115 protein-coding genes, 1 pseudogene and 1 riboswitch (1 of these 117 only partly in view) are annotated in these 110554 nt (G+C 62.3%); of the genes and pseudogenes, 57 read left to right on the top strand and 59 right to left on the bottom strand.

Going from position 1 to position 110554, the window contains the following annotated elements; all coding sequences use genetic code 11:
• Positions 1-213: 213 nt before the first annotated feature.
• The gene (locus tag IVB05_RS11410; RefSeq protein ID WP_018323282.1) at positions 214-423 is read right to left on the bottom strand and encodes a hypothetical protein; all 210 of its coding nucleotides are present in this window, start codon (positions 421-423) and stop codon (positions 214-216) included.
• A 25-nt stretch (positions 424-448) separates the two neighbouring features.
• Complete coding sequence (locus tag IVB05_RS11405; protein ID WP_247784268.1) at positions 449-2086, bottom strand: isocitrate lyase; 1638 nt, start codon at positions 2084-2086, stop codon at positions 449-451.
• Positions 2087-2307: 221 nt separating this feature from the next.
• On the opposite strand from IVB05_RS11405, the gene IVB05_RS11400 reads away from it, so the two are divergent.
• The 3 genes from IVB05_RS11400 to IVB05_RS11390 all read left to right on the top strand — a co-directional run bounded on the left by IVB05_RS11400 (position 2308) and on the right by IVB05_RS11390 (position 5610).
• On the top strand, positions 2308-3753 hold the full coding sequence (locus IVB05_RS11400; RefSeq protein WP_247784267.1) for an XRE family transcriptional regulator: 1446 nt from the start codon (positions 2308-2310) through the stop codon (positions 3751-3753).
• 1018 nt (positions 3754-4771) lie between these two features.
• Complete coding sequence (locus tag IVB05_RS11395) at positions 4772-5041, top strand: hypothetical protein (protein ID WP_247784265.1); 270 nt, start codon at positions 4772-4774, stop codon at positions 5039-5041.
• Positions 5042-5304: 263 nt separating this feature from the next.
• The gene (locus IVB05_RS11390) at positions 5305-5610 is read left to right on the top strand and encodes a hypothetical protein (protein ID WP_247784263.1); all 306 of its coding nucleotides are present in this window, start codon (positions 5305-5307) and stop codon (positions 5608-5610) included.
• Between the two features lie 126 nt (positions 5611-5736).
• Here IVB05_RS11390 and IVB05_RS11385 read toward each other — a convergent pair whose 3' ends face one another.
• On the bottom strand, positions 5737-6150 hold the full coding sequence (locus tag IVB05_RS11385) for a VOC family protein (protein WP_247784261.1): 414 nt from the start codon (positions 6148-6150) through the stop codon (positions 5737-5739).
• A gap of 101 nt (positions 6151-6251) precedes the next feature.
• Here IVB05_RS11385 and IVB05_RS11380 point away from each other — a divergent pair, with 101 nt between their 5' ends.
• The gene (locus tag IVB05_RS11380) at positions 6252-6464 is read left to right on the top strand and encodes a hypothetical protein (RefSeq protein WP_247784259.1); all 213 of its coding nucleotides are present in this window, start codon (positions 6252-6254) and stop codon (positions 6462-6464) included.
• A gap of 65 nt (positions 6465-6529) precedes the next feature.
• On the opposite strand, the gene IVB05_RS11375 is transcribed toward IVB05_RS11380, so the two are convergent.
• The 5 genes from IVB05_RS11375 to IVB05_RS11355 form a co-directional block, all read right to left on the bottom strand.
• Complete coding sequence (locus IVB05_RS11375) at positions 6530-7084, bottom strand: hypothetical protein (RefSeq protein ID WP_247784258.1); 555 nt, start codon at positions 7082-7084, stop codon at positions 6530-6532.
• A gap of 62 nt (positions 7085-7146) precedes the next feature.
• A complete protein-coding gene (locus tag IVB05_RS11370; protein ID WP_247784257.1) occupies positions 7147-7719 on the bottom strand; it encodes a DinB family protein in 573 nt (190 codons plus the stop codon).
• A gap of 258 nt (positions 7720-7977) precedes the next feature.
• The gene (locus IVB05_RS11365; RefSeq protein ID WP_247784255.1) at positions 7978-10239 is read right to left on the bottom strand and encodes a xanthine dehydrogenase family protein molybdopterin-binding subunit; all 2262 of its coding nucleotides are present in this window, start codon (positions 10237-10239) and stop codon (positions 7978-7980) included.
• 18 nt (positions 10240-10257) lie between these two features.
• Complete coding sequence (locus tag IVB05_RS11360) at positions 10258-10734, bottom strand: (2Fe-2S)-binding protein (RefSeq protein ID WP_247784253.1); 477 nt, start codon at positions 10732-10734, stop codon at positions 10258-10260.
• 5 nt (positions 10735-10739) lie between these two features.
• Positions 10740-11609 carry a xanthine dehydrogenase family protein subunit M gene (locus IVB05_RS11355; protein WP_247784252.1) on the bottom strand — a complete coding sequence of 290 codons (870 nt, stop codon included), beginning with the start codon at positions 11607-11609 and terminating at the stop codon, positions 10740-10742.
• A gap of 356 nt (positions 11610-11965) precedes the next feature.
• Between IVB05_RS11355 and IVB05_RS11350 the strand changes: the two genes are divergently transcribed.
• A complete protein-coding gene (locus IVB05_RS11350) occupies positions 11966-13318 on the top strand; it encodes a lytic murein transglycosylase (RefSeq protein WP_247784250.1) in 1353 nt (450 codons plus the stop codon).
• A 197-nt stretch (positions 13319-13515) separates the two neighbouring features.
• Complete coding sequence (locus IVB05_RS11345; protein WP_247784248.1) at positions 13516-14019, top strand: DUF1993 domain-containing protein; 504 nt, start codon at positions 13516-13518, stop codon at positions 14017-14019.
• A gap of 47 nt (positions 14020-14066) precedes the next feature.
• Here the strand turns inward: IVB05_RS11345 and IVB05_RS11340 are convergent, their stop codons facing one another.
• Entirely contained in the window at positions 14067-14612 is a 546-nt protein-coding gene (locus IVB05_RS11340; protein ID WP_247784247.1) for a phosphohydrolase, read from the bottom strand.
• A 150-nt stretch (positions 14613-14762) separates the two neighbouring features.
• On the bottom strand, positions 14763-15203 hold the full coding sequence (locus tag IVB05_RS11335; protein WP_247784245.1) for a hypothetical protein: 441 nt from the start codon (positions 15201-15203) through the stop codon (positions 14763-14765).
• 388 nt (positions 15204-15591) lie between these two features.
• Between IVB05_RS11335 and IVB05_RS11330 the strand changes: the two genes are divergently transcribed.
• Entirely contained in the window at positions 15592-15981 is a 390-nt protein-coding gene (locus IVB05_RS11330; protein WP_247784243.1) for a RidA family protein, read from the top strand.
• Positions 15982-16065: 84 nt separating this feature from the next.
• Here the strand turns inward: IVB05_RS11330 and IVB05_RS11325 are convergent, their stop codons facing one another.
• The gene (locus tag IVB05_RS11325) at positions 16066-16614 is read right to left on the bottom strand and encodes a DUF2380 domain-containing protein (protein WP_247784242.1); all 549 of its coding nucleotides are present in this window, start codon (positions 16612-16614) and stop codon (positions 16066-16068) included.
• Between the two features lie 187 nt (positions 16615-16801).
• Between IVB05_RS11325 and IVB05_RS11320 the strand changes: the two genes are divergently transcribed.
• The 3 genes from IVB05_RS11320 to IVB05_RS11310 all read left to right on the top strand — a co-directional run bounded on the left by IVB05_RS11320 (position 16802) and on the right by IVB05_RS11310 (position 19346).
• Positions 16802-17056 (top strand): hypothetical protein, encoded by a 255-nt coding sequence (locus IVB05_RS11320; RefSeq protein ID WP_247784240.1) that lies wholly within the window; start codon positions 16802-16804, stop codon positions 17054-17056.
• A gap of 342 nt (positions 17057-17398) precedes the next feature.
• On the top strand, positions 17399-18166 hold the full coding sequence (locus IVB05_RS11315) for an SDR family oxidoreductase (protein ID WP_247784238.1): 768 nt from the start codon (positions 17399-17401) through the stop codon (positions 18164-18166).
• 7 nt (positions 18167-18173) lie between these two features.
• Positions 18174-19346 carry a cytochrome P450 gene (locus IVB05_RS11310; RefSeq protein WP_247784236.1) on the top strand — a complete coding sequence of 391 codons (1173 nt, stop codon included), beginning with the start codon at positions 18174-18176 and terminating at the stop codon, positions 19344-19346.
• A gap of 13 nt (positions 19347-19359) precedes the next feature.
• Here the strand turns inward: IVB05_RS11310 and IVB05_RS11305 are convergent, their stop codons facing one another.
• Complete coding sequence (locus IVB05_RS11305) at positions 19360-19599, bottom strand: hypothetical protein (protein WP_247784234.1); 240 nt, start codon at positions 19597-19599, stop codon at positions 19360-19362.
• A gap of 238 nt (positions 19600-19837) precedes the next feature.
• Entirely contained in the window at positions 19838-20059 is a 222-nt protein-coding gene (locus IVB05_RS11300; RefSeq protein ID WP_247784232.1) for a hypothetical protein, read from the bottom strand.
• A gap of 474 nt (positions 20060-20533) precedes the next feature.
• Between IVB05_RS11300 and IVB05_RS11295 the strand changes: the two genes are divergently transcribed.
• A complete protein-coding gene (locus IVB05_RS11295; protein WP_247784230.1) occupies positions 20534-20941 on the top strand; it encodes a hypothetical protein in 408 nt (135 codons plus the stop codon).
• Positions 20942-21083: 142 nt separating this feature from the next.
• Positions 21084-22100: an acetylserotonin O-methyltransferase gene (locus IVB05_RS11290; protein ID WP_256473271.1), complete on the top strand. Its 1017-nt coding sequence runs from the start codon at positions 21084-21086 to the stop codon at positions 22098-22100.
• 342 nt (positions 22101-22442) lie between these two features.
• Here IVB05_RS11290 and IVB05_RS11285 read toward each other — a convergent pair whose 3' ends face one another.
• Complete coding sequence (locus IVB05_RS11285) at positions 22443-22970, bottom strand: hypothetical protein (RefSeq protein ID WP_247784226.1); 528 nt, start codon at positions 22968-22970, stop codon at positions 22443-22445.
• A 360-nt stretch (positions 22971-23330) separates the two neighbouring features.
• Complete coding sequence (locus tag IVB05_RS11280) at positions 23331-23597, bottom strand: DUF2277 domain-containing protein (protein WP_108518865.1); 267 nt, start codon at positions 23595-23597, stop codon at positions 23331-23333.
• Between the two features lie 130 nt (positions 23598-23727).
• Between IVB05_RS11280 and IVB05_RS11275 the strand changes: the two genes are divergently transcribed.
• The 3 genes from IVB05_RS11275 to IVB05_RS11265 all read left to right on the top strand — a co-directional run bounded on the left by IVB05_RS11275 (position 23728) and on the right by IVB05_RS11265 (position 25603).
• Positions 23728-23967 (top strand): DUF2188 domain-containing protein, encoded by a 240-nt coding sequence (locus IVB05_RS11275; RefSeq protein WP_247784224.1) that lies wholly within the window; start codon positions 23728-23730, stop codon positions 23965-23967.
• Positions 23968-24165: 198 nt separating this feature from the next.
• A complete protein-coding gene (locus IVB05_RS11270; RefSeq protein WP_247784222.1) occupies positions 24166-25227 on the top strand; it encodes an alpha/beta fold hydrolase in 1062 nt (353 codons plus the stop codon).
• Between the two features lie 28 nt (positions 25228-25255).
• Positions 25256-25603, top strand: a complete 348-nt coding sequence (locus IVB05_RS11265) for an MmcQ/YjbR family DNA-binding protein (RefSeq protein WP_247784220.1) — start codon at positions 25256-25258, stop codon at positions 25601-25603.
• Between the two features lie 67 nt (positions 25604-25670).
• Here IVB05_RS11265 and IVB05_RS11260 read toward each other — a convergent pair whose 3' ends face one another.
• A complete protein-coding gene (locus IVB05_RS11260) occupies positions 25671-26327 on the bottom strand; it encodes a hypothetical protein (protein ID WP_247784218.1) in 657 nt (218 codons plus the stop codon).
• A gap of 372 nt (positions 26328-26699) precedes the next feature.
• Between IVB05_RS11260 and IVB05_RS11255 the strand changes: the two genes are divergently transcribed.
• Entirely contained in the window at positions 26700-27053 is a 354-nt protein-coding gene (locus IVB05_RS11255; RefSeq protein WP_247784216.1) for a hypothetical protein, read from the top strand.
• A gap of 65 nt (positions 27054-27118) precedes the next feature.
• On the top strand, positions 27119-27721 hold the full coding sequence (locus tag IVB05_RS11250; protein WP_247784214.1) for an MSMEG_1061 family FMN-dependent PPOX-type flavoprotein: 603 nt from the start codon (positions 27119-27121) through the stop codon (positions 27719-27721).
• A 191-nt stretch (positions 27722-27912) separates the two neighbouring features.
• Here IVB05_RS11250 and bfr read toward each other — a convergent pair whose 3' ends face one another.
• The 3 genes from bfr to IVB05_RS11235 all read right to left on the bottom strand — a co-directional run bounded on the left by bfr (position 27913) and on the right by IVB05_RS11235 (position 29237).
• Positions 27913-28398: a bacterioferritin gene (bfr, locus tag IVB05_RS11245; RefSeq protein ID WP_108519161.1), complete on the bottom strand. Its 486-nt coding sequence runs from the start codon at positions 28396-28398 to the stop codon at positions 27913-27915.
• 140 nt (positions 28399-28538) lie between these two features.
• Positions 28539-28814, bottom strand: a complete 276-nt coding sequence (locus tag IVB05_RS11240) for a (2Fe-2S)-binding protein (RefSeq protein ID WP_057839274.1) — start codon at positions 28812-28814, stop codon at positions 28539-28541.
• 180 nt (positions 28815-28994) lie between these two features.
• A complete protein-coding gene (locus IVB05_RS11235) occupies positions 28995-29237 on the bottom strand; it encodes a hypothetical protein (protein WP_247784212.1) in 243 nt (80 codons plus the stop codon).
• A gap of 203 nt (positions 29238-29440) precedes the next feature.
• On the opposite strand from IVB05_RS11235, the gene IVB05_RS11230 reads away from it, so the two are divergent.
• Complete coding sequence (locus tag IVB05_RS11230) at positions 29441-29752, top strand: hypothetical protein (RefSeq protein WP_247784210.1); 312 nt, start codon at positions 29441-29443, stop codon at positions 29750-29752.
• A gap of 17 nt (positions 29753-29769) precedes the next feature.
• Here IVB05_RS11230 and IVB05_RS11225 read toward each other — a convergent pair whose 3' ends face one another.
• Complete coding sequence (locus IVB05_RS11225) at positions 29770-29937, bottom strand: hypothetical protein (RefSeq protein ID WP_247784209.1); 168 nt, start codon at positions 29935-29937, stop codon at positions 29770-29772.
• Between the two features lie 46 nt (positions 29938-29983).
• Between IVB05_RS11225 and IVB05_RS11220 the strand changes: the two genes are divergently transcribed.
• Positions 29984-30256, top strand: coding sequence for a hypothetical protein (locus tag IVB05_RS11220; protein WP_057853001.1), 273 nt, complete (start codon positions 29984-29986; stop codon positions 30254-30256).
• 204 nt (positions 30257-30460) lie between these two features.
• Here IVB05_RS11220 and IVB05_RS11215 read toward each other — a convergent pair whose 3' ends face one another.
• The 3 genes from IVB05_RS11215 to IVB05_RS11205 form a co-directional block, all read right to left on the bottom strand.
• The gene (locus tag IVB05_RS11215; protein ID WP_247786660.1) at positions 30461-31654 is read right to left on the bottom strand and encodes a lytic murein transglycosylase; all 1194 of its coding nucleotides are present in this window, start codon (positions 31652-31654) and stop codon (positions 30461-30463) included.
• A gap of 73 nt (positions 31655-31727) precedes the next feature.
• A complete protein-coding gene (locus IVB05_RS11210; protein WP_057853003.1) occupies positions 31728-32315 on the bottom strand; it encodes a TIGR00645 family protein in 588 nt (195 codons plus the stop codon).
• Between the two features lie 224 nt (positions 32316-32539).
• Complete coding sequence (locus tag IVB05_RS11205; RefSeq protein WP_247784208.1) at positions 32540-33352, bottom strand: hypothetical protein; 813 nt, start codon at positions 33350-33352, stop codon at positions 32540-32542.
• Positions 33353-33691: 339 nt separating this feature from the next.
• Between IVB05_RS11205 and IVB05_RS11200 the strand changes: the two genes are divergently transcribed.
• The gene (locus tag IVB05_RS11200; protein WP_247784207.1) at positions 33692-34180 is read left to right on the top strand and encodes a hypothetical protein; all 489 of its coding nucleotides are present in this window, start codon (positions 33692-33694) and stop codon (positions 34178-34180) included.
• Here IVB05_RS11200 and ettA read toward each other — a convergent pair.
• A complete protein-coding gene (ettA, locus tag IVB05_RS11195; RefSeq protein ID WP_247784206.1) occupies positions 34140-35789 on the bottom strand; it encodes an energy-dependent translational throttle protein EttA in 1650 nt (549 codons plus the stop codon). The genes IVB05_RS11200 and ettA overlap by 41 nt on opposite strands.
• Before the next feature lie 252 nt (positions 35790-36041).
• On the opposite strand from ettA, the gene IVB05_RS11190 reads away from it, so the two are divergent.
• Together IVB05_RS11190 and IVB05_RS11185 are read left to right on the top strand one after the other, a co-directional pair.
• Positions 36042-36236 (top strand): hypothetical protein, encoded by a 195-nt coding sequence (locus tag IVB05_RS11190; protein ID WP_247784205.1) that lies wholly within the window; start codon positions 36042-36044, stop codon positions 36234-36236.
• Positions 36237-36361: 125 nt separating this feature from the next.
• Positions 36362-37321: a D-2-hydroxyacid dehydrogenase family protein gene (locus tag IVB05_RS11185; protein ID WP_247784204.1), complete on the top strand. Its 960-nt coding sequence runs from the start codon at positions 36362-36364 to the stop codon at positions 37319-37321.
• Positions 37322-37327: 6 nt separating this feature from the next.
• On the opposite strand, the gene IVB05_RS11180 is transcribed toward IVB05_RS11185, so the two are convergent.
• Positions 37328-38293: an NAD(P)-dependent oxidoreductase gene (locus IVB05_RS11180; protein WP_247784202.1), complete on the bottom strand. Its 966-nt coding sequence runs from the start codon at positions 38291-38293 to the stop codon at positions 37328-37330.
• 247 nt (positions 38294-38540) lie between these two features.
• On the bottom strand, positions 38541-39827 hold the full coding sequence (locus IVB05_RS11175; RefSeq protein ID WP_247786659.1) for a L,D-transpeptidase: 1287 nt from the start codon (positions 39825-39827) through the stop codon (positions 38541-38543).
• A 343-nt stretch (positions 39828-40170) separates the two neighbouring features.
• Between IVB05_RS11175 and IVB05_RS11170 the strand changes: the two genes are divergently transcribed.
• Positions 40171-40965 carry a hypothetical protein gene (locus IVB05_RS11170; protein ID WP_247784201.1) on the top strand — a complete coding sequence of 265 codons (795 nt, stop codon included), beginning with the start codon at positions 40171-40173 and terminating at the stop codon, positions 40963-40965.
• A 16-nt stretch (positions 40966-40981) separates the two neighbouring features.
• Here IVB05_RS11170 and sseA read toward each other — a convergent pair whose 3' ends face one another.
• The 3 genes from sseA to IVB05_RS11155 form a co-directional block, all read right to left on the bottom strand.
• Positions 40982-41836 (bottom strand): 3-mercaptopyruvate sulfurtransferase, encoded by an 855-nt coding sequence (gene sseA / locus IVB05_RS11165; RefSeq protein ID WP_247784200.1) that lies wholly within the window; start codon positions 41834-41836, stop codon positions 40982-40984.
• A 156-nt stretch (positions 41837-41992) separates the two neighbouring features.
• Positions 41993-42406, bottom strand: coding sequence for a rhodanese-like domain-containing protein (locus IVB05_RS11160; RefSeq protein WP_247784199.1), 414 nt, complete (start codon positions 42404-42406; stop codon positions 41993-41995).
• A 45-nt stretch (positions 42407-42451) separates the two neighbouring features.
• On the bottom strand, positions 42452-43627 hold the full coding sequence (locus tag IVB05_RS11155; RefSeq protein WP_247786658.1) for a VWA domain-containing protein: 1176 nt from the start codon (positions 43625-43627) through the stop codon (positions 42452-42454).
• 141 nt (positions 43628-43768) lie between these two features.
• Here IVB05_RS11155 and IVB05_RS11150 point away from each other — a divergent pair, with 141 nt between their 5' ends.
• The 3 genes from IVB05_RS11150 (at position 43769) to IVB05_RS11140 (ending at position 46536) form a co-directional block, all read left to right on the top strand.
• A complete protein-coding gene (locus IVB05_RS11150) occupies positions 43769-44011 on the top strand; it encodes a GlsB/YeaQ/YmgE family stress response membrane protein (RefSeq protein WP_247784198.1) in 243 nt (80 codons plus the stop codon).
• Between the two features lie 99 nt (positions 44012-44110).
• On the top strand, positions 44111-44953 hold the full coding sequence (locus IVB05_RS11145; protein WP_247784197.1) for a MoxR family ATPase: 843 nt from the start codon (positions 44111-44113) through the stop codon (positions 44951-44953).
• An 80-nt stretch (positions 44954-45033) separates the two neighbouring features.
• Positions 45034-46536: an NAD(P)/FAD-dependent oxidoreductase gene (locus IVB05_RS11140; protein ID WP_247784196.1), complete on the top strand. Its 1503-nt coding sequence runs from the start codon at positions 45034-45036 to the stop codon at positions 46534-46536.
• A gap of 50 nt (positions 46537-46586) precedes the next feature.
• Here the strand turns inward: IVB05_RS11140 and IVB05_RS11135 are convergent, their stop codons facing one another.
• A complete protein-coding gene (locus tag IVB05_RS11135; protein WP_247784195.1) occupies positions 46587-47603 on the bottom strand; it encodes an acetylserotonin O-methyltransferase in 1017 nt (338 codons plus the stop codon).
• A gap of 324 nt (positions 47604-47927) precedes the next feature.
• Here IVB05_RS11135 and IVB05_RS11130 point away from each other — a divergent pair, with 324 nt between their 5' ends.
• The 4 genes from IVB05_RS11130 (at position 47928) to IVB05_RS11115 (ending at position 51638) form a co-directional block, all read left to right on the top strand.
• A complete protein-coding gene (locus IVB05_RS11130) occupies positions 47928-48977 on the top strand; it encodes an aromatic ring-hydroxylating dioxygenase subunit alpha (RefSeq protein ID WP_247784194.1) in 1050 nt (349 codons plus the stop codon).
• Positions 48978-48981: 4 nt separating this feature from the next.
• The gene (locus IVB05_RS11125; protein WP_247784193.1) at positions 48982-49734 is read left to right on the top strand and encodes a GntR family transcriptional regulator; all 753 of its coding nucleotides are present in this window, start codon (positions 48982-48984) and stop codon (positions 49732-49734) included.
• Positions 49735-49743: 9 nt separating this feature from the next.
• Complete coding sequence (locus tag IVB05_RS11120) at positions 49744-50730, top strand: PDR/VanB family oxidoreductase (protein ID WP_247784192.1); 987 nt, start codon at positions 49744-49746, stop codon at positions 50728-50730.
• A 413-nt stretch (positions 50731-51143) separates the two neighbouring features.
• Entirely contained in the window at positions 51144-51638 is a 495-nt protein-coding gene (locus IVB05_RS11115; RefSeq protein ID WP_346771845.1) for a septal ring lytic transglycosylase RlpA family protein, read from the top strand.
• A 124-nt stretch (positions 51639-51762) separates the two neighbouring features.
• Here the strand turns inward: IVB05_RS11115 and IVB05_RS11110 are convergent, their stop codons facing one another.
• From IVB05_RS11110 to IVB05_RS11090, 5 genes are all read right to left on the bottom strand, one after another.
• Positions 51763-52122 (bottom strand): hypothetical protein, encoded by a 360-nt coding sequence (locus IVB05_RS11110; protein ID WP_247784190.1) that lies wholly within the window; start codon positions 52120-52122, stop codon positions 51763-51765.
• Between the two features lie 323 nt (positions 52123-52445).
• Positions 52446-52742, bottom strand: coding sequence for an HU family DNA-binding protein (locus IVB05_RS11105; protein WP_057850035.1), 297 nt, complete (start codon positions 52740-52742; stop codon positions 52446-52448).
• 345 nt (positions 52743-53087) lie between these two features.
• On the bottom strand, positions 53088-54731 hold the full coding sequence (locus IVB05_RS11100) for a GMC family oxidoreductase N-terminal domain-containing protein (protein WP_247784189.1): 1644 nt from the start codon (positions 54729-54731) through the stop codon (positions 53088-53090).
• A 23-nt stretch (positions 54732-54754) separates the two neighbouring features.
• Positions 54755-55348, bottom strand: a complete 594-nt coding sequence (locus tag IVB05_RS11095) for a GNAT family protein (protein WP_247784188.1) — start codon at positions 55346-55348, stop codon at positions 54755-54757.
• A 152-nt stretch (positions 55349-55500) separates the two neighbouring features.
• Entirely contained in the window at positions 55501-56427 is a 927-nt protein-coding gene (locus IVB05_RS11090) for an SMP-30/gluconolactonase/LRE family protein (RefSeq protein WP_247784187.1), read from the bottom strand.
• On the opposite strand from IVB05_RS11090, the gene IVB05_RS11085 reads away from it, so the two are divergent.
• On the top strand, positions 56426-56905 hold the full coding sequence (locus IVB05_RS11085; RefSeq protein WP_247784186.1) for a hypothetical protein: 480 nt from the start codon (positions 56426-56428) through the stop codon (positions 56903-56905). The genes IVB05_RS11090 and IVB05_RS11085 overlap by 2 nt on opposite strands.
• Before the next feature lie 98 nt (positions 56906-57003).
• Here IVB05_RS11085 and IVB05_RS11080 read toward each other — a convergent pair whose 3' ends face one another.
• Positions 57004-57840, bottom strand: a complete 837-nt coding sequence (locus IVB05_RS11080; protein WP_247784185.1) for an AraC family transcriptional regulator — start codon at positions 57838-57840, stop codon at positions 57004-57006.
• A 117-nt stretch (positions 57841-57957) separates the two neighbouring features.
• On the opposite strand from IVB05_RS11080, the gene IVB05_RS11075 reads away from it, so the two are divergent.
• Complete coding sequence (locus IVB05_RS11075; RefSeq protein ID WP_247784184.1) at positions 57958-59064, top strand: mandelate racemase/muconate lactonizing enzyme family protein; 1107 nt, start codon at positions 57958-57960, stop codon at positions 59062-59064.
• A 10-nt stretch (positions 59065-59074) separates the two neighbouring features.
• Here IVB05_RS11075 and IVB05_RS11070 read toward each other — a convergent pair whose 3' ends face one another.
• Positions 59075-59401 (bottom strand): hypothetical protein, encoded by a 327-nt coding sequence (locus IVB05_RS11070; RefSeq protein WP_247786657.1) that lies wholly within the window; start codon positions 59399-59401, stop codon positions 59075-59077.
• Between the two features lie 234 nt (positions 59402-59635).
• Between IVB05_RS11070 and IVB05_RS11065 the strand changes: the two genes are divergently transcribed.
• Positions 59636-59869 (top strand): hypothetical protein, encoded by a 234-nt coding sequence (locus tag IVB05_RS11065; RefSeq protein ID WP_247784183.1) that lies wholly within the window; start codon positions 59636-59638, stop codon positions 59867-59869.
• Positions 59870-60096: 227 nt separating this feature from the next.
• Here IVB05_RS11065 and IVB05_RS11060 read toward each other — a convergent pair whose 3' ends face one another.
• Positions 60097-60531: a cupin domain-containing protein gene (locus IVB05_RS11060; protein ID WP_247784182.1), complete on the bottom strand. Its 435-nt coding sequence runs from the start codon at positions 60529-60531 to the stop codon at positions 60097-60099.
• Positions 60532-60836: 305 nt separating this feature from the next.
• A complete protein-coding gene (locus IVB05_RS11055) occupies positions 60837-61490 on the bottom strand; it encodes a glutathione S-transferase family protein (protein WP_247784181.1) in 654 nt (217 codons plus the stop codon).
• 177 nt (positions 61491-61667) lie between these two features.
• Between IVB05_RS11055 and phaZ the strand changes: the two genes are divergently transcribed.
• Both phaZ and IVB05_RS11045 read left to right on the top strand, forming a co-directional pair.
• Positions 61668-62891: a polyhydroxyalkanoate depolymerase gene (gene phaZ, locus IVB05_RS11050; RefSeq protein ID WP_247784180.1), complete on the top strand. Its 1224-nt coding sequence runs from the start codon at positions 61668-61670 to the stop codon at positions 62889-62891.
• 190 nt (positions 62892-63081) lie between these two features.
• On the top strand, positions 63082-63876 hold the full coding sequence (locus IVB05_RS11045) for a substrate-binding domain-containing protein (protein WP_247784179.1): 795 nt from the start codon (positions 63082-63084) through the stop codon (positions 63874-63876).
• A gap of 15 nt (positions 63877-63891) precedes the next feature.
• Here the strand turns inward: IVB05_RS11045 and IVB05_RS11040 are convergent, their stop codons facing one another.
• The 7 genes from IVB05_RS11040 to IVB05_RS11010 form a co-directional block, all read right to left on the bottom strand.
• The gene (locus IVB05_RS11040) at positions 63892-64755 is read right to left on the bottom strand and encodes a tetrahydrofolate dehydrogenase/cyclohydrolase catalytic domain-containing protein (RefSeq protein WP_247784178.1); all 864 of its coding nucleotides are present in this window, start codon (positions 64753-64755) and stop codon (positions 63892-63894) included.
• Positions 64756-64769: 14 nt separating this feature from the next.
• Positions 64770-64849, bottom strand: a riboswitch (ZMP/ZTP riboswitch).
• Positions 64850-65099: 250 nt separating this feature from the next.
• Positions 65100-66839 (bottom strand): bifunctional protein-serine/threonine kinase/phosphatase, encoded by a 1740-nt coding sequence (locus tag IVB05_RS11035; protein ID WP_247784177.1) that lies wholly within the window; start codon positions 66837-66839, stop codon positions 65100-65102.
• Between the two features lie 62 nt (positions 66840-66901).
• Entirely contained in the window at positions 66902-67714 is an 813-nt protein-coding gene (locus tag IVB05_RS11030) for a formate/nitrite transporter family protein (RefSeq protein ID WP_247784176.1), read from the bottom strand.
• A 574-nt stretch (positions 67715-68288) separates the two neighbouring features.
• Positions 68289-69068, bottom strand: a complete 780-nt coding sequence (locus IVB05_RS11025) for a transporter substrate-binding domain-containing protein (protein WP_247786656.1) — start codon at positions 69066-69068, stop codon at positions 68289-68291.
• An 80-nt stretch (positions 69069-69148) separates the two neighbouring features.
• A complete protein-coding gene (locus IVB05_RS11020) occupies positions 69149-69814 on the bottom strand; it encodes an OmpA family protein (RefSeq protein WP_247784175.1) in 666 nt (221 codons plus the stop codon).
• A complete protein-coding gene (locus IVB05_RS11015; RefSeq protein WP_247784174.1) occupies positions 69814-70194 on the bottom strand; it encodes a hypothetical protein in 381 nt (126 codons plus the stop codon). Before IVB05_RS11015 ends, IVB05_RS11020 begins: the two co-directional genes overlap by 1 nt.
• Positions 70195-70435: 241 nt before the next feature.
• Positions 70436-71617, bottom strand: a complete 1182-nt coding sequence (locus IVB05_RS11010; RefSeq protein WP_247784173.1) for an MFS transporter — start codon at positions 71615-71617, stop codon at positions 70436-70438.
• Positions 71618-71685: 68 nt separating this feature from the next.
• Between IVB05_RS11010 and IVB05_RS11005 the strand changes: the two genes are divergently transcribed.
• The 3 genes from IVB05_RS11005 to IVB05_RS10995 all read left to right on the top strand — a co-directional run bounded on the left by IVB05_RS11005 (position 71686) and on the right by IVB05_RS10995 (position 75148).
• Positions 71686-72486, top strand: a complete 801-nt coding sequence (locus IVB05_RS11005) for a helix-turn-helix transcriptional regulator (RefSeq protein WP_247784172.1) — start codon at positions 71686-71688, stop codon at positions 72484-72486.
• Positions 72487-72617: 131 nt separating this feature from the next.
• The gene (locus IVB05_RS11000) at positions 72618-73970 is read left to right on the top strand and encodes a malonyl-CoA decarboxylase (RefSeq protein ID WP_247784171.1); all 1353 of its coding nucleotides are present in this window, start codon (positions 72618-72620) and stop codon (positions 73968-73970) included.
• 44 nt (positions 73971-74014) lie between these two features.
• On the top strand, positions 74015-75148 hold the full coding sequence (locus IVB05_RS10995) for a DUF418 domain-containing protein (RefSeq protein ID WP_247784170.1): 1134 nt from the start codon (positions 74015-74017) through the stop codon (positions 75146-75148).
• Positions 75149-75156: 8 nt separating this feature from the next.
• Here IVB05_RS10995 and serA read toward each other — a convergent pair whose 3' ends face one another.
• From serA to IVB05_RS10955, 8 genes are all read right to left on the bottom strand, one after another.
• Positions 75157-76425 carry a phosphoglycerate dehydrogenase gene (gene serA, locus IVB05_RS10990; RefSeq protein ID WP_247786655.1) on the bottom strand — a complete coding sequence of 423 codons (1269 nt, stop codon included), beginning with the start codon at positions 76423-76425 and terminating at the stop codon, positions 75157-75159.
• Positions 76426-76531: 106 nt separating this feature from the next.
• On the bottom strand, positions 76532-77701 hold the full coding sequence (locus tag IVB05_RS10985; protein ID WP_247784169.1) for a mandelate racemase/muconate lactonizing enzyme family protein: 1170 nt from the start codon (positions 77699-77701) through the stop codon (positions 76532-76534).
• Between the two features lie 159 nt (positions 77702-77860).
• The gene (locus tag IVB05_RS10980; protein WP_247784168.1) at positions 77861-78130 is read right to left on the bottom strand and encodes a DUF3297 family protein; all 270 of its coding nucleotides are present in this window, start codon (positions 78128-78130) and stop codon (positions 77861-77863) included.
• Positions 78127-78603 carry a glutathione peroxidase gene (locus IVB05_RS10975; protein WP_247784167.1) on the bottom strand — a complete coding sequence of 159 codons (477 nt, stop codon included), beginning with the start codon at positions 78601-78603 and terminating at the stop codon, positions 78127-78129. The genes IVB05_RS10980 and IVB05_RS10975 overlap by 4 nt, the downstream gene beginning before the upstream one ends.
• A gap of 15 nt (positions 78604-78618) precedes the next feature.
• Positions 78619-80010 carry an amidase family protein gene (locus IVB05_RS10970; protein WP_247784166.1) on the bottom strand — a complete coding sequence of 464 codons (1392 nt, stop codon included), beginning with the start codon at positions 80008-80010 and terminating at the stop codon, positions 78619-78621.
• Between the two features lie 285 nt (positions 80011-80295).
• Positions 80296-80838 carry a c-type cytochrome gene (locus IVB05_RS10965; RefSeq protein WP_247784165.1) on the bottom strand — a complete coding sequence of 181 codons (543 nt, stop codon included), beginning with the start codon at positions 80836-80838 and terminating at the stop codon, positions 80296-80298.
• A gap of 178 nt (positions 80839-81016) precedes the next feature.
• A complete protein-coding gene (locus tag IVB05_RS10960) occupies positions 81017-82300 on the bottom strand; it encodes a PQQ-dependent sugar dehydrogenase (protein WP_247784164.1) in 1284 nt (427 codons plus the stop codon).
• Positions 82301-82479: 179 nt separating this feature from the next.
• A complete protein-coding gene (locus IVB05_RS10955) occupies positions 82480-82737 on the bottom strand; it encodes a hypothetical protein (protein ID WP_108518973.1) in 258 nt (85 codons plus the stop codon).
• 307 nt (positions 82738-83044) lie between these two features.
• Between IVB05_RS10955 and pqqA the strand changes: the two genes are divergently transcribed.
• From pqqA to IVB05_RS10920, 7 genes are all read left to right on the top strand, one after another.
• Positions 83045-83125 carry a pyrroloquinoline quinone precursor peptide PqqA gene (pqqA, locus tag IVB05_RS10950; RefSeq protein ID WP_138835738.1) on the top strand — a complete coding sequence of 27 codons (81 nt, stop codon included), beginning with the start codon at positions 83045-83047 and terminating at the stop codon, positions 83123-83125.
• A 144-nt stretch (positions 83126-83269) separates the two neighbouring features.
• Complete coding sequence (gene pqqB / locus IVB05_RS10945) at positions 83270-84199, top strand: pyrroloquinoline quinone biosynthesis protein PqqB (protein WP_247784163.1); 930 nt, start codon at positions 83270-83272, stop codon at positions 84197-84199.
• A gap of 20 nt (positions 84200-84219) precedes the next feature.
• Positions 84220-84975, top strand: a complete 756-nt coding sequence (gene pqqC / locus IVB05_RS10940) for a pyrroloquinoline-quinone synthase PqqC (RefSeq protein ID WP_247786654.1) — start codon at positions 84220-84222, stop codon at positions 84973-84975.
• 6 nt (positions 84976-84981) lie between these two features.
• Positions 84982-85293 (top strand): pyrroloquinoline quinone biosynthesis peptide chaperone PqqD, encoded by a 312-nt coding sequence (gene pqqD, locus IVB05_RS10935; protein ID WP_247784162.1) that lies wholly within the window; start codon positions 84982-84984, stop codon positions 85291-85293.
• Positions 85290-86498, top strand: coding sequence for a pyrroloquinoline quinone biosynthesis protein PqqE (gene pqqE / locus IVB05_RS10930; RefSeq protein WP_247784161.1), 1209 nt, complete (start codon positions 85290-85292; stop codon positions 86496-86498). Before pqqD ends, pqqE begins: the two co-directional genes overlap by 4 nt.
• The gene (gene pip / locus IVB05_RS10925) at positions 86488-87474 is read left to right on the top strand and encodes a prolyl aminopeptidase (RefSeq protein ID WP_247784160.1); all 987 of its coding nucleotides are present in this window, start codon (positions 86488-86490) and stop codon (positions 87472-87474) included. The genes pqqE and pip overlap by 11 nt, the downstream gene beginning before the upstream one ends.
• 12 nt (positions 87475-87486) lie before the next feature.
• Positions 87487-88155, top strand: coding sequence for a DUF4286 family protein (locus IVB05_RS10920; protein WP_247784159.1), 669 nt, complete (start codon positions 87487-87489; stop codon positions 88153-88155).
• Here IVB05_RS10920 and IVB05_RS10915 read toward each other — a convergent pair.
• Positions 88152-89255, bottom strand: a complete 1104-nt coding sequence (locus tag IVB05_RS10915) for an acyltransferase (protein WP_247784158.1) — start codon at positions 89253-89255, stop codon at positions 88152-88154. The two genes, IVB05_RS10920 and IVB05_RS10915, sit on opposite strands and share 4 nt — an antisense overlap.
• 114 nt (positions 89256-89369) lie before the next feature.
• Here IVB05_RS10915 and chrA point away from each other — a divergent pair, with 114 nt between their 5' ends.
• The 4 genes from chrA (at position 89370) to IVB05_RS10895 (ending at position 95558) form a co-directional block, all read left to right on the top strand.
• Entirely contained in the window at positions 89370-90581 is a 1212-nt protein-coding gene (gene chrA, locus IVB05_RS10910; RefSeq protein ID WP_247784157.1) for a chromate efflux transporter, read from the top strand.
• Positions 90582-90886: 305 nt separating this feature from the next.
• Positions 90887-92686, top strand: a complete 1800-nt coding sequence (locus tag IVB05_RS10905) for an FAD-dependent oxidoreductase (RefSeq protein ID WP_247784156.1) — start codon at positions 90887-90889, stop codon at positions 92684-92686.
• Positions 92656-94506 carry a 2-oxoacid:acceptor oxidoreductase subunit alpha gene (locus tag IVB05_RS10900; RefSeq protein ID WP_247784155.1) on the top strand — a complete coding sequence of 617 codons (1851 nt, stop codon included), beginning with the start codon at positions 92656-92658 and terminating at the stop codon, positions 94504-94506. Before IVB05_RS10905 ends, IVB05_RS10900 begins: the two co-directional genes overlap by 31 nt.
• Entirely contained in the window at positions 94503-95558 is a 1056-nt protein-coding gene (locus IVB05_RS10895) for a 2-oxoacid:ferredoxin oxidoreductase subunit beta (RefSeq protein WP_247784154.1), read from the top strand. The genes IVB05_RS10900 and IVB05_RS10895 overlap by 4 nt, the downstream gene beginning before the upstream one ends.
• A gap of 141 nt (positions 95559-95699) precedes the next feature.
• Here the strand turns inward: IVB05_RS10895 and IVB05_RS10890 are convergent, their stop codons facing one another.
• The 3 genes from IVB05_RS10890 to IVB05_RS10880 are packed head-to-tail and all read right to left on the bottom strand — an operon-like array spanning position 95700 to position 100477.
• Positions 95700-97244 carry a SpoVR family protein gene (locus IVB05_RS10890; RefSeq protein ID WP_247784153.1) on the bottom strand — a complete coding sequence of 515 codons (1545 nt, stop codon included), beginning with the start codon at positions 97242-97244 and terminating at the stop codon, positions 95700-95702.
• Entirely contained in the window at positions 97241-98521 is a 1281-nt protein-coding gene (locus tag IVB05_RS10885; RefSeq protein WP_247784152.1) for a YeaH/YhbH family protein, read from the bottom strand. Before IVB05_RS10885 ends, IVB05_RS10890 begins: the two co-directional genes overlap by 4 nt.
• A gap of 12 nt (positions 98522-98533) precedes the next feature.
• A complete protein-coding gene (locus tag IVB05_RS10880; protein WP_247784151.1) occupies positions 98534-100477 on the bottom strand; it encodes a PrkA family serine protein kinase in 1944 nt (647 codons plus the stop codon).
• A 503-nt stretch (positions 100478-100980) separates the two neighbouring features.
• Here IVB05_RS10880 and IVB05_RS10875 point away from each other — a divergent pair.
• From IVB05_RS10875 to IVB05_RS10840, 8 genes and pseudogenes are all read left to right on the top strand, one after another.
• Positions 100981-101583: a hypothetical protein gene (locus IVB05_RS10875; RefSeq protein ID WP_247784150.1), complete on the top strand. Its 603-nt coding sequence runs from the start codon at positions 100981-100983 to the stop codon at positions 101581-101583.
• A 68-nt stretch (positions 101584-101651) separates the two neighbouring features.
• Positions 101652-101870 (top strand): annotated as a pseudogene (locus IVB05_RS10870) (DsrE family protein); the annotation flags it as partial.
• A 564-nt stretch (positions 101871-102434) separates the two neighbouring features.
• A complete protein-coding gene (locus IVB05_RS10865) occupies positions 102435-105281 on the top strand; it encodes a bifunctional transaldolase/phosoglucose isomerase (RefSeq protein WP_247784148.1) in 2847 nt (948 codons plus the stop codon).
• 12 nt (positions 105282-105293) lie between these two features.
• Complete coding sequence (gnd, locus tag IVB05_RS10860; protein ID WP_247784147.1) at positions 105294-106289, top strand: phosphogluconate dehydrogenase (NAD(+)-dependent, decarboxylating); 996 nt, start codon at positions 105294-105296, stop codon at positions 106287-106289.
• A 6-nt stretch (positions 106290-106295) separates the two neighbouring features.
• On the top strand, positions 106296-107807 hold the full coding sequence (gene zwf / locus IVB05_RS10855; protein ID WP_247784146.1) for a glucose-6-phosphate dehydrogenase: 1512 nt from the start codon (positions 106296-106298) through the stop codon (positions 107805-107807).
• A 3-nt stretch (positions 107808-107810) separates the two neighbouring features.
• Positions 107811-108566, top strand: coding sequence for a 6-phosphogluconolactonase (gene pgl, locus IVB05_RS10850; protein WP_247784145.1), 756 nt, complete (start codon positions 107811-107813; stop codon positions 108564-108566).
• Positions 108553-109077, top strand: coding sequence for a gluconokinase (locus tag IVB05_RS10845; RefSeq protein WP_247784144.1), 525 nt, complete (start codon positions 108553-108555; stop codon positions 109075-109077). The genes pgl and IVB05_RS10845 overlap by 14 nt, the downstream gene beginning before the upstream one ends.
• Positions 109074-109877, top strand: coding sequence for a Cof-type HAD-IIB family hydrolase (locus IVB05_RS10840; protein WP_247784143.1), 804 nt, complete (start codon positions 109074-109076; stop codon positions 109875-109877). The genes IVB05_RS10845 and IVB05_RS10840 overlap by 4 nt, the downstream gene beginning before the upstream one ends.
• Positions 109878-110384: 507 nt before the next feature.
• Here IVB05_RS10840 and IVB05_RS10835 read toward each other — a convergent pair.
• Positions 110385-110554 carry the end of a glycoside hydrolase family 15 protein gene (locus IVB05_RS10835; RefSeq protein ID WP_247784142.1) on the bottom strand. The gene runs 1630 nt beyond the window's last position, so only the last 170 of its 1800 coding nucleotides appear in the window; its start codon lies off the right edge, out of view; the stop codon is at positions 110385-110387.

Genomic DNA, 110554 nt, shown 5'->3' with positions numbered 1-110554 from the left:
ATGTTGCGCGCAATGGCTGTTTGTTTGCAATGGGTTAGCGATCCACTGGGTTCTGAGTCTGCGGCGAGAGCCCCTCACCCCGGCCCTCTAGGAGCGAGCTTCGCTCGTCTCGACCCCGTGAAGGACGGGGAGAGGGAGAATCCCAAACGCAAACGGCCCCACCCGGAGATCCGGATGGGGCCGCCTGTCCTTGGGCCGTTTCCTTAAGTTTTATCAGGCCGAGACGCGGGAGGGCTCTTCGACGATCGAAAAGCGCACCCCCGCCTTGTGGCGGTTCTCTTCAGAGACCGTGCGCCAGGCATCCTCGGCCTCTTTGCGGGTCTTGAAGGGTCCCTGAACCTGGGCCGAGCCTTCCACGAGCTTGTGGAAGTTCATCGATCCGAACTCGCCGCCAATCACCCAGAAATTGCTGCCTTTGGTCATTGTCAGTCTCCTGTTGCCCGGCCCGTTAGCCGAACTGGTTCATCGTGTTGTGGGCGCCGCCCGCCTTCAGAGCGGCATCACCGGCGAAATATTCCTTGTGATCGTCGCCGATATCGGAGCCGGCCATGTTCTGATGCTTGGCGCAGGCGATACCCTGACGGATTTCCTGGCGCTGAACATTCTTCACATAGCCCAGCATGCCCTGCTCGCCGAAATACTCTCTTGCGAGATTATCAGTCGACAGAGCTGCCGTGTGATAGGTCGGCAACGTGATCAGATGGTGGAAGATGCCGGCACGCTTGGCTGAATCGGCCTGGAAGGTGCGGATGCGCTCGTCGGCTTCAATGGCCAGCGGCGTATCGTCGTATTCCGGCTTCATCAGTTCGGCCCGATTGTACTTGCTGACATCCTTGCCGGCTTCCTTCATCGCGTCATAGACCTGCCAACGGAAGTTGAGCGTCCAGTTGAACGAGGGCGAATTATTGTAGGCCAGCTTCGCGTTCGGAATGACCTCGCGAATGCGGTCAACCATCTTGGCGATCTGCTCAATATGCGGCTTCTCGGTCTCGATCCACAGCAGGTCGGCACCGTTCTGCAGCGATGTGATGGAGTCGAGCACGCAGCGATCTTCGCCCGTGCCGGCACGGAACTGGTAGAGGTTGCTGGCAAGCCGCTTCGGACGCATCATCTTGCCGTTGCGGTTGATGATGACATCGCCATTCCTGGCGTTGGCGGCTGTCACTTCCTCGCAATCCAGGAAGCTGTTGTACTGATCGCCGAGGTCGCCGGGCTTGTGGCTCACAGCGATTTGCTGCGTGAGACCGGCCCCCAGCGAGTCGGTGCGGGTCACGATGATGCCGTCTTCGACGCCCAGTTCGAGGAAGGCATGGCGGCAGGCCCGGATCTTCGCCAGGAACACCTCGTGCGGCACAGTCACCTTGCCGTCCTGGTGACCGCACTGCTTTTCGTCGGAGACCTGATTTTCGATCTGCAGAGCGCACGCACCTGCTTCAATCATCTTCTTTGCGAGCAGATAGGTCGCCTCCGCATTACCGAAACCAGCGTCGATGTCGGCGATGACGGGCACGACATGCGTCCGGAAGTTGTCGACCTTTTCGATCAATGCCTTTTCCTTCGCCTGGTCGCCTGCCTTGCGAGCGGCGTCGAGGGCGCGGAAGATATCGTTGAGCTCACGGGAGTCCGCCTGACGGAGGAAGGTGTAGAGCTCTTCGATCAGCGCCGGCACCGAGGTCTTCTCGTGCATCGACTGATCGGGAAGCGGTCCGAACTCGGAGCGCAGTGCTGCGATCATCCAGCCGGAGAGATACAGATAGCGGCGATCGGTCGTACCGAAATGCTTCTTGACCGAAATCAGCTTCTGCTGCGCGATGAAGCCATGCCAGCAACCGAGCGACTGGGTGTACTTGGTGGGATCGGCGTCATAGGCAGCCATATCGCTGCGCATCAGCGCTGCCGTGTACCGAGCGATGTCCAGGCCGGTCTTGAAGCGGTTCTGCAGACGCATCCGCGCCACGGCTTCGGCGGTGACGCCGTTCCAGGTCGGCTGGTTCTTGAGGAGCGCTTCAGCAGCTCCAATCTCGCTCAGATAGGAAGCCGGTCCCTGGATAGCCGGGTCGCTGATGCCGCGTGGCTGGTAGTTCATGTGCGTAATCCTTTCGGTGACGACAGATCTGCAGCGCTTGTCTTCGCCACTTCCCTAATCGACATTCTTGACAGTGCATTGCGAAACGTTCCGAGAGCTAAACGCTAAACTTCCCAATTCGTATAGATACCTTGATTTTGAATGGTGATGTCATGTAACATATGAACTTGTCATAGATGTCATTTTGTAATTTTTGTCACAATCAGGTCAAGGAACCTGCCATGGCCACCGATTCCGGAAAGAAGCTTTTCGTCGGGCCCCGCTTCCGGCGGATCCGCCAGCAACTTGGGCTGTCGCAGACCCAGATCGCCGAGGGACTCGGGATTTCGCCGAGCTATATCAACCTGATAGAGCGGAACCAGCGTCCGGTGACGGCGCAGATCCTGCTGCGGCTGGCTGAGACCTATGACCTCGATTTGCGCGACCTCGCCACCGCCGACGAGGATCGTTTTTTCGCCGAGCTGAACGAAATCTTCTCTGACCCCCTGTTCCGTCAGATCGACCTGCCGAAGCAGGAACTGCGCGACCTCGCCGAACTGTGCCCGGGCGTCACCCACTCCCTGCAGCGCCTCTACGCCGCCTATACCGAGGCCCGCCGCGGCGAAACGCTGGTCGCGGCGCAAATGGCCGACCGCGACGAAGGCTCCCGCTTCGAGGCCAACCCGATCGAGCGCGTGCGCGACCTGATCGAGGCCAACCGCAACTATTTTCCGGAACTGGAACAGGCCGCGGAAAACCTGCGCGACGAACTGAACGTCTCCGCCGAGGAATTGTTCGCAGCACTTTCGGCGCGGCTGCGCGAAAAGCATTCGATCGTCACCCGCATCATGCCTGTTGACGTGATGCGCGAGACGCTGCGGCGGTTCGACCGCCATCGCCGGCAGCTTTTGATTTCCGAACTGGTCGACGGCTCCGGCCGCGCCTTCCAGCTTGCGCTGCAGATTGGGCTCGCCGAATGCGGCGCCAGCATCGACGCCATCGTCAACCGCGCCGGTCCCCTCGACGATACGCCGCGGCGGCTTTATCGGATTACGCTGGCGAATTATTTCGCCGCCGCCGTGATGATGCCCTATCAGCCGTTCCATAGCGCGGCCGAGGCGCTGAACTACGACGTGCATGTGCTGGCGCAGCGATTCAATGCCGGCTTCGAGCAGGTCTGCCATCGCCTCACCACGCTGCAGCGGCCGAACGCGCGCGGCGTGCCGTTCTTCCTGTTGCGCGTCGACAATGCCGGCAACGTCTCCAAAAGATTCTCCTCCGGTACGTTTCCGTTCTCGAAGTTCGGCGGCACCTGCCCGCTGTGGAACGTGCACTCGACCTTCGACACGCCGGACCGCCTGCTCAAGCAGGTGATCGAACTGCCCGACGGCACGCGCTATTTCTCGATCGCGCAGATGGTGCGCCGGCCGATCGCCCCGCACCCGCAACCGCAGCCGCGCTTTGCGATCGGCCTTGGTTGCGAAATCCGACATGCATCGAAGCTGGTTTATGCCGCCGGCATGGACCTGGAAAAAGCCGAGGGCACGCCGATCGGCGTCAACTGCCGGCTCTGCGAGCGCGAGAACTGCGCCCAGCGCGCCGAGCCGCCGATCACGCGCACGCTGATTTTGGATGAGAACACGCGACGGGTGAGTTCGTTCGCGTTTTCGAATGCGCGGGAGTTGTGAGGGCTTAGTCGTCATTGCGGGAATGTAGGGTGGGCAAAGCGTAGCGTGCCCACCATCTGTGCCACTGGATAGATGGTGGGCACGGCGCAAGCGCGCCTTTGCCCACCCTACGGTGCTGCGTTCGCAGGGACGACGGTAGTTAATAGCCGTCATTGCGAGGAGCGAAGCGACGAAGCAATCCATTCTTCCTTTATGCGGCGCGATGGATTGCTTCGTTTCGCTCGCAATGACGCGGATAGACATGAGTTCTCGATCTCGCGACACAATGCGCCCGAGTTCTGCTGAATTCTCAGCCCCCACAAAATCAGAGGGCGCAGGGAAGGCCGGGTGCTGGCTGGCACCCGCGGTCTCGTGTGCAATAGGCGCAGAGAAAACGCACACGAGCATACAGGTATCAGCCGGGGCATCCGGCCTTCCCTGCGCAATGGTTTGACGGCTTATGCCGAGCTCTCCCCGGAGACGAATTCGTCTTGCCTCCGTCGCCGGCGAATTGGCGGCTCGCATCGCCCGGTTGAGCTTTGCAAACCTCCGCCGGCTTGACACCAGCCACGGGTGCCAGGACCACACGGTTTTGCCGTACGCAAATGCGCCGTTCGTCTGACACGCTAGAGATCGCTCACGGGAAACCGCCCTGCGATCCGCATCACGCGCCGGCGCTTTCGCGTCCACCGCATCCCCGACCCAACGTCCGTGACGATCGCGATACGCCCCTCTTGCGGGCCGGGATGGCGGGAGTTCTAGGACTGATTTGGGTTGCGCGAGAACAGGATTCTTTTTTCGCGCAGGACTGGACGGGGCAAATCAGCTTGAAAAGATTGAAGAACTTTTCCTCTACGCGCAAAGCCCGTGGGACCATAAACCCTCAGGATGAGGTCCGGCGGAAGTGCGAACGCGAAAATTTCGACGCGGAAGATGAAGGCCTGTTCATCTGCATGACAACCGAAAACGTAATCGGGGAAAAGCGGAACTTCGCCGTGAACGACACGTTTGCTTGGTTGCCTATGATAGGAGGAGACCAATGCTGAAAACATTGATAGCCGCAACCGCCGCCCTGCTGGTCGCGACCACGGCGTTTGCGCAGAGCGAAAAAATGAAATCTCCGGGTTCGTCTGAGTACTCGGCGGGACAAACGATGCAGAAGAGCAAGACGGCGGTGGCACCGGGCAAGATGAAGAAGAGCAAGACGGCGGCGGCACCGGGCAAGATGCAGAAGAGCAAAGCTTCGACCGCGCCGGCGGCGTCGGAGCCGACGACGACCGGATCGGCCGCGACCAAAAAGAAGTATTAGTTATCTGACAGAACAGCCCGGCATCGATGCCGGGCTGTTCTGCGTGCGCGTGTCCACAGGTTCGATCTTTCAAGGTCTCTCGCGTCATTGGCGCAGTGCGATGCAATGGCCCGCCTTCTCTCACCAAAAACCGCTTCTGTGTCCCGCTGGTGACGATCACATTTAAAACGTGGGTATTCCGCAATTTTGCGATGGAACGGCCAAGCCGATTCGCTAGTTTGAAAGTAAGCGATTCCCAGAACTCGCGGATGGATGCAGGGCCGATGTTGCGACGCGTCAAGCTGATGAACCCGTTCGAAATCGTCCAGGACCGGGTCAGTCAAGACCGGATTACCCAGGACCGGGTTACCCAAGACCGGCCGCAGCCGGTCGAGCGGAAGATCGTGAATCGGGCCGCCCGCTCCACGCCGGTCTGCGCCGCCTGCGGTTCCGACGACATTATCTGCCACGCCACGGCGCAATGGAGCAACGAAGCGCAGGAATGGCAGCTTGCCGACACCTTCAACCAGCCGGCACACTGCAATACCTGCCAGCACGGCGGCAACCTGGTGTGGCTGACGCTGAATTAGGGCGCGGCGACGCGGCGGCGTAGCGCCCAGAGTAGCCCGGAAGGAGCGAAGCGAAATCCGGGGGGACTATCTCTGCGGAGCGACCTGCCCCGGATTGCGCTGCGCTCCATCCGGGCTACGTCTTCATCAAATCTCCGCATACACTTCCAGCAGGTTTCCATCGGGATCCCTGAAGAACAGCGTGCGATGGCCGAAGGACTGGTTCGTCGGCGGTTCGAGCAGATCGACACCGTGCCGCACCAGCTCGTCAGCGCAGCGATCGACGTCATCAACCGCGACCTTGAAAGCAAGCTGCAGCGAAGCGCTACCCGTGGGCGTCGGCGCATCCTTCGCGGTGCGGCCCGGCCGCGACAGCGCGAGCGTGTTGCCGCCGATCTGATATTCGATCCATCCCGCCGACAGCTCGCGCGTCAGCGGAAAGCGGAGGATCTCTTCATAGAAGCGGCGCATCGCTGCCATATCGCGCACGAGGATGACGGTGTAGTCGATGGCGCGGATGGACTGGAAGGGTGAAGCGGAAGGAGGATTTTGATCGTTCACGGCTGCATCTCCACTTGGCCCGCCTTCATTGACGCGCTTATCACAGCGTTAATCGTACACAAAATAGGCTGCCCCATCGTTTGAGAACAGAGTGATGCGCCGTGGATTTGCCTGAAGGTGTTTTACGTCTCTTCGGCCTGATCTTTGGTTGGCTCTTCGGTTGGCCGCTAGCCATCTTCCGTCGCTGGCTGGATCGCCAGCCGGATCGCGATCCCTCACAGATATCGTCGCTGGAGAAGTTTGGGCGACTTATGCTTGGCGTCACCCTAACGCTCTGCGTCCTGAACCCGCTGGGTTGGCTGATCTTCAGGTGAAGACGGCAAAGGGTGGCCGCACGCGCGGCTTGTCCGCCGCGGCTCAAGGAACGTAGGCGTAAGTCCTACTTGGTTGAGCTCTTTCGTTCCAACGAACTCCTGCACACGGCTTGCGCGATCGGAATTATTAAAGCGTTGGCAAAGCTACTGCGAGCTTCGTCCAAGCGCCGACACAATACAGGACTTGTTCGGAATGCATTCGCGACCGTGTTCTCCCATCCATCGATACCTTCAAGTTTTTGAAATCTGGCGTAACTAAGCAGGCCATCTGCGACATCCAATCGGATATCGGCAAATGCAAGAACTAGTTCTCTATTTTCGTCGTCCGGAAGCAACTCTTTAGACGATTCAAAGTACGGTCGGATCCCAGGCTTCTCAATCAAGATCTTGAGATGCTCCCGCCACTCCCCTGTCATTCGTTGATAAACAGCAATGTTGGCCGATTTAGTCGCTGCGTTCCATTGAAGAAGTGCGAAATAAACGGTGACGAGACCAACAACCGAAAACAATATTTTCAAATATTCCAGGATCAGTTTTATCTCTTCGCGTCTTTCACTTCGATCGCTTATTCTCAACCGACCTCCATCGGCACAGACACCAAAGTGCAAATAGTCCAGCATGATCGCCGCGATATGCAGGAACAGAGATTCCTAGACGCTTCGCTCATCCGGGCCACGCTTGTTCAAATCCCATCGTCCGCGCCGCTCCAGACCTGCTCCTCCGTCCATCCAAGCTCCGCGAACTCCGAGGCCCGTAACGGCGCCTCCCCCACTGAGAAAAACTCGTCGAGCTGCGGCGGACTTACCGACGTGCCACTGAGCATCGCGTGAGCCTGACCGCGATGATGCACCTGATGCTGGAACAGATGCAGGAGCAAGCGGTCCATCCGCTCGCGCTGGATGGATGTGCCGCGATGCACCGAGACGATGCGCTGCAATCCGGCGGCATCGAGCGCTTCGACGACCTTGAGCAAACGCCGATCAACGGCGGCCTGGGCTTCCTTCAGCGCGGCGACCGTCGCGCAAGGTTCCTGATCCGCCCAGGCGGCGGGTCCAAGCGTGCCGCCTTCCATCGCGTCGACGTAAAAGTGGTCGATGATCAGGACGTGATTGAGCGTGGCGCGCAGGCCTGGAAAGAAGCCGGTTCGTTTTGCGGTGAATTCTTCCGGCGTCAGCCCGAGACAGGCGGTGAGCAGCCGGTGGTTTGCCCAAGCGTTGTTGTAAGCCATGGTACGATAGGGAAGGACGTCAGTCATTGGCGTTGTCAGCCGGTAGTCCGCATGAGCGCAGCGATATGCGGGGAACGATAACAAAGGTCCCGGATATCGCTTCGCTCATCCGGGCTACCGCTTGATCCACGTCGAGCGGGACTCCATCGTCATTGCCTGCGACAAACGCGAAGCGTTTGCGCAAGGGAGCGCTAGCGACGAAGCAATCCACATTTTCCATACGGCGGCCATGGATTGCTTCGCTTCGCTCGCAATGACGATGTGGTGAGATACCCGTCGAACTTACTACTCCGCCGCCTCTCGCGTCGGCGCGTCCAGCACCTCCAGCACCTTCGGCGGCGACATCGGCAGGGCGTAGAAGCGTTTGCCCAGCGCGTTGTAGATGGCGTTGGCGACCGCTGCCATCACCGGCACCAGCGGCACTTCGCCGACGCCCTTGACGCCTTGCGGGTGTTTCGGGTTCGGCACTTCGACCATGATGCAGTCGAGCATTGGCAGGTCCGAACAGACGGGCATGCGGTAGTCGAGGAAGCCGGGGTTATCGACCTTGCCTTCTTTGGTGTAGATGTATTCCTCGTTCAGCGCCCAGCCGATGCCTTGGGCGACGCCGCCCTGGAGCTGGCCCTCGACATAGCCGGGGTGAATGGCGCGGCCGACATCCTGTACGGCGGTGTAGCGGATGACGCGCGCGATGCCGAGATCGACATCGATCTCGACGTCGCAGACATGCGTGCCAAAACCGCCGTCGGCGCCCGTGGTGTTGAGCTGCACGCCGGCGCCGATCGGGCCGCCCATCGCGGGCGCTTTCTCGGCGAGCTCTTGCAGCGTCAGCGGCTCGAACTGGCCGGCGTTCGGGCTCACCGGATGCGCCGCGCCGTTCTCCCACTTCACCGCCTCGGGATCGATCTCCCAGATCTTGGCGGCGCGCTCGCGCAGCGTCTGGATGATCTTTTCGGTCGACTGCGTCACGACAATCGAAGAGGCGAACAGCACGCGGCTGCCGCCGGTCAAGTTGGAGAAACCAATCGTCTGCGTGTCGCCGATGATGACGGAGACGCGGCGGTAGTCGATGCCGAGAAGCTCGGCGCAGATGTTGGCGATGCCTGCGCGCGAACCGCCGATATCCGGATGGCCTGTCGTGACGACGACGTTGCCGTCTTCCGTGATGTTGACTTGCGCGGAGGACTCGCCGCCGGCGTTGAACCAGAAGCCGGAGGCGACGCCCCTGCCCTGAAGCTTGCCGAGCGGGGCCTTGTAGTGATCCGAGTTCTTGGCGGCTTCCACCGTCTCGATAAAGCCGATACGCGGAAACACCGGACCGTGCGCGGCTTTCGTGCCTTCCTTCGCGGCGTTCTTCAGGCGGAAGTCGAGCGGGTCCATCTTCAGGGCTTCGGCGACTTCATCCATCACGCATTCGACGGCATAGGCGCCGATCGGCGCACCCGGCGCGCGATAGGCCGCGACTTTCGAGCGGTTGGAGCAGACGTCATAACCTTCCGAGAGCAGGTTCGGAATGTCGTAGGGCGTGAAGCTGCAGCCGGCAGCGCCGCGGATCGGCGAGCCCGGGAAGGCGCCGGCCTGCAGATAGAAGGTGCCGTGCGCGGCGACGATTTTTCCATCTTTCGTAGCCCCAATCTTCACCGTGCTCTTCGAGCCTGAGGTGGGACCGGTCGCGCGCATCACTTCCTCGCGCGTCATCACCATCTTCACCGGGCGGCCGGATTTTTTCGCGAGCAAGGTCGCGAGCGGTTCGAGATAGACGATGGTCTTGCCGCCAAAGCCGCCGCCGATCTCGGCGGGGATGGCGCGGATGTCGCTCTGCGGGATGCCGGTGAGATAGGCCGTCATCGCGCGCACCATGAACTGGCCCTGGCTGGAGCTCCAGATCGTGGTCTTGCCGTCCGGCGCCACCGAGATCAGGCACGCATGCGGCTCGATATAGCCCTGATGAACGGGACGCGTGGTGAAGGTGCGCTCGATGACGATGTCGGCCTTCTTGAAGCCATCAGCGATGTCGCCCTTCTTGTGCTCGAGGCGGCCGGCGATATTCGAAGGCTTGCCGTCGAACTTGTTGAACTCGTGCAGGATGGGCGCATCGGGCAGAATCGCGTCGTCGATCTCGATCGACCACGGCAGCACCTCGTAATCGACCTCGATCAGCTTACAGGCTTCCGCTGCGATCGCTTCCGTGGTCGCGGCCACGGCGGCGATGGGGTGACCGGGGAACAGCGCCTTGTCGCGCGCCATCACGTTGCGGCACATCCAGCGCATGTCCTGGATGCCCAGCATGACCGCGCCGTTGGCGATCGGGAAATCGACGATGTCGCGCGCGGTGACGACGGCTTTTACGCCCGGCAGCTTCTCCGCCTTCGACGTGTCGATCGATCGGATGCGCGCGTGCGGATGCGGGCTGCGCAAAACCTTGCCCCAGATCTGGCCTGGCATAGTGGTGTCGGCGGCGAACTGGGCGCGGCCGGTCACCTTGTCCATGCCGTCGGGACGGATGGTGCGCTGGCCGATCCACTTGTTGTTGGTGACGAGGTTCATTGGGTTGTCTCCCGCAATTTATTGCGCGCGCATTTCGGCAGCGGTTTCCATCACCGCGCGGACGATCTTGTCATAGCCGGTGCACCGGCAGAGATTGCCGGCGAGCCAGAAGCGGACTTCCTCCTCGCTCGGATCAGGATTCTTCTTCAGCAGCGCGTCGGAGGCGACCAACATGCCTGACGTGCAGATGCCGCATTGCAGGGCCGCCATTTCCAAAAACTTCTGCTGCAGCGGATGCAGCTTGTCGCCCTGCGCCATGCCCTCGATGGTGCGGATCTCGTGGTCTTGCGCTTCAACCGCGAGCATCAGGCAGGAGCAGATCAGGCGATCGTCGAGCGTGATCGAACAGGCGCCGCAATCGCCGGAGGCGCAGCCTTCCTTGGAGCCGGTGAGCGCCAGCGGTCCGCGCAGCGCATCGAGCATGGTGTCTGATGGCTCGCACAGAAATTCCATCGGCTCGCCATTGATGGACGTGGTGACGTGAACTTTGGCCATGAAAACTATTTCCCTGTAGCGCGTTGGGCGGCGATTGCGGCGGTGCGCTTGAGCAGCACGCCGGCCACTTTTGTGCGGTAGGCGATGGTGCCGCGCTTGTCATCGATCGGACGGCAGGCGACGGAACAGGCGGCGGCCGCCTTTGCCAAGGCGACGTCGTCGAGCTTTGAGCCGATCAGCGCTTTTGCGGCGTCTTCGACCAGCAGCACCGTCGGCGCCACCGCCCCCAAGCCGACGCGGGCGGCGGTGACCGTGCCGTCCTTGATCGTCAGGCTGACGCCAACGCCGACGACGGCGATGTCCATTTCGGTTCGCGGGATCATGCGCAAGTAGGCGTCACTGGAGCCGGGCGGACGCGGCGGCAGCGCAAAACTCACAAGGATCTCGCCGGGTTTGAGATTGGTGCGGCCGGGACCGGCGGGAACGTCCTCCACCTTGATCTCGCGGCGGCCGTCCGGGCCCTGTACGGTGACGATGGCGGCGGCTGCGACCATCGCGGGCACGCTGTCGCCGGCGGGCGAGCCGTTGCAGAGATTGCCCCCCGCGGACGCCCGGCCCTGCACCTGCTTGGAACCGATCAGGTTGACGGCCTCGAGTACGCCGGGCCAGACCTTGCCGAATGTCTTGTGTTCCGCGAGCGCCATGCCGGAGACGGCGGCGCCGATGCGAAAGCTGCCGTCGGCTGCCTGCTCGATTTCCGTCATCTCGGGGATTTTCTTGATGTCGACGATCACGCCGGGCCTGAGCATCCCGGATCGCATCTGCACCAGCAAATCCGTACCGCCGGCCAGGATGCGCGCGGCGCTGCCGGCTTTCGCAAATGCGCCGATCGCTTCGTCAAGCGTGTCAGGCGCCAGATATCGGAGTTCCGTCATGGATTCCGCAATCTCCCTTTTTGTCTGCCCGCCCCATACGGGCGATGGCCTTATGCCGGCCCGGCAGTGCGGCCCGAGCCTACACGGGGATCAACGGTTGGAACAGCCTGCGAGATCAGGTTGATACGGCAGGCTCCTATGCGCGCGGCGGGGCTTGCGGGCCGAAAATTGCTCCGAGGCGGGAGGCCGTAGTCTGTAGGGTAGGCAAAGGCGCACTTGCGCCGTGCCAACCATCTTGATTGAACTGGCTACGTTGCTTTGAATACGTTGCTTTGAAATGGTGGGCATCCGCCTTCGCTCTCCAAGCTGCGGCGGACAGGCGCTTCAACCCTCCCTATCCCGAGCCGGTGATATTGATGTTGTTTCTCAGACTTTTCGTTGCTGTCACGGCCTCGCTGACTTTTTCATCCCTCGCCATCGCCCAACCTGCCCCCGCTCCCGTCCGCCCCGCGCCGGCCCGGCCGGCGGTCGCGCCGGTACCGGGTCAGCAGCCACCGGCCGCCGTGGCGCGCTCGCCCCGCGCGGCGGCCTGTCACAACGGCATGTCGTTCGACCGTTTCCTTGCCGATTTGAAACAGCAGGCGCTGGCGGAGGGCGTGTCGCAGCGCGCGCTGGCCGAGGCCGCCCCCTACCTCGTCTATGATCAAGGCATCGTCAACCGCGACCGCGGCCAGCGCGTGTTCGGCCAGGTATTCAACGAATTCGCACGAAACAGGGCGTCCGAGGGCGCGGCAAAAAATGCGCAGGCGCGAGTCCGGATGCATGCGGCGGCGTTCGCGCGCGCCGAGAAGGAATACGGCGTGCCGCCCGCGGTGATCGCTGCGTTCTGGGGGCTGGAGAGCAGTTTTGGCGCCGAGTTGGGCAAGCTGCATACGCTGCCGTCGCTGGTGTCGCTGGCCTATGACTGCCGCCGCTCGGAGATGTTCCAGAAGGAAACCATCGCCGCCTTGAAGATCATCGACCGCGGCGATCTCTCACCATCTGAGATGATCGGCTCTTGGGCCGGCGAACTCGGCCAGACGCAGTTTTTGCCGACGCACTACTTCAACTATGCGGTGGACTATGACGGCGACGGCCACCGCGACATGCTGCGCAGCGTGCCCGACGTGATCGGCTCGACCGCGAACTACATCGCCAACGGATTGAAGTGGCGGCGCGGCGAGCCGTGGCTGCAGGAAGTCCGCGCGCCGGCGAATTTCCCATGGGACCAGGCCGACCTCACCGTCAAACTGTCGCGCGCAAAATTCGCGCAGCTCGGCGTCACCTATCCCGACGGCCGCCCGCTGCCGAACGACGACATGCCGGCCTCACTGCTGCTGCCGATGGGCCGCACCGGACCGGCGTTTCTGGCCTACGCGAATTTCGCCGCCTACACCGAGTGGAACAATTCGCTGATCTATTCGACCACCGCGGGCTATCTCGCCTCCCGCATCGCCGGCGCCCCGCCGATGCGGCAGCCATCGGCACCGGTGGCGCAACTGCCGCTCAACGAACTGAAGGAGCTGCAGCAGCTGATGGTTCGCGCGGGGTTCAATGTCGGCAAGGTCGACGGCGTGATGGGGCAGTTGAGCCGCACGGCGGTGAAGGCGATGCAGATCAAATACGGCCTGTCGGCGGATTCCTGGCCGACGGCGGAATTGCTGGCACGGATGCGCGGACCCGGCGTCCAGGCGCAGCCGGCCGGCATGGTGATGCCGGCGGCGCGGTAAGCACCGTCGTAGCCCGGATGGAGCGCAGCGAAATCCGGGACGGTGCCGCGTGCACAGAAGCCCGGATTGCGCTTCGCTCCATCCGGGCTACGAATCCGGCGCCGAGCCGAAGCATTGTATTTTCCCACTCGCCGCCCCATGTCGGAAAGCGCCTCATCCTCACGAGGCGGTATTCCACATCACGAAAAGAGCATCACATGTCTTTCCACGACTTAACCGTGCCGGCCTTCCTGCAGATTCTCGGCAGCCTTTCCGGCGTGCTCACCAAGGCGGAAGCGCATTGCAAGGCGAAGAACATCCAGCCCGAAGTGCTGCTCAATGCCAGGCTTTATCCGGACATGTATCCGCTGACGCGCCAGATCCAGACCGTCTGCGATTTCGCCGCGAAAACCTGCGCGCGCCTCACCGGCAGCGAGGTGCCACAGACGCCGGACACGGAAAAGAGTTTTGAAGAGTTGCAGCAGCGGATCGCGAAAGCGATCGACTATGTGAAGTCGTTCAAGCCGGCGCAATTCGACGGCGGGGATACGCGCGAGGTGACCTTTCCGATCGGTCCGAGCAACACCATGACGATGAAGGGTCAGCAATATCTCGTCAACTTCGCGTTCCCGAACTTCTATTTCCATGCCGCCACAGCGCACGGCATTTTGCGCCACAACGGCGTCGAGATCGGCAAGCGGGATTTTCTCGGGGCGAGGTAATCACAGCCGTCGTCGCGCGCGCATCGCAAGCCGCGGCGACGGCACTATCAGCTCAACGAAGCCAGTTCGCGTGCGAGGTTCTCGCGGGCCTGTCGGTCATATCTCGCGGCAAAGCCCGCATCGGGAAAGATGACCGGCCGGCCTGCGAACTGGCTGAGCACTTTTGCGCGGCCGGCGCGATAGTCGTCCTCCGGCACATGGATGAACTCCTGCCGGATCGCCGCGGCATAGGCGTCGTATCGCGCGGGCGCCGCGCCCAGGATGCTGAGGTCGATCGAAATCAGGATGGCGCCCAGCCGATCACCGGGCTGGACGTCATGCGTCTTCGTCAGGCGGATCAGGCGGCCGACCTCCTGGCGAATATCCTCGCGAACGTGCTGCTCGGCCAGCTGCGCGCTGAGCTCTTCATTGTCCGGGCGGGTCGCGTCGTAGACGACATCGTGCCACCAGATCGCCTCGGACAGAATTTCGCGCTCGGCCGCCGAAAGATTTTCGACACGCGCGAGCGCACCGAGACAGTCTTCGATATGCGCCAGGTTGTGATAGTGGCGGTCAGGGGCCGTGTAAGCGGCAACCAACTCTTCGCGGTTCATCCGTCCTTCCCCGAAGCACCGGCCCGTAGGGTGGGCAAAGCGACTTGTCCGCCGTAGCTCGAAGAGCGAAGGCGGAAGCGTGCCCACCATTCCGCGCGACGTGCTGGATGGCGGGCACGGCGCTTCGCGCCTTTGCCCCCCTACGAAACCTTACCGCATCGTGATCGCGAGGCCGCTGAGATCCGCGTTCGCCATCAACCCTACCTGATGGCCGGTCAATTCCAGCACCGCGCCCTTCTGGTTGGTCAGCACGATTGCGCGCGCGCCGCGGCCCACCGCAAGGCCTGCGCCGGCCGCGCCGTAAACGCCGGCGACGTCGGAGGGGCGATAGATGTTGCTGACACGGCCGCGCAGTATCGTCTTCGAGCCGCCGAACACGAAGCCATAATCCAGCCCGCCGGTTGAAAGCAAGTATCGCCGTCCGCGAAAATCCAGCACGCCGCTGCCGCCGGAGCCACCGATCACCCATCCCGCCTTGTAGATCGTGAGCTGCACGAAACCTTCGTCGGCGCGCGCGGCGGAGGACAGCGTAATGCCCACGAGGGCCGCAAGCGCGAGCACGGCGGCACGGAGGGCGGATGGCATCTTCATGGATATTTTCTCCAGGGAAATTTGGCAGGCCAGCGTGCGGCGCCAATTTGAGTCGTGACGGGCTGATTGTACCTCATCGGCTGGATGGGAAAAGCGCATTGATGGCCCGCGCAGCCGGCACATGACGGCGAGCATGACACAATTTCATCAAAATCTGTCGGATGCCGATGTGGAAAACGTGCACAAGCGAACGAAACTTATCGCGCCTGTGAACTGCATTACCTTCGCCGCGACCATCTTGCGCTAGTACCTCGTCCGGGGATCTCCTCGTACCGGCACCAGGCTTTTCCAATCCTATCGGCGGGTCGCAAGCGCCGCGCCGCTGCCTTTCCAGCGAGGCAGCGGCGCGTTACGTTCAAGGCACCGAACCCGTTCATAAAGGTGTCCCATGGCCCCGATCCAGCACTTCGCGCCGCCCGCCGGCATCAAGTCCCCGCCGCTCTCCTTCGCCACGCGCACCGGCGACCTGCTGTTCATCTCGGGCATTCCGGGTTTTGACGACAAGGGCGCGTTGGCGGATGGTTTCGAGGCGCAGTTCGGCTTCGTCGTCGCCAACATCAAGCGCGTGCTCGGCGAGGCCGGCGCGACGTTTCGCGATCTCGTCAAGGTCAACGTGCTGCTGACGCGCGCATCCGACGTCGCCACGATGAACGTGCTGTATGCATCGGCGTTCGGGCCCGCGCCCTACCCCGCCCGCACCACCTGCGTGGTGCAGGCGCTGCCGGATCCGAAAATGCTGATCGAGATCGAAGCTGTTGCGTCGCTGGCGAAGGCGTAGGATGGGTGGAGCGAAGCGATACCCATCGCTTCCTCGCGAGCCGATCGATGGGTTTCGCTGCGCTCTACCCATCCTACGGACCGCTTACGGCTTCGGCATGGTTTCCTTCAGCTGATCGCCGACGAAATTCGCCGCATGGCGATAGGCGGCATCGTTGTCGCCGCGGAACGTCACCGTTCGCTGCATCAACAATTTCTCGGCTTCGAGATCGAGCAGCTGGATTTCGCCCCATTGCACCAGCGTGCTCATCTTGCGGATGCCGCCATAGACCACGAGCCGGGCGCCGGCCCGGCGCGCGGCGGCGATGAAAACCTCCTGCGACATGCTGGTGGCGGTGCAGGGATGATCGGGGCATTCGATCGGCACCACGCGATAATCGCCCTGGGCCGCCAGATTATCGCGCAGCAATTTTGCAAACGACGCCACGCGGGCGCGATGCTCCGCGCTCTGGTCCACGACCTCGCCCGAGGTGTCGAAATAATCGAAATCCGCCACCGCCACCGCGATCGGCGCGGCGGCGGGCGATCCGCCCGATGGAAACGACAATGCGGCTACCGCGCACAGCACGGTCAGCACGGCGCTTGCGCGGCTGCGCGGGCTCAACGCACGCCATGGGGTTGCTGCTTGCGTCATGCTTCGTCTCCTTCAACCCTGACATTGGCATTGGCATCGTCCCGCGGCCGGGCCTGAATCATAACAGCGGTTGAGGATTTCGCTAACCCATTCCAGCTCGCGCTTGGCGCCTTTGAACCTTCTCGCCTTGCCCGCTACTCAACCGGTAACCGGGCGCGAGAGCCCGTGTTCAAACCGGAGATTGAAGATGCGTCGTATTTTTGCCCTCTGCGCCGTTGCCGGCATCGGCTTTACCGCACTTGCCGCGTCGAGTCCGGCGCAGGCCTCGTATCATCTGATCCGCTGGCAGGATTCCGGCTTCTGCCAGATCTGGGACCAGAGCATCCCGACCGCGCCGTATCCCGGGAATTACACGGTGATCGTAGGTTCGGAAGTGCCGACCTTCGGCGACGCGCTGGTCTTCAAGGACGGCCTCTTGCGCAACGGCACCTGCTCGCTCTGATTTCTTTCGTAGCCCGGAGGGAGCCAACGGGTCGCGCGAATGCGCCCAGCGACGAGCGCAATTGCGCTCGCACTGTGATGACAGGCTCCGCGCAATCCGGGGAAGCCTGTCCGGGTAAGGCCGGTCCCCGGATTTCGCTGCGCTCCATCCGGGCTACATTACCTGCAAGCTGTAGCGTCGGTATGGTTCCGTAGGATGGGTGGGAGCGATACCCATCATTTTGCTCATCGGCACCAATCGATGGGTTTCGCTGCGCTCTACCCATCCTACGGACACGCACCACCTTGTACTAACGGACACGCTTGCTATCCTCCGCCAAAATCAAAAGCAGAGGAACGCCGCATGCCCCTTCTCCAAAATCACATCGCCGTCATCACCGGTGCAGGCTCCGGCATCGGACGCGCGATCGCGATCGGCTACGCCCGCGAGGGCGCGCGCGTGGTGCTGCTCGACAGGGATGAGAAGGCGGCGGCGGAAGCGGCGAAGGAAATCCGCGACGACGGCGGCAGCGCGGACAGCTTTCCGCTCGATGTCGCCAGGCGCGAGGACTGTGTCGCGATGGCGAAGCAAATCGCCGACAAGGTCGGACAGGTCTCGATCCTTGTCAACAATGCCGGCATCGTCCGCCGCAACGGCATGCTGGGCGCAGCCGAAGCCGTGATCAACGACTGGGAAGACATCATCGCGATCAACCTCACCGGTGTCTTCAACGTGACACATGCGTTCCTCGCGCCGTTGCGCGCCAGCAAGGGACGTATCGTCAATATCGGCTCGATCCAGTCCTTTGTGCACGTGCGCACGCCGAGCTCGCCGGCCTATACCGCGTCCAAGCACGGCGTGCTCGGCTTCACCAAGGCGCTCGCCGCCGAACTCGGCAAGGAAGGCGTCCGCGTCAACGCGATCGGCCCCGGCTTCATCGCGACACCACTGAACGCCAATGCCCGCGCCAACAATCCGGACCTGGTGAAGACCTTCATGGATCATACCCCGCTGGGCCGCGCCGGCACCGCGGAAGACATCGTCGGCCCCGCGATCTTCCTCGCTTCCGATCTTTCGGCCTATGTCTCCGGATCGATCGTGATGGTCGACGGCGGCTATCGGGCGGTGTGAGCGCAACATGTCCAATGCCCCGCATTTCGATATCGACGTATCGAGCTTCTGGGCCGATCCCTATCCCGCGCTGGCGAAGATGCGAAAGGAAGTGCCGATCGCGTTCGTGCCGCAACTCGGCTCCACCGTGTTCACCCGCCGCGACGACATCTTCACCCAGGAGAAGCGCATCGACGTGTTCTCCTCGCACCAGCCGAACGGGCTGATGAATGTGCTGATGGGCCACAACATGATGCGCAAGGATGGCGATGCGCACATGACGGAGCGGCAGGCGATGTTTCCCGCCGTATCGCCGCGCACGGTGCGCGACACCTGGGTCCGGCAGTTTCAGGCCCACGCCGACCGCATCCTCGACGAGTTGGTGCCGAAAGGCGCAGCCGATCTCTGCAAGGCGCTGGCGCTGCCGCTGTCGGCCGAATGCCTGAAGGACGTCACTGGCTTGACCAACATGCGCTATCAGGACATGGACGCGTGGTCGCAGGCGATGATCGACGGCATCGCCAACTACACCGGCAACAAGGAAGTCGAAGCGCGCTGCCATGCGGCGACATCAGCCATCGATGCCGCGATCGACGACATGATTCCGGTGGTGAAAAAACATCCGAACACCTCGATCCTGAGCGTTCTGCTGGCTTCAGGCCAGAACATGGAAAGCATCCGCGCCAACATCAAGCTTGCGATTTCGGGCGGCCAGAACGAGCCGCGCGATGCGATAGCAGGCGCGACCTGGGCATTGCTGACGCATCCCGATCAGCTCGCGCTGGTTCAGGACGGCAAGGCAAAGTGGCTCGACGCGTTCGAGGAATATGCGCGCTGGATCGCGCCGATCCAGATGTCGCCGCGCCGGGTGGCAAAGCCATGGTCATATGCCGGCATTGACTTCGAGCCGGAAGACCGCGTGTTCTTCATGTTCGGCTCGGCCAATCGCGACGAGGCCTGCTTTGCCGAGCCGGATCGGTTCGACATCACCCGCGACACCCAGAAGAGCATCGCCTTCGGCGCCGGTCCGCATTACTGCGCTGGCGCGTTTGCCTCCCGCGCCATGGTGGCCGACGTCGCGCTGCCGAGCACGTTTGCGCGGCTGAAGGGATTGCGGCTGGACGAGCGCGAACCGGTGCGGATCGGCGGCTGGGCGTTTCGCGGATTGCTCAATCTGCCGGTGAAGTGGGACGCGGGCTGATCGTGGTGAGCTTCTACTGGCGCGGACATTCCCGGTAGCCGAAGCGGTCGATGATCGTGCTGCCCGGAATGGTGTGAAACGCCAGCGTCTCCATGTAGTGATTGTCAATGAGATACTTGCGCAGTTTCGCATTGTAAGCGCTTAGCATCCGCTGCGTATGGGCCACATGGATATTGCGCTGGCGGTCGTGGCCGGCGTGGAACAACAGCGTGGCGCTGCGCTCGACGCAGACATTGCGCAGGCCCAGGAACAACGTGCAGTTCGACTGGCAGTGGCCCTTGATGCGAAACAGTTCGCCAGTGGATTGGCGCGCTCGATCTCCGGCTGGAAATCCCTGTACCAGCCGCCCCGGCCGAATCTTTCTGATGTCGCGGCAAAGGCCGTGGAGGAAATCAGGACGAATGCAAGAACGGCGAGAGCTCGCATGGCCAACCTGCCCGGCTCATCATGTATGAAGGAAATTAACAGCAGTCGACGAAGGCGTCACCGCCTCATGGCGTCTCCCGGCCGCCGCCATGATCGCCGTTGAGCAGGTGCATGTGCTGAAATACCCAGCGCATGGCGAGGTACCAGAGATAGCCTCCGATGGCCCCGCAAACGGCAAGAAGGATGATGTAGGCGGGATGATACTCGCCGCTCCACCACAACATCCCGCCGATCCAGAAGATGGTGAAGAAAACGGCGGCGAGCTTCAACCGCTTGGCCTGATCCATGGCAGTGCTCCGATGGCTAACATCCGATGCCATCATGGAAGCCACCGCCGCGCCGCACCGTGAGGCGCATCACGCCGCGCCGGAACCGGGCGGCCATGAACCCATAAATCCAAGTGGTTGGCGGACTTCCGCTTTGATGCGCATTACGGACTCACGTCGGACATCGCGTGAGGTCCGAAAAGTGCCGTCATGAACGGACATTGCTGGAAGCCGCGGTGGCCGACTCCGGACAGCAGGCCAATCGGTTCTTCGGGTGGACCAGCTGTTTCTCTCGCACGTCCGATGGCGTAGAATGTAGTTGCCGTCGAAGCGGGACGTGCCGAAATCGCCGTTCGGGGCGAACGAGCAGCAGTGGTGCCATCGGCAGGCGCACCCTCCTAAGAGACCGACCCATTTTTCGGTTTCGCAGCACCATTCACCACGAAGTGCGCGCCGCTTCTGCGGCGGCTCGTTGCGTAACCTCGGGAGAAAACGATGAACAAGATCGATCGAAGGTCAGCACTGGGAATCGGGTTGGCAGCGGCTTCGGCGGCCATGATGAAGCCCGCCGCCGCCCAAGCCACGGGCTACAAGGATACGACGCCGTGGCCCGGTGTCGTGGTGCGTGCTTACGATGGCGAGACACCATCCCTCATCCCCGGGTTCAAGACTGTCTCTATGCTCGACGTCATCATGCAGCCGGGATCGAAGACTGCCGGCCCCCCAATGATGAACGCCATGGTCTGCCATATCACTGAAGGGGAGCTTCGGATCGAGCAGGAAGGAAAGACCTTTACGGCCAAGAAAAATTTCGTTTGGACCTGCGACAAAGGTACGAATGAGCAAGCGTTCAATGACGGGAACGTGGTTGGAATTATGCGGATCACGAACCTGAAGGCTTAAGGGTTGTTTCTTCGTAAGAGACCAATTGCTGGTGGGATGGCGTATTCAACGAGGCACCATCCGAGGTATGTAGACCGCCAACGAGCTAATTGCTGGGGTTCGAAGGTGATGTGAGCACCTTACCATTCAAGGGGAAAATGCTATGGCGTCACAGCCGGAACAGGGGAAGATCGAACCGAAGACATTCTTTCGGCATGTCTACGGCGTCTATCCTTCGATGGCGATGCTGGCCGGGATGCAGCTCGACGTCTTTACCCCGCTCAAGGACGGGCCGATGAGCAGCGCAAGGCTGGCGGAAGCGTTAGATGTTCCTCAGGAGAAGCTTCGACCGCTGCTATACGCGTTGGTCAATGCCGAGTTGCTGAGGATTGAAGACGATCAGTTCGCCAACACGCCCGAGAGCGATCTCTATCTCGTGCGCGGCCGGTCGACTTATCTCGGCGGCGCGCATGAGCTGTACTCCGATCTTTGGAGTGCGGCTCTCACGGCAGGCCAGTCGATCCGCGACGGCGCACCCCACAAAAAGCATGACTTCGCAGCAATGTCGGATGCCGAGCTTGCCGCCTTCTTTCGCGGCCTCCATCCGGCGGCGCTGGCGACCGGCCGCCAGCTGGCTGCAAGCTGCAGCTTCACTGGTCTCCGACATCTTATGGACGTCGGCGGCGGCTCAGGGGGGCTGGCTATTGCTGCTTGCCAGAATTGCCGCGATCTGCGCGCGACAGTGTTTGAGCTGCCGCGGGTCGCCGAAATTGCGCGATTGTTCGTCGAGGAGGCGGGCATGACAGACCGCGTACAGGTGCGCGCGGCCGACGTGCTGGCATGCGCGCCCGAAGGGCGCTTCGATGTCGCCGTGCTGCGCAATCTGATCCAGGTGCTGGGGCCCGATGAGGCGCGCCGCGCGCTGCACAATGTTGGCGAGGCAATCGAGCCGGGCGGCCTGCTCATCATCGTTGGCCACATCCTGCAGGACAGCCGGCTCGAACCTGTCGCGGCTGTCGCAATGAACCTCATCTTCCTCAGCATTTATGACGCCGGCCAGGCCTATACGGAGCGCGAGCACCGCAGCTGGCTCGAGGACGCCGGTTTCGCAGACATCGAAGTTCAATACGGCGCCGCGCCGGCTGGAATGAGCATCGTGCTGGCGCGAAAAACTAGATGATGCGCCCCCTTAGAGGCCCAAACCCCATGGAACCGCGTCCTCAAGGCTATTGATGTTCGTTCCGGTCATTCGCGTCGCTTTGACAGTATACTGATCACTTCCGGTCTGCCCGATTAACGGACATCTTCAGAGCCGGTCGGCATGTCTCAAACGTGCCCAACAGCAGTCATGGCACGCATCCCGCGTTGGAAGCGACGGTCGCAGAGGAGAGCGCCACCGATGTTGCGTGAGCGCGGTGATAACCCCTCAAGATGAAGCTCGAAGTGAACTGAGGCGGGAGGTTCGGTCGCCATGAGTTGACCGGGTCACGTTGATCAATTTCGCCGCCGGCAATCTGGGCCGTCAGCGCGAGAGCTGTGGTCCGGCGGGAGGCGGCAGGCGAGATTCTATCTTGGCTTGCGGAGGTTTGGGCTGCGGGATCGAGGCGGCCTGCTGGGCTGGGGCCGGGGCCGAAGGAGCTGACGATATCTTCTGTCTGACGTCCTCGTGAACAGCCCGTAGTGCCGCAATGTTCTGGGCCATCTGTTCTTGCTTGGCAGCGAGTTGTTCTACGTTGCGCCGCACGACATCGAGATTGGACGCCAAGGGCGCAAGCTGCCGCATCGGGTCAGCGGAAGTTGCGGCCACGACTGGCGACTTCGTCGTCGAAACGGATAACACCCAGGCCAGCGCCGGAGCCTGGGCTATTAGCATCTCCTTTGCTGCATCACCGTAGGACTGCCAGCCAAGCGTGGCGCCGACACCGATGAGAACCGCAATAGAGAACCGGGTAAGGGTGCGGAGTATTCGCCTGCCAATCGACGGCCGGCCGCTCGCCAGCGGCCCCTCCCCGAAGCGGTAGTGATGGGGAGGATCGATCGACGGCTTCATGCGCCGCCTGCCAATGCGCGGATCGAATCGGGCGTCCGGATCGCGCGCAAGCCCGCCGGACGAAGGTTCATCGGCTGTCAGTGGTGGGCTTTGCGAGTATAACATTGGTACCTCCACCGACGGTTCTTCCAAATTCTTGAGGGAAGAGGCGATCCTGGTTTGACGGAAGGGAGGCAGGAGCACAGCAGCCCTGGGGCGTTTGTGAGATCGTCGCACGACAAGAGAATCGACTTGTTTGAAGGTCGGTCAAGCGTCAACCGTTAGGCCCGCTCATTGCACCCGCGCGTGTCGGCTGCGGCAGGGCTGGGGTGCGCTGGCCGCGGTGCAGAGGATCGATACATCCGCTGTGAGTCGACGTCCCTAGCCGAACCTCGCCCGCGAGCGCTCCCTCGCCTTCTCGGCCTCGACCTCGCGGTCGCGCGGCGCGGCGTTGGTCTGCAGCGAGGCCAGCAGGCGCCGTGCGCTGTCGGAAACTTCGGAAACCGCGCGGTTGAACGCCTCGGCGTTCGCCTGCGACGGCGAATTGAAACCGGAAAGCTTGCGGACGAATTGCAGCGCGGAAGCATGGATTTCGGCGTGGGTAGCCGGGGGATCGAAATTGAACAGGGTCTTGATGTTGCGGCACATGGTTCTCTCCTCTGCACCCGTCGTCGGTCAAGGACGAACGGCCGGTGCAAAATCCGACGGCGTGGCCTATTCTGTCATGGATCACGCGGCGCGTTCACCCCTGTCGGCACCTGCAAACAGCGAGTTCCCGATGACCCATGTGACCTACAAGATCGTCGAACATGACGGCGGCTGGGCCTACACCGTCAACGGCGTGTTTTCCGAGCCGTTTCCGAACCGCGCCGCAGCGCTGGCGGCCGCCCGGCGCGCGGCCGCCGAGCAGCGGGTGCCGGGCCGCACGGAGGTGATCGAGTACGAAACCCCGGATGGACGATGGCACTCCGAGACCGCCGCCGGCAATGACCGGCCGGAAACCGAAGTCGAGGGTTAGAGCATCGGTTCTGATCGAATCAGAACCGATGCTAGATTCTTGTTTTGACGCGTTTTCTTCACGCGAACCGGTATCCACTTCGCTCGAAAACGCTATGGGCAGCTCGCAGCGCCGCCGATCTGGTGACGGAAATAACCGGTGTGATAAGGTTCCCCGCAAGCGGTGCACAAGATCGCCGTGGCCCCTGGGGAGACCATCATGAATTTGTCGCGCGCAGCCTTGTCAGCGGCCTTCGCCTTGACATCCATCACGGCCTTCGCGGCCGACTATCCCGCACCGAAGCACGGCGAGTGGATCGCCAGGGATTTCAAATTCCACTCCGGCGAGACGATGCCGGAGCTGCGGCTGCACTACACCACGATCGGCGAGCCGACCGGACAGCCGGTGCTGGTGCTGCACGGCTCGGGCGGCTCGGCCGCCAGCATGCTGACACCGGGTTTTGGCGGCGAATTGTTCGGCCCCGGCCAGCCGCTGGATGCCGCGAAATACTACATCATCATTCCCGATAGCGTCGGCCACGGCAAATCGTCAAAACCCTCCGACGGCATGAAGACCGCATTTCCCAGATACAATTACGAGGACATGGTCGACGCGCAGTATCGCCTGGTCAAGGAAGGGCTCGGCGTAAAGCATCTGCGGCTCGTGATCGGCAATTCGATGGGCGGCATGCACACCTGGATCTGGGGCGGCAAGTATCCGCAGTTCATGGACGCGCTGGTGCCGATGGCGTCACAGCCGACCGAGATGGCGGCGCGCAACTGGATGCTGCGGCGGATGATGCTGGAGACGATCAAGAACGATCCCGACTATAATCGCGGCAACTACATTACCCAGCCGCGCATGATGAAATACGCCATCAACGCCTACGGCATCGCGACCGGCGGCGGAACGCTGGCCTATCAGGCGCTGGCGCCGACGGCCGCAAAAGCCGACAAGATGGTCGACGACCGGCTGGCCACCGCCATCACCGCCGATGCCAACGACTTCATCTACCAGTGGGAAGCCTCGCATGATTGCAATCCTGCGCCGTCGCTGGAGAAGATCGAGGCCACACTGTTGTTGATCAATGCCGCCGACGACGAGCGCAATCCGCCGGAAACCGGCGTCACGGATGCCGCGCTGAAGCGCGTCAAGAACGGCCGCCTGTTCCTGATATCAGCCTCGACCGAGACGCGGGGCCATCTCACCACGGGCAATGCGAAGTTCTACAAGAAGGAACTGCAGGAGCTGCTGCGGAGCGCGCCGCAGCGGGCGATGTAGGCTGACCAAACGTTGAAACGAGTGCGCGATGTCGTCGAACCATTTTCGCCGTGTGGCGCTCGCTCTCCCGGGAGCTGTCGAAGGATCGCATCAAGGCCATGCCGATTTCCGCATTGGAAAACGCATCTTTGCAACGCTCGGCTATCCCGATGATAAATGGGGCATGGTCAAGCTCACGTCCGAACAGCAATCGGTGCTGGTCGAGGCCGAGCCGGAAATCTTCCGTCCGGTGCCGGGCGGATGGGGCAAGCACGGCAACACCAATGTGCGGCTGGCCAAGGCCGATGCAGCGACGCTGAGGAGCGCACTCGGCATGGCCTGGAACAACGTCGCGCCGAAAGCTTCCACCAAACGGCGCGCGACAAAGCAGCCTTGATTTCGCGCCGCATCAACCTGCGGTCCCGCAGCTTGCGTTGCTAACCATCGCTCGATCCAATCGTCCGTTATCTTCGAAACTCGGGGCAGCTACCCCATGGGACGTTGCGGGCCCTATTTTTGTCGGGGGTACCACCTTTCAGCCCGGCGTGCAGAACGTTCACTGCCCGCAGCTCGTATCGGTCGGTGGCGAGGTCATGAGAAAAGATCACGTCAATGGTCGTGTACCACCATATCAGGCAAAGAACGCACGCAGGCGCGAACCGAACCTGGGGCAAGTAGTATGTGAAACGGACGCGCGAACTGGCGCGATCCCGGCGCATGTCCGGCATTTCATGGGTTTCGACATATTCCGCGCCCATGCTGCGCATAACGGCATGGGCCGAGGCCAGTTGACGATTAACGGACGGCTCGGTTCCGGCAAGTTCTCTGATATGTGAGAGAAGCTGATCATTTATGTTGCTTCTGAAAGATGCGGTCGGGCCGCGAAAGCCACTGTCCGACGGCCAAAACACTCCATTCGACAGACCAGGCCATACTGTCCAGCTTTGCGCGCCGGCCCGAGACAGGATGCGCTGGTATTCGACGTCGCTAATCGAACCGATGCTGCATTTCTCCAGCCCGATGAGTTCAGTAAAGCTGAAAGCCCAGAGCAAGACGGGGAGCGCAAACAGCAATCCCACGGGTGAAAGCAGGCCTATCGCAATCTTCGGGTTCGTGCCCAAGATGTTTCCAATCGTGGTGATGACCGTGGAGCGGCTCCTTCCACCAACCACAAGCGGCGAGACCGTAGTTTGGCAGCTTGCTGCGCCTGGTACTCACCACGAATCCACACGCAAGATCGATAGCACGTTCATGCTGCCCTTATTTCAAGGCAGCTCAGTTCGATACGACTGTTGGGCCAGCCATGGCTCGCATCAAGCCTGTGTATGGGACGGCCAGCCAGAAGTCCTGATTTCGCACCGCATCAATTTGGGAACGGCCCCATCGCTTATTATTTGAGCGCGCATCCGCAAGCGGAGTCCGGTTGAATTGTCCGCGATACGATTCGTGGGTCGCATGCTCGCGAGGAGAACGGCAACACAGCGGAGGACCGGATGCGGAGACTCGCGCAGTTCGTTTTGATCGCCTTTCTGCCGGTGCTGGCCAGCACGGCGCTCGCCGTCGACAGGGGCCAGTTCGGCCATGTGCCGCCGGATATCCGCGCCTGGTTCAAGAGCGTGATTGCGCCGAACGGCGTGCCCTGCTGCGATGAGTCGGACGGACATCGCACCAGCTACGACGTTCGCGGTGGCGCCTATTGGGTTCCGATCGAGGGTCAATGGATGCAGGTGCCCGAGCGCGCTGTCATTCGCGATCAGGGCAACCCGATCGGCGAAGCCGTGGTGTGGTACGTGCACCATCGTGGCAGCATCATCATCAGCTGCTTCGTGCCGGCGGACGCGGTTTAGATTCTCTCAGGATGACGCCCGTGCCGCAGGATGATAATCTTGGGCGAAACTGAACGGAGCCGCCCGTGACCGATTTTTCCGCCGACGACCTCGCCACGATCTATCCCGCGCCCTCGCCCCGCGTGATCGCAAAAGCACGGCCGGAGATCGACGTCCACGCGAAGAAATTCATCGGCATGTCGCCGTTCTGCGTGCTGGCCACCTCAGGCTCGGACGGCAGCGTCGATGCATCGCCGCGCGGCGGCAATCCCGGCTTCATCCATGTTGCAAGAGCGAACCTGCTGCTGATGCCGGATCGCTCGGGAAACAACCGCATCGACAGTTTTCGCAACATCATCGAGGGCTCGGGCTTCGTGCAGCTGATCTTCTTCGTCCCCGGCATCGACGAGACGCTGCGCGTCGGCGGCAAGGGCAAGGTGTCTGTCGACCCGGAGCTGATGTCCTCGATGATCGAGTTCGGCAAGCCGCCGCGCGCGGTGCTGCGCATCGACGTGAGGGAGGCCTATTTCCACTGCGGCAAGGCGCTGATGCGCTCGAAATTGTGGGGAGATGAGCGCGTCGAGCGCTCGGTGATGCCCAGCATCGGCGAAGTGATCCACGACCAGACCGGACTCGGCGAGCGCGAAAGCCAGGACGTGATCTACGAGCGCTACAAGACGCAATTGTAGGGCGATATCTTTGCTGACCCAAATCCGGTCGTCATACCCCGCGAAGGCGGGGTATCCAGTACCCCGCAGCTTTTCGATTCAGTCACTGGCGTCTCTGGAATACTGGATCACCCGCCCCAGTGCGCAATTGCGCACAAGGCGGGTGATGACAGTTGTGAGGCGGACAGTTGTGAGCGTTCCAAGAGCGTGGGCTAGTCCCCGTTCTCCAGCCCGCCGACATGCTTCTGTGTGTAGAGATCAAGCCCGATGCGCTTGATCAAATCGAGTTGGGTTTCGAGGAAATCGATGTGATGTTCCTCATCCTTCATCACGCTCTCGAACAGATCGCGCGAGACGTAATCCTTGACGCCATGGCAATAGGTCGCGGCTTCCTGATAGAGCGTGCGCGCCGTCATCTCGGTTGCAAGGTCACATTCGATGATCTCCTGAACGTTCTGCCCGATGCGGAGCGGATCGAGCACCTGCATGTTGGGAAAGCCGTCGAGGAACAGGATCCGGTCGGTGAACTTGTCGGCGTGCTCCATCTCCTCGATGGATTCCTTGCGCCAGACCTTGGCCATTTCCAAAAGGCCCCAATTGTTCAGGAGCCGGTAATGCAGCCAGTACTGGTTGATCGCGGTGAGCTCGCTGCGCAGGCCCTTGTTGAGAAAGTCGATGACTTTGGGATCGCCCTGCATGGTGCACTCCGATTTTCTCAGGCCGAACCCCGGCCTGACACTGCATTTAGAACGCTTCTAAATGAGTTTGGTGCCGAGAGCAACCGTTCCGCTAAAAAAGCGGTGGGAACACCGGAAAATCAGCGGATTCAGGTGGATTTTCAGCAGGCGGCGAGCGCGAAGGCCGGGGCTGCTTCCTGCGCGGGCTCATCGTTGGCAGCGTGGCGGCTGTGCGGACAGCCGGAGCAGCATTCCTTGGCGCAGGCGCCGAGGGCTTCGTCGATGATGGTCTTGATCGTGCGCGCGCACCGGCCGCATTCGGCGCTGCAGCCGAGGCAACCGTAAATCTGTTTCGGATTGCGCGGCAGGTCCGAGGCTGCACTTACGGCATTACGGACATCGTGGTCGCTCAAAACATTGCAGGAACAGACGATCATGAAACCGGTAAAACCCTGTGTGATGCGACCTCATCGATATTTAAGAGCGCGACGAGATGCAAAAGGAAAAGCCGCATTTTCAAGCAATTCCAAACTGATGCCGGGGAAATACTGGAATGAATCTAAAAAGGCATCGTTGCGGTAAATCACACTGGCGCTGAATCGGCGGTGTTTTCGGCGTCAATCGCCGCCACCGCCGCCGCCTCCGCTGTCTCCGCCGGAATCGCTGGACGAAGTGGAACTGTCCGACGAAGAACTGTCGCTGCCGAACCAGGAAAGCAGGCTCCCGCCATCGCCACCGGAGCTGTAGCTCGAACTTCCGCTGGAAGCGTCGCCGCCCGCGCTCTCGCGCTTGTCCTTGCGGTTTTGCACCCGGTTCATCAGCAGGTAGAAAATCAGCGACGTCCCGCCGATCGCCACCATGAATACCGCCATTCCGCTCGTCATCGTGTCTTCGTTCCCAGTGCCCGGGTCAGGATCTTAGGTATCTTTACACCGCAACCCGCCGATCCCTCCGTTTTCGTCGCCCGGGAGGCACGGCCGTTCATTGATCATTCAAACGAAATGTGGAACTTTTGCTGTGACGGACCCAACATCCCCCTGCTTCCCACGAGAAAGGTGAGGCCATGAAGAAGACATTGATGGCGCTCGGTGCCGCCGCCGCGCTGACCGTTTCCGCGGTGGCGATCCCGGCTCCCGCCCATGCGCAGCGTGGTGTCGCAGCAGGCGTCGCCGCCGGATTGATCGGCGGCGCCATCGTCGGTGGCGCGATCGCTTCGCAGAACGGCTATTATTACGGCCCGGGCCATTATGCGCCTGGCTATGGCGGCCCGGCCTATGTGGTCGATCCCGGCTACGGCGAATCCTGCATCTGGCAGCGGCAGCGGTTCTGGGATGGTTACGGCTGGCGGGTCCGCAACGTCAGGATTTGCGACTAGCAGGCCGTTCATCTTCATTAAATTGCATCCAGCAGCCCGGAACAGCGCGGCTTTTCCGGGATGCATGTCATTTCCGGCCCGAAAAAGACCGCTTTTTCCGGCCACACGTTCAGAACGTTTACTTTCGATTGACCCATGTGCGCTTTTTTAGCGAAGCGGCAGTTCGAAAACAGCGTGTGAGTCATCCCTAAACCCGGCGCTCGAAGGCGCCACCCCAGGAGAGCCCAGGACATGAAGAAGACATTTGCTGCCTTGGTCGCGGTCGCAACGATTGCCGGTTCGCTTGCCTCGACACCCGCAAGCGCGCAGCGCGGCGTTGCCGCAGGCGTGGCGGCCGGCTTGCTCGGCGGCGCGATCATCGGTGGCGCGATTGCCTCCAGCCGCCCGGCCTACGGCGGTCCGGTGTACGTGGAAGAAGCGCCCTACCCGGCGTGCCGGATGGTTCGCGAGCGCTTCTGGGACGGCTATGACTGGCGCTATCGCCGCGTCGAGGTCTGCAACTGATCTGATCGATTGGCGCGCGAGCCGCGTCTTGATCAAGAGCCCGGCCGATATCTCGGCCGGGCTTTTTCTTTGCCCGGTACCGTAGCCCGGGCGAGCGAAGCGACCCCGGGGACAGGGGCGACAAAACCACCGGCTATTCCATTTGGTTGGCACCGCTCCCGGATTTCGCTTCGCTCGTCCGGGCTACAATAATCTACGAAGCCGTCAGCGCCCCGCACTCATGGAGCGCAGCACGGCTTCGCTCGGCCAGCAATCGACCTTGAGGCCGGCGGATTTCTGATACGCGCCCAGCGCCGCGCGGGTCTGCATGCCCGCCTTGCCGTCGAGCTTGTCCTTGTAGAGGCCGATCCGCGTCAAATGACGCTGCATGGCTGCGACATCGGCGGAACGCAACTGCGTCGAGGCCGACCATGGAGTCGCAAACGGCTGCGGGCTCGTCATGCGGTCGGCGAGATGGCCGACGAACAGCACATACAAGTCGGAGAAATTATATTCCTTGATGACGAAGTAGTTCTTCGTGGTCAGGAATGCCGGGCCGTAGATGCCCTCCACCTGCAACAGCGAGGCCGGCTGCGCCTGCTCGGCTGCGCTCAATCTCTGCCCGCGCACCGGCGCAAAGCCGGCGCGCAGCCATTCGGCGATCGGCTTCGTCACCTCGGGCACGCCCGTGGTGCAATCGACATTGGCGGGCGCCTTCACCTCGTAGGCCCAGCGCACGCCGGGCTGCCAACCCTTGTTGACGAGCTGCTGCGCGGCCGCAGCCAGCGCATCTGGAACTGAATTCCAGATGTCGACTTTGCCGTCGCCGTCCAGATCGACGCCGTGCTTGTAGTACTCGGATGGCAGGAATTGCGTGAGACCGGTGGCGCCGGCCCAGGACGAACGAAAATCCCTGCGCGCCACGGCGCCCTCGCCGAGAAGCTTCAGCGCCAGAATGAACTCGCCCCGGTACTGATCCTTGCGCCGGCCGACATAAGCCTGCGTCGCAACCACGCGCAGCGTGTCATAAGGCAGCCGGTAGCGGCCAAAGTCCGTCTCGCGACCCCAGATCGCGAGCACCACGCTTGAAGGAACGCCGAAGCGCTTTTCGATCTCGGTGAGCGCCGCGCGATGCTTCTGCATCAGCTTCTGCCCCTCGGCGGCCAGCCGCGCGATGGAAGCTTCCTTCACGTAATCGGCCGGCACCTGCACGAACTCGGCCTGCGACGGCGCGCCGGTGGCGGGCCGGCCCGGCAGCAGGAGATCGGGCAATTTGTAATCGGGCTCGAGCCCCTTCGTCTCGGCATCGAACGTCGCGCGCGACACGCCGGCCGCCTGCGCCTCCGGCCACAGCGAAGCGATGAACTGGGTGAAGGCGGCGTCGGCGGCGTGAGCCGGGCGTGCCGCGCCCGGCGTCATCGCTGCCAGTATCAGAACCGCGGCTATCAACCTCTGTCGCAAACCGGAATCCTGTCGATCGACACGCCGCCCATCAATGCGAGGCGGCCTTGGCATGTTCGGTGGAAACATTCGACAACCTGTCGACATAGGCAATGCCGATCGCCGACAGAATGAAAACCGTGTGGATGATAGTCTGCCACATCACGCCGGTTTCGGTGTAGCCGCTCTTGCCCGAGGCCAATCCACCGGCCTCAATGAACGTGCGCAGCAGATGAATCGAGGAAATGCCGATGATGGCCATCGCGAGCTTGATCTTGAGCACGCTGGCGTTGACGTGGCTGAGCCATTCCGGCTGGTCGGGATGTCCTTCCAGATTGAGACGGGAGACGAACGTCTCGTAGCCGCCGACGATGACCATCACCAGCAGGTTGGAAATCATCACCACGTCGATCAGGCCCAATACCGCCAGCATGATCTGCTGCTCGCTGAAATCGAAGGCGTGGGCGAACAGATGCCACAACTCCTTCAGAAACAGCACCACATAGACGCCCTGCGCGACGATCAGGCCAAGATAGAGCGGCAGTTGCAGCCAGCGGGAGCTGAAGATCAGCAGCGGGACCGGACGCAATGCCTTCCTCTGAGCTTTGGGCGGCAAGGGTGTTTCGGGAGTAAGGGACATTCAGGAGGGCTCGCTGCAGGGGATTCGAATTGCGGAAGGAGCCCTATATCTACGCAATCTGACCGCGCTGTGAAGCGACAACTGGCCGCAGCGCATATTACGGGATCGTCACGTTAGCCGGAGATTCAAGGCAAAATGGCGGTGTTGCACGACCCCGCCTGAAAGTTTCCGCAAAGCCCGATCTCGCGATCGAGACGACCGCGTTGGAGACGATGTGGCAGCGTTCAGCGCCTGCCGAATACGACGCGGGACGGGCCAGGCGCAGCGGAAGGTGGCGATCGCATCACCGCGCCGCCGCCGGTTTCGCTGCTCCCGGGCGCATGTCCGCTGCCTCCGGGCGAATGTCCGCTCTCCCTGCGTGACAAATAAGCCATGGCTGCCATCGCCATGCAAAAGGCCGCGCAGATGAACGGCTTGATGACCATCGCCCAGTAGCCGAGCTTCGCCGGGAAGATGAACGGCGCGGGCTTGCCGCCGGGCGACATGAACCAGATGCTGCCCATGACCCACAACATCGCGCCTCCCGTCAGCAACGCGATCACGAACAGCACGATGGCGAGCGTGCCGCCAATCCGTCCAGCCATGCGTTGGCTTGGCGAACTATCGTCCGGCGGCGAGGCAACAGCCATGGCGATCAGCATCGCCAGCGCGGTGATCGCGAATAGCGGTGCGTTGAACTTCAAGATGCCCAGCGAAAAGCCGACGCCCCAATGCGCGCCGGCGACCAGGAAATAAGGCCAGTCCAGCAGAAAAAGAAACGGCGCGAGCAGCCCGACAAACCCGGGAAAGCCGAGACTGCGCATGCGCTGCCAGCACGGCGAGAGCAGCGAAATCACGAAGCCGAGAATGATAACCGGTTTCAGAAAAACGCCGGCAACGACGGCGACCGCGCCGGCGGCGCCGCCAACGCCGCGCGCACCGGTCGCGACGACCAAGCCATAGACGATGAATGGAAAGCCGATCGTCAGCGCGAGAAAAATCCCGACGCGCCAGCCGGCCTTCACGCCAAACTGCGAACCAGACATGAAACCGCCCATCTGCGTCTCCTCTTTCGGGGAGGTTGTCGGCGACAAGCACACAATTTCCGGTTAAGGAGCGGAGTTAACCGGACTCGTCGTCAATCGTTCAAACTTTGCCTGAAATCACCGCGTCTGACAGGATTCGAATTGCGGAGGGAGGTCTATATCTACGCAATCTGACCACGCTGCGAAGACGTCCGCGCGGTCGTCTCGTTACAGAGCCACTATCCCCATCAACGACTGCCCCCATCATTTGATGTCCGTGAAGAGGTCCGACGCGCCTGGAAACAAAGATATACTCTCGATCATCAGGTGAAACTATCATGACACCGAATCATCGAGAAAGATGGCGCCGCGATGTTCTTTCCGAAGATCAACGTGAAGATCGATCCGGTCCGGCGGTGGCACCGACCCGACCGGCACTTCTTCGCTAACGGCGCCTGTCAGGTGCTGGCCTTTGCGTTTCTGGAACGATATCCCGATCTCGAATTCCGCGCCCGATGGATCAAGCCGGCGGCCGGATTCAGCGGCAACCACATCTACGTCACCGACGGGATCAATGCCTTCGACTATCACGGCCTCACCACCGAACAGCGCCTGCTCGCCTTGGCCTTCAAGCGCGGCCGGCGATTCTTTCCCGGCTGGGACGCCGCGGTGGTGGGCTTGCCGGCCGATGTTCTGATTTCAGAACAGCGCTCGCGGCAGATCGAGGGACTTTGGCTGCGCGAGCCGAAGCAATTCCTTCATGACGCGCTGCCCCGCGCGCGCAGCTTTCTCGACGGATTCGGCGATATCAGGCAGAGGCTCACCGCGTCAGCTTCTTGTACTTCACGCGATGCGGAATGATGCTGTCCTGGCCGAGCCGGCGCATCTTGTCTTTCTCATAGTCCTGGAAGTTGCCTTCGAACCATTCGACATGGCTGTCGCCTTCGAAGGACAGGATGTGGGTGGCGATGCGGTCGAGGAACCAGCGATCATGGCTGATGATGACGGCGCAGCCGGCGAAGTCCTCCAGCGCCTCTTCCAGCGCACGCAGCGTATCGACGTCGAGGTCGTTGGTCGGTTCGTCGAGCAGCAGCACGTTGGCGCCGGACTTGAGCATCTTGGCCAGATGCACGCGGTTGCGCTCGCCGCCTGACAGCGCGCCGACCTTCTTCTGCTGGTCGGCGCCCTTGAAGTTGAACGAGGAGCAATAGCCGCGAGAGTTCACCTCGCGCTTGCCGAGCAGGATCAGTTCGTTGCCGCCGGAAATCTCCTCCCAAACGTTTTTCTTGCCGTCGAGATCGTCGCGCGACTGATCGACGTAACCGAGATGCACGCTCTCACCGACGGTGATCGTGCCCTGGTCCGGCTTCTCCTGCCCGGTGATCATGCGGAACAGCGTGGTCTTGCCGGCGCCGTTGGCGCCGATCACGCCGACGATGCCGCCCGGCGGCAGCTTGAAGGTGAGATTCTCGATCAGCATGCGGTCGCCGAAGCTCTTGTGGAGCCCTTCGAAGTCGACGACGTTCTGGCCAAGGCGCTCGGCGACGGGAATGGTGATCTGCGCAGTCGTGGCCTGCTTCTCGCTCGCCTGCTTCAACAGATCCTCATAGCGCTGATAGCGCGCCTTCGACTTGGCCTGGCGCGCCTTCGGCGAGGACGCGATCCACTCCTGCTCGCGGGCGAGCGTCTTCTGGTGCGCGGCATCCTCGCGGCCTTCCTGCTCGAGGCGCTTCTGCTTCTGCACCAGCCAGGACGAATAATTGCCCTCGTAGGGAATGCCCTTGCCGCGATCGAGTTCGAGGATCCATCCGGTGACATTGTCGAGGAAGTAGCGGTCGTGGGTCACGATCAGGATCGCGCCGGGATAATTGCGCAAATGGCCTTCCAGCCACGACACCGACTCGGCGTCGAGATGGTTGGTCGGCTCGTCCAGCAGCAGCAACTCCGGCTGGTCGAGCAGCAGCTTGCAGAGCGCGACGCGACGGCGCTCGCCGCCCGAAAGTTTTGTCACGTCGGAATCGTCAGGCGGGCAGCGCAGCGCGTCCATCGCCTGGTCGACCTTGCTGTCGAGATCCCAGAGGCCCGCGGCCTCGATCTCGTCCTGCAGCTTGGTCATCTCGTCGGCGGTCTCTTCCGAATAGTTCATCGCCAGTTCGTTGTAGCGATCGAGGATCGCCTTCTTCTTGGCGACGCCCAGCATGACGTTTTCGCGGACGTTGAGCGCAGGATCGAGATGCGGCTCCTGCTCGAGATAGCCGACGCGGGCGCCCTCGGCGACCCAGGCCTCGCCGTTATATTCCTTGTCGAGGCCGGCCATGATCTTGAGCAGCGTCGACTTGCCGGAGCCGTTGACGCCGAGCACGCCGATCTTGGCGTCGGGGTAGAACGAGAGATGGACGTTATCGAGCACCTTCCGGGTCGGGTAGCTCTTGGTCAAACCCTGCATGAAATAGACGAATTGGCGAGCCATCGCGATCCCTGGAAATGGTTGGATTTTACGGAGGTTTGCTGCCGCTGATGTAGCGGCGCGGCCGCCAAAGGGCAACCACGGGAACCCGTTTTCCATCCGTTCACCATGGATGAATACGGGTTGGTCACCATGTGGGCCGAGATCCAGACAATTGAAACCTTCTTTTAATAAATCAGGCGAAAAGTCGTTCTCAGCGCCGGAAAAAGGCGTTTTGCGGCCAGCCGCCGCGACTGAAAACGAAGGGCCCGCGTCATGGCTACGATCGGTTCGGCATCCCTTTCCGCCCCGGCGCATGCAAGCGCCGGACTGGCAAAACCGTTGGCAGAGCTCCGCACCTTCTTGCGCCAGTTCATCGCCAAGGCGTTCGACCCCTATCGCCCGGAACAACACTATATGCGCGGCCCGGGTCCGGCCTGGCGCGCCAAGCATCCCGGCGGTTCGAACTGAGCTATCCGGTTATTTGAGCCTGCCCTGCATTTAAGTCCGCTTGCGCCATCTCTGATTGCGCGCAACCATGGCGACCTCCCCGACGGCCGTTTCCGACCGTCATCCTCGCCACCAACGGACCTCCCATGACGCGGCTGCGCTGTGCAATCCTCGACGACTATCTCAACGTGGCGCTCTCGGTCGCCGACTGGTCCAAAGTCTCCGACCGTGTCGACGTCACGGTGTTCAACCAGCCGTTTACGAACGCGGAAACGGCAGCCAGTGCTCTGAAGGATTTCGAGATCATTTGCGCGATGCGCGAACGCACCCCGTTCCCGCGCACCATGTTCGCAGGCCTGCCCAACCTGAAGCTCCTGATCACCTCTGGGATGCGTAATGCCGCCATCGATATGGAGGCCGCCAAGGACCACAAGGTTACGCTATGCGGCACCCAATGGGGCCGCGACCCGACCGCGCCGCTGACCATGGGCCTGATCCTGGAGCTGACCCGCAATATCGGCCGCGAGAACGCCCGCATGCATGCCGGCGAGCCCTTGCAGAAATTCGTCGGCATGGAGATCGAGGGCCGGACGCTCGGGGTGATCGGCCTCGGCAAGCTCGGCACCAAGGTGTCGAAGCTGGCGCAGGCGTTCGGCATGAACGTGATCGCCTGGAGCCCGAACCTCACGCCGGAGAAGTGCAAGGAAGTCGGCGTGACCTACGCCAGCAAGGAAGAGCTGTTCTCGACCGCCGACATTGTCACCATTCATGTGGTGCTGAGCCAGCGCTCGCGCGGGCTGGTTGGAGCTGCGGAGCTGGCGCGGATGAAGCCGACCGCCTACCTCGTCAACACCGCGCGCGGGCCGATCGTCGACGAAGGCGCGCTGCTGGAAGCGCTGACGCAAAAGAAGATCGCCGGCGCCGGGGTCGACGTGTTCTCGGTCGAGCCGCTGCCGGTCGACCATCCCTTCCGCAAGCTCGACAACTTGGTGCTGACGCCGCATCTCGGCTACGTCACCGGGGACAGTTTTCGGAACCACTACCAGCAGATGGTCGAGGGCATCGACGCCTGGTTCAAGGGCGAGCCGAAGCAGCGGCTGGCGTAGGCAAGCTCAGGCCGCATGTTGCGTGGTGGCCCGGCTCGCGATCTCCGCAAAGCCCTCGCGCCACGACGGATGCGCCGGCCGCCAGCCCAGCTCCCGCCTGGCCTTGGCGTTGGAGCCTGCCCCCACCTCGGTCATCATCGAAACCAAATGCTCGCCGGCAAACAACCGGCCAAGCCAGGCCGGCACGCGTATCGGCGGCCTAGCCCCGACCAGGGTGGCAAGGGTGGGCAGCCATTCGCTGACATCAGCCGGTTCGTCGTCGACGATGTTGTAGATGTTGCCGGGCTTGCCGCACTCGATGGCCGCAACGGTGGCGGCAGCCGCATCATCGACGTGGATGAACGACCACTGTCCGGTACCGCCGCCGATCAGCGGCACGCGGCGGCGGCGCAACTGATCGATCATCGCGCGCGAGAGCATTCCGGTGTCCGGGCCGTAGAATGATCCATATCGCAGGACAATCCCTTCAGGGCTTGCCGAGGCGGTGACGGCGTCCTCCAGATGCCGGATCGCTTGCAAGGTGCCGTGCAGTTCCTCCGGCGGATCGGGATCGAGCGCATCGGCTTCCGTCTTGATCGTTTCGCCGCCGCGGCCGTAAGTCCAGCCGCAGAAGCTCTGAGCGATGAAGCGCTTCACGCCGGCCTCGCGGGCGGCCGCCAACAGGAAATCGGTACCTTCCGTGCGCAGCCGGTTGGTGGTGGCGAAGGCGCGGTCGAAATGCCTGAGATCCGTGACATCAGCCAGATCGGTCATCTGGTCGATGATGATGTCGGGCTTCGCCGCGATCACGGCGGCGCGAATGGCCGGCGCGTCGAGCCCATCGGCGATCGCAGGTTCCGCCCCCATTCGCTTGATGATCTCGGCCTTCGCCGCCGTTCGCGTCGTGCCGACAACGGAATGACCGGCTGCAATCAGCTGCGGAACGAGCTCGAGGCCGATGGCGCCAGTGGCGCCCGCAACAAGAATTCGCATGGCGTGATCCTCATATTCGTTGCGACCGCCCGGCAGGTAGTCGATGCGAATGTGGAATCAAGCGGCGAATGTGGCGGCGGCGGAAAGCTGTGCGAGTTGCGGAACTTTCGAGCCGGGGCATGGTCACCGGACGGTCGATGATTCGACCTCATCGGTCTTGAAAATGTTCCGGTGCCGATTGCACCCGATGCCCAACAAAAAGGCGCGCTCTCGGCGCGCCTCAAATGCTTTCGTGGCAGCGATCCGCTTAGCGGACCGTGACCGGGGCGGGCAGCGGCGGGACGACCGTCGGCTGGGCGCCGGGAACCGGCGCCAGTTGGGCCTGTGAAGCCGGTGCAGGGCCCGCTGCGGCGGCGGGGCCACCGGGCGGCGGAGCGGCCGACGCGCTTGCGGTGTTGGCGGGCGGCGCGCCGCCGGGCATCACCACCACGCGGGTGCCAACCTTGGCGCGCTCGAACAGGTCGGAGACGTCCTCGTTCAGCATGCCGATGCAGCCCGAGGAGACGAACTTGCCGATCGTCGAGGGCTGGTTGGTGCCGTGAATGCGATAGATGGTCGAGCCGAGATACATTGCGCGCGCGCCGAGCGGATTACCGGGGCCGCCGGCCATGAAGCGCGGCAGGTAGGGCTGGCGCTCGATCATCTCGGTCGGCGGATGCCAATCCGGCCACTCGGCCTTGCGGCTGATCTTCTGCACGCCGTTCCAGGTAAAACCGTCGCGGCCGACGCGGACGCCGTAGCGGACCGCGCGTCCGCCACCGAGCACGTAGTAGAGGTGGGTGTTGGCGGTATCGACGACGATGGTGCCCGCGGGCTCCTTGGTCGCGAAGGACACTTCCTGGCGGCGCAGGTGCGGCGGAAGCTGCGCAGGGCCCACTTCCGGCTGCTCTTCCGGCGGCAGCGCAGCGAGCTGCACCGGCCTGCCGTCGGCGCCGACGGCGGGTTGCTGCGGTTGCGGCAGTGCGCCGGTAGCACCGGGCGCCGGTGCGGCACCGATCGCTCCCGGCGGGCGCAGGCCAGCGCGGTCGTCGTTCGGATAGACGATGCCGGCGCCGGGGATGCGGCTGTCGCCGCGATCCGAATAGGTTGGCTGCTGCTGCGAACCGGGCGGGCGGTCCGCATAGATCACCGGCGGCGGACCGGCCGGGCGACCGTAACGCGGATCGTCGGGAGAAAGGATCGGACCCGTGGGCGTCGGAGCGCCACGGTCCGAATAAACGGGGGCAGCGGCCGGACGGCCATAGCGGGGGTCGCTGGGCGACATCACCGGGCCGGGCGGCGGCAGCGCGGCCGAGTTCTGACCGTTCGGCGCATCGTCATCGTCGTCCAGTGCGTCGAAATCGGGTTCGCCGGGGCGGCGGCGTTCATCCGTCGCGTAGCCACCTTGCACGTACGGTCCCGGAGCCGTCGAATAAGTCTGGCCCTGGTAGACTTGGCCCTGGGCGGGATAGCCCTGTTGCGCATGGGCTAGCGAAGTTCCCGCCATGCCAGCGGCAATGGCAGCATAAATCGTCAGAATGCGGTTATTCATCATCGCCTTTGTATAGACCCCAAGCCCCACCGGACGGTTAACGGCAGATGACGGAAGATAGCGGCACATTCAAGACAAGTCCGCGAAATTCAGCCCACGCCAGCCATTGTGATCGCAGGAGGCTGCGGCAAAGATGCCTCAGAGTGCCGTAAATCGCCATTGGCCTGACATGAGCTATTCCAAACCGTAGATTTTGTAACAAAAAGCGGCCGGGCGTTGAGATACTCTCAAATCGGCCTGATTCGCCCCGCGCTCACCCCCCGTGCGAATCCGGCCCCAGAGTGGTCACCGCGTTCCCTTGGCACCAATAACCCTCCAGACACAAGGAGGGGTGGAACTCGCGTCCATGCTTCCCGGCTTTCGTTTCTTGTTCACCGCAATCGTCCTGTCGATGTCGGTCCTGGTTTTTGGGCTTGGCGCCGCCGCCCTGTTGCGCGCTTCGCATGAGGAATTTGCCAACCTCCCCTCGCGACGGGTGATGGCCGAACCGATGTTTGCCCGCCGGAATGACGGCCCGCCGCCGACGCTGGCGCTGCTGCGCATCGATCCGCCGGTCGCAGAGAAGCCGGCGGAGAATGTCCCGGCCGCCGCCATTCCCCAGGCAACCCCCGATATCCCGGCACCGGCTGAGCAGACCCCGGACGCCGCTGCGGAGAAACTGGCCGCCGAGAGTCCGGCCGAGCCGGTGCAGGTCGAAGCGGCAAAGCCGGAAACCCCGGAGGCGATCGCGGAGATACCGGCCGCTCCGGCCCCTGCGGCCGGAACCGAAGCGCCCGTTGCCAATTCGGAAGTAAAGCTCGCCGCCATCCCGGAAACGCCGGAGCCGGCCGCTGCCACCCCGCCGGCGACGGCGACGGATACCTATTCATTCGAAGGCAACCTCGCCGCAACGCAGATTGCGACGCTCGGCGGTCCCGCCGTCATCGTCGACGAAAAGGCGGCCGCCAACGCAGCGGAAGCCAAAACGACGGAAGCGAAGCCGGACCACAGCGCCGTCAAAAAACGGGCCGCGGAGCGGGCGCAGGAACGGCGGCGGATCGCGGTACGGCGGGCGCGTCTGGCACGAGAGGCGGCGCTGGCTCAACAGCAACTGCAGGCCAACCCGTTCGCGCAATTCCCGCTCGCGCGCACGACCCGCTAGCTTCCGGATCAGCAATTCAGGCCGGGCCGGTCGCGACCGGCGGGCCGTCGGCTGCGCCCCACTCGGTCCACGAGCCGTCATAGAGCGCCGGATTCTCGACGCCGAGGCGATAGAGCGCCAGCGTCAGCACGGCGGCGCTGACGCCGGAGCCGCAACTGGTCACGATCGGCGCATCGAGCTTCGCGCCGGCGCCTGAGAACGCCGCGCGCAATTCTTCCAGCGATTTCATCGTGCCGGTCGCGGCATCGAACAGGTGGTTGTACGGCAGGCTGAGACTGCCCGGGATATGCCCGGAGCGAAGGCCCGGCCGCGGCTCGGCCACCTTGCCCTGGTAGCGTTCGTTGGCGCGGGCGTCGATCACCTGCTCGGCCCGGCTGGCGAGATTGGCGACAAGCTGCTGCATGCTGCGCGTGCGCCGCGCATCGAACGCCGCCTTGAATGTCGAAGGCTTCGGCGTCACCTCACCCTTCTCGACCTTGCGGCCCTCGGCGAACCACTTCTTCAGGCCGCCATTGAGAATACGCACGTCCTTGCCGAACGACAGGAACATCCACCACACCCGGGGTGCGGCGACCCAGCCGCCGGAATCGTAGACCACAACGGTGTCGTCATTGCCGATCCCGAGGCCGCCGACGTCGCGGCCGAATTGCTCGGCGGATGGAAACATGTGCGGCAGCGGGTTGGAATGATCGGACACCGCGTCGACGTCGAAGAACACCGCGCCGGGAATATGCGCGGCGAGATAATCGTCCTTCGGCAGCGGCAGCACGCCCGGCATCTTGAACGAGGCGTCGATCACCTTGACGGTCGGATCGTTCAGGTGCGCGGCGAGCCATTCGGTGGAGACGAGCGGGTCGACAGTGGATGACATGGATATCTCCAAGCGTTTGACTAGGTCGTCATGGCCAGGCTTGTCCCGGCCATCCACGTCTTATCTCGCTGCAAAGACGTGGATGCCCGGCACATCTCGCGCGAAGACGCGCTTCGCGCTTTTGGCCGGGCATGACGGCGATCGTCGCGGGTAACACTACCCCTTCTTCTTCGGCTCCCACTTCTCGACCGGGCCGCCGGCGTCGCGCCAGGCGGCAAAACCGCCGCCCATATGCGCGACCGGCTTCAGGCCCATGTCCTGCGCGGTCTTGGCCGCGAGCGCCGAACGCAGCCCGCCGGCGCAGTGGAAGATGAACTTCTTGTCTTCCTGGAAGATCGGCTTGGCATAGGGGCTTTGCGGATCGATCCAGAATTCCAGCATGCCGCGGGTGCAGGAGAACGCGCCGGGGATCTTGCCCTCGCGTTCGATTTCGCGGGGGTCTCTGATATCGACGATCACGACGCCCGGGTCCTGCGCGGCCTTGATGGCGTCAGCGGCGCTGACGGTCTCGATGGCCGCATTGGCTTCGTCGATCAGGGATTTGATGCCGCGGTGGATGGTCTGGGGCATTGATTGCGCCTTTCGTATTTCTTGACCGGCCGGGGGAGAACGAAACTACCGCACCAACTCCTTCATCGCGCCTTCGAGGCCTTCGATCGTGATCGGGTACATGCGCTCCGAAAACAGCCGGCGGATGATGGTGGTGGATTCCGAATAGTCCCAGTGCTTCTGCGCCACCGGATTGAGCCACACCGAATGCGGATAGGTGCGCGTGATGCGATCGAGCCAGACCGAGCCGGCCTCCTCGTTGACGTGCTCGACCGAACCGCCGGGCACCATGATCTCGTAAGGCGACATCGAGGCGTCGCCGACGAACACCACCTTGTAGTCGTGCGGGTATTTGTGCAGCACGTCCCAGGTCGGCGTGCGATCGGTGAAGCGGCGCTTGTTCTGCTTCCAGACGCCTTCATAGAGGCAGTTGTGGAAGTAGAAATACTCCATGTGCTTGAACTCGGACTTCGCCGCCGAGAATAATTCCTCGACCTGCTCGATATGGGAATCCATCGAGCCGCCGATATCGAAGAACACCAAGACCTTCACCGCGTTGCGGCGCTCGGGGCGCATGTGGACGTCGAGATAGCCGTGGTTGGCGGTTTCCCTGATCGTGGTGTCGAGATCGAGTTCATCCGGCGCGCCGGTGCGGGCGAACTTGCGCAACCTGCGCAGCGCGATCTTGATGTTGCGGATGCCGAGCTCGACGTTACCGTCGAGGTCCTTGAACTCGCGCTTGTCCCACACCTTCACGGCGCGGTTGTTGCGGTTCTTCTCCTGCCCGATGCGCACGCCCTCGGGATTATAGCCATGGGCGCCGAACGGCGAGGTGCCGGCGGTGCCGATCCACTTGTTGCCGCCCTGATGGCGGCCCTGCTGTTCCTCAAGCCGCTTGCGAAGCGTCTCCATGAGCTTGTCCCAGCCCATCGCCTCGATCTGCTTCTTCTCTTCCTCGGTGAGGTATTTTTCGGCGAGCTTCTTCAGCCATTCGGCCGGAATGTCCGCCTTCTCCATGGCGTCCAGCAGACTTTCCAGCCCCTTGAACACGGTGCCGAAGACGCGGTCGAACTTGTCGAGGTTGCGCTCGTCCTTCACCAGGGCGGCGCGCGACAGATAGTAGAAATTCTCGACCGTCTGATCGGCGAGGTCGGCGTCGAGCGCCTCCATCAGCGTCAGATATTCGCGCAGGGTCACCGGGACCTGCGCGTCGCGCAGCGATGTGAAGAATTGCAGGAACATGGGATACAGATTGCCCGCCGGACCGCGCACGTCAAGGGCCAGCACACGTCAGGGGCTGGCGCATAGCAGTCAGGCCTAGACCGGGAGGCTTTTTCAATTACAATTGAACCATAAAGGGTTTATTCCGGCAGGGGAAATTCAATGGGCATCATAGCGGCACTGATCATTGGCGGTATCGCGGGCTGGCTTGCCGGACTGATCGTGCGCGGTGCAGGGTTCGGGCTGATCGGCAACATCGTCGTCGGCATCATCGGCGCCCTGCTGGCGAGCTGGCTGTTGCCGCAACTGGGCGTCAGCCTCGGCGTGGGCTGGGTCCGCGATATCATCAACGCCACCATTGGCGCGGTGATCATCCTGGTGATCCTGTCGCTGATCAAACGCTGAGGATAAGCACATCAATTTCAATCGCGACCGCCGGACCGGCGGTCGTTTACTGTTCAGGCCGCCAGCGGCTCAAGAACGAACAACAAGGCAAACGGATAGATGAAATTTACCGGCACCAAGGACTATGTCGCCACCGACGACCTCAAGGTCGCCGTCAACGCCTCGATCGTGCTCGAGCGCCCGCTGCTGATCAAGGGCGAGCCCGGCACCGGCAAGACCGTGCTGGCGGAGGAAGTCTCCAAGGCGCTCGGCGCGCCGCTTTTGACCTGGCACATCAAGTCCACCACCAAGGCGCAGCAGGGCCTGTACGAATACGACGCGGTGTCGCGGCTGCGCGACAGCCAGCTCGGCGACAGCAGGGTTTCCGACATCTCCAACTACATCAAGCGCGGTAAATTGTGGGACGCCTTCACCCACGAGAAGCGCCCGGTGCTGCTGATCGACGAAATCGACAAGGCCGACATCGAATTCCCCAACGACCTCCTGCTCGAACTCGATCGCATGGAGTTCTTCGTCTACGAGACCGGCGAGAACATCAAGGCCAGCCTGCGCCCGATCGTGATGATCACCTCGAACAACGAAAAGGAACTGCCGGACGCGTTCCTGCGCCGCTGCTTCTTCCACTACATCAAGTTCCCCGACGCCGACACCATGGGCCGGATCGTCGACGTGCACTTCCCCGGCATCAAGAAGCGCCTGGTGGAAGAAGCCTTGCGCATCTTCTTCGAGGTGCGCGAAGTGCCGGGCCTGAAGAAGAAGCCCTCGACCTCCGAGCTGCTCGACTGGCTCAAGCTGCTGCTCAACGAGGACATCACCCCGGAAATGCTGAGGGAGCGCGACCCGCGCAAGCTGATCCCGCCGCTGCACGGCGCGCTGCTCAAGAACGAACAGGACGTGCACCTGTTCGAGCGGCTGGCCTTCCTCAGCCGCCGCGAAGTGTAATTCGCCGACGATCTACGGCGCCAGAACTTAAGGTTCTGGCGTTTCGTTCTTGAGACAACAAACAAAAAAGAACAGGGCAGATGAACGTTCAAACCCAGATCGACAAGGCGTCGCCCCGCACGACCGAGCATTTCGACGTCCTGATCGCCGGCGCCGGGATTTCGGGCGTTGGCGCTGCCTACCACCTCACCACGCAATGCCCGGGAACGAGCTTCGTCGCGCTGGAAGCCCAGAAGACTTTTGGCGGCACCTGGACCACCCACCGCTATCCGGGTATTCGCTCCGACAGCGACCTCCACACCTTCGGCTACCGCTTCAAGCCGTGGACGACAGCGCCGATCGCAAGCGCTCAGGAAATCCTCAAATACATGGGCGACGTGATCGAAGAGAACGATCTCGCGCCTCACATCCGCTACCAGCACACCATCACCTCGGCGAAATGGTCGAGCGCGGAAAACCTCTGGACCATCGAGGCCACGCGCACCGACACCGGCGAGCAGCTACGCTTCACCACCAATTTCTTCTGGATGTGCCAGGGCTATTACCGCCACACCGAGGGCTATATGCCGGAGTGGAAGGACATGGCCAGGTTCAAGGGCCGGATCGTCCATCCGCAGAAATGGCCTGAAGACCTCGACTACAAGAACAAGCGCGTGATCGTGATCGGCTCGGGCGCGACGGCGGCGACGCTGATCCCGGCGTTGGCGGGCGATTGCGCGCATGTCACGATGCTGCAGCGTTCGCCGACCTATTTCCGCACCGGGCGCAACGCGATCGAAATCGCCGAGCAGCTGCGTCAGTTGCAGGTCGACGAAGAATGGATCCACGAGATCACCCGGCGAAAAATCCTGTTCGACCAGGACGCCTTCACCCGCAAGACCTTTGAGGAGCCGGAAGCGGCCAAGAAGGATTTGCTGTCGGCGGTCGAAGCCTATCTCGGCAAGGACTACGATATCGCGACTCACTTCACGCCAAAGTACCGGCCGTGGCGGCAGCGCATCGCCTTCATCCCGGACGGCGACCTGTTCCAAGGCATCAAGTCCGGCAAGGCCTCCGTCGTCACCGACGAGATCGACCGCTTCACCGAAAAGGGCATTTTGCTGAAATCCGGCAAGGAGCTGGAAGCCGACATCATCGTCACCGCGACCGGCTTCAACCTCTGCGCCAACGGCGACATCGAATTCGCCGTCGACGGCAAGCCGCTCGACTTCGCCGATACCGTGACCTATCGCGGCATGATGTTCACCGGCGTGCCGAACCTCGTTTGGGTATTCGGCTATTTCCGCGCGAGCTGGACGCTGCGCGTCGACCTCGTCGCCGACTTCGTCTGCCGGCTTCTCACGCACATGAAAGAGACCGGCGCGAAAAAAGTGACGCCGGCGTTGCGCCCCGAAGACCACAACATGCCGTTGTTGCCCTGGATCGATCCGGAAAACTTCAATCCCGGCTACATGATGCGCGGCATGCACCTTCTGCCCAAGCGCGGCGAAAAGCCGGAGTGGCAGCACAACCAGGATTACTGGGCCGAGAAGGACGAATTCCCGGCCATCGACCTCAAGGACAAGGCTTTCGTTTACGACTAAGCCCGTCGCCTGACGCCGAGTGACGGTGATATCCCGTCACTCGGCGGGCCTCAACGAGGACACGCCTCAATCAGGTTGAAGCGGCCGGCTGAATAGGTCGTAACCAGATCGAAGCCGCTTCGGTCGAGCAATTCGCGGTACTGGCGCTCGGTGCGCTCGAGCCCTCCAGGCCCGCGCAGCATGTTCAGATCGCTCAACGCCTGCTCCCTGTCGTCATCCGACATGGTTGGCGTCTCCGGCATCAGCCGTTCCACCAGAAGCAGCTTGCCTCCGCCCGGGAGCGCCTTGCGACAGTTTTGCAGGATCGTGATGCTGCGCGCATCATCCCAGTCGTGAATGATGCTCTTGAGGATGACGGCATCTGCGATCGCCGGAACCGATTTGAAGAAATCGCCGGCGACAAATTCCACGCGGTCGCTGATGCCGATCTGCCGGAGATGTTGGCTCGCAACGTCGGCGCACCTCGGAAGATCGAAAACAGTTCCGCGCAGTTTCCGGTTTTGCTGCGCGATGGCGCCGAGCAATTCACCGGACCCGCCGCCGACGTCCATCAGGTGGCGTATCCCGCCGAAATCGTAGGAGCGAAGCACATCCGGCGTCACCAGCCGTGTGAGCTCGGTCATCGCCGCATTGAATTTCTCGACGATTTCAGGTGTTCGCCCCATCAGCTCGAAAGTGTTGGCAAGGCCCTGCAACTCCGCCGCGGTCCTGCCGGTCATCACGGATTCAAGCATTCCGCTCCAGGCCTTTGAAATCATCTCGCCTTCAAAGATCGCCCAGCTCTTGAACGATTGCTCGGCGGCGCTGTCGAGGCAGGCGCCCACTTCCGTCAATGCGTAGGAATCTTCGCCATCCCTTTCGCATATGCCGATGGTGGAGAGCGCCGTGAGCAGACGCCCAAGCGCCCGCTCGTCGGCGCCGGTTGCCTGTGCGAGCTTGCCAAGCGTCTGCGGGCCGTTTCGCAGCAACTCGGAGAGCCCGAGTCTGGCCGCGACATAGATCACCGCCGTCACACGGTGCGACTGGATCAAATCGAAAAGCCTGAGGGCCGATACTTGAGATGACATCGTGCCTCCTTTTGCCGTTGCAGATTCGAATGTGATCTCCCCGCGGGTTTGCCGAGCGCTGCCCGGAACTGGATCGGCGCAGCGGCTTTCGCCGGCCATTGCCAGTGCGAGGCGGGAGTTATTCGCTCCGACGACGCCTGCAAGCATGTCCGCGGGAGGTGCACGCTCGGCGGTGGAAGGGTGACGGCTAACCGGAGCTAGCGAAATGAGATAATTCACAATGGTAATGTATACTTTACTGGTATTTAGATACGCATATCTCGGCAGATTTGCCACTTTCTAGCAATTGCTGTATACATCCTGCACTCATCAAGGAGTGCAGCCATGCCGTCACCCTTCCCGCTCAACGCCTGGTACGCCGCCGCCTGGGATGTCGATCTCAAGCACGCGCTGTTTCCGCGCACGATCTGCGGCAAGCATGTCGTGATGTATCGCCAGTCAGATGGACGGGTGTGCGCGCTGGAGGACGCCTGCTGGCACCGGCTGGTGCCGCTGTCCAAGGGACGGCTCGACGGCGACACGGTCGTCTGCGGCTATCACGGGCTGAAATTCAACGCGCAGGGCCGCTGCACCTACATGCCCTCGCAGGACACCATCAACCCCTCGGCCTGCGTGCGTTCCTATCCGGTGGTCGAACGGCATCGCTTCATCTGGCTATGGATGGGCGATCCGGCGCTGGCTGATCCCGCGCTGGTGCCTGACATGCACTGGAATGACGATCCGGCCTGGGCCGGCGACGGCAAGACCATTCATGTGAAGTGCGACTACCGCCTCGTGGTCGACAATCTGATGGACCTGACCCACGAGGCTTTCGTGCATGGCTCCAGCATCGGCAACGACCATGTCGCCGAAGCCCCGTTCGACGTCACCCATGGCGACAAGACCGTGACCGTGACGCGCTGGATGCACGGCATCGACGCGCCGCCGTTCTGGGCGGCGCAGTTGCAGAAGCCGGGTGCGGTCGACCGCTGGCAGATCATAAATTTCCAGGCGCCCGGCACCGTCAATATCGACGTCGGCGTGGCGCCGGCCGGCACCGGCGCGCCGGACGGCGACCGCTCGCAGGGCGTCAACGGTTTTGTGCTCAACACCATGACGCCGGAGACCGAGACCACCTGCCACTATTTCTGGGCCTTCGTCCGCAATTACCGGACGACCGAGCAGAAGCTGACCACCGAAATCCGCGACGGCGTTGCCGGCATCTTCCACGAGGATGAAATCATCCTCGAAGCGCAGCAGCGCGCGATGAACGAAAATCCGGATCGCACCTTCTACAACCTCAACATCGACGCCGGTGCGATGTGGGCGCGGCGCGTGATCGACCGCATGGTCGCGCGCGAAACCGGACCGCATACCGCGCAAGCCGCGGAGTAAGATCATGAGCGAACGCGACGCCGAGCGCTCCGTCTCACAGACCGTGCGCGCGCAACTCGCGCTGCGCGACATGATCCTGTCGGGGCGGCTGCGCCCGGGCGAGCGCATCTCCGAATTGCAGGCGGTCGATATCACCGGCGTGTCGCGGACGCCGGTGCGGCTGGCGCTGGTGCGGCTGGAGGACGAAGGCCTGCTGCAGGCGATCCCCTCCGGCGGCTTCATGGTGAAGGCGTTTACCGAACGCGACATCCTGGATTCGATCGAACTGCGCGGCGCGCTGGAGGGCCTCGCGGCCCGCTTTGCGGCCGAGCGCGGCGTCAGCGCGCGCAGCCTCGAGCCATTGAAGGAATGCCTAGCCGACCTCGACCAACTGGTTCGCCAGGATCCGATTTCGGTCGAAGCCTTTTCCGCCTATGTCACCATGAACGCGCGCTTTCATGCATTACTCAATGAACTATCCGCGAGCGCACCGCTGATCCGCGAAATCGACCGCGTCTCCGCGCTGCCGTTCGCCTCGCCAAGCGCTTTCGTGATGGCGCAGTCGGCGTTGCCGGAAGCGCATCAGATCCTGCTGCTCGGGCAGGATCATCATCGCATCGTGGTCGACGCCATCGAGAACCGCGAGGGCGCGCGGGCCGAGGCCGTGATGCGCGAACATTCGCGCCTCGCCGCGCGCAATCTGCGGCTTGCGATCCGAAACCGCACGCATCTCGAACTGATGCCTGCCCTCGCTTTGCTCAAATCGTCAGCCGAATAGGAATCGCCCATGCGTTTTGCCGAGCAATGGAGCTGGTGCACCGTCGAAACCGTCCGCGACATGACGCCCACGATCCGCGAATTCAGACTGCGCCCCGAGAACGGCCATGTCGCGCCCTACCCGGCCGGCAGCCATATCGGCGTTACCGTGCTGATCGACGGACAGCCCGCGCGGCGCTCGTATTCGCTGGTGGAGAACAGCGATCCCAACACCTATCGCATTGCGGTGCGGCGGGCCCCGGATAGCCGCGGCGGCTCGCGCGGGATGTGGAGCTTGACGCCGGGCGCGCGGGTCGAGACGTCAAATCCGGCGTCCCTGCTCGAAATCGACTGGACGAGGAAGAACTATTGCCTGATCGCCGGCGGCATCGGCATCACGCCGATCACAGGTATCGCAGCCGCCCTGCGCCGCAGGAATATCGACGCCGCCCTGCACTACGCCGTCAAATCACGCGGCGACGCCGCCTTCCTTGACGAGCTAGCGACGCTGCTCGACGACCTCTTGATCGTGCACGCCTCCGATGAAGGCGCGCGGCTCGATCTGGATACCACCTTCCGCGCTTTGCCTGACGATGCCATCGCCATCATGTGCGGACCGATGCGGATGCTGGAGGCGGCGCGGCGTGCCTGGAACGACGCGGGACGCGCACCGGCCGATCTGCGCTATGAGACGTTCGGCTCGAGCGGCCTGAAGCCGACGGCCGAATTCCGCGTGCGGCTGAAGGATACCGACACCGAACTCGTCGTGCCGCAGAACAGCTCGATGCTGGACGCGCTGAACGGCGCAGGCTTCGAGGTGATATCGGATTGCCAGCGCGGTGAATGCGGCGTCTGCGCCGTCGACGTCATTGCCGTCGAGGGCGAGATCGATCATCGCGACGTGTTCTTCAGCGACCAGCAGAAGCACGACAACCGCAAGATCTGCCCCTGCGTGTCACGCGCGATTGGCGTCGTCACCATCGACACGCTGTACCGGCCGGAAGCGACGCATCGTTAAGCGAACATCGTCAGCATGCCGAATGCGCGCCCTGCGCCAGAAGCGGTCATTGAGCCGAAGTCGAATGCCTATCCAAGCCGCGTGGTTGCGTCAGCTCGCTTATCTCCAGGAGAAGGGCGTGAAATTCGACCGATGCATCGACCATCCCGCGCGGTCATCGGTCAGACGCTTACTCCTACTCAGCCCTGGTCAATAGATTCTATTCAGTCATGTTACTGACGCAATCTCTGTCTTAGTCGATGAGAACTAAGAACACCTGTGCGAGGACCACACTGGTTCCCACAACGGTTCCACTGCCAGTATTGGAACGAATCCGCAAATAATTGGCGCGAGTTAGTCAACGCATCCGCGTTCGCTTGACCATTTTTTGCGGCATCGGGAACCCAGCGTTCTAGAAAATCAATCAAGGAGTTATGATGTTGTTTCGCTCGCGCGCCGCAATTTGCGGCGCCGTACTTGCGCTTGCCTTTTCTGTTACCGTTGCTCGAAGTGAAATCGTTGCAGTTCATTCAAGCGCCGTCGTCGATGCCGCTTCTGGGGATGCGATCGTTGGCGCTGCATCCACGTACAATCCGTTCCGGCCCGGATGGCGGGAGGGTGGTCCGAACACAGCTTCCGGCGAGCGCTATGATCCCTCTGTTTGGACGGCTGCCATCAAGACGAGCTTGCGCCAGAAATTTGGCGGGGTCCGATATGGCGCGAGGCCGAAGTATGCCCTCGTTGAGGCTGTAGGCAAGAAGGTCATCGTCAAGATAAATGACGTGGGGCCACTAACGCCTGGCCGCATCATTGACCTCAATGAGCGAGCGATGCGTTATTTCGATCCGAGCCTGCAGCTCGGGGTAATTTATAGCGTAATAGTCAGGCCGCTTTCCGGCGACTATTGGGTTCCCGGACCGGTTGGCTGAACATCGCACGTGAAAGAAGCAGAGCAAGACATGAGAGTTTCGGCGAATGTCCGCTCTCCACCATGAACCGCCACTGCCGGCAACCGGATGGCGCACGCGCACGCGGTCTTCAAGCAACGGCTGATCAGCCGCAATTCCAGACCGGCCCGATCGGCGTCCGCGTCCAGCAAGGGCCGAAGCTGCCGCCATTGTAGCGACCGCCGTAAAAGCCAGGCCGGCCGAAATAGTGCCAGTCGCCATCGTACCCGTAATAACTTGGAGTTGGATCGATATACCAGGGGCGCTGGTTGCGGCGCGCCATGCGCGAGGCCGAAGCTTTCCGGGCGTAAGCTGGAAGGCTGTTATTCGGTGGCTGTTGATAGCCCGGCAGGAACCCGTATCCGTGCCAGCGTGGCGCCGGCCGTTTATGAACCGGCGCAGCCGGCGCGACGACCGGCAGCAGCGACAGGACGATAGCAATCAATGGAAACACGAGGCGCGACATAAGCGCACCATAGAGGGCCGGCTGTTGAGAGGCGATTCAAATCTGAGTGCACAGTGCAGCGCAGCTGCTTCCGGTTTGCGAAACGACCGCGTTGCGCCAGAAGCGGCCGTTCATCCCGGGGATTTCTATTTTTGCGGTCGGACAATAAAAGACAAAAGACCACGCGGGCATTACACCGCATGGCCTTTGCGAGACTGCGCCCCCAGGCCCTCCAGGGATTCCGTCTCGGGGCGCATAGTGTGCGGGTGGAGGTGCCTGTCCAGGGTGTGATGGAATTACCCACAGTTCAGGCGAACGAACACGCCCCAACCGACCCGCCCGGCTCAAACTGCGTCTTTAGCAACCTTCAGCGGTGACGCCTTGACCGACTTGCTGGCTGGCTTGGCCGCGAACTCCATAGGCTCTTTCGTGAAAGGATTCACACCGCTGCGGGCTTCAGTAGCAGGCTTGTTCACGACCGACATTTTGACGAAGCCAGGAATGACGAACTCGCCGGATTCATTCAGTTCCTTATAGCCCACCGTCGCCATCTGCTCGATGACGGCCTTTACGTCTCCTTTGGAAACCTGCGTTCCCTCTGCAATTGCATCAATCAACTGATTCTTGGTCATCTTGGCCATGATGGATTCCTTTGTGGAGGCTCGGAACAGGTTAAAGCGCATGAGCTACCGGGGGGCGGTCACTCTGCTTAAAACGCGGCAAAGCCACGCAGTTCGCTTCTCGTTCATACCAGTGGTCATGAAGTCACCGGGCTTAAAACCTATCGAGATCCAAAACGCAAGGAGTAGCTCGGCGTGTATTCTTACCTGACTGCTTTGCGCCCAGCAGCGGTCGCCCCGACAAGGGCGCGATTGACCCAATGCGGGCTCGACGTAGGGCTCTTCTTGATTTTTGCGCCGGCTAGCCGAACTAACTTCTGCTCAGGCGCCTCAACTCTCGTATCTAGTACCTAATTTCATCACACCCTAAGCCGGCACCGGAAACCTGACCGCCTCCAGCGCGGTCTTGCCGCGGATCATGTCGGAGGCCTTGTCGGCAATCATCAGCGTCGAGGCGTTGAGATTGGCCGAGATCATCCGCGGCATGATCGAGGCGTCGACCACGCGCAATCCCTGCAGCCCATGCACGCGCAACTGGTCGTCGACCACGGCCCATTTGGCGTCGGCCGGTCCCATGCGGCAGGTGCAGCCGGGGTGGAACGTGGTGGTGCCGCGTTCGGTGGCGGCGGCGAGAAATTCATCGTCGCTCTGCACCTTGGGTCCCGGAAAATCCTCATAGGCATAATACGGCGCGAGCGGCGCGGACGATAGCAGCCGGCGCGCCAGCTTCATGCCGGCGACGACGACGCGGCGATCGATCTCCTCGACGAGATAATTGGTCTGGATGATCGGCGGCGCGAACGGGTCGGCGGAGCGGATGCGGACATAGCCGCGGCTCTCGGGGCGCTGCTGCCATGAGGCAACCGTCATGCCCGGCTCGTCCTCGAGCTGGCCCTGCACGCCTTCCTTGTAGCTTGCCGGCGTGAAGGTGAGCTGCAGGTCGGAGCTTTCGGTGGTCTCGCCGGAGTGCCAGAAGCAATAGACCATGGTCGGCGACAGCGACAGCAGGCCGCGCCGTGTCGTGGCCCATTTCAGCGCCTCGACCCACAGGCTCACGCCCCGCCGCAGTTCATTGATGGTCCGGATGTTCTTGACGCGCGCGACCGAACGCGGCGCGTAGTGGTCCTGCAGGCCCTCGCCCACGCCGGGCAGCGCGTGGCGGACCTCGATGCCGTGCGATTGCAGCAATTCCGGCGAACCGACGCCGGACAGTTGCAGCACCTGCGGCGAGTTGTAGGTGCCGCCCGACAGGATGACTTCCTTGCTGGCGCGCACTTCGACGGGCACGCCGCCCTTGCCGCCTTTGAGGTAGCGCACGCCGACCGCGCGCTTGCCCTCGAAGATGATGTTGGTGACATGCGCATGCGTCCGCACATCGACATTGCCGCGCTTCCGCGCCGGATGTAGGAACGCCTTGGCCGCGCTCATGCGCAGGCCCTTCTCGATGGTGCGCTGGCAGTAGGACACGCCCTCCTGGATCGCGCCGTTATAGTCGGGGTTGCGCGGAATCCCGAGGCTCATGGCGCCTTCCATGAAGGCCTCGCACAGCGGATCGTTCCAATCCATCGTCGTGACGGTGAGACTGCCGTCGCGCCCGCGATAGGTCTCGTCGCCCTCGCCGACCCGCCGCTCCAGCCGCTTGAAATAGGGCAGTATGTCCGGATAGCCCCAGCCGCGATTGCCGAGCTGCGCCCAGGTGTCGAAATCCTGGCGCTGGCCGCGGTTGTAGATATGGCCGTTGATCGAGGACGATCCGCCCAGCGTCTTGCCGCGCGGCGCGTAGATGCTGCGGCCGCCGGTCCAAGGGCCCGGCTCTTGGCTGTAGCCCCAGTTGACGCTCTTCATGTGGAACGTCTTGATGAAGCCGGCCGGCAGATGAATGTAGGGATGCCAGTCCGTCGGCCCCGCTTCGAGCACACAGACGCGGGTTGCGGAGTCTTCGCTGAGCCGGTTGGCGAGCACGCTGCCTGCGGAGCCCGCGCCGATAATCACGTAATCGAACGTTTCCATCGTCTCGTTTCTGGCGCGGCTTGTTACCGCGACTTTTCGTTGAGTTGATAGGTGAGATGCGCCTTCACCGTCGGCCATTCGCTGGCGATGATGCTGTAAACCACGGTGTCGCGCAACGTGCCGTTTGGCGCGATCTGATGGCTGCGCAAAATACCGTCGAGCTTGGCGCCGAGGCGTTCGATGCCGCGCCGGCTCTGGTGATTGAAGAAGTGCGTGCGGAACTCTACCGCAATGCAATTCAACTTCTCGAAGGCGTGCGTCAGCAGCAGCAATTTGCACTGCGTGTTGAGCGCGCTGCGCTGCACGCGCTTGGCGTACCAGGTCGAGCCGATTTCGACGCGGCGGTTGCCGGCATCGACGTTCATATAGGTCGTCATGCCCGCGACCTTCCCGTCGGCGTCATACACCGTGAACGGCAGCATCGAGCCGGCCGCGAACAGGCCGAGGCGGCGGTCGATTTCCTTCTTCATGTTTTCGGCGGTCGGGATGGCAGTGTACCAGAGCTTCCACAGCTCGCCGTCCTTCACAGCCTCCACCAGCCCGTCGATGTGATCGTGCGACAGCGGCTCCAGCCGCGCGTGCGCGCCTTGAAGGGTAACTGGTTCAAGAAAGGCCATTCTATAACTCCGCTCTCTCCACCGTCATTGCCTGCGACAAACGCGAAGCGTTTGCGCAAGGGAGCAAAGCGACGAAGCAATCCATACTTCCTCGCGGCGACATGGATTGCTTCGCTTGGCTCGCAATGACGTGGATGGTTATCGTATTCCCGTCATTTGTTCAAAAAGTTCAGCGCCAGCCCCGGCCGCGCCCAGTCCATTGCGATCAGTTCGCCCTTGCCCGACAGCGTGATGTAGGCGGTTTTGAGCTCAGGCCCACCGAAGGCGATATTGGTGGTGACGCGGTCGCCGGTCGGCACCTGCTCGACAAGCGTGCCATCGGGCGCGATCACGGAGATGCAGCCCGAGACCAGCGTCGCCACGCAGACATTCCCGTTCGCCTCTACCGCCATCGAATCGAACATCTGGTAGCCGCCAAGGCCTGCAATCGGCTTACCGCGCTCGCCGCGATAGATCACATCGCGCGGCTTGATGGTGCCGGGCTCGGCAATTTCATAGGCCCACAACCGCGCGGTCGGCGTCTCCGCGATGTAGACCGTCTTCTCGTCCGGCGATAGGCCAATGCCGTTGGCGGGCAACACGCCGTGCACGACCTCGACGATCTCCTTCATGCCGGGCTTGAGATAGTAGAACGCGCCGACATCCATCTCGCGGGCGCGGCGCTTGCCGAGGTCCGAGAACCAGAGCCCGCCGTGCCTGTCGAACACCAGGTCGTTGGGCCCGCGCAAGGCGTGCTCGCCGCATCTATCGACGACGGTTTCGACCTTGCCGCTCTGCAGGTCGACCCGCTGGATCGAGCCGCCGAGATAATCATCGGCCTGCGGCCCCGGCATGATCATCTTGCCGGTGGGAATCCAGCTGAAGCCGCCATTGTTGCAGATATACATTTTGCCGTCGGGGCCGAGGGCCGCGCCATTGGGGCCGCCCGGAATCTGCGCGACCACCTCTTTCCGCCCATCGGGATGAACCCGCGTCAGCCGCTTGCCGCGGATTTCGACCAGCACCACCGAGCCGTCGGGCATGACGACCGGGCCTTCCGGAAACTCCAGATCGGTGGCGAGAACGCGGATATCGGCCATGAATCCTCCTGGCTTTTTCTTGGGCGCAGGCGAATTCCAGGCTCGACCCCGCACGCGCAACATTTCGTTGCGCTTGTTATGGCAAAGTCGATATGGCTTGCCAAGCAAATCACCTGAGATGATTGCGCAAGGCAGCCCGGCATTGCCGTGGCATTGTCACCGGTCGCACAGGAAAATAGGCTCAACCATGAGCTATGCAGCAAAGATCGTCTTGCAACTACCTTTATCCAACCCTGACGTGCTGGAGCCTTTCGTGGAGGCATGCATCCGTGATGGCGTCACGCTGATCGCCATCGTCGGCGAAGGATGCCGCAAGACAGAAGATATCATCGATGAACTCGTCGTGGGAGACGGCTCGGATGAGAGCCGCTTTATCTGCACCACTTCTCATCCCGGCGAGACGGCGGAGGAAGTTATCGAATTCGCATCGACATTCAACTCGTGGGAAGCCCAATCAGTCGAACTAGTGAGGCTGTAGTAGCTGTAGGATGGGTAGAGCGAAGCGAAACCCATCGATTGGTGTGCCGATGAACGAAATGATGGGTATCGCTTCGCTCCACCCATCCTACGCACTGCCTATTCCCGCACCGGAATCCAGATCTCCAGCCCGCCGTTGCCGGTGGCCGGATCGAAATTCTCGTCGTAGCGCTCGAAGCTCGGCGCGTCGGCCGCCTTCATGCCTGAAATCGGCAGCCAGTGATTCCAGATCGTGTTGACGGTGCGGCGGATGGTCGAGATGTGCTCGGCGTGGGTGAACACCGCATATTTCTGTTCGGGAATCCGCACGCGCGCGAATTCGCGCGGCAGGTCGGAGAAGTCGGCGACCTCGACGCCGGCGATGTAGTCGAAATTGCCGGCATCGTCGCCGTTGCAGCAGACGCCATAGGCGACCTTGCCGATCCGCGCGGGAATGCCGTCGACTTTCTGGTGAAACTGCTGCCACTGGTTCGGAATACCGGCGCCGCCGTTTTCATGCGTGCAACGCTCGCTGATGCCGGCGATGAGCAATGGCTTGCTGGTTTCGAAGCGCGGGGGCTTGAGATTTTCGAGCAGGGTTGAATCCATGACGATGGGCTCCTGAAGCTTGAGACGATCGAGGCACGTTGCGGCGCGGACCGCCTCGGGCGTGACGCCGAAATGGTCGCGGAACGCGCGGGTGAACGCTTCGTGAGAGCTGTAGTCCGCATCCAGCGCGAGGCTGAGGATATCAGGCGCCCCGCCAGCGAGCGCCTGTGCGGCCTTGCTGAGCCGGCGGGCACGCACATAGCGCATCACCGAAAACCCGGTGGCGGCGGCAAACGCCCGCACCAGATGGAAGCGCGAGACACCGGCAACGCCGGCGACGTCGTCGAGCGTCAGCGGTTCGGCGAGATGACTTTCGATGTACCAGAGCGCTTTCTGGGCTGGATTCATGGCTCACAGCTTTCATGCGAAGCGTCCGCATTATGCTCTGATGCTACGCGCGTCATTTGACAGTCCTTGCTCTCCGTTCCTGCCGCTGACAGTATCAGACGCGATTGGAGGGGAACCATGCTGATCACCAACGTTCGGGCGCACCACATCCGCATCCCCTATGACGCCGGGGTTGCGAGTTTCAAGCAAGGCGCTTCCGCCATATCCGCGCTGGAGATCGTCATGGTCGAGGTCTCCACCGACGCTGGCACCACCGGCTGGGGCGATGCCTTTTCATATGTCAGCCCACGAACCACCTGCACCGCCATCGAGGAAATGATCGCGCCGCAGGCGCAGGGCCTCGAGGTTCCCGACGCGGCCGGCATTCCCGCCTTCATGGAACAGATCCAGCGCAACCTGCATCTGTTCGGTCGCTACGGCATCACCATGTTCGCGATATCGGCGCTCGATATCGCCCTGTGGGACCTTGCCGCCAAAGCGAAGGGCGTGCCGCTGCATCGCTTGCTCGGCGAAGCCAAACGCACGCGGATTCCCGCCTATGCCAGCCTGCTGCGGATCGGCAAACCCGAATTGATCACAAGCGAATGCGAGACCGCGCTGCGGCTTGGCTATAAGGCTATAAAATTGCATGAGACCACAACGCCTGCGGTATTTGCCGCGCGGCAGGCGATCGGCCCCGGCATTCCGTTGATGGTCGACATGAACTGTCCACTGAATGGCGAGGCCGCGATCGCGTTCGCGCATTCCTGCCAGGACGCCGCGCCGATGTTCATCGAGGAGCCGGTCTGGCCACCGGAGGATTTTGCAACGCTCGCCGAGGTACGAACCAAAGGCGGGCTCAACATTGCGGCCGGCGAGAACGCCTGCACGGTTCATCAGTTCAGGCAGATGATGAGTGCAGGCGCGGTAAGCCATGCACAACCCTCCGTCATCAAGGTCGGCGGCATCACTGAATATCTGAAGGTCGCAGCGCTAGCCGACGAACTCGGCGTCAGGCTCGCGCCGCATTCGCCGTATTTCGGGCCGGGCTTGCTGGCGACGCTGCAGTTGATGTCGCTGCGCGACGACGCCACTTTCGTCGAGGTGTTCTACATGAAGCGTGCCGCATGCCTGTGGCGCGGCCGCATCGACGTCGATGCCAATGGCGACGTCGAAGTGCCCCAAGGGCCCGGCATCGGCTATGAACCGGACAAGGCCGTCATGGAGCAATACCGCGTGTCGTGACCGCCGGCGCTTACTTTGTGCCGTCCTTCGCCGGCGCCGCATCCTTCGCAGCCGGCGCCGTTGGCTTCTTCGCGTCCTCCGCGGTCTTCTTCTGCTCCGCCTGCATGTCGCTCACGACCTTCTGCAAGCCAATGACCGCGCCCTTCAACGCCTCGATCTGCCGGTTGGCGGCATCGATCTTCTGCAGATGGTCGGTGGTGAGCTTGTTGATCGTCTTCTGCAGGAAGTCGACATTGCTCTGCAGGCAAGAGGTGCGCCGCTCCATCGTCTTTTCGACGGTGCAGATCTCAATGCCGGGAACGTCCTGCGCGTGAACGGTCGCCGGCAGTGACGCCATCAGCAGCGCGAAGGCGACGAAGGTGATCCTGGCCATCGGAGCAATCATCAAAATCCTCGTTTCAAAAGCCTCTAGCGCATGGGGGAACATCCATCACGGCAATTTGCGCGAAGCAGGCTCCCGACCCCTGTGATACCATACTGATACCTCATTCAGGCGTTGTGCTTCACCCCGTTAACGGTGGATGCATTTTGCCGCGAACCTCAACGGGCCGCGGCAGTGGAGATTGATTGTATGGCAACGCGTGAAAAGCGGCTGGCGCAGTTCGACGGGAACGGGGCTCCGCCGACGGACCAACCGGTGGAAGTTCTTTGCGAGGATCACAGCGGAACCTATCAACTGCCCTTTGCCTGCCGCTGGATCGATGGCCAATGGCGCAATGACAGGACCGGCGGCATGGTGGAGGCCACGGTGGTCGGCTGGAGGTTGCCGCGCGCCCGCCCTGAAAGCGTCGCGGACAGAGGCTGACGAGCGGCGCATTGTGCCAGAATGCGACGGGAACGCGCGGGATGTTAATGTTCGGAACGCGGGTGGAACGAACCGCGCCCGAATCACTGATTTAGCGCCGTACTCCCTTGTTCACGGCTAGATGTCGGCCGCCATCCCAGATGACGTACAACATAGAGCATGACAGCAATCGGCCGCAGCCAGCGACCGAGGACAAGCGTTAATTCCTCCGAGGATGGACATGGCGCTCACTTCCACGGGGTCGGCGGAGGCACCTTGTCGACAGCCGGCGGCACATCGACAGTCCTGAAATCGGCCGGGCTGACGATCTCGAGATACTCCATGTCCTCCGAGTAGTCGTACAGGTAATGCGTGATGCCGGGCCGTTGGTGGACGACGTCGCCGGCCTGTACGAGCGTCGACTTGTCCTCGTACATGAAGCGCGCCCAGCCCTTGGTCATGATCACGATCTGGAATTCGCATTCATGCTTGTGCCAGCCGGTGCCTTCCTCGGGCGGCAGATCGGGGTTGGCCTTGACCAGATGGCAGATCACCTGCCCGCCGGTGGCGTCGGCGATGCCGAGATCGCGATACAGGAAGAAGTCGCGCAGACCTCCGCCCTTGAATTCGGTATCGCCGGGTTTGACGTGAGAGAATTTGCTGACGACGGCCTGCTGGTTCATTGAAGCCTCCACGGTTTTTGTTCGCGAGATCGCGACCAGGCGAAGAGCGTCCAAATTTTCGGCAGCGTCGCATCGTCGCGTTCACGGCTGCATGTTGCTATGCGAAATCCACGCCAGTCGCGCTGCAATGCAGCGAGCGGACTGGGCGAAGCGTCGAAGCATTTGTCGGGAAGCAGGAATCCGCCTTCAGCAAGGCTCAGTCGACGGCCGCGGGACCGGCGCGCGCCAACCGAAGCTGGCTGCGGCGTGAGCTATCCTGCCCGAAGCTTGAGCCCTTCAAACGGGCAGGGCCGCGCGCGGCCTGCCTAATATTCGACCTCGAGCTCCTCGATGTCGGCAGGCTCGGCCTTGGCGGCCTCGATCCATTCCTGCATCTCGGGCATCGCCATGATGGTACTGGCGTAGGCCGCGAGGCCGGGTTCGAGCTTCACATCATAGGTCATGAAGCGGGTGACCACGGGCGCGTACATCGCATCCGCCATGGTGCGCTCGCCGAACAGGAACGGGCCGCCCGATTCCGCAAGGCATTCGCGCCAGATGGTGCAGACCCGGTCGATATCGGCCTGCGCGCGCGACCAGATCTTGAAGCCCGGGAAATGGCCCTTCAGGTTGACCGGCAGCGAGGCGCGCAGCGTGGTGAAGCCCGAATGGATTTCGCCGCAGATCGACCTGCAATGCGCGCGCTGGATGCGGTCCGCCGGCAACAGGCCGGCATCCGGCATGACCTCGTTGAGGTATTCCGCGATCGCCAGCGTATCCCAGATGGTGGCGCCGTCATGGCGCAGGCACGGCACCAGGATCGACGACGACAGCAACAGGATTTCCGCCCGTGCCGACGCATCGTCGGGGGCAGTGACGACCTCCTCGAACTCCAGTCCTGAGAATTTCGCCAGCAGCCAGCCGCGCAGCGACCAGGACGAGTAATTCTTGCTGGAGATGGTCAGTGTGGTCTTCGCCATATGGCCTTCCCTCGAACCCCAAAACGCCTCCGCGCAGGCATGGGCAGCCAGCCGCGCCGCCCGCCCAATGCCTGTGCGTCAGGCATTCCAGCAGCAAGCCACGTGCCAGTTTTAGAGGCGGCCGGGCCGGCTCTGGCGTCGATATTGCATGGCATTGCTGGACGGGGGCGGACGTGAATGATGTCAATGATGTACCAAGCCTATCAGAACCACATGGACCTGACGTCGCCCTGGCGGACCGGGGCCGCGGCGGGGCTGAAATATCTCAATCTGGTGCCGCAGGGCGTCTCCGACAGGTTATTTAACCGGCTCGCCGCTTCGCTCGAATTGATCTCGCGCTCCTCCCTCACCTACGCGCGGCCTGCCTACGGCATCGACCGGGTAATGGTCGGCAATCAGGAACTGGAGGTGACCGAGGAAGTCACCTTCGCCACCCCGTTCGGGTCGCTGCTGCATTTCAAGAAAGAGAACGCCCCGGAGCAGCCGCGGCTGTTGCTGGTGGCGCCGATGTCCGGCCATTTCGCCACCCTTTTGCGCGGCACCGTGAAGACGCTGCTGCAGGACCACGACGTCTACATCACCGACTGGCATAACCCGCGCGACATTCCGCTTCATGCCGGCCGCTTCGGCCTCGAGGATTACACCGATCATTTGATCACCTTCCTCGACAAGATCGGTCCGCGCGCGCACATGGTGGCGATCTGCCAGCCGTCGGTCTCGGCGCTGGCCGCCGCCGCCGTCATGTCGGAAGACAATCATCCCGCGCGTCCGGCGACGCTGACCCTGATGGCCGGGCCGATCGACACGCGGATCCAGCCGACCAGGGTCAACGGATTCGCCAAGAGCAAGCCGATCAACTGGTTCGAAAAGAACCTGATCAATTACGTGCCGGTGCAATGCAAGGGCGCGTTCCGCAAGGTCTATCCGGGCTTCGTGCAGCTCACTGCCTTCGTTTCGATGAATCTCGAGCGCCACATCAAGCAGCACATCGACCTCGCCAATCATCTGGCGAAGGGCGAGAAGGAGAAGGCTGATCTCATCAAGACCTTCTACGACGAATATTTCGCCGTGATGGACCTGCCGGCGGAGTTTTACATCGAGACCGTGCGCGACGTGTTTCAGGAGCATCTGTTGCCGCAGGGAAAGCTGATGCATCGCGGCCGGCCGGTGAACCCGGCCTCGATCAGGCGCATGGGCCTGATGACGATCGAGGGCGAAAAGGACGACATCTGTTCGATCGGCCAGACGCTGGCGGCGCAGGACCTCTGCACCGGCGTGCGCGCCTATCGCAAGGTGCACCACATGCAGGCCGGCGTCGGCCATTACGGCGTGTTTTCGGGAAAGCGCTGGAACAACGAGATCTATCCGCTGCTGCGGGATTTCGTGCACGTGAATTCGTGAGGGGTTCGCGCCACTCCTCCCCGTCATTGCGAGCGCAGCGAAGCAATCCATTGGCTCCCCACATACGCGGAGAGATGGATTGCTTCGCTGCGCTCGCAATGACGGGGCGACAGCTCTAGCCGCTTCACCCTGCGCGCGCTAACATCCGCCCAAGGCCGACCGCTCAAGAGTCGTCCGGGGAGGAACTATCATGCGTCTTTCAATCAATTTCCGCGCCTTCGCGCTCGCCATTCTCAGCGTATCCCTGCTGACCGTCACGGCCAGCGCCGCCGAGGTGCGGGTGATGATCTCGGGCGGATTGACGGCCGCCTACAAGGCGCTGGTGCCTGAATTCGAGCGCAGCACCGGCCACAAGGTGCTGACCGCCTACGGGCCGTCGATGGGCACGACGACCAACGCCATACCCGTGCGGCTGGAGCGCGGCGAGCCTGCGGATGTCCTGATCATGGTCGGCTATGCACTCGACGATCTCGCCAAGAAGGGAAAGTCGATCGCCGACAGCAAAGTCGATCTCGTCAAATCGCCGATCGCGGTCGCCGTGAAATCGGGCACGCCAAAGCCCGACATCTCTACGCCCGATGCGCTCAAGCGCGCGCTGCTGGCCGTGAAGACCGTGGCCTATTCCGACAGCGCCAGCGGCGTCTATGTCTCCACCGAGATGTTCGGCAAGCTCGGCATTGCCGATGAAATGAAGGACAAGGCAAGGAAAATCCCGGCAACGCCCGTCGGCGAAATCGTCGCGCGCGGCGACGCCGAGATCGGCTTCCAGCAGATGAGCGAATTGAAGCCGGTGGAAGGCATAGATATCGTCGGGCCGCTGCCGGATGAGTTGCAGAAGATCACAATATTCTCCGCAGGCATCGCCAGCGTCTCGAAAGAACCCGACGCCGGCAAGGCGCTGATCAAGTTCCTCGCCTCACCCGCCGCGCGCGCCGAGATCGTCAAGAGCGGCATGGACCCGATTCCGGCGGGCGCGACGAACTAGGGCTCCGGCCAACAGCTAATGAAGCCGCGCTGACCGGGCTTTCGCGGCCTTCACCGTGTTCGCCATCAGGCAGGCGATCGTCATCGGACCGACTCCTTTTGGCACAGGCGTAACGGCGCCGGCGACCTGCACCGCTTCCTCGAAGGCGACATCGCCGCGCACGTCGTAACCGCCTTCCGGCCGCGCGACGCGCGCGGTGCCGACGTCGATGACGATGGCGCGCGGCTTGATCCAGTCTCCGCGCACAAGTCCGGGCTTGCCTACCGCGCTGACCAGGATGTCCGCGCCACGGCAGATGAACTGGGTGTCGCGCGTATGGATGTGAGCCTGCGTCACGGTCGCCCGCTCTTCCAGAAGCAGTGCCGCCATCGGCTTGCCAACAATATTGGAACTGCCGATGACGACGGCATGGCATCCGGTCAGATCGGAAACGATCGACTTGATGAGCCTCAGGCACCCCAGCGGCGTGCATGGAACGAGGCTATCCGCACCGTGGAGCAGCCGGCCGGCATTCAGGGCATGCAGGCCATCGACGTCCTTGGCCGGATCGACCGCGGCCATGATCCGCAACGTGTCGATGTGTGCGGGCAATGGGAGCTGGACGAGAATGCCGTCAATGTCGGCTTGCGCATTCAGCGTCGCGAGGATGGAAAGCAGCTCGGCCTCGGTGACGCTGTGCGGCAGGATTTTCGTCTCGCCGCGCAAGCCCAGCTTCCGCGCCATCCTGATCTTGCTTCGGACGTAGATGTGACTGGCCGGGTCGTCGCCGACCAGAACCACGGCCAGGCCCGGCGCGCGCGACAGGTGATCCAGCTCACCCGCGACAGTGTCGAGAAGGATTTGAGCGTGTTTATGCCCGTCGATGATTTCCGCAGTCATGGCACCTCCGTCGAGTGTGGTGCCCAGGCGCGCGGCAGATCATCCCTGCGCTCCCCGATGGTTCTCCATCCGAGCGCCAGTCGCGCAGAGGAGTGCGTGATAGTGGCTTGGGCCTGCGAAAGCAATGCCTGGTGGAAAAAATGCCCTGGCAAGTAGCTCGCATGAGCGAAGCGCGATGCGGGATAGCGAAGGGGAACGACCCGGATATCGCTTCGCTCATCCGGGCTACGCTAGCTGTCATCGCCCGGCTCGACCGGGCGATCCAGTACGCCGCGGCGCGCATTATGAAAACAAACTCGCTACACGGAGTACTGGATGCCCCGCCTTCGCAGGGCATGACGAAACTACCGATGCATCCCATGCTGCATGGCGAGCAGCACGATCACGGCCAGCGCCAGCACGACGGTGGTGCTTTTCCAGAACAGCAGCGGATTGCGCTCGATCAGCGGCGTCGATGATGTCGAGAGATAGTTCGCATTGGGATGACGGAGGTCGAACAGGAATTCCGAGAAGCTGTCATAGCGCTTGTAGGGATTGGGATGCACGGCCTTCTCGAGCGTGCCGTCGATCCATTGCGGCACTTCGCGGTCGCCATGCGACGCCGGGCGGTAGACCAGCCTGTTGAACTGCGATCGCGTTCGTGCGTTCGCGATCTGCGAACCGTAGGGCAGTTTTCCCGTCAGCATATGATAGGTGATGACGCCGAGCGAGAACAAGTCGGAGCGCGACGTGGCCGGCTCGCCGAGAAAGTATTCCGGTGCAGTGTATTGCTGCGTACCCAGAATGTCGTTGCGGTTGCCGGAGGGCTCGGCCTCGATGACGCCGGTGATCCTGGTCGAACCGAAATCGATGATCTTCACCGTGCCCGTGGCGTCGATCATGATGTTGTCGGGCCGGATGTCCTGGTGCAGCATCTCCTTGCGGTGGAAGGCGCGCAGCCCCTTGGCGATCTGTTCGACGATGCCGCGCACGGTTTCCAGGTTGGGCTTTGGATTGTCGATCATCCATTGCGTCAGCGTCTGCCCGTCGATGTATTCGGTCGCGACATACAGGAAATTGCGCTTGCGCTGCAGCAGGCAGGGTTTCAGCACATGCGGGCTGTCGATCCGCCGCGCCACCCACTCCTCCATCATGAACCGTTTCAGGTAGGCCGGATCGTCGCGCAGATCGATCGACGGAATCTTGATGGTGACCACCGCGTCGGTTTCGATATCGACGGCGAGATAGATGTGGCTGCGGCTGGAGCCGTGCAGCTCCCGGACGATCCGGTAGCCGTCGAAAACCGCCCGCGCCTCCAGCAGCGGCGGCAGCGGCAGCTCATGCGGCTGCGCGAACACTTCGCTTGCGGCACCATCAGGCAAATCATCGACGCGGACGATCTGGACGGTGAGATTGTCCTTGCTGCCGAGATCGAACGCCATTTCGACGATGTTCTTCGCGGCCAGATCCAGATCAGCAGCGCCGTCCTTGATCGCCCTTGCAATGATGCGCTCGCCGACATGCTCGTAAATGCCGTCGGTGACCAGCACGAAGGTGTCGCCCTTCTCGATTCTGAACGTCTGATGATCGATTTCGACCTGCGAGTTCACGCCCAGCGCGCGGCCGAGATAGCTCTGCTCGGATGAAATCACGACGCGGTGGTCGTTGGTCAACTGTTCGAGCGAATTGCCGGAGACGCGGTAGATCCGGCTGTCGCCGACATGAAAGATGTGGCCGGTGGTCGACTTGAGCACCATGGCGCTCAGCGTGCAGACATATCCCTTGTCCTTGTCATAGGAATACTGGCTGCGTCGCGTCTGGGAGTGCAGCCAGGAATTGGTCGCCTCCAGCACGCGCTGCGCTGAAGTCCGCACCGACCAGGATTCCGACGTGCAGTAATAGTCCGTGAGAAATCCCTTGACCGCCGATTCGCTGGCGACCCGGCTGACAGAGCTGCTGCTGATCCCGTCCGCGAGCACGATGGCGATGCCCTTGAGGCTCAGCAGCGGCTCGCCTGGAATCAGAACGCCGTGAAAATCCTGATTGGTCTCCTTGCGACCTTTGTCAGAATGTTGCCCAACCGATATTTTCAGTTCGCGCGGCATGTTCACGACCCGTGAGCAGGGCCTCGACTAGACGGTCGAGGCCCGCTCGAGTCAATCGCCGATCAGATTGCGGCGCGCTTCGGCGCGGTCTTGACGTGCGTGGCGTACAGCGTCAGGCCGGTGAAGGCGAGGCCGCCGACGAGGTTGCCGACCACCGTCGGGATCTCGTTCCAGAGCAGGTAATCCACGACGGTGAACTTGCCGCCGAGCAGCAGACCCGACGGGAACAGGAACATGTTCACGATCGAATGCTCGAAGGTCATGAAGAAGAACAGCATGATCGGCATCCACATCGCGATCACCTTGCCGCTGACGGTCGTCGAAATCATCGCACCGACGACGCCGGCCGAAACCATCCAGTTGCAGAGCATGCCGCGAACGAACAGCGTCAGCATGCCGCCAAAGCCATGCTCCGCGTAACCGACGGTGCGCCCCTCGCCGATCGTTCCGATCACCTGGCCGACCTTGTCGGGCGGCGAGGTGAAACCGAAGGTGAAGACGATCGCCATCATCACGGCGACCGTGAAGGCGCCGGCAAAGTTACCGATGAACACCAGCGTCCAGTTGCGCAGCACGCCGCCGAGCGTCACACCCGGACGCTTGTCGATCAAGGCCAGCGGGCAAAGCACGAACACGCCGGTCAGGAGATCGAAGCCGAACAAATACAGCATGCAGAAGCCGACCGGAAACAGCGCCGCACCGACGATCGGAACGCCGGTCGAGACGTTGACCGTCACCGCAAAGGCGGCGGCAAGCGCGAGAATGGCTCCCGCCATATAGGCGCGGATCACCGTGTCGCGCGTCGACATGAAGATTTTGGATTCTCCGGCGTCGACCATCTTGGTCACGAATTCCGAAGGCACGAGATAGGCCATTACAGTTCCCCTTGTTCGCAAAAAGCGGTTCAATCCAGCCCCGGCAACCACAGCCGCGCCGATGTAAAGTGAGCCAGGCCGTCCTCGCGCGCGTGCCGGATGCCGCCCTCGGCAGAACCAAAGAGGTCTGCCTCGGCACGGCCGATGACACGGTCACGCTCGATCAGAAACAGAGATGCACAAGCTTTCGTGGGAAATGGTCCCGATGACTGCTCCGAAGCGCCTCGGTGAGGTCGCTTGATCCCTGCGCCATCGCCAACGCTGGCTTTGGCAGTCCGTAGGACGGCAGTCGTCATTGACTGAGAAGCAATTAAGCAATCGATGTGCCAACCCCGATTTCCGGGTATTGGCTCGAAATACCTCGTGATTCTACGGGTTTAAGCCACCGTTTGTGCGCGTCAGGCACGGACCGGATGCCTTGTATTTGTGCAGTTGCACATATGTTAGCGCATGCCCGCGCCGGTCGCCGCCCCGTCATTCCGGGGCGATGCGAAGCATCGAGCTATGATGTGCAATTGCACATCAAAGTTCGCGCTACGCGCGCCCCGGAATGACGTCGTCAGACAGCTCTCGATTATTTCGTCTGCGTCCGCACCGGCCGATCCTTCAGGCCATTATTGTCATAGGCCTTGCGCAGCGTCCCATTGGAGATCGCCTCGGTCAGAAACTTCTCCGTAAACGCCAGCGACAGCGGACGATTGGGCGGCACTGCGACCGCCGTCACCGTCTGCTTGAAGGTTTCGTCCAGCACGCGGGTGCCCGGGATCTGTTTTGCCATAGCGTTGAGCTGGTCGCGCGACAGCGCGAACGCATCGATCTCGCCCGCTTTGAGCAGGCCGAAGATCTCGTCGTAGGTCTGGTAGCCCGTGACCTTGGCATTCTTCAGATGCGCGATGGCACCGCGCATCGTGGTCGTGTTGTTGACCGCGGCGATCTTGATCCCGGGCTGATCGAGCGTTGCGAAATTCGTGACCTGTGAACCCGGCTTGACGATGTAGGTCGCGTCCGCAACCTCATAGATCGGTCCGAACGACATTCTGCCCTCACGTTCCGGATCTTTCGGCAGGAAGGTGACGTCCCAGGTGCCCTTCGACGCCGCATCGACGATCTGCCCGGAATTGTTGTGCGCGACATATTCGACGGGAACGCCAAGTTGCTCCGCCATCGCCTTGCCGAGATCGACCGGCACGCCGGCATAGCCGGTTTCGGTCCTGGTCGACCAGAACGCGCCACCGGCCGGACTGATCGCAATCGCAACCCGCAGCTTGCCGGTCGATGCGATCTCGTCCTTCAAGGCATCGGCAGCAGCGGGCGCGGTCATCATCATTGTCAATCCCAGCAAGAGGCCGGCCATTCCCGGCGAGGGTTGATTGAACATTGGGCGCTCCTTCCCCAGCCGGCGGCTGGCGTCGCTCTCACCCCTGCTTGGGGTGATCAGCGCTTCTTTTTCTTTGCCGCAGCGGCGCCTTTGGGCGCTGCCGCCGCCGGCGTTGCCGGATCGGCCGTTTCAAACTTGCCGATCACAATGATCTGGACGCGCGCATTGGCAGGCGACGCCGGGCGATTGACATCCTGCAACTGTTCCTCGCCGAGACCAAGGGCCTGAAGCCGTTTCGGCGACACCTTGAAGGTGTTCACCAGCACATCCCGGATCGATTCGGCGCGCCGCTGGCTCAGGATCAGATTGTGATCGCGCCGGCCGGCGGATTCGACATGATCGACGATCAGATAACGGTAGGGCCGCAATTTCGGATCGGTCAATGCATCGGCGATGCTGCCGATCGTCTGGTAGGAGGCCGGCCGGATCAGCGAAGAATCCTGGTCGAACACGACGTCGAAACGGACTTGCGGCAGTTTCGTCAGCTGCGGCGCGATCGGCGGCCGCTTTTGCGGCTGGGCATCGGCTCTCGCCTTGATGCGGTCGGCAGCCTGCTGGCGCAGGGCCGTCAGATCGATATCCGACTCGGCCTCAACAGCAAGCTTCTCAATGATATCGCCCGTCGACGTCGCCGTTTGCGCGCGTGCGGCCGTCGGCAAGACAAACAGGGCCACGGCGCCCAGCACGAGAGCGATACCGCGCAGCTTTTCCCCCCAAAACATCAGCGATACCCCGCTGCGCTGATCGCCTTGTTGCAGTTCGGGGTCGCCTTCTTGGTCGACTCCAGCAGGCATTGCAGACCCTTGACGGGATCCTCCCGGACCTCGCCGCACAGGTGTTTCAATTCCCAATTGCACAATTTGACAAGCGAGGTGCGCGCGGTAATGCGCTGCTGGATGGCGCCGAGGGCCTGGGGAAAATCGGCCTTGCACTTCGCCGACACCACGTCCTGATTTCGGCTCAGGCACTCCCGCAGGCGCGTGGCGTCGAGATTGACACCGCGGCAGTTGTCATCGATGTCCTTGCCGCAGCTCGCGGCCAGCATGGCCCCGGCCTCCTCGAATTTCATGGACTGCTGCGCCGCCGCCAGCGAAGGCGCCAATATCGCAATTATGAACAGGAAAAGTCGGATTCGGGTCATGCGCGCACCTCACACAAGGAGGGTAGCGATGGTCAAGTGTTCTGTTTGAGATGGCTGCGTTACCCTGATCTGTTGCGCCGCAACAAATCGTCGCGGGTAGCCCGGACATCAGGCCCCGATATGCCCATGCGCCGGCCGCCGGCGCCATGACAGAATGATGACACCATGAGTTCGACAGCCGGCTGCCGAAGATCGGATGAGCTCACGGTGAGGTCTGCGCCGCCGGCACCTTGATCTCCTGCGGCAGGATGAGCGCCGCCACGATCACCAGCAGGCACAGCGCGCCGAATGCCTGCAGCATGGTGACGAAGCCGCCCTTCTCGTAAAGCCATGCCACCAGGCCGACGGACGCGCCCGCCGCGGTGAAGCCGATAAAGTAGCGCACCGAATAGGCGCGCGAGCGCCATTCCTCGCTGGTGTATTTGCCGACCATGGCGTCGTTGACGGTGACCTGGCCGAACGCGCCCATCACGATGCCGATGGAGGCGACGATCAGCGGCAGGTTCGACAGCGTCGCCGCGAAATACATGAACGGCGCCAGCAAAAACGACAGCGGCAGCATCACGGTCTTCAGCGAATAATGGTCGATCAACTTGCCGATGGTATACTGCGTCATCGCGCCGAAGACATAGACGCCGGCCGCGATGACCCCGAGCAACGCCGGGCTGCTGGTCATGCCGGCCAGCCGCTCGGCGAACAGTTTCGGCATCGCCACGGTGATGGCGTTGAACGTGGTGGATATCGCGATCACCACGATCAGCAAGGCCAGCAACACCCGCCACATGTCCTGCTTGGCCACCCTGGCCTGCGCCGCCGCCTGCCTGGTGCCCGTTCGGTCCTCGTGCACCACCATCAGCGCAAAGGCCACGCCGATCAGCATAGTGACGATGCCCGGGACGATAAAAGCCCAGCGCCAGCCGAGATATTGCCCGATCACGCCGGTGACCAGCGCCGAGGACGCCACGCCGAGATTGCCCCAGACGCCGTTCAGGCCCATCTCGCGGCCGAGCTTGTCGGCATAGGACACGATCATCGCGGTGCCGACCGGATGATAGATCGAGGCGAACAGGCCGATCGCCAGCAGCGCCGCGCCGAGCTGCAGCGGGGTCGAGACGAACCCGACCGAGATCATCGATGCGCCAATGCCAATGAAGAAGATCACCATCATATGGCGGCGGCTCCAGCGGTCGCCGAGCCAGCCGGTGATGAGCGAGCCCGCGCCGAACGCGACGAAGCCCGGGGTGGCGTATGGCAATAGTTCCGAATAGGCCATGCCGAGCGCCGGCCCCATGATGATGACGGCGGCGGCGAAAATCAGCATCGCATAATGGTCGATGAAATGGGCGGCGTTGACGAAAGTGATCACCCGGCTGGGGCTGTTCATGGTCGATTCCCGAATCCCGCAATTTTCCGAAATAGGTTATACGGGGTTGTCCTGACGGGATGTCGCCAATGAATATCGCCGAAAAGCCAATTGCCGCCATTATCGGACGCCTCACCTCGACCGGCGACGGCATCCACATGATCGCGAACAGCTACAGGAAGGGCTTCCGGATCCACACCCACATGCACCGCGAGGCGCAGCTTGTTTATGCGGCCAAGGGCACAATGCAGGTGACGACGCCGAAAGGCCGCTGGCTGGTGCCGCCGGACCGTGCGGTCTGGGTGCCCGCGCTGTCGGAACATGCGATCGACGTGCTGGCCGATATCGAGATGCGGACGCTCTATTTCGAGCTCGCCTGGCTGCAGCGCGAGGCGCGCAGCCACAGCCTGGAGGCGGAATTCGTGGTGCGGGTGTCGCCGCTCCTGCATCAGACCATACTCGCCTTGTTCGACGATCGCGGCGACCGGGAACGAACCGCGCTTCTGCTGCGGCTGGCGATGATGGAATTGGACCAGGCGGAGGATTCCGCGACCTTCGTCCCGCTGCCGCGTGAGCCGCGCTGCCGGCGTGCCGCCGACATCGTGCTGGCGGACCCGACCGCCGACCACGAGATCGAGAGCCTGGCGCGCGAGGTCGGCACCTCGGTGCGGACGCTGTCACGGCTGTTCTCGTCGGAGACGCAATTGAGCTTCAAGAGCTGGTGCCAGCGCGCCCGCATCGCGGCCGCGATCGAGAAGCTGTCGACGGACGCCGGCGTCTCGGTCAAGCAGCTTGCCTCGGATCTGGGCTATGCCAGCGTGCCCGCGTTTTCCCATGCCTTCCGGCAGGTTACCGGAAAAACGCCGACGGAATTTGCCGGGAAGGAGTGAATACCCCACATAGTGAGTGCTCCCACATAAGGCATGACATATTTCCGTACGATCCATGCGCTTGATTGTGATCGGCACCGTCCTAAATTACGTATAAGATTCCGCAGTATCAGCTGGATTCGACCCACCGCATGGCCAACGCCTTTTTCTCCGACCTTCTCTCGACGATATCAGAACGTGGCCGCACGCTGCTTCGGCGGGGCGAGCCGTCGGTCGCCCGCCAGGACGCCTCCGAACTGCTTGAACTATGCAAGGCGCTGCTGTCCGGCCGCGGCGAAGCGTCCGGCACCGCGATGGCGCGCGACGTGCTCGACCGCTACCACGACCTCGACGCCGCCGGCCGGCTCACCTTCTTCGAAACGCTGGCGAAAGAGTTTGGCCCCAACCGCGAAAAACTGTCGCAGGCGATCGAGAGCTGGCGCAGCCAGCCGAACGACAGCGATGCCAGCGACCTGCACTTTGCTTCCGAGCCGCAACGGCAGGAGCTGATCCGCCGGCTCAACCGCGCGCCGGGCGGCACCAGCGATCTGGTAGCGATGCGCGCCGACCTGCTTGCCCTGATGAAGGGCAACAAGGATCTGGCCGCGCTCGACCGCGATGTCGTGCATCTATTGTCTTCTTGGTTCAACAGGGGATTTCTCGTGCTACGCAGGATCGACTGGTCGACGCCAGCGAATATTCTGGAACAGATCATCCGTTATGAGGCCGTGCACGAAATCCACGACTGGAACGATTTGCGCCGCCGCATCGACCCGATCGACCGCCGCTGCTACGCCTTCTTCCATCCCCAGCTTACCGACGAACCGCTGATCTTCGTCGAGGTTGCGCTGACCGAAGCTATACCGACCGCGATCGCGCCGCTGCTCGCCGCCGAACGTCAGCCGGTTCCGATCGAACGCGCCCGCACCGCCGTGTTCTATTCGATCTCGAATACGCAAAAAGGCCTGGGCGGCATTTCCTTCGGCAGCTTCCTGATCAAGCAGGTGGCCGAGGAATTGCGGCGCGAATTGCCGAAGCTGGATACGTTCATCACGCTGTCGCCGGTGCCGGGCTTCATGCAATGGCTGAAACAGGCCGATGACGTGCCGGTCAGCGACGAGGAACGCGCGCTGCTGGAAAGCCTCGACAGACCGGACTGGTTCGAGGATGCCGAGCTGACCGCGCAACTGCGCGCCGTGCTGGAGCCGCTGGCTGCGCATTACTTCCTCAAAGCCCGCACGCCAAAGGGACGGCTGATCGATTCGGTGGCGCGCTTCCATATCGGCAACGGCGCGCGGCTGGAGAAGATCAACTGGCTCGGCGACCTCTCGCCCAAGGGCGTGCGCGAATCCGCAGGCGTCATGGTCAATTACCTCTATCGACTCGAAGATATCGAGAAGAACCACGAGGCCTATGCCAACCAGGGCGAGATCGCGGCTTCAAGCACAGTGAAGAAGATGCTCAAGACCGAGGGGCGGCGGTTGCTGGACATGCGGCTGTCGTAGAGCGGGCTGGAACTGGCCGGGGCTCAATTGGAAATCAGTTCGCAATGGCTTCCGATGGCGGCGTATTTCCACGGCCGATAAACCCCGGAGAACGGATCGACGCCATCGATGTGCTGCGGGGTCTCGCCCTGCTCGGCGTTGTCGCGATCAACGTGGTCAATGAATTTCGCGTCTCGATCTTCGAGCAGTTTCTTTCGCAAAAGCCCGCAGCATCGCCGATCGATAGCATCATCGAAACGATCCTGGTGCTGGCCGTCGAGATGAAGGCACTTGCGCTGTTTTCGCTGCTGTTCGGCGCAGGCCTTGCCATCCAGTTCGAGCGGCTTGCGAACAGTGAGCGCCGCACCTCGCTCCTCATACGCCGGCTAGCCGTGCTGCTGGCATTCGGGCTCATTCACCTGTGCCTGATCTGGAACGGCGATATTCTCACCGAATATGCGCTCGCTGGCCTGATCGTCCTGCCGTTTCTGTTTGGTCCGCGCTGGCTACTGGCCATCGCCGCGCTGGCGTTTCTCGGGCTCTATCTTGCGATGCAGGCCTTTCCACCGACGGGACTGTTTCCCAGCACGGCCACGATCGCGCAGCATGTCGCGGATGCCACCCGCATCTATGCGACAGGCGGTTTCCTTGATGTGCTGGCGTTCCGGCTCCGCGAGATTCCTCTTATCGTCCCACTGCACGCGTTTATCTTCCCGCGCACGATCGGGTTGTTTCTTCTCGGCGCGTTCGCTTGGCGCGTCGGCCTTCTGCAAAACGCACCCGGGCGCCTGCTCTGGATCGCCGCCCCCTGTATTGGCCTCGGCGCGGCATTGATCCTTTCCGGCGCTGAGGCACTCGGCACCATCCTGCTGGCGCTGGGCTACGCTGCCGCCATCATCGGCATCGCCAATCTCAGATGCGGAAAGAAGCTGCTTGGCTGGGCCGCGCCGCTGGGACGCATGGCGTTCACCAACTACCTCGCACAATCCCTGATCTTCGGCTGGATCTTTTATGGCTACGGTCTCGGCCTGTTCGGCCGCCTCGGCGTCACAAGCGCACTCGCCATCGGCGTCGCGGTTTACGCCGCGCAGGTCCTGTTCAGTGCGTGGTGGCTCGGCCGTTGCCGCTACGGGCCGGTCGAATGGCTGTGGCGCACGCTGATGTATGGCGAGGCGCAGCCGATGCGGCAGACGGCGTAGCGCCAGGCTCAGATCTTGTATTCATAGAGCAATCGGGCGCGAATGGTGCCCTCCAGAGACCGGATGTCCGCAAGCACACGCTGGCCGTCGGCTCCGGAGGCATCAGCGTCAAGAACCACATAGCCTACCTCGTGGTCGGTCTCGTAGTATTGAGCGGCAATGTTGACTGCGTGGCGCGCGAGCACTTCATTCAAACGCCCGAGCATGCCCGGCAGATTGCGCTGTACCTGAATAAACCGCGTCCCCGATGGCCGCGGCGGTAGCTGGACCTGGGGGAAATTGACAGCGCCCATCGTCGAACCGGAATCGCTGTAATCGACGAGCTTGCGTGCCACTTCGGCACCGATGCGTTCTTGCGCCTCTTCGGTCGAACCGCCGATGTGCGGCGTCAGGATGACGTTCTCCAGACCCTGCAGCGGCGATACGAAACGGTCCGCATTCGAACGCGGCTCGACCGGAAAAACGTCAACCGCAGCGCCACGAAGCCTGCCTTCGCGCAGTGCATCGGCCAGCGCCTCGAGGTCAACGACCGTCCCGCGACTGTTGTTGATGAAGTACGCGCCACGCTTGATCGCCGCAATCTCCTCACGCCCGATCATGCCATGCGTGGCTGATGTCTCCGGGACATGCAACGTCACGACGTCGCTTTGCGCCAGCAGCTCATGCAAGGTCGCGGTCGGCTCGGTGTTGCCATGACGAAGCCTGTCGGTGTGATCGTAGAAGATGACCCTCATTCCCAGCGCTTCCGCGAGATTCGAGAGCTGCGAGCCGATATTGCCGTAGCCAATGATGCCGAGCGTCTTGCCCCTCACCTCATAGCTGTCGCTTGCGGACTTGTCCCAGCGCCCCTCGTGGGCCGCGTTGGAACGCGCGACGATCCGGCGCAGCAGGATGACGATCTCGCCGATCACCAGTTCAGCCACGCTTCGCGTGTTGGAAAACGGGGCGTTAAACACGGGAATCCCGCTTCGGCGAGCGGCGTCAATATCCACCTGATTGGTGCCGACGCTGAAGCATCCGATCGCGATGAGCCGGTCCGCGGCCTCAAGAACGTCCGTTGTGATCTGCGTGCGTGAGCGGATGCCCAGCAGGTGCACGCCTTTGATGGCTTCCTTGAGCGCATCGCCCTCAAGCGCCTTGGACAAGCGCGTCATGCTGGAATAGCCCGCAGCCTCTATCATCTGCACGGCGCTGTCGTTGACCCCTTCGAGGAGCAAGACCCGAATCTTGTCCTTCGAGAGCGAGAGTTGGGGAAGGGAAAGTTTACTGGGCAAGATCGCGGCGTCCTTCAGAGATAGATGATCGGTAAGCTGACGGCCTGGAAATCCACTATCGGCGCCAAGCCGAATTTCCTGTCCAAGCCACTAATTATGAGATCCAGGCTCACACCGCCAGCGCCTTCATCTCCGCATAGAGATCGGATTTTCCCTCAAACCCGATGCCCGGCAAATCGGGCATGGTGATATGGCCGTTTTCGACACGAACGCCGTCCGGGAAGCCGCCATAGGGCTGGAACAGGTCGGGATAGCTCTCGTTGCCGCCCAGCCCGAGGCCCGCCGCGATATTGAGCGACATCTGGTGGCCCCCGTGGGGAATGCAGCGGCTCGGCGACCAGCCGTGCGTCCTCAGGACCGCCAGCGTGCGCTGGTATTCGCACAGGCCGTAGGACAGCGCGCAATCGAACTGCAGCCAGTCGCGATCCGGCCGCATGCCGCCATAGCGAATGAGATTCTTTGCGTCCTGATGGCTGAACAGGTTTTCGCCGGTCGCCATGGCCGCGGGATAGAATTCGGCCAACGCGGCCTGCAGCGCGAAGTCGAGGGGATCGCCGGCCTCCTCGTACCAGAACAGCGGATATTCCCGCAGCATTTTTGCATACGCGATCGCGGTCTCCAGGTCGAAGCGGCCGTTGGCGTCGACGGCGAGCTGCGCATCCTTGCCTATCTCCTTCAGCACCGCTTCGATGCGCTCGCGATCTTCCGCGATCGGCGCCCCGCCGATCTTCATCTTCACGACGTTATAGCCGCGGTCGAGATAGCCGCGCATTTCGCCGCGCAACGCCGACAGATCCTTGCCGGGATAATAGTAACCGCCGGCGGCATATACGAACACACGCGGATCGGCCTTGAGGCCGTGACGCTCGGCGAGCAAACGAAATAGCGGCTTGCCGGCGATCTTCGCCACCGCATCCCACACCGCCATATCGATGGTGCCCACCGCGACCGAGCGCTCGCCATGGCCGCCCGGCTTCTCGTTCGCCATGATGGCAGCCCAGACCTTGTCCGGATCGAGATTGCCGCCATCGGCATCGAGCAGGCTCTTGGGATCGGCCTCTTTCAGCCGCGGCGCAAAGCGTTCGCGGATCAGGCCGCCCTGCCCGTAGCGGCCGTTCGAGTTGAAGCCGTAGCCGACCACGCGCTTGCCGTCGCGCACGGCGTCAGTGACGACGGCGACAAGGCTCGTCGTCATCTTGGTGAAGTCGATATAGGCGTTGCGGATCGGCGAGGAGATCGGTTTTGTGATTTCGCAGACGTCGACGATACGGACGGACACGGTGGATGGCTTTCGTGGTGACGCTGCTTCTACACCGTCATTGCGAGCGAAGCGGAGCAATCCATAGCGCCGCAAGAGGAAGAATGGATTGCTTCGTCGCTTCGCTCCCTTGCGCAAACGCTTCGCGTTTGTCGCAGGCAATGACGACGAGAGACCGCGTCAGGATCCCGCTTTATCGCGAAAATACGGCTCGACCGGGCCGTGCACCTTGATCGTCAGCGGGTTGCCGTAGCGGTCCTTGGCGTTGCCCGCGGTGACGCGCACCCAGCCCTCGCTGATGCAATATTCCTCGACATTGGTCTTCTCGACGCCCTTGAAGCGAATGCCGACGTCGCGCGCGAGGATATCGGCATTGTAATACGGGCTGTTCGGATCGACCGAAAGACGGTCGGGGAATTCGTCGTTCATCGCTTTGTTGGTCTCGCTCACAGCAGTGCCTCGATTTCTCTTCGTAGCCCCTCGGGGGTCACGGTCGGTGCATAGCGCCCGACCACCTTGCCCGATCGGTCGACCAGGAATTTGGTGAAATTCCATTTGATCGACGAACCGAGCAGCCCCGATTTCTCATTCTTCAGATGGTTGAACAACGGATGCGCGTGGCTGCCGTTGACGTCGATCTTGGCGAACATCGGAAACGTCACGTCATATTTGCGTTCGCAGAACTCTCCGATCTGTTTGGCATCGCCCGGCTCTTGCCCGCCGAACTGGTTGCAGGGAAAGCCGAGCACCGCAAAGCCACGCGACGCCAGTTCGCGTTGCAATTGCTCGAGACCCTTGTATTGCGGCGTGAACCCGCAGGCGCTCGCGGTGTTGACGATCAGGAGCACCTGACCTTCAAACCGCTTCAGCGGCACCTCTTCGCCGGCGAGCGACTGCGCCGTAAAATCATAAATGCCTGGCATCGTGTTCTTTCGAAATTAGCCCGCCGGATCAATCGCCGCCGACGGCGTTCCGCCGGCTTCGATCGCCTCGCCGGCAGCAAGGCATAAATCCTCGCGGTAACGGCCGGAAACCAGTTGCACGCCAACAGGCACGCGTCCGACCAATCCAGTCGAGACCGTTAGCCCGGGAAGCCCCATGAAGGGAATGGCAATCTGCGGCAATTGCGCATGCCAGACGCGCGCAAACGACGCCTCGTCCTTGCGGTCGAGTTGATCGGGGAACGGCAATTCGCCCGATACCGGCATCAGCAGCACGGGATACTTTTCAAAGAACGCCAGCCATTCGCGCGTCAGCGTCGCGCGCCGCGTCAGCGCCTTCGACAGGTCGAACGGATGCACTTTTGCGCGGTTGCCGCGCAGGCAGGCCAGCGCGCCGGGATCGCCTTCGCGCTCGGCGGCTTCCAGTTGCGCCTCATAACCATCGCCGAGCCAGAGTTTCGTCTGCAGATCGGCGGCCTCGCGCAGCGGCGGCGTGTTGGCGATTTCCTCGACGATCCAGCCCGCGCGCGCCAGACGCTTGCCGGCATCGGCAACCGCGGCCTTCACCTCGGGGACGGGATCGAGGCCATCCGGGTTGAGGCACATCGCGACGCGCTTGGGCATCGCCGGGCCTTCGAGCGGCGCCGGCACCCACCAGGGATCGCGATAATCCCTTGCCGCCATCGCAGCCAGCGCGATCCTGATATCGCCGATGGTGCGGGCCAGCGGACCGGAGACCGCGCTGATCTGCGGCCCGATCGGCCGTTCGGGAAGCGCCGCGTTGAACGCCGCGATCCGTCCCATGGTCGGCCGCAGGCCATGCACGCCGCAGGCGTAAGCCGGATAGCGGATCGATCCTGCGATGTCAGTGCCGTGCGCGATATGCCCGATGCCGGCCGCGACCGCCGCCCCCGCCCCGCCAGACGAGCCGCCCGGCGTGATGCCGGGATCGCGCGGGTTTTTGGTGTCGCCATGAATGAGGTTGGTGGTGAACCAGCGATAGGAGAACGCCGGGCAATTGGTGCGTCCCAGGATGACGGCGCCGGATTTGCGCAAATTGTCGATCACGGGGCTGTTGCTCTTGGCGATGGCGTCGCGCTGCAGCTTCAGCCCGTTGGTGGTGGCAAAGCCTTCCTGGTCGATATTGACCTTCACCGTGACAGGTACGCCGCCAAGGGGACCGGTGTCTTCGCCGCGCCCGATCGCGGCATCGACGGCGAAAGCCTGCGCCAGGACATCCTCAGGCCTGTGGTCGACCACGGCGTTGATTTTGGGGTTGACCGCGTCCAGCCGCGCCAGCGCCGCGGTCGCCGCCTCCTTCGCCGAAACTTTTTTCGACCTGATCAGCGAAGCCATTTCCGCGGCCGACAGGCGCCATAGATCCTGCATGCAAAACTCCATATCGATTGGCGCCCTTTTAGAGCGTTTTCCAGCGAAGTGGAAACCGGTTCGCGCCAAGAAAACGCGTCAAATCAAAAGCCCAGCGCCGGGCGCAGGGCAACGCCAGCGGGCCCGCCGTCCGAGCGTTGCTCCCTCTCCCCGTTCTTCACGGGGAGAGGGTCGGGGTGAGGGGCTCTATCCGCGAGCACTGCCGCCAATTGGTGAGACCTGTACCCCCTCACCCGGATCGCCGATGGCGATCCGACCTCTCCCCGCAAGCGGGGCGAGGTTAAGCTAGCGCATACGGGCGATGTAATGGGCGAGATCGGATATCTGCTCTGCTGCGATCGGGGCCATCACGTCGGCCATGCTGCCATCGTAACCATGGCGGCTGTTGTCCTTGTACTCGGCAAGGGTCTTGGCGAGGTAGTCCTCGCGCTGGTTGGCGATGCGCGCGACGTTCTCCTTGCCGGAAAGATCAGGATTGTGGCAGGTGTCGCAGCGGTGCTGCTGCACCAGCGTCTGCCCCCGCTGCAGCCGCGCAGACTCGCCGGCGTCAGCCGGCGGTGCCGGCTTCGGCAGCTTGGCGATGAATTCAGAAAACACGCGAAGATCATCGTCGGTCAGCACCTTCGCCATCTCGTTCATCGGCTCGAAGGTGCGCAACTTCTCGCGGAACATGAAGAGCTGGATCAGCGTGTACGGCGCCTGCTGGCCGCCAAGCGAGGGGGTATTCTCGGTCTCGGATTGGCCCTTCTCGCCGTGACAGGCCAGGCAAGGCGCGGCGCGCTCCTCAATGGTCTCTGCACCTGCAGAGAACGTGATGGAGGCAAACATCAGCGCTATCATTATCTTACGCATAGATAAGCACTTTTCAGCTGAACTCGTTGTGCCCGCCTTAGGCCAGGCATCCATGTTTGACTGATCCAGGCAACGAAGACGTGGATAGCCGGGACATCTGCGCGAAGACGCGCTTCAGCCCGGCCATCACGAAGTGAGAGATCACTTGAGGTAGCTACTGCTTCCCCGCCACCTTCTGCTTGCCGTAGGTGATGCGGTAGACGGCGCCGTTCCAGTCGTCGGAGACCAGCACCGAGCCATCCTTCATCGGCAGCACATCGACCGGGCGGCCGATATACTTGTTGTCTTCCAGGAAGCCGGTGACGAGCGGCTCCATCGACTTCATCGTGCCGTCCTTGTTCAGCTTGGCGACGACGACGTCACCGCCGACCTTCTTGGACCTGTTCCAGGAGCCGTGCCGGGCGATGATGGCCACGTTCTTGTAGCTCTTCGGGAACATGCTGCCGGTGTAGAACCGCATGCCCAGCGCTGCGGAATGCGGGCCCAGCAGGCCAACCGGGGCAGTGTATTCGCTGCAGGATTTACCCCAGCCGAATTCGGGGTCGACGATGTTGCCCTGCAGGCAGAACGGCGCGCCGAAATGTTCGCCGACCTTGGTGATACGGTTCAGTTCGTCCTCGGGCACGTCTTCCGACATCCAGTCGCGCCCGTTGTCGGTGAAGTAGAGCTGCTTGGTCGCTGGATGCCAGTCGAAGCCGACGGTCTGGCGAACGCCCCTGGCGATCACTTCCGCATCTGAGCCGTCCAGGTTCATCCGGCGGATCTGGCCGTGATCGTCGCTATGCAGCAAATTGTTGCCGGGCTGGCCGACCGGAACGTAGAGTTTGTTGTCGGGACCGATGCCGATGAACTTCCAGCCATGGGCCTCGTCCTTTGGGAGCTTGTCATAGATCAGTGTCGGCTTCGGCGGGTTGTCGAGATTGTCTTCAACCTTCTCGATCTTGGAGACCTTCGACAGCTCGGCGATGTAGAGCGTGCCATCCTTGAAGGCGAGACCGTTCGGACGGTAGAGGCCGGAGGCCAGCACCTTGACCTCGCGCTTGCCGTCCTTGTTGACGATGGCATAGACCTTGTCGACCAGGCGGCTGCCGACAAACACCGTGCCCTTGTCGCCCATGGCGAGCGAGCGCGCGTTCGCCATGCCGGCGGCATAGACCTCGATGTTGAAGCCGGCCGGCACTTTGAGCTTCGCTGTCGGCAGCTTGTCCGGCGCCGCGGGTATCGGCGGCGGCGCATTCGGCGCGAGCTTGGCGGCGGCTTCGTTGCCGGCGGGGCGCCCGATCAACGGAGACCCCGGCGGAAGTGCGGGCGCGGCCGCAGGCGGGGCGCCGGCAGCAGGCGGTGCGGCAGGCTGTTGGGCAGCGGCGCTAAGCGTGAACGCACTGAAGAAGGCACCGGCCAGCAACAGGCTGCGCGGCGTCGACGAATGACTTATCATGGGCGTTTCTCCCCTGGGCGGAAGCCATTTCTCGACACGCGGCACATGAGGGTGCCGACGCTGGTGGCTTTCCGGACGGCAATCTCCGATATTTTTCCGTCAAAACGCAACCGGAAACATGCATCCCGGAAACTGCGTTGGCCGAATGGTCGGCCGCTACCGGTCGGCCTCATCGCATGTCAGTGCTTCGTAACCGAGGCGCCGGGGGCATCGAGGATCGCTTCCGCGAACGGAAACTCCAGCACGATCTCGCCATCGTCGTCGGTCACCTCGATGATCGCGCTCAACAGCGCGCCATCGGCGCCGTCGGTCTTGAGCAGTTCCCGGATCATGGCGCGCGCCATTTCCCAGGCGCGGTCGGGATCGACGAGCACTTCGCCGTCGGGATCGGAAATCAGCTCATCGCCGATACGGGTGTTGAAGTAATATCGCGGCATCGGCGGAAACCTGGCTCCTGTTGAGGCCCCGCAGCCGGAGGCCGTCACTAACTCACAAGTTCTTTATCCGGAGCCGGCAGCGCTCCGTCACACCCAGAATTGTCATTCGCAGCGGTGCGAACAACCGCGAAAGGCTTGATCCCACGCCGTTTTGACCGAGACCCTCCACACAACCCCGTGAAATCCCTTTGCGGCGCAGCATAAACAAATGGGGTTCCAGGCAAAAGATTTAACTGGCGAACTTTTTGATCCGCAGTACCTTACCCTGGAAGGGCGGAGTTCGCCCGGTACCAAAAGGGAGAGGCAAATGGCTTGGAAGACGCCGAAAATCGTCGAAGTATCGGTCGGCATGGAAATCAACATGTATATGTGCGCCACGCGCAAGTAAGGGTAGCGCGTTTCATATCTCACGCAGGTGGACCTCCGGGCCTGACACGTTCCGATAGCGGAACTGTGTCTGACGCCGGTGTCCACTTTGCGGCGTTTGTAATTCAGTTGTGTCTTCAAGTTTGGAATCTCCAGGAGACGGATCATGCTTCGCGTCGTCGTCCTGGGCGCCGCGGCCGGCGGCGGTGTCCCGCAGTGGAACTGCGGATGTCCGGTGTGCCGGAAGGCACGAAGCGACCGTCCTGAGCTGCGCAGTACCCAGGCCTCGATTGCGGTCAGCGCCGATGGTGCGCACTGGTATCTCATCAACGCCTCGCCTGACCTGCGCCAGCAGGTGATCGCGACGCCGCAGCTTCACCCCAAAGCCGGACAGCTCAGGCACAGCCCGATCGCCGGCGTGATCCTGACCAATGGCGAAATCGACGCGGTCGCAGGACTGTTGTCGATGCGCGAGGGTTCACCCTTCACGCTCTATGCGCATGAGCGGGTCCTTGCGATTTTGCGATCCAACAGCATCTTTAACGTGCTGGGCGAAAACAACGTGAAGCGGCGGCCGATCGAGGTCGACAGGGCGTTCGAGCCCGCCTTGCCCGACGGCCCGCCATCCGGCATGGAAATCCTTCCCTTCGCGGTTCCCGGCAAGGGCGCGTGGTATCTCGAAGGCAAGGCGCATCCGGCCGGCGGCGATGCCGCAGGCGATACGCTGGGCTTGCGGATTCTGGACAAGCGCACCGGCAAGTACTTCTATTTCCTGGCCGCCTGCGCTGATGTAACCGACGATCTCAAATCGCGCCTGGCGGGCGCCGCGCTGGTCTTCTTCGACGGCACCGTGTGGCGCGACGACGAATTGATCGTCCAGGGGCTCGGCACCAAGACGGGACATGGGATGGGCCATATTTCAATGTCGGGCGAACATGGAGCGATCGAGAGCCTTGCCGGCCTCGACATCGGCCGCAGGTTGTTCCTGCATATCAACAACTCCAACCCCGCTTTGCTCTCCGGCTCGGACGAGCGAAAGGAACTGGAACAGGCGGGCTGGCAGATTCCCGCCGATGGAACGGAGATCACGCTGTGAATGTCATGGCCAAGGCGGAAATGACCGCCCTGTCGATCGGCAAGGGTATCACGCTCAACAGCGCCGATGAACTCGAAGCGATGCTCCGCCATATCGGCGCGACGCGCTATCACAATCTGCATCCCTTTCATCGGCTGCTGCACGGCGGCAAGCTCAACAAGGGACAGGTGCAGGCCTGGGCGCTGAACCGCTATTTTTACCAGAGCACGATCCCGCTCAAGGACGCGATGGTGATCTCCCGGTTCCGCGACCGCGCCACAAGGATCGAATGGCGGCACCGGATCGAGGATCACGACGGCGATATCGGCTCGGAAGGCGGCATCGAGCGCTGGCTGAAGCTGACCGAGGGCCTCGGACTCGACAGCGCCTATGTGGAATCGACGGAAGGCATCCTGCCCGCGACGCGGTTTGCGGTGGAAGCCTATGTGCATTTCTGCCGCGACAAGACGCCGCTGGAGGCCATTGCCTCCTCGCTCACGGAACTGTTCGCGCCGAACCTGCATGAGGAGCGCATTTCCGGGATGCTGCAGCATTATGATTTCGTCAATCCTGACATCATGAGCTATTTCAGCCGCCGCCTGACGCAGGCGCCGCGCGACGCGGGTTTCGCACTGGAATACGTGAAAGCCAATGCGAAGACGCCGGCCGAGCGCGAGGCGGTCTGCAATGCGCTGATCTTCAAGACCAATGTGCTATGGGTTCAGCTCGACGCGCTGTATCATGCCTATGTCGAGGGCCACATACCGCCCGGGGCGTTCGTGCCGAGAGGAGACTAGCGATCGATGGCTGCGAGCCGCAACATCAGTGTCAGCGAGGCGAGCCGGCCGAAATTGCCGCGGCACGCCCGGCTGAAATTCGATGAGACGCGGCAGGTCTGGGTGATCCTGGCGCCGGAGCGCGTGCTGGCGCCAGACGAGATCGCGGTCGAGGTGCTGCAGCTCTGCGACGGCGTGCGCAGCGTCGGCGACATGGCCGATCAGCTCGCCGTCAAATATGCCGCGCCGCGCGAAGCGATCCTGGCCGACGTCATCGGGATGCTGCAGGATCTTGCCGACAAGGGTTTTCTGACCGAAGCGCGTGAGAAGACGTCATGAGCGACATTCTCGCCGATGGCAAAACAGCCGGCGCCGCGCCCAGTGACGGGCTTGCGGTTCTGGAATCGCAACGTTCGACCGCGGAGACGTTCGGCATTCCCCTCGCCGTGCTCGCCGAGCTGACGCACCGCTGCCCGCTGCAATGCCCCTATTGCTCCAACCCGATCGAACTCGACCGTGGCGGCAGCGAACTGACGACCGAGGAATGGAAGAAGGTTTTGAGCGAGCTCGCCGAAATCGGCGTGCTGCAAATCCATTTCTCCGGCGGCGAACCGACCGCGCGCAAGGATCTCGTGGAGCTGGTGCAGCATGCGACCGACGTCGGGCTGTACAGCAACCTCATCACATCAGCGGTGCTGCTGACCAAGGAAAAACTTTCGGCGCTGGCCGATGCCGGCCTCTGCCATGTGCAGATCAGTTTCCAGGGCAACGAGCCCATCGTGGCCGACCGCGTCGCGGGGCTGAAGAACTCCCACGAGAAGAAGATCGAAGCCGCGAAATGGACGCGCGAGCTCGATATGCCGCTAACGGTCAACGCCGTCATGCACCGCCAGAACCTGCATCAGCTCTCCGACATCATCCAGATGGCGGTCGATCTCGACGCCGACCGGCTGGAAGTGGCCAACGTGCAGTATTACGGCTGGGCGCTGAAGAACCGCGCCGCGCTGATGCCGACGCTCGAGCAGATCGAGGAGACCAGCCGGATCGTCGAGGAAGCCGCCGCGCGGCTGAAGGGCATTCTCGCCATCGACTATGTGGTGCCGGATTATTACGCGCTGCGGCCGAAGAAATGCATGGGCGGCTGGGGCCGGCAGTTCTTCAACATCTCGCCTGCCGGCAAGGTCCTGCCCTGCCACGCCGCAGAGAGCATCACCGGGCTCGAATTCTTGTCCGTGCGCTCCAATCATTCGATCGCCTGGATCTGGCAGAACTCCGAAGCCTTCAACCGCTATCGCGGCACCGGCTGGATGCCCGAGCCGTGCAAGAGCTGCGAATTCCGCGAGGTCGATTTCGGCGGCTGCCGCTGCCAGGCCTTTGCACTGACCGACGACGCAGGCAATACCGATCCTGCCTGCACGCTGTCGCCGATGCATGAGCAGATCTTCAAGCAGGCCGAGCGCGAGGCCGCTGCGCACCAGGACCGCTTCCTCTATCGCAACTTTGCCGGCGGTACGCTGGAGACAGAAGGCGAGCATGGCGCCTGACGCCGATGCCGGCAAATCCGTCAAACGCGCCGATCCGTTTGCGCCGCTGACGTCGGAGCAATTCGCGGTCAGCGACGATCACGATATCTACGTCGAAAGCGTCGGCCGGCTCGGTGGCATTGCCGCGGTCTATCTGCATGGCGGGCCCGGCAGCGGCTGCCAGCCTGATCACCGCCGGCTGTTCGATCCCGAGCGCTTCCACGCGGTGCTGTTCGACCAGCGCGGCGCCGGCCGCAGCCGCCCCAAGGGCCGGCGCGAAGCCAATACGCTGCCGCATCTGATCGCGGACATGGAAGCGATCCGCGAGAAATTCGCACTTGAACGCTGGATGGTCGTCGGGGGCTCCTGGGGCGCGACGCTGGCGTTGGCGTACGCGGAAGCGCACCCCGAGCGCGTCGCCGGCATCGTGCTGCGCGCAACGTTCCTGGGCACGATCCAGGAAATCGAGAACGGATTCCTCAACACGCTGCCGCGGTTCTATCCCGGCCTTTACGACGACTTCTTGAGCGTGCTGCCCGAAGACGAACGCGCTCAACCGATCCAAGCCTATTTTCGCCGTATCCTCGATCCCAATGCTGACATGAATATTCCTGCAGCGCGGGCCTGGGGCGAAACCGAACGCATTCTTTCCGAACACACGCCGAACCGCACACGCCTCGATCTGGCGGCGCTTGGTTCATCGCGGGGCCTGCCGGCCACGCCGTTCATGGAAGCGCACTACTTCGCCAACAACTGCTTCATGCAGCCCAACCAGTTGCTGCGTGAGGCGGGCAAGCTCAAAGGCATCCCCGGCATTATCGTGCAGGGCCGCTACGACCTGCTGTGCCCGCCCGCGACCTCGCATGCGCTCGCAGCCGTATGGCGCGAGGCCGAGATTCGTTTTGTCGAGGGCGCCGGCCACACGCTGTACGATCCCGGCGTCCGCGACGCCGTGATGAAGGCGATCGCGGACATGGCTTCCAGAACTGGCAAATAGGAATCTAGAAAAATGCCAATGGCCGGAAAAGGCATGCTGCTGACGTCGATGAACATCGACGCGGCGGATGAGGCCGAATTCAATCGCTGGTACGACCGCGAACATCTCGAAGAGCGCGTCGCGATCGACGGCTTCCTCGAAGCGCGCCGCTATGTCGCGCATGACGGTAATCCGAAATATCTCAGCCTCTACTCCACCGAAGCGTTTGAGGTGCTGGACAGCCCGGCCTATCGCGCCGCGCTTTCGAACCAGACGGCGTGGTCGAAGGCCAACATCGGCCGCTTCCAGAACATGATCCGCGCGGTTGCGCGCATCACGCTCAGCCGCGGCACCGGCCGCGGCGCGGCGCTCGGCATTGTCAGGTTGCGTCCCCCGGCTGGCGGCGAGGATAAATTGCGTGCCGCGCTGAGCGAGCAGCTCGATCCAGCACAGCTCGACGGAATCATCTCCCTGCATTTGATCGAGAGCGATCCGGCGCTGTCGAAGCCGATCACCGACGATCCCTCCGCACCCAATCCCGGCGCCGGCGACTGGTTCGTGCTGATCGATGCGACCGATGTTGGCGCGGTGCCGGCGGCAATGCTGCGCTTTGGCGGTAACATCGCATTGAAGCCGCTGACGATCTCGAGTGGAATCTACCGGCTGATGTGGGATCTGGCGAAGAGCGATATCGGCGGCTAGACGCCGCCGCTGCCGACGGTCGCGCGGAGCTTGAGCGGCCATCCGAACCTGACGGCACGGCCCGACAGGAAATCCCTGACCCAACGCTGCGCCGGCCGTTCGACATAGCGCCACACGATCCAGGCAAGCCATGTCATGGCCAAAACGATCGCCACGACCCAAAGCACTGCGTCGGCGGGCGACTGACGGGTAAACAGCACGTAGCCGAACTGCATATGCAGGAGATAGAGCGGATAGGTCAGGCCGCCGGCCGCAAGCACGAGCGCTGACGGCAGCGGAACGTGACGAATTCGCGTCGCCAGAAAGATGATGGCGACCGATGCGAGACAGATCGCCGCCACGGTCCATGCATCGAACACGCCGCCGGTATGCGGCGCCAGCTTCACGGTCTTGTGGATGGACTGAAACACCGCGGTGCCGATCGACAGCGCGAGCATGCCGTAGAGTACCGGGCCGCGGCGGCCGCGATAGAACTGATAAATCAGCAAGCCAACGGCGAAGAAGCCGCTATCGTCAGTGAGAAACAGCTTCTCAATCACAGGCGCGTCGAGCGTCAGCTCATTGGCGAAGGTGATGCCGAGCCAGATCAGGATGATGGTATCGATCCGGCGCGGGAATAACCCGGCCGCGATGAACACCGCGACCCAGGCATAGAACATCACTTCGATCACCAGCGACCAGTAGGACGTATCCATGTAGGGCTGACCGAGCGCCGGCGCCGCGATGAACAGGTTGGCGAGCCACTGCCTGAAGCTGGCGTCGAAGTGCGGCGGTCCCAGAAGCACGATCGCCAGACAAGTCAGCGTCATGCAGAAGACGAAGGTCGGATAGATACGGCTGAAGCGGGCGATGGCGAAGCCGGTCGCCGTCCGGCCCTCGGCGGAATAGGCGATCACAAAACCGCTGATGACAAAGAAGGCAGGCACGCCGAGAAAGCCATATTTGGCGATTGGCATCAGCCAGGGGAGCGCCACCTGCGGCACCCCATGCGAGGCCGGGCCCCAGAAGCCGAAATGGTAGAGAACGACGGCCAGCACCGCCACGAGACGTAGCAGATCGAGCGCTTCGACACGCGATGTTGAACTGGTTGATGACGGCATGATCGGGCGTGGGAACAAATGGCAATGCCGCGACGCTAGCCGTGACCGGTGAAGCTGCTATTAACCGGATGCCATAAACCGGGGCGTTTTCCTTTGGAAAGGATAGAGCAATCGATGCCCGACGCCGTGAATGAACGGAAGCCCGCTGGCAGTACCGCCGAGGTTTTCGTGGCCTTCCTCAAACTGGGGCTGACGTCGTTCGGCGGGCCGATCGCGCATCTTGGTTACTTCAGGGCGGAGTTCGTCGAGCGGCGGAAATGGCTCAGCGAAAGCAGCTATGCCGATATCGTCGCGCTCTGCCAGTTCTTGCCGGGGCCGGCTTCCAGCCAGGTCGGCTTCACCCTCGGCATCCTGCGCGGCAACGGCCTGCTCGGCGGGTTGGCGGCGTGGCTCGCCTTCACCATGCCGTCGGCCCTCATTCTCTTTGCCTTCGCGCTCGGTGCGACCGCCTTCACCGGCCCTGTCGCCGAAGGGATTCTCCACGGCCTGAAGCTGGTCGCGGTCGCCGTGGTCGCACAGGCGATCTGGGGCATGGCAAACAGCCTGACGCCGGATCGCGCGCGGGCGGCCATCGCGCTTGCGGCTGTTGCGATCGTGGTTTTCATCGGCGGATCGTTTGGGCAGATCGGCGCCATCGCGCTTGGGGCCATGGCAGGGCTCTGGCTGTGCCGTGGCAATGGGGCTATGCCTGCGGGCCACCTCGGCTTTTCGGTATCGCGCGGGCACAGCGCGGTCACGCTCGTGCTGTTCGCGGCCCTGTTCCTGATCACGCCGCTGGTGACGGCAAGGACCGGCTCACAAGGGCTTGCGCTGTTCGATGCGTTTTACCGTTCCGGCGCGCTGGTGTTCGGCGGCGGGCATGTCGTGCTGCCGCTGTTGCAGGCGGAAGTGGTGACGCCGGGCTGGGTCAGCAACGCGGATTTCCTCGCCGGCTACGGCATGGCGCAAGCCGTGCCTGGACCGCTGTTCACCTTTGCGGCCTATCTCGGCGCCATAGGACCCGTTCCCAACGGTCTGGCCGGTGCTGCGATTGCACTCATCGCGTTGTCTCTGCCGGGACTGCTGCTGGTCTACGGCATGCTGCCATATTGGGACGCGCTACGTATGCGTCCCGCCGCGCAGGCCGCCATGCGCGGCACAAACGCCGCCGTTGTCGGCATACTTGGCGCGGCGCTCTACAATCCGGTCTGGATCAGCGCGGTGCTCACCCCGCGCGACTTCGCCGTGGCGCTCGCGGGCTTCCTGCTGCTGACGGTTTGGAAACTGGCACCATGGATCGTCGTCGTCCTGCTGGGGACGATCGGCGCAATTCTGCGCCTGATCTGAGCACATCATCTCACCTGCATACATTCGTCCCCCGCGATGCGCTCGAACGCATCGCGCTTGCAGGTTGAATCGCTCAACCAAGCTGCACTGCACATGCTGCACTGCCGCATCGACATTGCGACGCTAAGTCCAGGCTCCCATGCAGTTGAAGGCTGGTGATCTCGCAAAATTGGCTTGTGTGCTGCGTCTGGAATGGCTCTAATAAGATAAGCCTATGATCCAATTCAAAAACCACAAGAACGCTCGTTAAGCGTTCGCAGGCAAAATAAGGCCGCGATCCCTTAGCTGGCGCGGACAAGGTAGGAATGAAACCGACTGATATCTCGGCGCCAGACTACTTTCACAAAGTGGTCGATTGCCAATGGGCCTGCCCCGCACACACTCCGGTTCCCGAGTACATCCGTTTGATTGCCGAGGGGCGTTACAGCGACGCCTATATGATCAATTGGAAATCGAATGTGTTTCCCGGAATTCTGGGACGCACCTGCGATCGTCCATGCGAACCCGCCTGCCGCCGCGGCCGCGTCGAGGAAACGCCGGTTGCGATCTGCCGCCTGAAGCGCGTTGCCGCCGACTTCAAGGACGACGTCAAGCACCGCATGCCGAAGCCGCTGGCCAAAAACGGCAAGCGCATCGCGCTGGTCGGCGGCGGTCCGGCTTCGCTGACGGTGGCGCGCGACCTCGCGCCGCTCGGCTATCACTGCACCGTGTTCGATGCCGATCCCAAGGCGGGCGGCATGATGCGGAGCCAGATTCCTAAGTTCCGCCTGCCTGACACGGTCATCGATGAGGAAACCGATTACATCCTCAACCTCGGCGTCGAATTCAAGGGCGGGCATCGCATCGACAGCCTGAAGAAGCTGCTCAGCGAAAATTACGACGCGATCTTCATAGGCTCCGGCGCCCCGCGCGGCCGCGAGCTCGAGATCCCCGGCCGCAAGGAAGCCGCCGCCAATATCCATATCGGCATCGAATGGCTGGCGTCGGTGTCGTTCGGCCATGTCGAGAAGATCGGACGCCGCGTGATCGTGCTTGGCGGCGGCAACACCGCAATGGATTGCTGCCGCACCGCGCGCCGGCTCGGCGGCAACGACGTGAAAGTCATCGTGCGCTCCGGCTTCGAGGAAATGAAGGCGAGCCCCTGGGAAAAGGAAGATGCCCTGCACGAGGATATTCCGATCCTCAATTACATGGTGCCGGTGGCATTCAAGCATGTGAGCGGCAAGCTCATCGGCGTCACCTTCCAGAAGGTGAAGGCTGAATACGACGCCAAGGGCCGTCGCAACCTGGTGCCTTCGGGCGAACCGGACCAGACCATCCCCTGCGACGACGTGCTGGTCGCGGTCGGCCAGGAGAATGCGTTTCCCTGGATCGAGCGCGACTGCGGCATCGAGTTCGACAAGTGGAACATGCCGCAGGTCGATGCAAAGACCTTTGTATCGACCAATCCAAAAGTGTTCTTCGGCGGCGACGCCGCGTTCGGCCCGAAGAACATCATCTGGGCGGTGGCGCACGGCCATGATGCCGCGCTGTCGATCCACAAGATGATCTCGGGCGAGGACATCACCGAGCGCCCGCTGCCGGAAGTGCACGTCTCCTCGCAAAAGATGGGCATCCACGAGTGGAGCTACGACAACGATATCTCGGGGGACAAGCGCTACAAGGTGCCGCATCGCGACAAGGTGATCGCGCTGAAGGACATCAGGACCGAGGTCGAACTCGGCTATGACGTCAAGCTCGCGCTCGGCGAGGCGCAGCGCTGCCTGAACTGCGACGTGCAGACCGTGTTCTCGGCGCCCGCCTGCATCGAATGCGACGCCTGCGTCGACATTTGCCCGATGGATTGCATCACCTTCACAGAGAATGGCGAGGAAGAGGATCTCAGGCAGCGATTGAAGGCGCCCTCGCCGCACCAGGACCAGGCGCTCTATGTCGCCGAAGGGCTGAAGACCGGGCGCGTCATGGTCAAGGACGAGGACGTCTGCCTGCATTGCGGGCTGTGCGCCGAGCGTTGCCCCACGGGTGCCTGGGACATGCAGAAATACCTCATCGATATGACTTACGCGGGAACAACATGCCAGTCCAAAGCCCGATCAGCAGCGTAAACGACTTCGTCGTCCGTTTCGCCAACGTCAACGGCTCCGGTTCGGCGAGCGCCAACGAGCTGTTCGCGCGCTCGATCCTGCGCCACGGGGTACCGGTCAGCCCACGCAACATCTTCCCCTCCAACATCCAGGGCCTGCCGACCTGGTACGAGGTGCGGGTGACGGAAGACGGCCATCTCGGCGCCCGCGGCGGCGTCGACCTGATGGTGGCGATGAACCCGCAGACCTGGGACAAGGACGTCGCCTCGATCGAGCCCGGCGGCTATCTGTTCTACGATTCGACCAAGCCGATGCCGACGTCGAAATTCCGCGCCGACATCAACGTGATCGGCGTGCCGCTGACCGCGATCACCAACTCGACCTATAACGATCCGCGCCAGCGCCAGCTGTTCAAGAACATCATCTATCTCGGCGCGCTCTGCGCTCTGCTCGACATGGATCCGAAGCTGGTCGAGCAACTGATCGGCGAGCAGTACAAGGGCAAGGAAAAGCTCTTGTCGTCGAACGTCCACGCGCTGCATCTCGGCCGCGACTGGGCGCTGCAGAATTTGAAATGCCCGGTCGGGCTGCGGGTGAAGAAGTCCGACAAGGTCGGCGAGCGCATCTTCATCGAAGGCAACAGCGCGGCCGCGCTCGGCGCCGTCTATGGCGGCGCCACCGTCTGCGCCTGGTATCCGATCACGCCGTCGTCGTCGGTGGCGGAGGCCTTCACGAGCCACTGCAAGAAGCTGCGGCACGACCCTGAGACCGGCAAGGCGAAATACGCGATCGTGCAAGGCGAGGACGAACTGGCTTCGATCGGCATCGTGATCGGCGCCTCCTGGAACGGCGCACGCGCCTTTACCGCGACATCCGGCCCCGGCATCTCCTTGATGACCGAATTCATCGGCCTGTCCTACTTCGCCGAAATTCCGGCCGTGATCATGAACATCCAGCGCGCCGGCCCCTCGACGGGCATGCCGACGCGCACCCAGCAATGCGACATCATCGCCTGCGCCTATGCTTCGCACGGCGACACCAAGCATGTCCTGCTGTTCCCGGAAGACCCGGCCGAAGCGTTCGAGTTCGCGGCGCAGTCGTTCGACCTCGCCGACCGGCTGCAGACCGTGATCTTCCTGATGCTCGACCTCGACATCGGCATGAACCACCGGCTGTGCCGTCCGCTGAAGTGGGACGACGCCCGGCAGTATGACCGCGGCAAGGTGATGACCGCGGCGATGCTCGATGAGCCCGGCCGCGACTTCGGCCGCTATCTCGACGTCGACGGCGACGGCATTCCCTACCGCACCTATCCCGGCACGCACCCTACCAAAGGCTCGTTCTTCACCCGAGGCACCTCGCGCGACCGCTACGCGCGCTACTCGGAAGAAGGCGCGGTCTATGCCGACAACATGCAGCGGCTGGTGCGCAAGTTCGAGACGGCGCAGGACATGGTACCGCGGCCGTTGCAGGCCAATGCCGCCAAGCCGACCAAGTACGGCGTGATCTATTTCGGCTCGACCGCGCCGGCAATGGACGAGGCGATCGGGCTGTTGGAAGCGCGCGGGCATCAGCTCGACCGCATGCGCATCCGCGCCTTCCCGTTCCACTCCAGCGTGGCGAGCTTCGTCGCCGATCATGATTTCGTTTACGTGGTCGAGCAGAACCGCGATGCCCAGTTGCGCCAGTTGATCGTCAACGAGAACGGCATCGATCCGGTCCGGCTGGTGCCGATCCTGCACTATGACGGCACGCCGATCACCGCCCGATTCATCGCCAACGCCATCGGCGACCACCAGGACCATCTCAAAGTGACCCCTCTCCGCAAGGCCGTGTCATGACCTACATTGCAAAACCGAAGTTCCACCATCCCGGCCTGCCGAAGAACGAACTCGGCTACACCCACCGGGATTACGAGGGCAAGATCTCGACGCTGTGCGCCGGCTGCGGCCACGACTCGATCACCGCCTCGATCATCGAAGCCTGCTACGAGCTTTCGATCGAGCCGCATCGGGTGGCCAAAATTTCCGGCATCGGCTGCTCGTCGAAAACGCCGGACTATTTCCTCGGCAATTCGCACGGCTTCAATTCCGTGCACGGCCGCATGCCGTCGGTGCTGACCGGCGCCAACCTCGCCAACCGCGATTTGATCTATCTCGGCGTTTCCGGCGACGGCGACAGTGCCTCGATCGGCTTCGGCCAGTTCGCGCATTCGATCCGGCGCGGCGTCAACATGACCTACATCGTCGAGAATAACGGCGTATACGGGCTGACCAAGGGCCAGTTTTCGGCCACCGCCGACCGCGGCTCGAAGTCCAAGAAGGGCGTGATTAACACCGACAACGCCATCGATCTGGTGGCGATCGCCCTGCAACTAGGCGCGAGCTTCGTGGCGCGCAGCTTCTCCGGCGACAAGAACCAGCTGGTGCCGCTGATCGCGGCCGCGATCCGGCACAAGGGCGCGTCGTTCATCGACGTTATCAGCCCCTGCATCGCCTTCAACAACCACGCCGGCTCGACCAAGAGCTTTGATTACGTCCGCGAGCATAATGACGCGGTGAATCGCCTCGACGTGCTCACCGGCCGCGACCCGATCACGGTCGATTACGCGCCGGGCACGGTGCAGGTGGTCGAGCAGCATGACGGCACCAGGCTGGCGCTGCGCAAGATCGACGCCGACTATGACGCCAACGACCGGCTGGCGGCCATGACCTTCCTGCAGAAGCACGCCGCCAAGGGCCAGGTGGTCACTGGGCTGCTCTATGTCGATCCGGATTCGGAAGACCTGCACACCCATCTCGACACGATCGAGACGCCGCTCAATACGCTGGAAGCCAAGGATCTGTGCCCCGGCACATCAGCGCTGGAAAAGATCAACGCCAGCCTGCGGTAGCCACAGCGTTTTCGAGCGAAGCATGCCCTCGGACGTGATCCGGGGGTGGACACCGGTTCGCGTCAAGAAAACGCGTCAAAACAAAAATCTAGAGCCCGGTTCTGATACAATCAGAACCGGGCTCTATGCTGCCGCGGGTAGCTACGCTGCCGCGGCGATGTTCCGCGGATTCGCGACATACTCCTTCAAGACAGTGCCGGACGCGTCGACCTCGACGAGCGACACGTCGTAGCTCCAGAGATCGGCAAGGTGCTGCAGCACGCGCTTGGTGTCAGCTTCGGTGAGCTGGGCACCCTTCACCACGGTATGGCGCAACATCAGGCGGCGATCGCCGGCAAGGTCGACATCAACGACTTCGATGTTCGGGTCGATGAAGCCGACGTCGTACTGCCGCGCCAGTTCGCGCCGCAGCCGGCGGTAGCCGCGCTCGTTGTGGATGGCGTCGACCAGGATACCGGCACGCTCCTCCGGATCGTCATGCAGATGGAACAGGCGGAATTGCCGCATCAGCCGCGGGCTCATGAACTGGCTGATGAAGCTTTCATCGCGATAATTGGCCCAGATGTCGCGCAACACGCCCATCGCATCGCCCTTGCCTGCGATATCCGGAAACCACTCGCGGTCCTCGGCGTCCGGATCGGTGACGATGCGCTCGATGTCTTGCATCATCGCAAATCCCAGCGCATAGGGGTTGAAGCCGGAATAGCGCGGGTCGTCGAACTCGGGCTGGAACACGACGTTGGTGTGCGACTGCAGGAATTCGAGGAAATTGCCGTCCGTCAGCCGTCCCTGCTGGTGCAGCCGGTTCATGATGCGGTAGTGAACGTAGGTCGCCGTGCCCTCGTTCATCACCTTGGTCTGGCTCTGCGGATAGAAATACTGCGCGATGTGCCGCACGATCCGCAGTATCTCGCGTTGCCAGGGACGCAGGCGCGGCGCCGTCTTCTCGAGAAAGTACAGCAGGTTTTCCTGCGGCAGGCCGAGCATTTGGCGGCGGCGCTCGACGTCCAGTATTGCGTCGCTCTTCACTTTGCCGGCCGGAACGGTGCGCCACAAATCGTTGAAGGCGCTCTCCTCGTGGGCACGGCGCCTGCCCGCCCGCTTTTCCTCGGCGCGCAGGTCGAGACTCTTCTTGCCGGGATAGCGATCGATGCCGTGCGACATAAGAGCGTGCGCGGCATCGAGCGTATGCTCGACCGCCAGCCGGCCGTGGCGTTCCTCACAATGCGCCACATAGCGCTTGGCGAATTCGAGATAATCGAGAATGCCGTCGGCGTCGGTCCATTGCTTGAACAGATAGTTGTTCTTGAAGAAATGATTATGACCGAAAGCGGCATGCGCGATCACGAGCGTCTGCATCGTCGCCGTATTTTCTTCCATCAGGTAGGAAATGCACGGCGATGAGTTGATGACGATCTCGTACGCCAGCCCCATCAGTCCCTTGCGATAGGATGCCTCCTGAAAGGCAAAATGCTTGCCGAACGACCAGTGCTTGTAGAACAGCGGCATGCCGACGGACGAATAGGCGTCCAGCATCTGCTCTGCCGTAATGACCTCGATCTGGTTGGGATAGACATCGAGCCCCAACTCGTCCCGCGCAACCTGCTCGCAGGCGTCGCAGATCCGCTGCAGCGTCCGGAAGTCCCAGTCCGCCCCCTCAAACAGCAACTGGTCAGTCGCGGTCATGACCCGGTCCTTTCCTGCTTGCTGCGGCGCTGGAATAGATCGTGGAATACCGGGAAAATCTCGCTGCGCTCGTTGACCTTGCGCATCGACAGCGGCGCGCCGCTCGCGCGCAGGCTCTCGTAAAGGGTCCAGAGCGACGAATTGGGCATTTCGTAGCTAAGGCCATTCTCCTGGCCGACTTCCAGATAGGCAAAGAACTGGGTGACCGGCAGGATCATGTCGGTCAGGAGCCGGCTCGTGACCTCGCCGTCCGCGTAGGAATTGTCGCCGTCGGAAGCCTGCGCGGCGTAGATGTTCCAGTCCGCCGGCCGGAACCGCGACCGCACGATGTCGTGCATCGCCTGCAACGCGCTCGATACCAGCGTGCCGCCGGAAGCCGGTCCGAAAAAGAACGTCTGCTCGTCGACCTCTTCGGCCCGGTCGGTATGCCGGATGAAAACGATCTCGACGTGGCGATAGCGCCGCTTCAGGAACACGTAGAGCAGCATATAGAAGCGCTTGGCGAGATCCTTCATATGTTCGGTCATCGAACCGGAGACGTCCATCAGGCAAAACATGACGGCCTGCGCCACGGGCTTCGGCACCGTCTCGAAACGCCGGTAGCGGATGTCGATCGGATCGATGAACGGAATGCGGCGTATCTTTACCTTCAGAGCTTCGATCTCGGCTATGAGTTCGGCGCGGCGCGCCTCGTCGCTGCAATCCTTAAGCTCCGCCTCGAGCGTCGCCAGCACCTCCGGCCTCGGCCGCCGCAGCGCGACACGCCGCGCCAGGGCACGGCTTACCGTTCGGCTCACCGAAATATTGGCGGGCGAGCCGGAGGTTGTGTAACCCGCCCGGCGAATGCCCTGGCTTTCGACCTCGGCCAGCTTTCGCTTGGCGAGATCGGGCAATTCCAGGTCGTCCAGGAACAGATCGACAAACTCATCGCGGCTGAGAACGAAGCGGAACGTGTCTTCGCTGTCGCCCTCGCCCGCACCCCTCCCCTTGCCACCGCTCGGGTTCGGCCGCGGAAGAATGTCGCCCTCGATGAACTTCTTGTTTCCAGGCAGCACCATGTCGCGCGTGCCGCCCTCGCGGCGAAAGCGCGGCTCGTCCATGCCATCGATCGGCACGCTGACCTCGCCGCCTTCCAGGACATCCTTGATATCCCGGTCCTGCGACGATTTCTTCACGGCCCCCTGAACCAGCGCCTTGGCCCGACGCAGAAAGCGCTGGCGATTCTCGAGACTCTTGCTACCCGGATTCAGGCGCCGGTCGACAATATGAATGACCACGTTTCATCCGCCTCAGCCAGCCTGTTTTACGCGCATGTACCACTCGACCAGGCGGCGGACTTGCCGCTCGGTGTAGCCGCGCTCGACCATGCGCGCGACAAAGTCGTCATGCTTCTTCTCGGTCTCGCCGTCCTTCTTCGAGCCGAAGGAAATCACGGGCAGCAGATCCTCGACCTGGGAGAATATCCGCTTCTCGATCACTTCGCGAATCTTCTCGTAGCTGGTCCATGTCGGATTCTTGCCGCCGTGCTGGGCCCGCGACCGCAGCGAGAACTTGACGACCTCGTTGCGGAAGTCCTTGGGGTTGGCGATGCCGGCCGGTTTTTCGATCTTGGTCAGCTCCTGATTGAGCAGTTCGCGATCGAGCAGTTGTCCGGTGTCGGGATCCTTGAAATCCTGATCCTCGATCCAGGCGTCGGCATAGTCGACATAGCGGTCGAACAGGTTCTGGCCGTAATCCGAATAGGATTCGAGATAGGCCTTCTGGATCTCGTGCCCGATGAATTCGGCATAGCGCGGCGCGAGTTCAGCCTTGATGAACTCAAGGTAACGCTTCTCGACTTCGTCGGGAAGCTGCTCGCGCCGGATCGCCTGCTCCAGCGTGTACATCAGATGGACCGCGTCGGCACCAACCTCGTTGGTGTCGTGATTGAACGTCGCAGCGAGGACCTTGAACGCGAAGCGGGTCGAAACGCCGTCCATGCCTTCGTCGACGCCGGCGGCATCCCTGTATTCCTGAACGCTGCGCGCCTTCGGATCGGATTCCTTGAGGCTTTCACCGTCGTAGATCCGCATCTTGGCGAACACGGTCGAATTCTCGTGCTTGCGCAACCGCGACATCACCGAGAAGCGCGCCAGCGTTTCCAGCGTGGCCGGGGCGCAGGGCGCGGTAGCCAGTTCGGAGCCCTGGATCAGCTTTTCGTAGATCTTCTGCTCTTCGGTGACACGCAGGGAGTACGGCACCTTGATGACGCAGATACGGTCGATGAAGGCTTCGTTGTTCTTGTTGGCCTTGAAGTTTTGCCATTCCGACTCGTTGGAATGCGCGAGAATGATGCCGGTGAAGGGAATCGCGCCGATATTTTCGGAGCCGATGTAGTTACCCTCCTGCGTCGCAGTCAGCAGCGGATGCAGCATCTTGATCGGCGCCTTGAACATTTCGACGAATTCGAGAATGCCCTGGTTGGCGCGATTGAGCCCGCCGGAATAGCTGTAGGCATCAGGATCGTTCTGGGCGAAGATCTCCAGCTTGCGGATATCGACCTTGCCGACGAGCGAGGAGATGTCCTGATTATTTTCGTCGCCGGGCTCGGTCTTGGCGATCGCGATCTGGCGCAGCCGCGACGGCTGGATCCTGGCGACGCGGAATTGCGAGATGTCGCCACCGAAGGCTTCGAGGCGCTTGTAGCACCACGGGCTCATCAGTCCGGTGAGGCGGCGGCGCGGAATGCCGTACTTCTCCTCGAGCATCGGTCCCAGCGCGTCCGGATCGAACAGGCTGAGCGGACTTTCGAACACGGGACTGAGTTCGTCGCCGGCCTTCAACACGTAAATGGGGTGGACTTCCATCAACGACTTGAGGCGTTCGGCGAGCGAGGATTTGCCGCCACCGACAGGCCCAAGCAGATAGAGTATCTGCTTGCGCTCTTCGAGGCCCTGCGCCGCGTGGCGGAAGAACCCGACGATGCGCTCGATCGTGTCTTCCATGCCGTAGAAGCCGGCGAAGGCCGGATAGAGCCGCATCGTGCGATTCAAAAAGATACGGCCAAGGCGAGGGTCCTTGGCCGTGTCAATCATCTGAGGCTCACCGATCGCTGCTAGCAATCGTTCGGTTGCATTGGCATATCGCATCGGATCGCTTCGACACGACTCCAGATATTCCGCCATCGACATGTCGGTCTGGCTTCTGGCTTCGAAGGACCGGGCGAAAGCATTGAACAGAGAATCGTTGTACATGATCCGTCTCTCCATGGTCACCTGTAAATGCCGGACGCACCACTAGGGTTCCAGTGTCGGAGCGTCACAGCTTCCGTTCGCGAATCACAATCAGCACATAGGTAGATTGGACACGCGAGCGACTTCACAATGCAATGCAATACTCGTGCTAACGGCCTCCTCCTCGTAAAGATACGGTGCCATTTCGCTCGAGTTGTAGCCGTGCTGCAACATTTTTTACCGGGTAAGTACTGAGCACGCTGTAAGGGATTTTTTAAGGAATCTGAGCGGTCGCGCGGCTCGAATCTGCATCCGCCTGGCAAACCCCGAACAGCCAAACGGAGCACTTCGGAGCTCTGAAACGGCCCGGACGCGCGATAACCGCGCCTTTTGTGACCTTCGGGCGGCCGGTCAGCGGCAAATAAGGCCAAGATTAACACGCGTTCATCGCGGACGGGGTGTTGAACGCACCCGGCGCCAACTGCAACTAAAGTAACATGCCGCGCGTTTAACCCGAGTCTGCCATGAAATACGCCTGCATCGTCGCCGCCGTTGCCTCCGTCATCGGAGCCCATGCCTGTCACGCCCAGGAAGGCGTCGACAAAGCCAAAGCCACCGCCTTCTATACTCAGATGTTCGGCGGCCCGCTCAGCCACAAGACCTATGCCTGCTTCGTGCGTCGTTATGACGCCAGCCATCTGGCGCAGCATCCGAAGCAGAAAGTCAGCGCGATGAAGCTGCTGGTGACAGCCGAGGACGCGCCGGAAGACATGACCGTCAATTATCCGTTCCGCCTCGGCTTCAAATATCGCCACCGCGCCGGCAATTTCGATTCCAGCGGCTACTGCAATCACATCGTCGCCGAAAACGCCGGCGGCGAAATTCGACTTGGCTGCGGCGTCGATTGCGAAGGCGGCGGCATTGACGTGGCGATGAAGGACGACAAATCCGCGCTGATCCGGCTGGAGCGGATCAGGATCCGGGAGCGCAACAAACCCGACGACGACGCCAGCAATGATCTGGTTGCCGGCGCCGACAAGATCTTCCGCGTTGATCGCGCCGATCTGCACGAATGCTCCGAGTTGGTGACGGATCGCAAGGAGCTTGCGGCACTCCGGCACAAATGAGCCATACTACATAGGTTGGTACGCCCCACTACTTAGGTCTGTGATCTACACCACTTTGGCCGGAAAGATTGCGAGCGTTTCATTCGACCTCCGCCAACCCCGATGTTTCGAAGCGCGTCGGTCAGTTCTCCAAAGCCGGTCTCGAACTCGCCGCCTGTGGCAACACCATGAAGTCCCAGAATGTCGCGCCGAAGGATTTGCTGCCGGGCTTCATCGCCGCCGAGCAGGGCGGTGTGGTGCGGATCGCCGAGCTGCAATCGCAGGGCTACCTTTATCTGCGACCCTGATGTCGTAGGCCTTCAGATGTTGCCGCTCGACGTGAACCTTTCACATCAATCGCTCATTTGGGCGATTTGGTTGCCGTAGTTTCGCCCGCTCCGCCCGGCTGAATACTTCGCGTGTTCGGGCTCAGTCGCGACGGCGCCTGCGCGCCCGCTCCCACGCTGACATGCGGGTTGAGTCCCCCTGCAATCGCCCGCGGAATGTTTTGCACATGAACCCTCAAATGCACGCCGATGCCGGCGGTTTCGGCCGTGGTCGGGCCAAACGCGACCAGGCCACACAAGAGTACGAGGCAGGTGGGGAGCGAAAAACGACGGCGCATCACGGCCTCCTTCACGACTTCGTGCTTGTGCCCGTTGGTGTCATAATTCCGGAAGCCGGTTCGACCGACCCGCTGGGATCGAGGGCTGTGAGAACAGCCATTTTCGGGATCGAACCGGTGCCAATGGCGTTATCGTCCCGGACCGTCCCATTCCATCCGGCTGCATGCCCAACCAAATGTTGACTTTCCGGCCCTGCCCCCGAAAGTGCCGGAAACCCAAGAAAACCGACCGAACAGAACAGGCACCATGAATCCCGTCAAAGCACTCGAAAACCATGGCCAGGCGATCTGGCTGGACTTCCTCGCCCGCGGCTTCGTCGCCAAGGGCGACCTCAAGGCGCTGATCGATACCGACGGTGTCAAGGGCGTCACCTCGAACCCTTCGATCTTCGAAAAGGCGATCGGCAGTTCGGACGAATATGACGGCGCGATCGGCCACGCCCTGGAGGCGGGCGACCGCCCCGTCGCCGACCTGTTCGAGGCGCTCGCCATCGAGGACATCCAGAATGCCGCCGACGTGCTGCGCCCGGTTTACGACCACTTGAACGGCGCCGACGGTTTCGTCAGCCTCGAGGTCTCGCCCTATCTGGCGATGGATACCAAGGGGACCATTGCGGAGGCCGAACGTCTCTGGAAGGACGTCAAGCGGCAGAACCTGATGGTGAAGGTGCCGGCCACGCCGGAGGGCCTACCCGCGATCGAACATCTGATCGGCGAAGGCATCAGCATCAACATCACGCTGCTGTTCTCGCAAGAGGTCTATCGCGAGGTGGCGGAGGCCTATATCGCCGGCCTGGAAAAATACGTCGCCAATGGCGGCGATCCCGCGCCTGTCGCCAGCGTCGCCTCCTTCTTCGTCAGCCGCATCGATACCGCGGTCGACAAGCAGCTCGACGACAAGATCGCAAAAGCCAATGACCCCAGCGAGAAGGAGCGGCTGAGCGCGCTGAAGGGCAAGATCGCCGTCGCCAACGCCAAGCTTGCCTATCAGGACTACAAGCGGCTGTTCGCAGGTCCCCGTTGGGAGAAGCTCGCGGCCAAGGGCGCAAAGCCACAGCGTTTGCTGTGGGCTTCCACCGGCACCAAGAACAAGGACTACAGCGATGTGCTGTATGTCGAGGAATTGATCGGCGCCAACACCGTCAACACTGTGCCGCCGGCAACGCTCGATGCATTCCGCGACCATGGCAAGCTGCGCGACAGCCTCGAGGAGAATATCGAGGACGCCAGGCGCGTGCTGGAAGAGCTCGAAAAGTCCGGCATCTCGCTCGACGCCATCACGGAAGAACTGGTCAGGGACGGCGTCAAGCTGTTTGCGGATGCCGCCGACAAGCTCTATGGCGCGGTCGCGCAGAAGCGCGCGGCTTCGCTCGGCGGCGGCATCGACCGGCAGCAGCTCGCGCTCGGCGATGGCATCAGGAAGGCCGTGGAGAAGAGCACCGAGGACTGGCGTGCATCGGCTACCATCCGCCGCCTGTGGCAGAAGGACCAATCGGTCTGGACCGATGACGACGAAAACAAATGGCTGGGCTGGCTGAACAGCCCCGCGGCCGCCGACGTCGCCGACTACGAGGATTTTTCCTGCCGCGTGAAGGGACAGAATTTCAGCGATGCCGTCGTGCTCGGCATGGGCGGATCGAGCCTCGGGCCGGAGGTGCTGGCGGAAACATTTGCCAAAAAATCCGGTTTTCCGAAGCTGCATGTGCTCGATTCCACCGATCCCGCGCAGGTGCGCGCGATAGAGGACACGGTCGATCTCGCCCATACGCTGTTCATTGTCTCCAGCAAATCCGGCGGCACCACCGAGCCGAACGTGATGAAGGATTACTTCTTCGATCGCGTCTCGAAAACCATCGGCAAGGACAAGGCCGGCCACCGCTTCATCGCCGTCACCGATCCCGGCTCGTCGCTGGAGAAGGTCGCTATCAAGCAGGGCTTTGCCCGCATCTTCCGCGGCGATCCCGCAATCGGCGGACGCTATTCCGTGCTGTCGCCGTTCGGGCTGGTGCCGGCGGCTGCCGCCGGTATCGACGTTCGCAGCCTGATCACGCACGCGCTCGCGATGGTGCGCTCGTGCGGCGCCGACGTGCCGCCGCACGAAAACCCGGGCGTGCAGCTCGGACTGGCGATGGGGCTCGCCGGCCTTGAAGGTCGCGACAAGGTGACAATAACTTCGTCGGAGAAGGTCGCCGATTTCGGCGCCTGGGCCGAACAGCTGATTGCCGAATCCACGGGGAAGGACGGCAAGGGCCTGATCCCGATCGACGGCGAACCGCTCGGCGATCCCGCGCTTTACGGCAACGACCGCTTCTTCATCGATATCCGTACCGAAGGTGAAGACGACGCCTCGCATGACGACCGGCTCAAAGCGCTCGAAGCGGCCGGGCATCCTGTGGCCCGCATCGTCATGAAATCGATCGACCATATCGGCCAGGAGTTTTTCCGGTTTGAGATGGCGACCGCCGTGGCGGGCGCGATCCTCGGGATCAATCCATTCAACCAGCCCGATGTGGAAGCAGCCAAGATCAAGACCCGCGAATTGACGACTGCGTTCGAGAAGACCGGCGCGCTTCCTGCGGAGAAGCCGGTGATTTCGACCGACGAGGCCGATCTCTATACCGACGCGCACAACGCCGCCGAGCTGCGCAAGGCCGGCGCCGACGGCACGCTCGGTTCGTGGATAAGAGCGCATCTTTCGCGTTCGGACAGCGGCGACTATGTCGCCCTGCTCGCCTATATCGCGCGAGACCCCGGCACCATCGGCTCGCTGCAGAAGATGCGGCTTGCGGTGCGCGACACGCATCACGTTGCAACCTGCGCCGAGTTCGGCCCGCGCTTCCTGCACTCCACCGGCCAGGCCTACAAAGGTGGCCCCGACAGCGGCGTGTTCCTGCAGATCACGGCCGACGATGCCGAGGATTTGCCGGTGCCCGGCCAGAAGGCGAGCTTCGGCATCATCAAGGCGGCGCAGGCGCGCGGCGATTTCGATGTGCTCACCGAACGTGGGCGGCGCGCGCTGCGGGTCCATCTCAAGGGCGATCTCGGATCGGGACTGTCCGCACTCGATGCCGCGATTGCGGAAGCGCTCAGCTAGGAAAGTCAGGATATGCAACTCGGCATGATCGGGCTCGGCCGGATGGGCGGCAACATCGTCCGCCGGCTGATGAACAACGGCCACACCGCCGTGGTCTACGACAAGGATGCGAAGGCAGTTGCCGCGCTTGCGGCGGAAGGCGCGGCGGGCGTCGATACGCTGGAAGATTTCGTGGCCAAACTCGACAAGCCGCGCACCGCCTGGGTGATGCTGCCGGCAGGCAAGATCACCGAGGCGACCATCGAGGCATTGGCAAAGCTGATGCAGCCCGGCGACGTCATCATCGATGGCGGCAACACGTTCTGGCAGGACGACGTTCGCCGTGGCGCAGCGCTGAAGGCAAAGGGCCTGCACTATCTCGACGTCGGCACCAGCGGTGGCGTCTGGGGCATCGAGCGCGGCTATTGCATGATGATCGGTGGCGACAAGGCGGTGGTTGACCGGCTCGATCCGATCTTCAAGACACTGGCTCCAGGTGTTGGCGACATCCCACGTACGCCGGGGCGTGAGGGCCGCGACCCGCGCATCGAGCAGGGCTATATCCACGCCGGTCCGTCGGGCGCCGGACACTTCGTCAAGATGATCCATAACGGTATCGAATACGGGTTGATGCAGGCCTATGCCGAGGGCTTTGATATCCTGAAGAACGCCAATATCGACGCGCTGCCGCCGGAGCACCGCTTCGACATGAACATCGCCGATATCGCAGAGGTGTGGCGGCGCGGCAGCGTGATCCCGTCCTGGCTGCTCGATCTGACATCATCCGCGCTCGCGGAAAACCAGACGCTGGAGAATTACTCCGGCTTTGTGGAGGATTCCGGCGAGGGACGCTGGACCGTCAACGCCGCCATCGACGAGGCCGTGCCGGCGGAAGTGCTGACGGCCGCGCTCTATGCACGCTTCCGTTCACGCAAGGATCACACCTTCGCGGAAAAGATCCTGTCGGCGATGCGGGCCGGTTTCGGCGGCCACAAGGAGCCGCCGAAAAAACCTGGCACGAAGGCCTGAGCGGTCATGGCGGTCGGTCAGACAGCACAGAAGAAACCCGATCCCTGCTCGTTCGTCATTTTCGGCGTGACCGGCGATCTCGCACACCGACTGGTCGTCCCTGCCCTCTATAATCTCGCCGCAAGCGATCTCCTGCCTGACAGGTTCTGCCTGGTCGGCGTCGCCCGCAAGGGCATGACGAGCGACAGGTTGCGCGACAGCCTGATGAAAGGGCTGCGCCAGTTCGCGACCCAGGGGGTGGATGAGGCGATCGCCCAACGCCTCCTGGCATGCGTGACCTGTGTCGAGGCCGATCCGAAGGAGCCTGAATCGTTCGACGCCATGAGCAAACAGCTCGACCAACTCGAAACCACGCGAGACACCGGCGGCAACCGCCTGTTCTATCTGGCGACGCCGCCCAACGCGTTCCTGCCGATCAGCCGCGAACTCGGCCGCACCGGCATGCTGGCGGAGAATGGCACATGGCGGAGGCTGGTGGTGGAAAAGCCGTTCGGCACCGACCTCGCTTCGGCAAGAGCGCTCAATAGTGAATTGCTCAAACTGGTTGAAGAGCACCAGATCTACCGGATCGATCATTACCTCGGCAAGGAGACGGTGCAGAACATCCTGGTGTTGCGCTTCGCCAATGGCATGTTCGAGCCGATCTGGAACCGCAACCATATCGATCACATCCAGATCACCGTCGATGAAAAACTCGGCGTCGGGCATCGCGGCAGCTTTTACGACGCAACTGGCGCGTTGCGCGACATGGTGCCGAACCATCTGTTCCAGCTGCTGTCGCTGGTCACAATGGAGCCGCCGGTGAAATTCGACGCCCATTCGGTGCGCTCCGAAAAGGCCGAAGTGCTTTCCGCGATCCAGACGCAGAGCGAACAAGAGGCGCTGCAAAATTCCGTGCGCGGCCAATATCGGGGCGGCAAGGTTGGCGATGCCGAAATCGACGACTATCGCAAGACCCCCGACGTCGCGCCCGGTAGCACCACCGAGACCTATGCGGCGCTGAAGCTGACCATCGACAACTGGCGCTGGGCCGGCGTGCCCTTTTACTTGCGCACTGGCAAGGCGCTCGGCGTCAAACGCACCGAAATCGCCATCAAGTTCAAGCAGGCGCCGTTCGCGATGTTCCGCGACACGCCGGTGGACCGGCTGTCGCAGAACTACCTCATCATCTCGACCGAGCCGACCGAAGGCATCGCGCTGCAGTTCAACACCAAGGTGCCGGGGCCGAATATCAACATCGACGGCGTCGAGATGAAGTTCCGCTACAAGGACTACTTCAAGGCCGAACCTTCCACTGGCTACGAGACGCTGATTTATGACTGCATGATCGGCGACAACATCCTGTTTCAGCGCGCCGACAGCGTTGAGGCCGGCTGGCAGGCGGTGCAACCGTTCCTCGATGCCTGGAAGAAGGCAGGCGGCAAGGGGTTGAAGGTTTACGAACCGGGCAGCGAAGGACCGGAGGAAGCCAACGATTTGCTTGAACGCGACGGCCGAAGCTGGCGAAAGCTCGGGTGAACAATGGCCGCGAACGACAACCGCCACGTGATCACGGTCGCCGATCCAGTGGCGATGGCGGCGACCGCCGCCGAACATTTGCTGGCCAGAACGGCCGCCAACAGCGGCCGCGTGGCGATCTGCCTGACCGGCGGATCGAGCCCGAAGCAACTCTATCAATTACTTGCGACCGACGCCTATCGAAGCCGGATCCCGTGGCAGCGCGTGCACTGGTTCATCGGCGACGAACGCTTCGTGCCGGCTGATGACCCGCTCAACAACATGGGCATGGCGCGCGAGATTTTTCTGGATAAGTGCGCGCCGGCGGCGAACATCCATCCGATTCCGACCGCGACCGCCGACCCTGCCGATCCCGACCGGGGCGCCGCGCTCTATCAACAGGAACTGCAGTCGTTTTATGGCGCAGACACGCTGGATGACGCCCGCCCCCTGTTCGATCTCGTGCTGATGGGCGTCGGTCCCGACGGCCATACCGCATCGCTGTTTCCCGGTGACGCCGCGCTCGACGAAACCGCGCGCTGGGTCGTCGGCGTCCCCCGGGCGAATGTCGAGCCGTTCGTCCCGCGGGTTACCCTCACGCTGCCCACCCTCGCCTCCTGCCGCGAAATGCTGTTCGAGGTTTCAGGCCGCGATAAGCGTGCGATCTTGACGCGCCTCTTCGCAGGCGAGAACCTGCCCGCCAACCGCGCGCGATCCACCGGCGAGACGGTCTGGCTGGTGGACCGGGCAGCGATTCCGGAGAATTTTGGTGGGCAGTAAGTTTCCTTGTGCGCTGGTGGTGATGGGCGTTTCCGGCTCGGGCAAGAGCACCATCGCCGATCATCTCGCCCGACGGCTCGGCTGGCGTTATGAGGACGGCGACAGGTTTCACCCGGCAAGCAACGTCGCGAAGATGAGCGCCGGCCACCCGCTGACCGACGAGGACCGCTGGCCGTGGCTGCAGGCGATCGCCGACGAGATCGACCGCCTCTCGACCGCCGGCGAGCGCGCCGTCATCGCCTGCTCGGCGCTGAAACGCGCCTATCGCGACATTCTCGTGCACGGCCGCAACGACGTCCGCATCGTCTTTCTCGACGGAACGCAGGATCTGATCGCCGCCCGCCTCGCTTCGCGTAAGGGGCACTTCATGCCGCCGGGCCTGCTCGCCAGCCAGTTCAAGACACTGGAGCGGCCGGGAGCAAACGAACGGCCGATCATTGTATCGATCGATGCGCCGGTCGAGCGAATCGTGGATGACATCGTCACTCAATTGAACCTGGTTCCCCAATGACCCGCATCGCGCTTGTTGTTTCCGACGTCGACGGCACGCTGTTGACGAAGGACAAGGTCCTGACCGATGGAGCAAGAGCGGCCGTACGCAAGCTGCATGCGGCCGGCATCGGCTTCACCATCGTCTCCAGCCGGCCGACCATCGGCATGGGCTTTCTGATCGAGCCGCTTTCGATCATGCTTCCCGTCGGCGCCTTTAACGGCAGCTCGATCGTTGACAACAAGCTCCGGCCGATCGAGCAGCATCTGATCGGACCGAGCGTGGCTCAGCGCAGCCTCGACGTGCTCGATGCGTTCGGCGTCGATATCTGGCTGTTCACCAACGACCGCTGGTACACACGCAATCCCGACGGCGAATACGTCCCGCACGAAAAGCGGGCGATCAAGGCTGATCCGACCATCATCCCGGATTTCGCGCCGCATCTCGGAGAAGCCTGCAAGGTCGTCGGCGCCAGCTCGGACGCGGCGCTCCTGCAGCGTTGCGAAGTGGCGATGCGGGAAGCCGTCGGGGCGGAGGCCACCGCGGTCCGCTCGCAGACCTATTATCTCGACGTCACGCCGCCCGGTCACGACAAGGGCACCTTCGTGGACGCGATGACCAGGCGGCTCGGCATTCCGGCCGCGGCGGTGGCGACCATCGGCGACATGGAGAATGATCTTCCGATGTTTGCCAGGAGCGGCGTTTCGTTTGCGATGGGCAATGCGGCGGACGGCATCAAGCAGCACGCGACGCATGTGACCGACAGCAACGAGCGCGACGGATTTGCCGCTGCGATCGAGACGGTGCTGCAGCTCGGATAGGCGCAGCGTTTTTCATCGGGAGGTCCGTAGGGTGGGCAAAGCGTAGCGTGCCCACCATCGAAAAAGACGATCGGCGATAGACGGTGGGCACGTCGCTGGCGCTCCTTTGCCCACCCTACGGCCTCGAAGACGCTATGCTCCGCCGTATCAAGCCTGCGTGAAGGATAAATCGAGGAATTCTCAAAGTCTTCGCGCAGCGAATCCGTTTCTCTTGGCCGGCACGATCGGCAAGCGCGAGCCGGTGTCCGACCGCCGTCTCCTCCCATAAGGCAGGTTCATCCCAGCCCGGGCCTGCCGCGGCGAAGACGGATGCCGGCTCGCGCGACTTGCCATCGCGATGGCTTGTAGCCCGGATGAGCGCAGCGATATCCTGTACGCTGCGGCCTATCCACGTCATTGCGAGCGAAGCGAAGCAATCCATAGCGCCACACGCGGAGATATGGATTGCTTCGTCGCTTTGCTCCCTTGCGCAAACGCTTCGCATTTGTCGCAGGCAATGACCGAGAGCTACTTCGAGCGCTGCATCGCCGGCTTCTCGGTCGACTTCTTCGCCGCGCAGAGATTATGCGCGGTGTTGATCAGCGCAATGTGGGTCAGCGCCTGCGGGAAATTGCCGGTCTGGCGGCCGGCCGCCGTATCGTATTCCTCGGCCAGCAGGCCGAGATCGTTGGCGACCG

Origin of the sequence: Bradyrhizobium sp. 170, assembly GCF_023101085.1 — a bacterium.
GTDB lineage: Bacteria > Pseudomonadota > Alphaproteobacteria > Rhizobiales > Xanthobacteraceae > Bradyrhizobium.
Note: the sequence above shows the minus strand (reverse complement) of the source record. Positions and strands in the feature narration are given on the sequence as shown.

Excerpts from the sequence above, each read along its gene's own strand:
- IVB05_RS11410 (WP_018323282.1), bottom strand. The coding sequence starts at position 423 with ATGACCAAAGGCAGCAATTTCTGGGTGATTGGCGGCGAGTTCGGATCG.
- IVB05_RS11405 (WP_247784268.1), bottom strand. The coding sequence starts at position 2,086 with ATGAACTACCAGCCACGCGGCATCAGCGACCCGGCTATCCAGGGACCG.
- IVB05_RS11400 (WP_247784267.1), top strand. The coding sequence starts at position 2,308 with ATGGCCACCGATTCCGGAAAGAAGCTTTTCGTCGGGCCCCGCTTCCGG.
- IVB05_RS11395 (WP_247784265.1), top strand. The coding sequence starts at position 4,772 with ATGCTGAAAACATTGATAGCCGCAACCGCCGCCCTGCTGGTCGCGACC.
- IVB05_RS11390 (WP_247784263.1), top strand. The coding sequence starts at position 5,305 with ATGTTGCGACGCGTCAAGCTGATGAACCCGTTCGAAATCGTCCAGGAC.
- IVB05_RS11375 (WP_247784258.1), bottom strand. The coding sequence starts at position 7,084 with ATGCTGGACTATTTGCACTTTGGTGTCTGTGCCGATGGAGGTCGGTTG.
- IVB05_RS11370 (WP_247784257.1), bottom strand. The coding sequence starts at position 7,719 with ATGACTGACGTCCTTCCCTATCGTACCATGGCTTACAACAACGCTTGG.
- IVB05_RS11365 (WP_247784255.1), bottom strand. The coding sequence starts at position 10,239 with ATGAACCTCGTCACCAACAACAAGTGGATCGGCCAGCGCACCATCCGT.
- IVB05_RS11360 (WP_247784253.1), bottom strand. The coding sequence starts at position 10,734 with ATGGCCAAAGTTCACGTCACCACGTCCATCAATGGCGAGCCGATGGAA.
- IVB05_RS11355 (WP_247784252.1), bottom strand. The coding sequence starts at position 11,609 with ATGACGGAACTCCGATATCTGGCGCCTGACACGCTTGACGAAGCGATC.
- IVB05_RS11350 (WP_247784250.1), top strand. The coding sequence starts at position 11,966 with ATGTTGTTTCTCAGACTTTTCGTTGCTGTCACGGCCTCGCTGACTTTT.
- IVB05_RS11345 (WP_247784248.1), top strand. The coding sequence starts at position 13,516 with ATGTCTTTCCACGACTTAACCGTGCCGGCCTTCCTGCAGATTCTCGGC.
- IVB05_RS11340 (WP_247784247.1), bottom strand. The coding sequence starts at position 14,612 with ATGAACCGCGAAGAGTTGGTTGCCGCTTACACGGCCCCTGACCGCCAC.
- IVB05_RS11335 (WP_247784245.1), bottom strand. The coding sequence starts at position 15,203 with ATGAAGATGCCATCCGCCCTCCGTGCCGCCGTGCTCGCGCTTGCGGCC.
- IVB05_RS11330 (WP_247784243.1), top strand. The coding sequence starts at position 15,592 with ATGGCCCCGATCCAGCACTTCGCGCCGCCCGCCGGCATCAAGTCCCCG.
- IVB05_RS11325 (WP_247784242.1), bottom strand. The coding sequence starts at position 16,614 with ATGACGCAAGCAGCAACCCCATGGCGTGCGTTGAGCCCGCGCAGCCGC.
- IVB05_RS11320 (WP_247784240.1), top strand. The coding sequence starts at position 16,802 with ATGCGTCGTATTTTTGCCCTCTGCGCCGTTGCCGGCATCGGCTTTACC.
- IVB05_RS11315 (WP_247784238.1), top strand. The coding sequence starts at position 17,399 with ATGCCCCTTCTCCAAAATCACATCGCCGTCATCACCGGTGCAGGCTCC.
- IVB05_RS11310 (WP_247784236.1), top strand. The coding sequence starts at position 18,174 with ATGTCCAATGCCCCGCATTTCGATATCGACGTATCGAGCTTCTGGGCC.
- IVB05_RS11300 (WP_247784232.1), bottom strand. The coding sequence starts at position 20,059 with ATGGATCAGGCCAAGCGGTTGAAGCTCGCCGCCGTTTTCTTCACCATC.
- IVB05_RS11295 (WP_247784230.1), top strand. The coding sequence starts at position 20,534 with ATGAACAAGATCGATCGAAGGTCAGCACTGGGAATCGGGTTGGCAGCG.
- IVB05_RS11290 (WP_256473271.1), top strand. The coding sequence starts at position 21,084 with ATGGCGTCACAGCCGGAACAGGGGAAGATCGAACCGAAGACATTCTTT.
- IVB05_RS11285 (WP_247784226.1), bottom strand. The coding sequence starts at position 22,970 with ATGAAGCCGTCGATCGATCCTCCCCATCACTACCGCTTCGGGGAGGGG.
- IVB05_RS11280 (WP_108518865.1), bottom strand. The coding sequence starts at position 23,597 with ATGTGCCGCAACATCAAGACCCTGTTCAATTTCGATCCCCCGGCTACC.
- IVB05_RS11275 (WP_247784224.1), top strand. The coding sequence starts at position 23,728 with ATGACCCATGTGACCTACAAGATCGTCGAACATGACGGCGGCTGGGCC.
- IVB05_RS11270 (WP_247784222.1), top strand. The coding sequence starts at position 24,166 with ATGAATTTGTCGCGCGCAGCCTTGTCAGCGGCCTTCGCCTTGACATCC.
- IVB05_RS11265 (WP_247784220.1), top strand. The coding sequence starts at position 25,256 with ATGTCGTCGAACCATTTTCGCCGTGTGGCGCTCGCTCTCCCGGGAGCT.
- IVB05_RS11255 (WP_247784216.1), top strand. The coding sequence starts at position 26,700 with ATGCGGAGACTCGCGCAGTTCGTTTTGATCGCCTTTCTGCCGGTGCTG.
- bfr (WP_108519161.1), bottom strand. The coding sequence starts at position 28,398 with ATGCAGGGCGATCCCAAAGTCATCGACTTTCTCAACAAGGGCCTGCGC.
- IVB05_RS11240 (WP_057839274.1), bottom strand. The coding sequence starts at position 28,814 with ATGATCGTCTGTTCCTGCAATGTTTTGAGCGACCACGATGTCCGTAAT.
- IVB05_RS11235 (WP_247784212.1), bottom strand. The coding sequence starts at position 29,237 with ATGGTGGCGATCGGCGGGACGTCGCTGATTTTCTACCTGCTGATGAAC.
- IVB05_RS11230 (WP_247784210.1), top strand. The coding sequence starts at position 29,441 with ATGAAGAAGACATTGATGGCGCTCGGTGCCGCCGCCGCGCTGACCGTT.
- IVB05_RS11225 (WP_247784209.1), bottom strand. The coding sequence starts at position 29,937 with ATGACTCACACGCTGTTTTCGAACTGCCGCTTCGCTAAAAAAGCGCAC.
- IVB05_RS11220 (WP_057853001.1), top strand. The coding sequence starts at position 29,984 with ATGAAGAAGACATTTGCTGCCTTGGTCGCGGTCGCAACGATTGCCGGT.
- IVB05_RS11215 (WP_247786660.1), bottom strand. The coding sequence starts at position 31,654 with ATGACGCCGGGCGCGGCACGCCCGGCTCACGCCGCCGACGCCGCCTTC.
- IVB05_RS11210 (WP_057853003.1), bottom strand. The coding sequence starts at position 32,315 with ATGTCCCTTACTCCCGAAACACCCTTGCCGCCCAAAGCTCAGAGGAAG.
- IVB05_RS11205 (WP_247784208.1), bottom strand. The coding sequence starts at position 33,352 with ATGGGCGGTTTCATGTCTGGTTCGCAGTTTGGCGTGAAGGCCGGCTGG.
- IVB05_RS11200 (WP_247784207.1), top strand. The coding sequence starts at position 33,692 with ATGTTCTTTCCGAAGATCAACGTGAAGATCGATCCGGTCCGGCGGTGG.
- ettA (WP_247784206.1), bottom strand. The coding sequence starts at position 35,789 with ATGGCTCGCCAATTCGTCTATTTCATGCAGGGTTTGACCAAGAGCTAC.
- IVB05_RS11190 (WP_247784205.1), top strand. The coding sequence starts at position 36,042 with ATGGCTACGATCGGTTCGGCATCCCTTTCCGCCCCGGCGCATGCAAGC.
- IVB05_RS11185 (WP_247784204.1), top strand. The coding sequence starts at position 36,362 with ATGACGCGGCTGCGCTGTGCAATCCTCGACGACTATCTCAACGTGGCG.
- IVB05_RS11180 (WP_247784202.1), bottom strand. The coding sequence starts at position 38,293 with ATGCGAATTCTTGTTGCGGGCGCCACTGGCGCCATCGGCCTCGAGCTC.
- IVB05_RS11175 (WP_247786659.1), bottom strand. The coding sequence starts at position 39,827 with ATGATGAATAACCGCATTCTGACGATTTATGCTGCCATTGCCGCTGGC.
- IVB05_RS11170 (WP_247784201.1), top strand. The coding sequence starts at position 40,171 with ATGCTTCCCGGCTTTCGTTTCTTGTTCACCGCAATCGTCCTGTCGATG.
- sseA (WP_247784200.1), bottom strand. The coding sequence starts at position 41,836 with ATGTCATCCACTGTCGACCCGCTCGTCTCCACCGAATGGCTCGCCGCG.
- IVB05_RS11160 (WP_247784199.1), bottom strand. The coding sequence starts at position 42,406 with ATGCCCCAGACCATCCACCGCGGCATCAAATCCCTGATCGACGAAGCC.
- IVB05_RS11155 (WP_247786658.1), bottom strand. The coding sequence starts at position 43,627 with ATGTTCCTGCAATTCTTCACATCGCTGCGCGACGCGCAGGTCCCGGTG.
- IVB05_RS11150 (WP_247784198.1), top strand. The coding sequence starts at position 43,769 with ATGGGCATCATAGCGGCACTGATCATTGGCGGTATCGCGGGCTGGCTT.
- IVB05_RS11145 (WP_247784197.1), top strand. The coding sequence starts at position 44,111 with ATGAAATTTACCGGCACCAAGGACTATGTCGCCACCGACGACCTCAAG.
- IVB05_RS11140 (WP_247784196.1), top strand. The coding sequence starts at position 45,034 with ATGAACGTTCAAACCCAGATCGACAAGGCGTCGCCCCGCACGACCGAG.
- IVB05_RS11135 (WP_247784195.1), bottom strand. The coding sequence starts at position 47,603 with ATGTCATCTCAAGTATCGGCCCTCAGGCTTTTCGATTTGATCCAGTCG.
- IVB05_RS11130 (WP_247784194.1), top strand. The coding sequence starts at position 47,928 with ATGCCGTCACCCTTCCCGCTCAACGCCTGGTACGCCGCCGCCTGGGAT.
- IVB05_RS11125 (WP_247784193.1), top strand. The coding sequence starts at position 48,982 with ATGAGCGAACGCGACGCCGAGCGCTCCGTCTCACAGACCGTGCGCGCG.
- IVB05_RS11120 (WP_247784192.1), top strand. The coding sequence starts at position 49,744 with ATGCGTTTTGCCGAGCAATGGAGCTGGTGCACCGTCGAAACCGTCCGC.
- IVB05_RS11115 (WP_346771845.1), top strand. The coding sequence starts at position 51,144 with ATGATGTTGTTTCGCTCGCGCGCCGCAATTTGCGGCGCCGTACTTGCG.
- IVB05_RS11110 (WP_247784190.1), bottom strand. The coding sequence starts at position 52,122 with ATGTCGCGCCTCGTGTTTCCATTGATTGCTATCGTCCTGTCGCTGCTG.
- IVB05_RS11105 (WP_057850035.1), bottom strand. The coding sequence starts at position 52,742 with ATGGCCAAGATGACCAAGAATCAGTTGATTGATGCAATTGCAGAGGGA.
- IVB05_RS11100 (WP_247784189.1), bottom strand. The coding sequence starts at position 54,731 with ATGGAAACGTTCGATTACGTGATTATCGGCGCGGGCTCCGCAGGCAGC.
- IVB05_RS11095 (WP_247784188.1), bottom strand. The coding sequence starts at position 55,348 with ATGGCCTTTCTTGAACCAGTTACCCTTCAAGGCGCGCACGCGCGGCTG.
- IVB05_RS11085 (WP_247784186.1), top strand. The coding sequence starts at position 56,426 with ATGAATCCTCCTGGCTTTTTCTTGGGCGCAGGCGAATTCCAGGCTCGA.
- IVB05_RS11090 (WP_247784187.1), bottom strand. The coding sequence starts at position 56,427 with ATGGCCGATATCCGCGTTCTCGCCACCGATCTGGAGTTTCCGGAAGGC.
- IVB05_RS11080 (WP_247784185.1), bottom strand. The coding sequence starts at position 57,840 with ATGAATCCAGCCCAGAAAGCGCTCTGGTACATCGAAAGTCATCTCGCC.
- IVB05_RS11075 (WP_247784184.1), top strand. The coding sequence starts at position 57,958 with ATGCTGATCACCAACGTTCGGGCGCACCACATCCGCATCCCCTATGAC.
- IVB05_RS11070 (WP_247786657.1), bottom strand. The coding sequence starts at position 59,401 with ATGGCGTCACTGCCGGCGACCGTTCACGCGCAGGACGTTCCCGGCATT.
- IVB05_RS11065 (WP_247784183.1), top strand. The coding sequence starts at position 59,636 with ATGGCAACGCGTGAAAAGCGGCTGGCGCAGTTCGACGGGAACGGGGCT.
- IVB05_RS11060 (WP_247784182.1), bottom strand. The coding sequence starts at position 60,531 with ATGAACCAGCAGGCCGTCGTCAGCAAATTCTCTCACGTCAAACCCGGC.
- IVB05_RS11055 (WP_247784181.1), bottom strand. The coding sequence starts at position 61,490 with ATGGCGAAGACCACACTGACCATCTCCAGCAAGAATTACTCGTCCTGG.
- phaZ (WP_247784180.1), top strand. The coding sequence starts at position 61,668 with ATGATGTCAATGATGTACCAAGCCTATCAGAACCACATGGACCTGACG.
- IVB05_RS11045 (WP_247784179.1), top strand. The coding sequence starts at position 63,082 with ATGCGTCTTTCAATCAATTTCCGCGCCTTCGCGCTCGCCATTCTCAGC.
- IVB05_RS11040 (WP_247784178.1), bottom strand. The coding sequence starts at position 64,755 with ATGACTGCGGAAATCATCGACGGGCATAAACACGCTCAAATCCTTCTC.
- IVB05_RS11035 (WP_247784177.1), bottom strand. The coding sequence starts at position 66,839 with ATGCCGCGCGAACTGAAAATATCGGTTGGGCAACATTCTGACAAAGGT.
- IVB05_RS11030 (WP_247784176.1), bottom strand. The coding sequence starts at position 67,714 with ATGGCCTATCTCGTGCCTTCGGAATTCGTGACCAAGATGGTCGACGCC.
- IVB05_RS11025 (WP_247786656.1), bottom strand. The coding sequence starts at position 69,068 with ATGGCCGGCCTCTTGCTGGGATTGACAATGATGATGACCGCGCCCGCT.
- IVB05_RS11020 (WP_247784175.1), bottom strand. The coding sequence starts at position 69,814 with ATGTTTTGGGGGGAAAAGCTGCGCGGTATCGCTCTCGTGCTGGGCGCC.
- IVB05_RS11010 (WP_247784173.1), bottom strand. The coding sequence starts at position 71,617 with ATGAACAGCCCCAGCCGGGTGATCACTTTCGTCAACGCCGCCCATTTC.
- IVB05_RS11005 (WP_247784172.1), top strand. The coding sequence starts at position 71,686 with ATGAATATCGCCGAAAAGCCAATTGCCGCCATTATCGGACGCCTCACC.
- IVB05_RS11000 (WP_247784171.1), top strand. The coding sequence starts at position 72,618 with ATGGCCAACGCCTTTTTCTCCGACCTTCTCTCGACGATATCAGAACGT.
- IVB05_RS10995 (WP_247784170.1), top strand. The coding sequence starts at position 74,015 with ATGGCTTCCGATGGCGGCGTATTTCCACGGCCGATAAACCCCGGAGAA.
- IVB05_RS10975 (WP_247784167.1), bottom strand. The coding sequence starts at position 78,603 with ATGCCAGGCATTTATGATTTTACGGCGCAGTCGCTCGCCGGCGAAGAG.
- IVB05_RS10970 (WP_247784166.1), bottom strand. The coding sequence starts at position 80,010 with ATGCAGGATCTATGGCGCCTGTCGGCCGCGGAAATGGCTTCGCTGATC.
- IVB05_RS10965 (WP_247784165.1), bottom strand. The coding sequence starts at position 80,838 with ATGTTTGCCTCCATCACGTTCTCTGCAGGTGCAGAGACCATTGAGGAG.
- IVB05_RS10960 (WP_247784164.1), bottom strand. The coding sequence starts at position 82,300 with ATGATAAGTCATTCGTCGACGCCGCGCAGCCTGTTGCTGGCCGGTGCC.
- IVB05_RS10955 (WP_108518973.1), bottom strand. The coding sequence starts at position 82,737 with ATGCCGCGATATTACTTCAACACCCGTATCGGCGATGAGCTGATTTCC.
- pqqA (WP_138835738.1), top strand. The coding sequence starts at position 83,045 with ATGGCTTGGAAGACGCCGAAAATCGTCGAAGTATCGGTCGGCATGGAA.
- pqqB (WP_247784163.1), top strand. The coding sequence starts at position 83,270 with ATGCTTCGCGTCGTCGTCCTGGGCGCCGCGGCCGGCGGCGGTGTCCCG.
- pqqC (WP_247786654.1), top strand. The coding sequence starts at position 84,220 with ATGACCGCCCTGTCGATCGGCAAGGGTATCACGCTCAACAGCGCCGAT.
- pqqD (WP_247784162.1), top strand. The coding sequence starts at position 84,982 with ATGGCTGCGAGCCGCAACATCAGTGTCAGCGAGGCGAGCCGGCCGAAA.
- pqqE (WP_247784161.1), top strand. The coding sequence starts at position 85,290 with ATGAGCGACATTCTCGCCGATGGCAAAACAGCCGGCGCCGCGCCCAGT.
- pip (WP_247784160.1), top strand. The coding sequence starts at position 86,488 with ATGGCGCCTGACGCCGATGCCGGCAAATCCGTCAAACGCGCCGATCCG.
- IVB05_RS10920 (WP_247784159.1), top strand. The coding sequence starts at position 87,487 with ATGCCAATGGCCGGAAAAGGCATGCTGCTGACGTCGATGAACATCGAC.
- IVB05_RS10915 (WP_247784158.1), bottom strand. The coding sequence starts at position 89,255 with ATGCCGTCATCAACCAGTTCAACATCGCGTGTCGAAGCGCTCGATCTG.
- chrA (WP_247784157.1), top strand. The coding sequence starts at position 89,370 with ATGCCCGACGCCGTGAATGAACGGAAGCCCGCTGGCAGTACCGCCGAG.
- IVB05_RS10905 (WP_247784156.1), top strand. The coding sequence starts at position 90,887 with ATGAAACCGACTGATATCTCGGCGCCAGACTACTTTCACAAAGTGGTC.
- IVB05_RS10900 (WP_247784155.1), top strand. The coding sequence starts at position 92,656 with ATGCCAGTCCAAAGCCCGATCAGCAGCGTAAACGACTTCGTCGTCCGT.
- IVB05_RS10895 (WP_247784154.1), top strand. The coding sequence starts at position 94,503 with ATGACCTACATTGCAAAACCGAAGTTCCACCATCCCGGCCTGCCGAAG.
- IVB05_RS10890 (WP_247784153.1), bottom strand. The coding sequence starts at position 97,244 with ATGACCGCGACTGACCAGTTGCTGTTTGAGGGGGCGGACTGGGACTTC.
- IVB05_RS10880 (WP_247784151.1), bottom strand. The coding sequence starts at position 100,477 with ATGTACAACGATTCTCTGTTCAATGCTTTCGCCCGGTCCTTCGAAGCC.
- IVB05_RS10875 (WP_247784150.1), top strand. The coding sequence starts at position 100,981 with ATGAAATACGCCTGCATCGTCGCCGCCGTTGCCTCCGTCATCGGAGCC.
- IVB05_RS10865 (WP_247784148.1), top strand. The coding sequence starts at position 102,435 with ATGAATCCCGTCAAAGCACTCGAAAACCATGGCCAGGCGATCTGGCTG.
- gnd (WP_247784147.1), top strand. The coding sequence starts at position 105,294 with ATGCAACTCGGCATGATCGGGCTCGGCCGGATGGGCGGCAACATCGTC.
- zwf (WP_247784146.1), top strand. The coding sequence starts at position 106,296 with ATGGCGGTCGGTCAGACAGCACAGAAGAAACCCGATCCCTGCTCGTTC.
- pgl (WP_247784145.1), top strand. The coding sequence starts at position 107,811 with ATGGCCGCGAACGACAACCGCCACGTGATCACGGTCGCCGATCCAGTG.
- IVB05_RS10840 (WP_247784143.1), top strand. The coding sequence starts at position 109,074 with ATGACCCGCATCGCGCTTGTTGTTTCCGACGTCGACGGCACGCTGTTG.